Here is a 115,343-nt window from a genome sequence, read left to right as displayed (position 1 = left end):
TTCAAAAGTCACATCTTGTCCTGCTAAGGGGTGATTAAAGTCAACGGTGACCGAATCGCCAGCGATATCGGTAATAATACCAGGGATTTCCATCCCATCGCGGCCACTAAACGCCATTATTGTTCCCACTTCCACTTCTGCATCACCAACAAATTTGCTGCGATCCATGTAGTGAATATTATCTGGATTTGGCATACCAAAAGCATCAGCAGCGGGTAAATCTATCGCTTTTTTATCGCCAGTTTGTAAGCCAAATAAGCACTGCTCAAAATTCTCACTCAAGCTACCATCACCAATGACTAACTTAGCCGGCTTGCCCATATTGTAAGTGCTGTCGGCTACTGAGCCGTCTTTCATTTTAATCGTAAAGTGCAATGTTACTGCCGATTGTTGAGCGATTATCGTCACGAGACTGCTTCCTTGTCATTGTTATGCTGCGAAGGGGAATACTTCAAAACAAATAGAGACGTCTATTAAATGAAAAAGCGCCGTCCAAATCAACAGACAGCGCTTAGGGTTATTCAATATTTGCTCTATTAAGCGGTTTGTTTATCTTTGTTGCGAAAGCCATCAAGAATAATCATCGCCGCGCCAATACAAATCGTGCTATCAGCAAGATTAAAAGCGGGCCAATGATAATCACCCCAAAAGAAATCAAGATAATCGACCACAAAACCATGCACGATACGATCGAACACATTACCGACTGCGCCACCAATGATCATCGCGTAGGCAATATTGTTCCATTTCTCTTTTGCGGGTAGTTTGCTCATCCAGTACGTCAGCATCGCGGTCACAACAAAGGCGATCGCGGTAAAGAACCAGCGCTGCCATCCAGCTTGATCGCTTAGAAAACTAAAAGCCGCACCGTAGTTATGGACATAGAGAAAATTAAAGAAAGGCAACACCTCAACTCGATTTGCCCAGCCATAACCCATGTTATCCATAACAAACAACTTGATAGCAATGTCTGCCACAAAGATTACGACAGCAAGCCAAAGCCAACGTACGCCTGATTGTTTTAGTGGAATGTTACTCATTAAAGTTCCTATAAAATCATGAACGAGACACTACAGTTAAAAATAACCCCAGCAAATACTGGGGCTATAAATTTCTAATAAAGTTCAATCGCTAAAGCGAGATTACGCAAACTTACGTACTTCGCCTTCACCATCAACGTTGGTCACACAGCGACCACAAATTGTCTCGTGTCCTGCGATAGTGCCCACGTCAGCAGTGTGGTGCCAACAACGGTCACACTTCTCGCCTTCTGAAGCTGCAACTTCAACCAATAGGCCTTCGATGTCAGTTTCTTTCGCCGCTTCTGTCTTCTCAGATAGAGGTTTAACAGCCGCTTTTGACGTTAGTAGAACAAAACGTAGTTCATCTTCTAGCTTATTGATCTTCGCCGCTAGCGCTTCATCAGCAAACAGAGTGATCTCAGCTTGTAGTGCGCCACCAATCACTTTCTCGCTACGTGCTGCTTCTAGAAGCTTGTTCACGCTACCACGAACCGCTTGGATTTCTGCCCAGAATTCGTTGTTCAGCTCTTCGTTTTCAGTGAGACCGAATAGACCATCGAACCATTCGCCAGTGAAGACAAACTTATCGCGTTGACCTGGCATTTCATTCCAGATTTCATCCGCGGTGAATGACATGATTGGAGCCATCCAACGAACAAGTGCTTCTACAATGTAGTAAAGCGCAGTTTGACAGCTACGTTGGGCGTGACCACCACGTTTCGCTGTGTACTGACGGTCTTTAATTACGTCTAGGTAGAATGAACCCATTTCGATTGAACAGAATTGCATTAGACGCTGAGTTACACCATGTGTGTTGTACTCTTCGTATGCTTTCACAATCTCTTCTTGAGCCGCTAGAGCACGACCTACTGCCCAACGATCCAGTGCCACCATTTCTTCAGCGGGTACTAGATCGGTTTCTGGGTTGAAACCGTTTAGGTTTGCTAGGAAGAAACGTGCTGTGTTACGGATACGACGGTACGCATCTGCAGAACGTTTTAGGATTTCATCAGAAACCGCAACTTCGCCAGTGTAGTCTGTTGAAGCAACCCATAGACGTAGAATGTCTGCGCCTAGTTTGTTGGTCACATCTTTTGGTGCCACAACGTTACCGATAGATTTAGACATCTTACGGCCGTGACCATCAACCACGAAGCCGTGCGTTAGTACTTGTTTGTACGGCGCAACGTCTTTCATCGCGATAGATGAAATTAGAGAAGATTGGAACCAACCACGGTGTTGGTCAGAACCTTCTAGGTAAAGATCCGCACTGTGGCCATTGAACTCTTCACGAGCATCAACAACGGCATAGTGTGTTACACCTGAGTCAAACCATACGTCTAGTGTATCAAGCACTTTTTCGTAGTTTGCAGCGTCATCAGCGCCCATCAGTTCAGCAGCATCAACATCCCACCAAGCTTGAATGCCTTTTTCTTCCACTAGCTGTGCTACTTTTTCAATGAGCTCTAGTGAATTAGGGTGTAGCTCTGCGGTCTCTTTATGAACGAATAGAGCAATTGGCACACCCCAAGTACGTTGACGAGAGATACACCACTCAGGACGACCTTCAATCATACCTTCGATACGGCTTTGGCCCCATTCAGGCATCCACTGAACACCTTTGATTGACTCTAGTGCTTTGGCACGTAGGCCAGCTTGATCCATTGAAATGAACCATTGTGGTGTTGCACGGAAGATGATTGGCGTTTTATGGCGCCAGCAGTGTGGGTAGCTGTGCTCGTAAGCGTGGTGATGCAGTAGCGCGCCTTTTTCTTTAAGCACTTCAAGCACTGAATCGTTCGCTTTGAAAACGTGTTGACCAGCAAATAGCGGAGTATCTGGTAGGTAAACGCCGTTTGAACCCACTGGGTTTGCCACTTCTAGACCGTACTTTTGACCAACCACGAAGTCTTCTTGACCGTGGCCAGGTGCAGTATGAACCACGCCCGTACCTGATTCAGTCGTTACGTGATCGCCAAGGATCGCTGGAACGGTAAAATCGTAGAATGGGTGGTTGAATTGTAGCAACTCAAGATCAGCACCTTTCGCAAAACCAAGGTTATGGAAATGCTCGATACCCGCACGATCCATTGCATCTTTCGCCAGCTCAGAAGCGACGATGATACGTTGCGCAGGCTGTTCGCCATTCGCTTCAACTTGAATCAGTGCGTACTCTAGATCATCACGTAGACATACTGCGCGGTTTGCTGGCAGAGTCCATGGCGTGGTTGTCCAGATAACGATTGAAAGCTCACCTTCACCGGCATGACCATCCGCTAGTGCAAACTTAGCCAGTACAGCCGCTTCATCCGTCGCTGCAAATTTCACATCGATAGATGGTGATACTTTATCTTTGTACTCTACTTCTGCTTCAGCCAATGCCGAACCACAGTCTGTACACCAGTGAACAGGTTTGAAACCTTTTAGTAGATGGCCTTTATCAGCAATCTTACCTAATGCGCGAATGATGTTTGCTTCTGTAGCAAAATCCATCGTGCGGTATGGTTTGTCCCACTCGCCCATGATACCAAGACGTTTGAAGCTCTCTTTTTGACCTTCAACTTGACCGGCTGCATATTCGCGACATTTTTCACGGAATTCTGCTGCCGTTACTTTTTGGCCTGGTTTGCCGACTTTCTTTTCTACCATCAATTCGATAGGTAGACCGTGACAGTCCCAACCTGGAACGTACGGCGCATCAAAACCCGAAAGCGTTTTGGATTTAATAATAATGTCTTTAAGAATCTTGTTTAGCGCGTGGCCAATGTGAATATCACCGTTAGCGTATGGAGGGCCATCGTGTAATACGAAAGATTTTTTGCCTTTCTTCGCTTTACGGATTTCACCGTAAAGATCTTCTTTATACCAACGCTCAAGCATTTCTGGCTCACGATTGGCCAGATTACCACGCATTGGGAACCCTGTATCAGGTAGGTTCAGGGTATCTTTATACTCACTCATCGATTCTTAATTCCGTTGTATTGGGCGAAAGTTAGACATTATGGTTAACGGTGGAATAAACCGATTAACGCTTAAACTGACGCAGCCACACCCTTGCTGCCTCAGCATCCAATTCAATTTGCTGTTTTAAAGCATCGAATGACTCAAATTTATGTTCATCACGAAGCTTTTGCAAAAGTACTATTTCTAGTTGTTTGCCATATAAATTGGCCTGGAAGTCAAATAAGTGTACTTCCAGTTGCTGACGAACGCCATTGACTGTTGGTCTTTGGCCAATATTCGCCACCCCTCCTATCGCTTGTTCACCAAGCCCTAACGCCTGTACAACATACACACCTGAAACAGGTGAGACACAACGTTTTAGAGGGATATTTGCCGTAGGAAAACCGATCGTTCTCCCCAGCTTGCGGCCATGTGAAACACGGCCACTAATGCTGTAATCACGCCCCAACATTTGTGCGGCGGCTGGTAAATCATCTTGCGCGAGGGCATTGCGAATTGCAGTACTGCTGACACGCAGTTGCTGCAAACAAAAACTCTGCGTACTGACGACTTCAAAGCCGTAGCGTTTTCCGGCTTGTTGCAGCATCGCAAAGTCACCTTTGCGGCCACGGCCGAAACAAAAATCATCACCAATGACGAGAAACTTAACACCCAATCGCTTGACCAACAAGTCAGTAATAAATTCATCTGCCGTTAAGCTGGCAAAATAAGTATTAAAACTAACGCAGAGCAAACGATCGATATCCAACTTATTCAGTTGAACAAACTTGTCTCTCAATCGAGTTAAACGCGCCGGCGCTTTGTCTTTGGCAAACAATTCCAAAGGCTGAGGTTCAAACGTCATCACCATTGAAGGTAGATCTAACGCCTTGGCTTGCAGGGAGACTTGTTCAAGTACTGCCTGATGACCAAGATGGACGCCATCAAAGTTTCCTATGGTAAGCACACACCCTTGATGGTGCGGCTGAATGTTGTGAATGCCTCGAATCAATTCCATTGGGAGTTGCTTACTGCCTTTTCAATTTGCACGACGTGAAACCGACGGATTATATACCAAGCGCAGCTACTCTGTCGCTGCTTTTAAATCTTTAAGGCGCACACCTAGTACCAGTAGACAAACCAGATAAACCGTCGCACCTAGGCCGATCAGCATGGTTAGCGCCATCACTCGTTCAACAAAGCTCCATGCTAGCCAAACATCGATTTCTTCTAGTTGCCACACAATCGCCGCCACCATTGCACCACCAGCAATCACCAGACGAGCGATGAAAAATAAGGTTTTCTTGCTGATCTGATAAACACCTTGCAGATGTAGTCCTCTATATAGCAACGCCATGTTGACCAAGGCAGACAGAGCCGTTGCCATTGCAAGTCCTACGTAACCATAGAAATAAGCAAAAATCGCGTTAAACACCATATTGGTGCTCATTGCGATAATGCCGTATTTCACTGGCGTCTTGGTATCTTGTCGCGAGTAATAGCCAGGCGCTAACACCTTAATCAACATAAAGTTTAAAAGACCCGAGGCATAGGCAAACAATGAGAGTGATGCTTGCTGAACATCATGGGGAGAAAATTCCCCCCGCATAAACAGCACCATCAGCATCGGTTTTGCCAGCACCATTAAACCTAGCATAGCGGGTAAACCCAGTAAGATAACCATGCGCACCCCCCAATCCATGGTGCTAGCAAAGCCTTCGCTATGCGCATCAACGTGTTTACGGGATAAAGCCGGTAGGATTACTGTCGCAATCGCGATGCCAAATAGGCCTAATGGAAACTCCAGTAGACGATCAGAGTAGTACAACCAACTGATTGAGCCGGTTTGCAAGAAGCTGGCAATAAACGTATCAAGCAGTAAGTTAATTTGGCTAACCGAAACGCCAAATAACGCCGGGATCATCAGGGTACGTATTTTCACTACACCCGGATCGCGCCACCCCCATTGAGGTTTCACCATCACACCCGCTTTGATTAGAAACGGAATTTGAAACAGGAACTGTACTAAACCGCCCAGAAAAACCCCAATCGCCAAACCAATCTCAGGCTGCGACAACTGTGGAGCGATAAACCAAGCCGAAAAAATGATCATTACGTTTAGGAAAACCGGCGTAAATGACGAGACAGCAAATTTACCTAAGGTGTTGAGTATCGCCCCAGAGAGTGCGACAAAGGTGATGAACCATAAATAAGGAAAGGTAATTTTGAGCATGAAGCTCGCCAACTCAAACTTTTCAGCAGAAGGACCACCGTTAAGCCAATCTAAAAACCAGCCAAAGCCAAATAAAGCAGTGACAACGCCAGAACCTAAAACCCCCAGCAACGTCACAATAGAGACAATCACACCAAGTGTCCCCGCCGCCCGAGCAATAAGTTGACGGGTTTTATCCATATCGCCTTGGGCGTAGTTTTCAGTTAATACCGGTACAAAGGCCTGTGAAAAAGCCCCTTCCGCAAACAAACGACGCAGGAAGTTCGGGATTTTATTGGCAAAGAAAAACACATCGGCACTCGCCCCTGCGCCCATTAAATTGGCAACGACCACATCGCGGACTAAACCAAGCACACGAGAAATTAAAGTCATCGCGCTGACGATCATGCCAGACTTGAGTAGACGTTTACTCACAAACACCTCAAAAATATGCAATACTTGGTTAATCTGACCTAATAGATGAAGGAAAGTCGGATTCAAGGCAGATAAGTATTAGCATTGAAAAAAAAATACTGATAGAATCCCCGCCATCTTAACCGTGATGACTCGTTGAATCCAAAATTTGTTTTGGCTGAGACTGGTTTTTGCACAAATCAATTGACATTTCGGCGCAAATAAGGGATATTCCCTGCCCTTAAATTGTCACCGAACTAAGTTTTTGGGAGTTAGACCCTTGGCAAATAGTAAATCTGCTAAGAAGCGCGCTATCCAAGCTGAGAAACGTCGCCAGCACAACGCTAGCCGTCGTTCTATGATGCGCACTTACATGAAGAAAACTGTTGCTGCTATCGAAGCAGGCGACAAAGAAGCTGCAACTGCTGCATTTGCATCAGTTACACCAATCCTAGACCGCATGGCGACTAAAGGCCTTATTCATAAGAATAAAGCTGCTCGTCACAAGTCTCGTTTTGTTGCTGCGATCAAAGCTCTTTAATTAGAACTCTGATTCCCAGTGAAGAAAAACCGGCTCTCGCCGGTTTTTTTATATCTAAAATTTGCTTGTTCTGACCGTTTCCGTGACTATCCACTTAATCGCTACAATAAATATTGTGCAATAGTTCGATCATCGCCTTCACTTCTTTGCTGCTTAACGTGTAATAGACGGTCTGCGCTTCTTTACGTGTATTGACTAACCCATCACGACGTAGCCACGCCAAATGCTGAGATAACGCTGATTGGCTCAATGCCAATTTATTACACAGCTCACCCACCGACATTTCCTGATTATGCAACATGCAGAGGATCTGTAAACGCCGTTCATTCGCCATGGCTTTTAATAACACCACCGCTTGGGTAGAGTTTTTTTCCATCTCTTGCACATTCATCAGGTACTACTCCTCGGAACAGCAAAACTTCTCACAAGAGGTTTTGGGTAAATTAGACTAAATTATCAATTAGATGTCTCAATGATGTTAATCGATCTCGTTTGCTGAGTAAAAGCGATCAATTAAATAGAGTGCTAAAATCCGCATCACATACGTTTTTTACCGCAGGGTGTTGAATCATTCTCTCTGCAAATATGACGTAGTACTCTTCTTTGAGCTCATCGATGTGGCCAATTAACTGTAATGGAATGTCATCGCCCACTTCAGTCATATATAAAGACGGCGCTAAAAAAATCACATCTTTGTGGTAACGAGCAAAAGCCTTCATTAAGGCAACATCATCAAACTCACCTAACACATTAGGCTGAATACCTTGCCTATCAAACCACTCTATGACTTTACGCCCCATCGCGGTGCGACTACCGGGGATCAAAAGCTTACGCTGTTCTAAGATGGCAGGAAACGACAAGTCATCAACATTGCCGGAGCAGAAAAAACTCATGCGGCTTTCACCGAGTTTTTTACTAAACAAACCAGGGCTCTGGCCAGAATCCACCGGGCAATCCGATAAGATCATATCCAACTTATGCTGCGCGAGTTGTTCCAATAGCATTTCGTGAGTCGATTCAAAACAGCGTAAATGGATGCTGTTATCGCTTGGCACTGTCGTCATTAAAATTTTACTGACGAGCCGTTTTGACAATGCATCAGCGACACCGACATCAAATAAAATGTTTGAGTGCTGGCTGTAATTGACAATATCCAGCATTTCATAACTAAGGCCGAACATGCGATCGGCATACTTAAAGACCAATTGCCCCAACTCTGTTGGCTCAACACTACGGCCATTGCGCTTAGTTAACTTACCATCCAAGCGTTCTTCGAGCGCTTTGATTTGCCCTGTGACTGTCTGTGGGGTAAGGAAAAGAGCCTCCGCCGCTTTCGTCACTGAGCCTTGCTTGCAGACCATCCAAAAATAGTACACATGGTTATAGTTTAAATGGGACATAAGACTTCTTTCGCACTCAATTCGGTAATGATATCTCTGCTTTAGATTATCTCAGCTGTAAAAAATGACAACAATAACTCGCTATATACGAACGATCTCCGTAATTTGGAAAGTTTTTCCGAATCCAAAAAAGCATTTATGACAGCGTACTGTCATAAAACAGCAGATAAAAATGGCTTTAAACGCTTTTTTTGATAATTTTTGCGACTTGCACAACATTTAAACACGCCAATAAAATCCGATTATAATCAGCAACTTAAATGCAATTCATTTCCCTGTAAACATAGATCACCACCTATACATCATAAAATTCGATTTGTTACATCGAACTGTAATATTACTGAAATATTTCCACTCTAGTATCGCCCTCAGATTAAACATACAGACCAAAACGAAGATTCTAACGGTCAATGGAGAAAATTATGATGAACCAAGCTACTTCTACAGCAGCGCCAATTTCGAGCACTACTCGCTGGTTACGCTGGGCTAACTTGGCATTCATGTTGTACTTACTACTGCTTGCAGTTTCTATGGTAGGTACAGGTTTTAAATGGTCAGTCGGTGATCAAGCGAAGGTTCTATTTGAATTTGCTTCGCACCCAGTCGCTGGCTTAATGATTGGTCTTGTTGCTACGGCACTGATTCAATCATCAAGTACCGTTACTTCTATTATCGTCGGCCTTGTAGCTGGTGGTTTACCTGTAGAGACAGCAATCCCTATGGTTATGGGTGCCAATATCGGTACAACTGTAACAAATACTCTTGTGTCTCTTGGCCATATGCGTTGTAAAGAAGAGTTCCGCCGTGCGTTTGCTAGTGCAACTATTCACGACTTCTTCAACCTATTGGCAGTATCTATTTTCCTACCACTTGAGATGATGTTCGGTATTCTGGACAAGATTTCTCATTGGTTAGTATCGCCACTGCTAGCAACTGGTGATATGAGCATGGGCGGTTTTGACTTTATCAAGCCAATCACTAAGCCAGTGATCACCGCTATCCAAGGTCCTCTAGGTTCATTTGGTAACACGGTTGGCGGCGTAATGCTAATCGTACTAGGTATCGCGACTATCTTCCTAGCTATCACCGTAATGGGTAAGCTAATGAAAGGCCTAATGGTTGGTCGTGCTCGTGACATTTTGAAGAACGCGATTGGTCGTGGCCCTATCCACGGTATCGTTTCAGGTTCAATCGTAACAGTGTTGGTTCAGTCATCTTCTACAACAACAAGCCTAATGGTTCCACTAGTAGGTACTGGTGTGTTGAAAGTACGTGATGTTTACCCATTCACTCTAGGTGCGAACATCGGTACGTGTATTACCGCTCTACTGGCAGCAACAGCAGTTTCAGGTGAATTCGCAGTATTTGCACTACAGATTGCTTTGGTACACCTAGTGTTCAACCTAATGGCAACCGTATTCATCTTCGGAATCCCGTTCCTACGTGAGATTCCGGTGAAATGTGCTGAATGGCTTGCTGATATGGCAATCAAAAACAAAGCAGTTGTAGCCGCATACTTACTATTCGTATTCATCGTGCTACCAGGTTCAATCCTAGCGCTGACTGTATAATAAAACGTTCCACACCTTTGCTTGCTAAGCCCCCGTCGAAAGTCGGGGGCTTTTTTTCGTTCTTAAGAGTGAAAAGGAATCGAGAATCTAGAGATGAGAATCGAGAAAAGAGCAGGAGCGCTCTGCTGCGAGCAGCGAGAAACTGAAAGGAGCGCCGAGAATCTAGAGAGCAGAATCGAGAAAAGAGCAGGAACGCTTCACTGCGAGAAGCGAGAGACAAAAAAGAGCGTCAGAATCTAGAATCGGGAAAGGCAACTGGATCGGTAATTGATGGTTTTATCGTATCCAACAAACCAAAGGCTGGAGTCCCCATCTCGATTCTCAACCTCTCGATTCTCAACCTCTCGATTCTCAACCTCTCGATTCTCAACCTCTCGATTCCCAACTCTCTACTTCTCGACTCTCAATTCTGCTCCCCCCCACCTTCAGCAAGGCAAAAAAAGGCTGACACTCGGTCAGCCTTTTCTCATAACGCTCTTGGGAGTTAAACCGAGAACGGGAATTTAATGGCTTCGTGTGACTCGTAGCCTTCGACCCAAAAGTCATCCAAGGTTACCCACGTTTCTAAATCTTCCAATGACTTAATTTCTGGGTTGATATGGAAAGTCGCTGGTGCCAGCGGTTCACGCTTTAGCTGCACATCACGCATCAGCTCTAACTGATCTTCGTAAATATGTGCATTCACAATCTTATGGTAAGCCACACCCGCCTTTTTGCCGGTGATTTGCGCCATAATCGCGAGGAAGACGTAAACCTGAACCATATTGAAGTTCAAGCCAAGAGGCACATCACATGAACGCTGCGTGCTGTTGAGATACAGAGTATCACCGAGCAGTGAAAAATGGTGGCTGTACATACAAGGACGCAGACAACCCATATGGAACTCACCCGGGTTATAGAAATTCAAAATTTCACCACGGTCATCCACGCCACGTGTTAGATCATCAACAATCTTACGCAATTGATCGATATGACCACCATCTGGTTTTGCCCACGCACGGCCTTGTACACCGTAGACGCGGCCCATATCATCTTCACCTTTACGGTATGGGTTATTAAGCCAAGCGTCGTTCAAGTTTGCGTTGGCATCCCATGTTTTGGTGCCTAGCTGACGAAAATCTTCTGCATTGTCGTAACCACGAATGTAGCCAAGCAGCTCAGCAACCGCTGATTTCCAAAAGCTCTTACGCGTCGTCACTAACGGGAATTGGTTGTTAGCCACATCGTAGGTCAAATCGGCATTAATCACCGTAAGGCAACGCTTGCCCGTACGTTCATTTGCTACCCACTCACCATGGTCAACGATTCGCTGACAGAGATCTAAATACTGTTTCACACCAATTCCTTACTTCGCGTTCTGTTGAGGGAGTTCATCTTTGTAGTGACCACGTTTGTATGCCCAAACCATCAGGGATACACCAATCACAATCATCGGCGTCGATAGAATTTGTCCCATAGAGATAAATCCACCAAACAAGCCTAGCTGTGCATCGGGCTCACGTACATACTCGACTAAGAAGCGGAATGTACCATAACCGGCTAAGAAGAGTCCTGACACAGATCCAAGTGGGCGTGGCTTTTTGATAAACCAGTTCAAAATAAAGAACAACACGATGCCTTCAAGCGCCATTTCATATAGCTGAGATGGGTGACGAGGAAGCGGTCCGCCATTGGGGAAAACGATCGCCCAAGGCACATCAGTCACGCGGCCCCAAAGCTCACTGTTCATGAAGTTCCCCATGCGTCCCATACCCAAACCAAACGGTACTAATGGCGCAATAAAATCAGCAACACCAAAGAAAGTGCGACCGTTTTTACGTGCATACCAGAACATGGCAGTGATGACACCTAACAAGCCACCGTGGAATGACATACCACCGGTCCACACTTTGAATAGATAAAGTGGGTCTTGCAGAAATAAATCAAAATTATAAAACAGCACGTAGCCAATACGGCCACCAATCACAACCCCTAAAAAACCAGCAAACAGGAGATCAGAAACCTGCTCACGATTCCAGCCACTCCCCGGCTTATCTGCACGACGATTCGCCAGCCACAGAGCAAAAGCAAAACCGATCAAATACATCAAGCCATACCAGCGAATAGACAGTGGGCCGATGGAAACTAAAACAGGATCGATATTAGGAAATTCAAAGTATCCCTGAGACATAAACAGATAACTCTTGTAATGATTGATTTAGATGAGATTACGTTATAGCAGCATAGTTCCTGCTACGAACATCAAAAATAGTGCAAATATTTTTTTCAGTACTGTTGTTGGCAGTGAAGTGGCTAACTTAGCACCAACACGCGTGGTCAACATCGACGTTGAAGCAATCGCAGCCAATGCTGGTAAGTAAACATAGCCTAGGCTAAAAGCTGGCAAATTATCCGCACTGTAGCCATTGAGGATGAAGCCTATCATGCCTGAGATAGCAAGAACACAACCGCACACCGATGACGACCCGACGGCCTTGCGCATTTCAACACCATGACGATTAAGAAATGGCACGGTAAGAGAACCACCGCCAATGCCCGCTAGACTCGAAACAAGTCCAATCAGCGAGCCATAAAACGCCGTTAAACCGCTTGCTGGCATGCTTCTTTGTGTGATGATCTTCATTGACATTAACATCTGTAGCGCCAAGCAAAGCACTATAACGCCAAACACTTTCGGTAGATAATCGGCAGGAATCCATTCAGCGATATTGGCTCCAATGAAGCCACCAATGACGACACCGGGCATCAACCACTTAATGACAAACATATCGACATTGCCCAGTTTTAAATGATTGAGTGCCGATGAGCCGGAAGTCACAATGATGGTCGAGAGGGAGGTTGCAAGCGCAATATTCATTGAAATTGCAGCATCAATGCCTGCTTGTGGTAACAGAATCAATAAGGCAGGTACGACGATAAGCCCGCCACCAATTCCAAGTAGTCCGGCCATAACGCCAACAAAAGATCCCAAGATTAACATTAGGATCAACAATTCTATCGTCACGCTATACCCTTATTTGTTACCAGCTCGAATAAAGCCAGAGAAGCCTTTCTGCTCGAAAAAATCTTGCATCATAGTATAAATATCTTTGCCGTATGGCTGCATCAGTGCTTTGTCAGCTAACTGTTTTAATTCATCCACTTGTGTATTGCGCAGTAAGTATTTTACCTTGGCCACGTTAGAAGTGTTCATACTCAAGCTGCGATAGCCAAGGCCAACCATCAATAGTGCGCCAATCGGGTCACCCGCCAACTCACCACAAATACAAACTGGTAGCCGCAACTGTGCGCAGCTTTGATGGATATGATTCAACGCCATAATCACCGCAGGATGCATCGACTCATACACATCCGAAACCCGTGAGTTATTGCGATCGACGGCCAACAGGTATTGGGTTAAATCGTTAGTTCCGACGGAGACAAAATCGACTTTATCCGCAATCAATGGCAATAAGTAAAGCATCGAGGGCACTTCAATCATAATACCGATGTGTGGTCTAACGATTCGGGGATCAAGCAATGACAGCTCTTGATAGGCTTGTTCAATAAAAACAATCGCATCATCCAGCTCTTGCGCCCCAGAGATCATTGGCAGCAGAATGCTCAGGTTCTGCGTCTCTGCACTCGCCTTCATCATGGCGCGAATTTGCATTAAAAAGATATCGGGATGATCGAGCGTAAAACGGATACCACGCCAGCCTAAGAAGGGATTGTCCTCTTCAATCGGCAAATAAGGTAAAGCCTTATCACCGCCAATGTCCAAAGTCCGCATGACGACACGTTTGTCAGGGTAAGTACTTAATACTGAATGATATTGCTGTGTTTGCTCTTCTTCTGAAGGAAAGCGATGCTGCAGCAAGAAACTAATTTCGGTGCGATATAAACCTACGCCATCAACACCTTGGTTAACCGCAATATTGGCATCGGCACTCAAGCCTGCGTTGAGTAAGATTTCGATTCGTTCGCCATCAGCGGTAAAGGCCGACTCTTCAATACGTTGATTGACCATGTTGGCCAATTCACGCTCTTCGTTGGCTAAAGCGCGGTATTCTTTTAATAATTGGCGACTTGGCGAGACTAAAATCTTGCCACTATAACCATCGACAATGCCTTTTTTACCATTAATGCTATCGAGGTTAAGGTTAACGCCCATCACGGCAGGAATGCCTAATGCGCGCGATAAAATGGCGGCGTGAGAATTAGCAGCGCCTTCGAGTGAAATCACCGCCAGTAACTTGTCTTTGGGAATCGAACCAATCAGCGACGCGGTCAGTTCACGGACGACAAAAATAACCGGTTGCTCAAATTGATGCTGCTCTTGCTCGGCATTGTGAAGGAAAAACAGCAACCGCTGGCCAAGTTCACGCACATCTTGCGCGCGCTCTTTTAAATAGCCATCGGTCATACGAGCAAAACGGTTGGAATACGTTTCAACCACTTGGCGTACCGCCCAGTCAGCGCGATCACCTTCTTGGATCTGTGCCTTAAGATCTTTGCGTAGCATGGGATCATTAAGCAAGTGAGTAAACAGATCAAAAATGGCTAAGGTCTCTTTATTGATTTCGTTATCAAGCTTTTTGCGCATTCTGCGGAAATCACTCAATGCCTCTTCAATCGCGAGCATTAACCACTCTTGTTCACGCTCAATATCAAGCGTAGAGGCCGGACGAACATCAGCGAGTTGCGGCTGTGAGTCATCCCACCAAAATGTGCCGATAGCGACACCAGAAGAAGCTGGTATGCCACGAATGGCTTGCTGTTTCTTCTCTAAACGCCACTGGCCTTGGGTTTGTGCATGCGCGATGATGACCGCCAGCTGTGCAGCCAACGTGACAAGGAAAGACTCTTCCATTTCATCGAACTGACGAGGGGCCTTCTGCTGCACAACCAGCACGCCCAGCACTTGTTTTCGATAAATGATCGGCGTACCGAGAAAGCTCTGGTAAACCTTTTCACCTAGCTGAGAGAAGTATTTGTAGTTAGGGTGTTTTGATGCTTCAGCAAGGTTAAGTGGCTCGGCACTGCGTTTCACCAGCCCAACCAAACCTTCTTTGAAATGAATGTGGATTTTTTTGCCTTTGAAGCGCAAGCCTTGAGTTGCCATCAACTCAAGGCGCTGCATCTCTTCATTGGCGAGGTAGATGGTGCAACACTCCGTATTCATCGCAAGACACGTTTGTTGAACCAATAGCTCTAACGCGCTATGCACGTTTTCTACTTTGGAAACTTGTTCAACTATGTCCCTTAGTTGAGAAAGCATCACTACCCTCTTCGCGGTTTACGCTTACCTTTTGCTCGACGTTCTTTAAACGGCATAGCCATAGAAGCAAACTCCTTCATCGCTCGACGATATACATCGCGCTTAAAAGAGACGACTTGACGCACTGGGTACCAGTAACTCACCCAACGCCAACCATCAAACTCAGGGGAATTGCCACGTTGCATATTAATTTTGGACTCTTCACAATCCAAACGCAGCAAAAACCATTTCTGTTTTTGGCCGATACAAACAGGCTTTGAATCCCACCTAACCAATCGCTTTGGTAACTTATATCTTAACCAATGACGACTGGTCGCAACGATTTTTACGTCCTGCTTAGTGAGACCGACCTCTTCATACAATTCACGATACATGGCCTGTTCTGGGTTTTCCCCATCATCAATTCCCCCTTGAGGAAACTGCCATGAATGTTGTCCGTATCGTTTAGCCCAGAAGACCTGACCATGGTTGTTACAGATTACAATTCCCACATTTAAGCGGTAACCATCGCCATCTATCACTGGCCAACCTCTAATAAAATCTTTAATTACCGCGATTTTTCCACATATCCCCAAACGGAGCAAACTTACTAGTGTGACTAACACAGAAATTATCGCCGAATATCACCAAACTGGATAACTATTCGTCAGTTCTGCGGTTATTCACACACTAATGAGACATAGACCACATTTATTCACCTTTTCTGTGTATAACTATGTGAAAAAGCGATCAACAAACATTTCCGTTGAAATAACACCTTGTTTGCGCAACAACAACACCATCAAAAACAAACCACAAAAATGAACAAAAACAAAATCTTAAACAAACAAGCGCATGAGTTGCCATTCTAAAATCAGTGATTATTAACACCAAGCAACGGAACGGTCAAAGATCAACCAACTGCATGTTTATCCACACACAGAGCAAAACGAATTAGGATCACCACAGAAAATCAAGCGCTATATGATCACAAAAACCTGTAAATTCATACATATGTCACCAAGATTAATAATTTTTACCATTTGCTTGTGGATAAACCCTGAATGACGATCTTTTCAGCAACTCGATGAGATTGACAGCAAGTCGCTATTTTTTTAGATCTCGCTACAATATCGGTAACTCAATCACGATATGACACGATGAAGCCAGAACCTCAATCCGAACAAGAACTGCTCGCACGCGCTCGCGATATTGCCGGGATCACTTTTGCCGAACTTGCCAATGAAGCAAAAATCAAAATACCGGCCGATCTTCGACGAGATAAAGGCTGGGTTGGCCAACTATTAGAGTGGCATTTAGGCGCAACCGCAGGAAGTAAGCCTCAACAAGATTTTGAGCAACTCGGTATTGAGCTAAAAACTATTCCGATTGGTTATCACGGTAAGCCACTTGAAACGACCTTTGTTTGTGTCGCGCCACTGACAGGCGTGCATGGTTTAACGTGGCAGCAAAGCCATGTTCGCAACAAGTTATCACGGGTACTGTGGGTGCCTGTTGAAGGCGAGCGCGAAATCCCGCTAGCCGAACGTCGAGTAGGCTCTCCGTTAATTTGGTCTCCAAACCAACAAGAAGAGCAGCAACTACAAACTGACTGGGAAGAGTTGATGGAGTTGATTGTCCTCGGCCAAGTTGAAAAAATCACAGCCAAACATGGTGAAGTGTTGCAACTCCGTCCCAAAGCGGCCAACAGCCGAGCACTAACCGATGCTTATGGCGCAAGTGGTAAAGTCATCAAAACGTTGCCACGAGGCTTTTATTTACGCACTCAATTTACCGCCAAGATCCTCAGTAATTACTACGCATAAGTCGACATAAATGTTTAGCGCTTAATGCGTCGTTAATGACATTTCAATATCGTGATACATCGGTCCATCAGTGGCACCAAATTCGTCATAAGTATTGTGCAAGCGCAAAAAAGCACGTTCGACACCTAAACGCAGCAACTCATCTTTCACCTGATCAAGCGACTCAAAATGAATGGGTTCGTTATCCACCAGCACAGGCTCAACCTTATGTTTGTACTCCACCGCGAGTAAATAGCACGATAGATCAGAACAACTGATAACAAACACCTTCGGTGGCTGATAACTCGATTGATGAAATCCATGAATCCACTTATCTAGTTGCTTACGATGCATAACTCCCCCTACTGTATTTTTTCACGGCAGTGAGCTCACTGGTTCAAATTGATGTTCATCCGTGAAACAGAGACTCCCTAGGTAAGTATAGGAACAGAATTGTCATTTTGTGCTTTAGCCATTTGGCTCAACTTATAAGCTGACTTATATTGAGCTAAAGCGTGAAATGCACAAAACTCAAACACGCCCATGAGCGTTATACAAGACAAGGAAAGCTTATGATCTATCACAAACTGCCGCATTCAAATTTAGAGATCAGCAAGATTTGCTTAGGGAGCATGACTTTTGGAGAACAAAACAGCCAAGCAGATGCCTTTAATCAGCTAGATTACGCGCTAGAGCGTGGGGTGAATTTTATTGATACTGCGGAAATGTATCCGGTGCCACCCAAACAAAATACTCAAGGTGCGACCGAACAATACATTGGTAATTGGTTAGAAAAATCAGGCAAACGTGAAAAAGTGGTGTTAGCTACCAAAGTCGCAGGGCCACGCAATGTGCCTTACATTCGTGATGATATGAAGTTAGACCGCCGTCATATCCATCAAGCTATTGATAATAGTTTGACGCGATTAAAAACCGATTATGTCGACTTGTACCAACTGCATTGGCCACAGCGACAAACCAATACTTTTGGTCAACTCAATTACCCTTACCCAGATGAACAGCAAGAAGTCACGTTAATCGAAACCTTAGAAGCCTTGGCGGAACTGATCCGCGATGGCAAAGTACGTTATATCGGTGTTTCTAACGAAACGCCATGGGGAGTGATGAGCTTACTCAAGTTAGCCGAGAAGCATAATCTGCCCCATATTGTCTCAATCCAAAATCCCTACAACCTGCTAAATCGAAGCTTTGAAGTCGGCTTGGCTGAGATAAGCCACTTTGAAGGCGTCGAACTACTGGCTTATTCACCTTTAGCATTTGGTTGTTTAAGTGGAAAATATCTCAATGGTCAACGACCTGAAGGTGCTCGTTGTTCTGTGTTTGAACGCTTTGTTCGTTACTTTACACCGCAAGGCATTGCCGCAACTCAAGCGTACGTTGAACTTGCCCGAGATCACGACCTAGATCCCGCACAAATGGCATTAGCGTTTGTTAATCAGCGTCCATTTGTTGCCGCTAACATCATAGGCGCGACAACAATGGAACAACTGAAAATGAATATTGATAGTGTTTCTATCAAACTAAGTGATGCGATACTCGCAGATATTCAAGCAATTGGGACCACTTACTCCAACCCTTGCCCTTAACTGTACCGGGGTGAACCAAATCAAAGGCTCACCCCTTTGCTTACGTCGTTATTCGAGCCGTTAAGACACGACGAAGATGACGGATGCGACGTTCGGCTTTGACCTGAGGCGCCTCACTGCGGCCGATTGGACGACCATCTAGATCAAGGCCAATATCACGCAGTAGATGCTCATTGTGCCATGGGATTTCATAGGCACTACGACGCACTTTACGCTTCCAAGCTCGCTCTTCACGACGTAAATCGGCTTTGACTAACACAGTGGCCAGTTTTAGATAGATAGAATGACTCATGGTTTTTCTCCCGTTGGGTATTTTGCTGGGAAAAAGGCCACAAATTAAAAATAGGATATTTGACTATTTAATCAGCTGCCTTGTTTCCGCAGCCAATTAATATTGGTGTACGGATTATTGTTTTGCTTGTTTCGATTTTCGATCACAACACGTGGTCGCCATTGGCGAAAAACCATTCGGTTTACACATGGGATCAATAGAGGCACAAACGGTTTGAATGACATTGAAATGGTTCATTGTGCGCCTCCTAGCAAAGTAATAATCCAATAAATTTGAGGGTATGAGCCTGCAGCTCATGGTTAAATTTTATGCAGATAAGAATAATATTCAACCACCAATTGTTAAAAAAATGAAAAACAATTTTTTAAACTAAAATAAAGTCTTTCTATGTTAAGTGCATAAGATATTCCTCTTAGAAATAACACTCACCCCGTAGATTTGTTTTGTGCATAAAAAAACCAGCTCTGATGAACTGGCTTTATTTTCAATTAGTTAACTATACGGCGTTTAGTAAAAACCGTCACCGTACAGACTACCTTACTCAATGCTAGTAAACGGTGTCGATTACAACCCCTTTCTCAACCAGCCATTCAACATGCTCATCATTGTTAAGCATTACAGCAACATCAACCGGCTGTTCAGGGTTAAAAGCGAATTGCCATACAAATGACACTTCCCACTGGTTTTCGCTGTGACTGCGTAGCTCAAGTAAATCACCATCAATCAACCACGTTTCATCACCTTGACGCAAAGAAATGCTTTCCACGTCAAGCTCGGCGGGCAAAGTAGTACTCGTTTCCAAAACCAGCGCACCATGCAATGCTTGCTCTTGCATCTCACCAATGGTTGGCATTTTATTCAGCCAAAGACTACTGGTTAAATGAACTTGTGCCTGATTTATCTCGATTTGATTGTCTTGATCCCAGCCAACTTGCGGTGAAGAGCACCCTGCTAACAAAGCCATGCCCAGCGAAATTACAGCTATTTTTTTCATTTTTTCACCTTCAGTTTTATGATCACAGCAGCGATGGTTTCTTACTTACCACTCAACGTTCACTTAACCACTGTTTGAGTATTTGAATATCATTCTGATATTCATTCTTTATTTCTTCAACCCAGTCATCAATATTTTGCCACCAGGTTGGATGCTCAGGTGATTGCGCTTTTTGTGCGACTTTCTGGATATGCTTCAAGCCAATAGAGCCTGCCGCTCCTTTGATTTTGTGCGCTTCAGAAACAATGCCATCTTGATCTTTGGCGGTCATATTCGAGTCAAGCAGCTCAATATAATCCGGCATCATATCTTCAAACATAGCGACGCTTTCGAAAACCGGCTTGGTTCCAACAATGCCGATGTAAGAATCCAACATTTCAAGATCGAGCAAACGCTGATAAACCTCATCGTTAACACGCGGCTTTTCAACCACAGCCGTGACTAATGGTGCTGGGTTTTCAAACTCTGGAGTCATCATCGCAATCACCTCTTGGACCGCCGAGACAGACAATGGCTTGCTTATCGCTTCATCCATGCCCTTCTCGTAATATTCTTCTTTGTTCTTAAGTACGTTAGCGGTCAGCGCCACCAGCGGCGGCACGGTATCGTAGTTATCACGATAGTAAGCAGCAACATCGAAACCGGTCATATCTGGCAACTGAATATCCAAGAACACAAGATCATACAAATCAGGGTCAAAATTATCGATCGCTTCTTGTCCGGTCATTGCTACCGTCACACTGTGGCCCATGCTTTCCAACAATGAGCGCGCGACCGTAATGTTCAGTTCAATGTCTTCGACCATAAAGATATTTAGTTGATGCTGAGCAGGCTCAACATCCACCACTTTGATTTCATCACTACTGGCTAGCGGCACTCGAAGGGTTACCGTGAAAGTACTACCAAAGCCTTCTTCGCTGCTGACCGATATATCACCATCCATCTTCTTGATCAGTTGTTTTGATACTGCCAGACCGATACCCGTTCCCACCGCATGAAGATTATCTTTGCCCGACTTCACTTGGTAATACATAGCGAAGATTTTAGATAGCTCTTGCTCTGGAATACCAACACCAGAATCTTCAACTTCTAAAGTCAGATGTGCAAAATCTTCATCGCAATCAGCACTGACAGACAACACCACGCCGCCTTCTTTGGTAAATTTCATCGCATTGCTGATTAAGTTCCACAGCACTTGGCGCAAACGGGTGGCATCCACATTGATTGCCACAGGCAGGTCACTCAATCTTTCCAAGTCAAAGCGTAAGCCTTTTTGCTCAGCCATCAGCGCTGCAATGCTTTCAATTTCAACGATAAACTCATCAAAGTTAAGTGGCGCTGGGTACAGCTCCAGTTTGCGGCGATCAAACTTATCCATATCGATAATATCGTTAAAGATACTGCCTAGCGTCACTGCACTGACATTGATGGTTTGCATGTGTTTGCGCTGTACATCCGTCATTGGGGTATCAAGTAACATGCGACTCAAACCGACAATACCGTTCAGCGGCGTGCGTAATTCATGGCTAATAGTGGAAATAAACGTCGTCTTATCGCGACTGGCTTTTTCTAACGACTCTTGATGACGCTTGCGCTCGGTAATATCACGGCCAAAACCGACCAAGCCTAAGTGACGACCATCTTTGCTGTAGAAGGGAACTTTACGTAACTCAAAGTAATTTTTATGGCCATCTGGGTATTCCAACCACTGCTCATAAGTGAGTGCTTGATTGTTCTTAAAGACCGCTTCATCCGTTTCAACAATGTGTTGAGCATCTTCTTTGCTGTACACATCCCACGGCGTCAAGCCCACTAACTGTGACTCTTTCATCCCTGTCAGTTCTTCTAGAGCTCGGTTACAACCGGAGAAAACCCCTTCCGCGTTACGGTAATAGATTAAGTCTGGTGATGCATCAATGAAAGAACGCAACAGTGCCGTACGCTCCGCCAATTCAACTTGGGTACGCTCACGTTGATAGACTTCATTCTCGAGATCTTTCATCGCTTCTTCACGTGCCTCTTCGGCTTTTTGACGCTCTTCAATCTCTTGATTTAACTGGGTGATATTGTGTTGCAGTTGGTTATTTAACTCTTGATCTCGAGAACGCATATCTTTTAGTTTTGAGACTACTTTTGATAAACGCTGGCGTGATTCTTCCAATTGATCAACCACCACCGAGAGAAAATAGACAGCCCAAGGCGTGATGAGTAAACCAAAGAAGACCGAACGAACAATATCGATATCATCGACATGACCACTCAACACTAAGGTAATGCCAACCTGCACCACGACGGCCAATGCGACAAGGGCAAGTGCGAGTAAAATAGAGAAACGCAAAATGCCCAGTTTGACTAACAAATCAACATAATACTGGGCAAGGTTTTTGATGGTATTCATTCAGCGCTCCGGCGACAATCTTAGCTAGATCTTACCTGTTTTGCCTGAAATCGGCTAAAGATTCCATTGGCTCGCGGAGCTTAATTTTCGGATGTGTGATGTACACAAGTTTGATTACGACCATTGGCTTTGGCTTGATAGAGTGCACTATCAGCCAGTGCCACCATTGATTCGGCATCATCTTGAGGATGAGGTTTGAGCGAAATAAGACCGATACTGACCGTAATATGCGATGCTACTCGTAAGTTTTGGTGCGGAATCGCCAACCTTTCCACTTCAGCATGGATGCGCTGTGCCAGCAACTCAGCGCCTTCTGCTGTGGTATTTGGCAAGATAAAACCGAACTCCTCGCCCCCATAACGAGCAACACAATCACTAGAGCGCGAAGCCACACGACGAAAAGATTGCGCCACCGCAATCAGGGCTTCATCGCCTTTTTGGTGGCCATAATGATCGTTGTAACCTTTGAAGTCATCGATGTCACACATCATCACTGTTAATGGCTGTTTTTCACGTACGTGCAAATGCCACAGAGTATCCAGTTGCTCATCAAAACGTCGACGGTTAGATATTTGCGTTAAGCCATCAATAAAACTCAAACGCTCTAGCTCTTGATTGACAGCTTCCAATTTTTGTTCCGCTAAGTAACGCTCTGAGACATCACGCGCCATTACCAATACGCCGTTCGTGCCCGAGGCAGGATCGCGAAATGGGGATTTCACCACGTCATACCAAGTAATCTCGCCATTACTGTGGAATACTTGATCGATGTAGCGTAACGAAATGCCTTCGCTTAGCACTTTTTGATCACTTTCCGATAGACGACCATACGCGTCATCAGCAATCACGTCTTGTAAGCGCTTGCCGATCAAATCATTGACATCAGAGATACCCAGACCTTTTACAAACGGCTTATTACACGCTTGGTAAACCATATTCTCATTAAAGATGCCGATAGAGTCCGGGCTAGATTCTAGAATATTTTGTAAAATCGTATCGCGTTGGGCTAATGCCACTTCAGTATCTTTACGCTTTTCCATTTCATCACGTAGATTCTGCTGCATGTTATGCCAATCGGTCACATCATGGCTGATACCAAGCATGCCTAATGGCTTGCCTTGATCCGACATTAAGATACTTTGGTGGCTTTCCAACAAACAGCTGCGCCCTTGTGGGTCAACCGTCCAACGACGGTTCGACGCTCGCCCTTTCATCATACCGCCGATCGCACGATAGCCTTCTTCAGCGCGCTCCCCCCAGAAACGATCAAAAGCGCGGTTACTCACCACCGAGTCATCTTGTTTTTTGATAAAGATAAGTTCAGACAAACTATCAAAAGCACTTTTCACCATCGTCAGCGACTGCATCTCAGCCATCACTTCAACGGCACTGGATTTATAAGGTGTGACATACAATAACCACACCATACGACCACGGTAACGTGTTTGACGCCCAGTAATTTCCACTTTGATGGTTTTGCTGGCAGATACAGCCCAGTCGAGTTGATAGCCAGCAAAGCCACTACCAGAGAATTGCTTGATGAGCTTGAGAATAAAAGCTGAAGATAAAAGTTCGGGTAATAAATAGGAGCGACCAACACGTCGAACTCCCAGCACTTGGGTGGCAAACGCATTGGAAAGCAGTAACGCGCCCGACTTGGCATCCACTAACAGCAGTGGCGTGGGCGCATCTTGAATTAATGTTTTTAATTGCTGATTAAAACGAAAATAGAGGCGAACTATCAACGCGAACACAATCATCACGATCAGCACTTCAAATCCATGGAAATGAAATGTATTGGATAGCTGTTCGATGGTCTGTTCTATCATAACCCTCTATCTTTCTAAACGAATTTAACGCGCTAAAAGATACCAGCTTATGTGCACTTAGTCTCGGATAATCAAGGTTTAACGTAGTGGAAAGGTCGCTCGAGTAATGAACCTTGAGCACCGTCGCGATTTAATGCACGACCGATCTCAGTCATTGCGAGCCAACGATTCTCACACCATAGTGGCGACAGCAACGTTGGACGACGAGCTGCGGAAGAGACGCGATGAAAGACCACTTCCGGAGGTGTCATGCGGATCATTTCACTGGCAATCGCGACATATTCTTCCAGCTCTGGCGCTTCTAATCGCCCTGCTCGCCATGCTTTCGCCATGGTGCTGCCTTCAACAATATGTAGCCCATGCAGCTTGATTCCGTCCGTTCCCACCGCTAATACTTTCTCTAACGTTTGCACGTTATCATCACGGGTTTCTTTCGGTAAGCCAACAATCAGGTGAGTACATACTTTAATGCCAAGGGCTCGTGCTCGCTGAGTGATTTCTGCATAGCATTCAAAATCATGGCCTCGGTTAATATGCTTTAAGGTTTGGTTGTTTGCGGTTTGCAAGCCCAACTCAAGCCAGATTTCATAGCCTTGTTCCACGTAACCAGACAAAAGATCCAACACAGCATCAGGCACGCAGTCAGGACGAGTCCCCACACACAAGCCAACGATATCCGCCGCCTTTAAAGCCTCTTCATACATATTCTTCAGCACTTGCACTTCACCGTAGGTACTGGTGTAGGCTTGGAAATAAGCGAGGTATTTTTTGGCTCGGCTAATTTCACCGGCGCGATCAGTTAATTGCTCGACAATAGTTTTAACTTGCGTCTGCTCATCAGCAAAAGAAGCCACATTGCAAAATGTGCAGCCACCTTTACCTATAGTGCCATCTCGATTTGGACAGCTAAAGCCGCCATGAAGGGTGAGCTTATGGACTTTTTCACCATAACGACGCTGAAGATCTTGGCCGATGGTATTAACTAATTCGTGTAATTGCATTTTATTTAAATACTAATGATTATCATTCTGTTTAGTGTAATTTGATTACACCTTTGAAACCTTTTTTTAGCACCTGCGATCTAACCATATTTATTAATTTGATCCCTATCACAAATCAATAAACATGCAGAAACACGTGCTTCACACTAAGAATTAGTCAAAAAACAAACATAAAATCTATTTATTGCGCGAAAAAACTGCGCAACAGTGCGGAGTTTTGATTGATTTTTAGGCCTAGTAAATTGTAGGATACTTACAGGTTTTACTTGCTCGGCGTAAGCCAATTAAAAAACTAACTGCAAGAAAATCGGTGATAGACAGATCCCACCTATATAAATCACTACTTTAGTGATGCAGTAAATTGGATATCACCAAGGATTGTCTTTCTCGCAACATTTTTCCTGTGAGAAGAAGAAGGGAATCAAACTTGAACAACCTCGTTCAGGTGCGAATCAAATTATAAAAGGAAGTGACGTGCGATTAAGTTCGCTTAATAGAAGTGCGTCCAAATTAGATTGGAAGGATGTATCTATGGTAGATAGAGAGCAGAGCGCACGAGGTCTGTATACTCCTGAACTGGAGCACGACGCTTGTGGTATCGGTTTTGTCGCTCACCTAAAAAACCGTAAATCTCACGAAGTTGTTACTCAAGCTCTTGATATGCTGGCACGTATGGAACACCGTGGCGGCCAAGGCTGCGATCCATGCAGTGGCGATGGCGCAGGTATTCTACTTCAGAAGCCTCATGAATTTCTGTTAGAAGAAGCCGTTAAGCTTGGTATCAAGCTGCCTTCTTTTGAAAAGTACGGCGTTGGTGTGGTTCTTTTCCCGAAAGACCAACACAAACGCGAGCAATGTCGTGACATTTTAGAACGTAATGCTAAACGTTTAGATCTTGAAGTGATTGGCTACCGCGTGTTGCCAACCGACAACTCAATGATTGGTGCAGATCCACTCAGCACTGAACCTCAATTCGAACATGTGTTTGTTACTGGCGGCCCAGGTGTGACACCTGAAGAGCTTGAGCGTAAGCTTTATGTACTGCGTAACTACACCGTACGTGTTTGTTTAGAAAGCGTATCGAACATTGGTGATGACTTTTACATCAACTCAATGTCGTACAAAACGCTTGTCTACAAAGGCCAGTTGACCACAGAGCAAGTCCCTCAATACTTCTTGGATTTACAAAATCCGACCATGGTAACGGCATTAGCGCTGGTTCACTCACGCTTCTCAACCAACACCTTCCCTCGCTGGCGCCTAGCGCAGCCTTTCCGTTACATTGCCCACAACGGTGAAATCAACACTGTACGCGGTAACTTGAACTGGATGAAGGCTCGTGAAGCGATCATCGAATCGGATCTGTTTACCCAAGCAGAAATCGACATGCTACTGCCTATCTGTCAGGAAGGTAGCTCGGATTCATCTAACTTTGATATGGCACTTGAGCTCCTAGTTCTTTCTGGTCGTAGCCTGCCACACGCATTGATGATGATGATCCCGGAAGCATGGCAAGAAAACAAAAACATGGATCCAACACGTCGTGCATTTTATCAATACCATGCCAACGTAATGGAACCATGGGATGGCCCTGCATCAGTCTGTTTCACCGATGGTGTGCAAGTTGGTGCGACGCTTGACCGTAACGGTCTACGCCCTTCTCGCTACACAGTCACTAAAGATGATTTCCTTGTGATGGCATCAGAGTCTGGTGTCGTAGATATTGCTCCTGAGAACGTTGAGTTCCGTGGTCGTCTACAACCAGGCCGTATATTCGTTGCTGACCTTGAGCAAGGCCGTATCATTTCTGATGAAGAAGTGAAAGACGGTATCGCAAACTCACAGCCATATGAAAAATGGGTTGAAGAAAATCTACTGAGCCTGAAGAAGCTGCCTGACGCGAGCAATGAATTTAGCCAGCCATCGCCAGAAAAACTGCTGCACAAACAGCAATCATTCGGTGTGAGCTCAGAAGAAGTGAATGAGATCATTCTGCCTCTTGCGAAAACAGGCTACGAGCCACTTTCGGCAATGGGTGCCGACTGGCCTTTAGCGATTCTTTCACACCAATCTCAGCACCTTTCTAACTACTTTAAGCAGTTATTTGCTCAGGTAACCAACCCACCAATCGACCCGATTCGTGAGCGTATGGTGATGTCTCTGAACACTTACTTAGGTAAAGATCAGAACCTGCTAGCAGAAACCCCGCAGCACTGTCAGAAAGTTGAGCTTGAATCTCCAGTTCTCTCTAACTCTGAGTTAGAAAAACTGCGCGCCATTGATAACGAGCACTTGCAAGCGAAGACATTGGATATCGTTTTCCAAGCCAGTGAAGACGAAGGCAAGCTTGAGCGCGCGCTAAAACGTATCTGTCAGTACGCTGAAGACGCGGTGGTTGATGGTTACTCAATAATCTTACTAACGGACCGTGCGGTTAACTCTAACCACGCAGCGATTCCTGCCATGCTGGCTGTCGGCGCAGTTCACCACCACCTAATCCGTAAGGGATTACGTGCTAAGTGTGACATTGTGGTTGAAACTGGTGACGCACGTGAAACGCATCACTTTGCAACACTGGTCGGTTACGGCGCGAATGCCGTTAACCCATACCTTGTGATTGAAACCATTGTGGAGCTGCAACGCACTAAGAAACTTGATCCGACCATTTCAGCTAAAGAGTACTTCGATAACTACCGTAAAGGGGTTAACGGCGGCCTACTGAAAATCTTCTCGAAGATGGGGATTTCAACCCTACAGTCTTATCACGGCGCACAGATTTTCGAAGCGCTTGGTATTAGCAAATCTGTGGTTGATAAGTACTTCACCGGTACAGTAACGCGTATTGAAGGCTTGACGATCGATGACATCGCCAAAGAAGTTTTGGTTCGTCACCGCGTGGGTTACCCAATGCGTGAAATCCCAGTCCAAGTTTTGGATGTCGGTGGTGTCTACCAGTGGAAACAGCGTGGCGAAAAACACCTGTTTAACCCTGAAACTATTTCACTACTGCAAGAATCGACGCGTAACAAAGACTACGCTCAGTTTAAGCAATACGCCAAAGCGGTTGATGATCAAGGCGACAATGCAGCGACACTGCGTAGCCAACTTGATTTCATCAAAAACCCAGCGGGTTCAATCCCACTGGAAGAAGTAGAACCGATTGAAAACATCCTAAAACGCTTTGCAACGGGTGCAATGTCGTTTGGTTCGATTTCGCATGAAGCCCACTCAACCCTTGCGGTAGCAATGAACCGCATCGGCGCAAAATCAAACTCAGGCGAAGGCGGTGAAGATCCGGTTCGTTTTGAGCGTAAAGAAAACGGTGACTGGGAACGTTCAGCAATCAAACAAGTCGCATCAGGCCGTTTCGGCGTGACCTCTTACTACCTGACGAATGCTGATGAGCTACAAATTAAAATGGCTCAAGGTGCGAAACCAGGTGAAGGTGGTCAGCTACCGGGTGATAAAGTCGATGATTGGATCGGCGCAACACGTCACTCAACTCCAGGGGTGGGGCTGATCTCGCCACCACCACACCATGATATCTACTCAATCGAAGATTTGGCTCAGCTAATCTACGATTTGAAGAATGCTAACCGCGCAGGTCGCGTGAACGTCAAACTAGTATCAGAAGCGGGTGTTGGTACGATTGCTTCAGGTGTTGCGAAAGCTAAAGCTGACGTAGTACTGATTGCTGGTTTCGATGGCGGCACAGGGGCATCTCCAATGTCTTCGATTCGTCATACTGGTCTTCCTTGGGAGCTTGGTTTGGCGGAAACACACCAAACGCTGCTAAAGAACGGTCTACGTAACCGTATCGTTGTTCAATCAGACGGTCAGATGAAAACACCTCGTGACCTTGCTGTTGCAACACTTCTGGGTGCTGAAGAATGGGGCGTAGCAACCGCAGCGCTGGTGGTAGAAGGCTGTATCATGATGCGTAAGTGTCATAAGAATACTTGCCCTGTTGGTATCGCAACCCAAAACAAAACACTGCGTGAGCGCTTTGATGGTCGCGTAGAAGACGTGGTTACCTTCTTCCAATACATGGCTGAAGGTCTACGTGAAGTGATGGCAGAGCTTGGTTTCCGCTCTATTGATGAGATGGTAGGTCAGTCACAGAAACTGAAAGTTCGTGATGACATTGGCCACTGGAAATATAAGAACCTCGATCTATCGCCTGTGCTGCACATTGAGCCAGCACGTGCCGAAGATGGTGTTTATAACCAGACAGTACAAAACCATAACCTAGAAAACGTGTTAGACCGTCAGTTGATTCAAGCTGCCCTTCCAGCGCTTGAGAAAGGTGAAGCGGTTACGGCCGAATTCCCTATCATCAACACTGACCGTTCAGCAGGTACGATGCTATCGAATGAAATTTCGAAAGTGTACAAGGACCAAGGTCTACCTCAACCAATGAATGTGAAGTTCTACGGTTCTGCGGGTCAGTCTTTCGGTGCTTTCCTTGCTAAAGGCGTCAAGTTTGAAGTTGAAGGCGATGCCAACGACTACTGGGGTAAAGGTCTCTCTGGCGGTACGCTAGTTCTGTACCCTGATGTGAAATCGACCATCGTCGCTGAAGATAATATCGTGGTAGGTAACGTTTGTTTCTACGGTGCAACTTCGGGTGAATCATTCATCCGCGGTATGGCTGGTGAGCGTTTCTGTGTACGTAACTCAGGCGCAAAAGTCGTCGTTGAAGGTGTGGGCGACCACGGTTGTGAATACATGACTGGTGGCGTAGCAATCATTCTTGGCTCAACAGGTCGTAACTTTGCGGCAGGTATGAGTGGTGGTGTGGCTTATGTTTGGGATAAAGCAGGTGACTTCGAAACCAAGCTGAACCCTGAACTGGTCGACCTAGATCCTATCGAGCAAGAAGATAAAGATCTTCTACTGGATATGCTAACTAAGCATGTCGAATTCACAGGAAGTGAAGTTGCTCAATCTTTCCTAGACAACTTTGAAGCAAGCCTAGCCTCTTTGGTTAAGGTAATGCCGCGTGATTACAAAGCGGTGCTTCTTAAGCGTAAAGCGGAAGCAGAGCAAGCACAAACGGAAGAAGTGGAGGCAGTATAATGGGTAAGCCTACTGGATTTTTAGAGCATGGTCGTGAGCTTCCAAAGAAGCTCGACCCTTCAGTGCGAATTGAAGACAACAAAGAGTTCGTTCTTAACGAAGAGTTTGGTGACAAAATTAACACTCAGGCTTCTCGTTGTATGGACTGTGGTGTGCCGTTTTGTCATAACGGCTGCCCTATCGGTAACATCATTCCTGAATTTAATGATGCGGTTTACCGTGATAGCTGGGAAGAGGCTTGGAATATTCTAAGTTCAACCAACAACTTCCCTGAATTTACCGGTCGTGTTTGTCCTGCACCTTGTGAAAGTGCGTGTGTTCTTGGTATTAACCAAGATCCAATCACCATCTGTAATATTGAAAAAACCATCGTCGAAACCGCCTACCGTGAAGGTTACGCTAAGCCGAAAAAACCGCGTGTTCGCACGGGTAAGACAGTCGCAATCATTGGCTCAGGCCCAGCAGGCCTAGCGGCGGCAGAACAGCTTAATAGCGCTGGCCATTGCGTAACGGTATTTGAGCGTGATGAAAAAGTCGGTGGCCTACTGCGTTTCGGAATCCCTGATTTCAAACTGGGTATGGACGTCATTGATCGTAAAATCAACCTAATGGCGGATGCGGGCATTGAGTTCAAAGTTAACCAACACATTGGTGTTGATGTTAATGCACAGCAGTTACGCCAAGAGTTTGATGTGGTTCTTTTGACTGGTGGTTCAACCGTTCCTCGTGACCTTCCCGTTCCAGGACGTGAACTAAAAGGGGTGCATTTCGCGATGGACTTCCTTGGTCAAAACAATCGCCGTGCCAACGACATGGATCTAAAGGGTGAAGAAATCCACGCTAAAGATAAGCACGTTGTGGTTATCGGTGGTGGTGATACCGGTTCTGACTGTGTAGGTACCTCTAACCGTCATAAAGCAGCCAGCGTTACTCAGGTTGAGATCATGCCGATCCCACCAGAAAAACGCCCTGCTAACATGCCTTGGCCTCAGTTCCCAATGATCATGAAAACCACCACTTCACATGAAGAAGGTTGTGAGCGTCATTGGAACATCCTGACCAAAGAATTTATTGGCAACGATAAAGGTGAAGTCACGGGTTTACGCATTGCCGATATCGTGTGGCAAGATGCGAAGCCTGGCGAACGCCCTGGTTTTGAAGAAGTGGCAAATTCTGAGCGTGTCATTCCTTGCGATATGGCTTTCTTAGCCATGGGCTTTTTGCACCCAGAACCAACCGGTGTGCTAGCGCAGCTTGACGTTAAGCTTGATGAACGCGGCAATGTGGCAACCGATGGCTTTGCAACGAGTCAGAAAGGCGTTTTTGCGGCAGGTGATATGCGCACAGGCCAATCTTTGGTCGTACGTTGTATCAATGAAGGTCGCGAATGTGCGATTGCCATTGATAACCACCTAATGGGTAACTCAAACCTAGAAGCGAAAGCGAATTCATTAATGCTTTCTGCTTAATGCAACTCGGCGGGAGCTTACGCTCTCGCCAATCAGTTCCTTCAATCTATACCTTTGACCAGCCTCGTGCTGGTCTTTTTTATGCGCTAATTTGATTAGGCAATATTGATCGTTTTCGCCTATTTACCGTACTCTGCTACACTGAAACACTCATGAATTCAAAGACAAATAACATGAAAAAAATCGTATTCCTATTTGTTAGCAGTTTAGTCATGGCTGGTTGTAGCCATGGAGGAACAACCATGAAAAATAAAATAAACCAAGCTTGTGGTGATAAACCCAACTGTGTATCGACCTTAGATCAGCGTGAGAAGTTTCACATTGCCCCCTACCCACTAAAAGCAGGCGTAACCCTTGCTCAAGTTGAACAAGTGGCTTTGAAGCTACCAGGAGCGAAAACAGCGGTGACTGAGGGCGATTACTTACGCATTGAGTGCACCAGCAAAATTATGCGTTTTGTCGATGATTTAGAGTTACAGATTAAAGATGGCCAACTGATGGTCCGTTCTGAGTCACGCGTGGGTTATTCAGACTTTGGCGTCAACCGTAAGCGTGCTGAACAGCTAAGAAACTATCTTAATGACGCCGGTTTGCTTGGGGTAGAATAAAAGCGAGAAGCGAGAAGCGAGAAGCGAGAAGCTGGAATGACCCCTTAAAAGTAGACACTGAGGGTTAATTCATTAGTTCAAAATCTATGGGACTCACTCCACCTAGAGTCCCATGCCTTCTTACTGGATTGTAATACGTATCGATATAAAGTCGACTTTGCATTGTCATTTCCTGACGAGACATCCCACCTAGATTGCTAATCCACTCTTTTTTATACTGAGCAAAGAAGCTTTCTGAACAGGCATTATCCCAGCAATTTCCTTTACGCGACATACTCACGGTAATTGCCTTTTTCCGATGCCATCGTAAAGTTTCTATCGCTCGATATTGAACACCTTGGTCCGAATGAAACATTAACTTCCGGCCATCTGGTCGGCGGCTTTTCCATGCCTTATTCAGCGTTTTTAGCACTAAACAAGCGCTGTTTATACGACTTGTTGACCACCCGACCACCTTTCGCGAATACAAATCTAATATGACACAAAGGTAATTCCAGCCTTCTTTACATCGAACTTGAGTTATATCCGAAGCCCAAACTTGATTTGGCTTACTTACGTCAAATTGGCGGTTGAGAAGATTGTACGCAGGCATAAGCCCTTTCTGTCTAGGTGCTCGACCATGACGCTTTTTACTGGCCTTGGAACGATAACCTAATGACTGCAATAACCTTTGAACTCGCTTCTTATTGCAAATAAAACCATAAGCCACCGCGGCTTCCCATAGCTTCCGGTAGCCGGGGATACAATGTTGCCTATCACTTTCCTCTTTCAGGAAGTCGAGCAAACTGTCATTGCCTTGCTCTCGCACGCTTGGTTTTCGATGAAGCCATTTATAGTAACCAGCAGACGATACGCCTAGCCATTGGCACAGCCTTATCACAGGTCGCTGAATGCTCGTATATTTTAGAATGTATTCAAATCTTATTCTTTTAGGCTGTCGAAGTAGACTTTCGCTTCCTTTAAGAATTCGTTCTCCATCTCCGCCATTTCAAGACGTTTTTTCAGTCTTCGAATTTCTTTTTCTAATTGAACAACGGATTTTTCCGGCCCTATGTTAGGAAGAGGGGGTGAGGTGTTTTTTTGAGAGGTCATTTCGGTCCTCCATTTGGACAGTAAACCTGGGGAAATACCTAATGATTTCGCCACTGATATTACGGTATCTGGAGAATCTAAAGATTGCTGTACGGCCTGTTTCTTGAAATCGTCTGAATGTTTTCGGACTGTTTTTACTTTCATAGCACTCTAATTCCAATATTGAGTGTCTACTTTATTGGGGTCATTCCAAGCGAGAAGCGAGAAGCGAGAAGCGAGAAGCGAGAAGCGAGAAGCGAGAAGCGAGAAGCGAGAAAATGGAATGACCCCTTAAAAGTAGACACTGAGGGTTAATTCATTAGTTCAAAATCTATGGGACTCACTCCACCTAGAGTCCCATGTCTTCTTACTGGATTGTAATACGTATCGATATAAAGTCGACTTTGCATTGTCATTTCCTGACGAGACATCCCACCTAGATTGCTAATCCACTCTTTTTTATACTGAGCAAAGAAGCTTTCTGAACAGGCATTATCCCAGCAATTTCCTTTACGCGACATACTCACGGTAATCGCCTTTTTCCTATGCCATCGTAAAGTTTCTAGCGCTCGATATTGAACACCTTGGTCCGAATGAAACATTAACTTCCGGCCATCTGGTCGGCGGCTTTTCCATGCCTTATTCAGCGTTTTTAGCACTAAACAAGCGCTGTTTATACGACTTGTTGACCACCCGACCACCTTTCGCGAATACAAATCTAATATGACACAAAGGTAATTCCAGCCTTCTTTACATCGAACTTGAGTTATATCCGAAGCCCAAACTTGATTTGGCTTACTTACGTCAAATTGGCGGTTGAGAAGATTGTACGCAGGCATAAGCGTTTTCTGTCTAGGTGCTCGACCATGACGCTTTTTACTGGCCTTGGAACGATAACCTAATGACTGCAATAACCTTTGAACTCGCTTCTTATTGCAAATAAAACCATAAGCCACCGCGGCTTCCCATAGCTTCCGGTAGCCGGGGATACAATGTTGCCTATCACTTTCCTCTTTCAGGAAGTCGAGCAAACTGTCATTGCCTTGCTCTCGCACACTTGGTTTTCGATGAAGCCATTTATAGTAACCAGCAGACGATACGCCTAGCCATTGGCACAGCCTTATCACAGGTCGCTGAATGCTCGTATATTTTAGAATGTATTCAAATCTTATTCTTTTAGGCTGTCGAAGTAGACTTTCGCTTCCTTTAAGAATTCGTTCTCCATCTCCGCCATTTCAAGACGTTTTTTCAGTCTTCGAATTTCTTTTTCTAATTGAACAACGGATTTTTCCGGCCCTGTGTTAGGAAGAGGGGGTGAGGTGTTTTTTTGAGAGGTCATTTCAGTCCTCCATTTGGACAGTAAACTAGGGGAAATACCTAATGATTTCGCCACTGATATTACGGTATCTGGAGAATCTAAAGATTGCTGTACGGCCTGTTTCTTGAAATCGTCTGAATGTTTTCGGACTGTTTTTACTTTCATAGCACTCTAATTCCAATATTGAGTGTCTACTTTATTGGGGTCATTCCAAAATTTTGGCCGCATTTTATTATGCTGCAAGACAAAAAAGCCACGATATCGATCGTGGCTTTTGCATTGTTTTCACTGCGTCTTACTGATTATTCAGCTTCAACCTGCTCACGGAACACAACCAAACGCTTAGGCGCAACACGGCCTCTGTCGTCGATTTGCGCGACACCGATGAAAAGTTTTTCTTCACCACTGGTCATTCGCACCGTACCTTCTGCAGGCGCACCAGAGACTTGAACAGGCATACCGTGTTGAACCAAATCGGTCAACTCAGCATTCATGTTCACTTCTGGTAGATCTTCCACAGCGCTGTCCATTGGCATTAGCAACGGATCAAGCAGTTCGCGTGGCGCAATCTCTTCACGGTGAGCTTGTTCAAGCAGTTCGTTTAACTGCTCAAGAGTCACCATTCTCTCATATGGATACTTAGCAACTGCGGTGCGACGAAGCATCGTCACATGAGCGCCACAGCCAAGTAGTTCACCAAGATCATCCACGATTGTGCGGATGTAGGTGCCTTTTGAGCAATGCACTTCCATCTCTACTTCATCGCCTTCAAAGCGGTGCAGCACGATTTCATACACGGTGATTTTGCGCGATTCACGAGGGACTTCGATACCTGCTCGAGCATATTCGTACAAAGGCTTGCCTTGGTATTTCAGTGCCGAGAACATCGAAGGTACTTGATCCGATTCGCCACGGAATGTCTCAATGCAAGCTTCAAGCTTTGCCATATCAACATCGATTGGACGCGTTTCTACCACTTCACCATCAGAATCTGAGGTGTTTGTACGTTCACCTAGTTTGGCGATCACACGGTAGCGCTTATCTGAATCAAGTAAGAACTGTGAAAACTTGGTCGCTTCACCCAAGCAAATTGGCAGCATGCCAGTTGCAAGTGGATCTAGAGCGCCAGTATGACCGGCTTTTTCAGCAAAATAGATACGCTTAACTTTTTGTAGCGCATCGTTTGAAGAAATACCCGTTGGCTTATCCAATAGGATAACGCCATCAATTGGACGACCTTTGCGACGGCGAGCCATTACTCTTCGTCCTCACGACCAGAATCTTTTTGCTTCTTCTTATCGTTACTGATCACTTCGCTTACAAGGTTAGACATACGCATACCTTCGACCAAAGTGTTGTCGTAGTAGAAACGAATTTCTGGAGTTAGACGTAGACGAATACGCTTGCCAAGCATCATACGAATATGAACTTCGTGCTCGCGTAGTGCTGCAAGGCACGACTCAGGCGTTTGCTCGCCTACACACAGGAAAGTAACGAATACTTTTGTGTACGCTAGGTCACGTGAAACTTCAACATCTGAGATGGTAACCATGCCCAAACGAGAATCACGCACTTCGCGCTGTAGGATCATCGCCAATTCTTTTTGCAGCTGTTGTGATACGCGCTGCGTGCGGCTAAATTCTTTTGCCATAAAATATTTCTCTTAAATAGAAAGAATGGGGGGATGGTTATCCCAGCCCCCCATGGTGTATTCAACAACCAATTACTAATTACCTTTCAAGGTATTAAGTAATTTTAGTCTATTAATCTAGTGTACGTTTGATTTCGATGATTTCGAATACTTCGATTTGGTCGCCTACGCGAACATCGTTGTAGTTCTTAACGCCGATACCACACTCGTAACCATTTTTAACTTCTTGAACGTCATCTTTAAAGCGACGAAGTGACTCTAGTTCACCTTCGTAGATTACAACGTTATCACGCAGTACGCGGATTGGGTTGTTACGCTTAATTAGACCTTCAGTAACCATACAACCAGCGATTGCGCCCAGTTTAGGTGACTTAAATACGTCACGAACTTCAGCAAGACCAATGATCTCTTGCTTGAATTCTGGAGCAAGCATACCGCTCATTGCTTGTTTAACTTCGTCAATCAATTGGTAAATGATTGAGTAGTAACGTAGGTCAACGCTTGCAGATTCGATAGCACGACGTGCAGAAGTATCAGCACGAACGTTAAAGCCAAGGATGATAGCGTTTGAAGCTTCAGCTAGAACAGCATCCGTTTCAGTAATACCACCAACACCAGAACCTACGATGTTTACTTTCACTTCATCAGTAGACAGTTTCAGTAGAGAGTCAGCAATTGCTTCTACAGAACCTTGTACGTCTGCTTTCAGTACTACGTTTAGCTCAGCAACTTCACCAGCAGCCATGTTCGCGAACATGTTTTCTAGTTTAGATTTTTGCTGACGAGCAAGTTTCACTTCACGGAACTTACCAGCACGGTAGTTTGCAACTTCACGAGCTTTACGCTCATCACGAACTACAGTCGCTTCATCACCTGATGATGGCACACCTGAAAGACCTAGGATCTCTACAGGAATAGACGGACCAGCTGAAGTAATTTCTTTACCTAGCTCATCGCGCATTGCACGTACACGGCCGTACTCTTGACCACAAAGAACGATATCGCCTTTGTTTAGAGTACCTGACTGAACAAGAACCGTCGCTACTGGACCACGACCTTTATCTAGGCGAGATTCAACAACCACACCTGATGCCATGCCTTCAGCAACAGCAGTCAGTTCTAGTACTTCAGATTGAAGAAGGATCGCTTCTAGAAGACCATCAACGTTGGTACCTTCTTTCGCAGAGATGTGAACGAACATGTTCTCACCGCCCCATTCCTCAGGAATAACGTCATATTGAGCAAGCTCATTCTTAACGTTATCTGGGTTTGCGCCTTCTTTATCGATCTTGTTCACTGCAACAATCAGTGGAACGCCAGCTGCTTTCGCGTGCTGAATCGCTTCTACTGTTTGTGGCATAACACCATCGTCTGCCGCTACAACAAGTACAACGATATCTGTCGCTTGAGCACCACGAGCACGCATAGCAGTAAACGCCGCGTGTCCAGGAGTATCAAGGAAGGTAATCATACCATTGTCAGTTTCAACGTGGTAAGCACCGATATGCTGTGTGATACCGCCCGCTTCGCCTGATGCAACGTGAGTACGACGAATGTAGTCAAGTGTTGACGTTTTACCGTGGTCAACGTGACCCATGATAGTCACAACCGGTGCACGAGGAACCGCTTCTGCGCTGTTATCACGATCGCTTAGTACTGCTTCTTCAAGTTCGTTCTCTTTACGTAGAACAACCTTGTGACCCATTTCTTCTGCTACAAGCTGTGCAGTTTCTTGGTCGATAACTTGGTTGATAGTCGCCATTGCGCCCATCTTCATCATCGCTTTGATAACTTCAGTCGCTTTAACCGACATTTTGCTAGCAAGTTCAGATAGAACGATAGTTTCGCCAATAACAACGTCAGCTTTAGCAACCGCAGCTGTCTTGTCAAACGCTTGAGTTAGTGCGCTGGATTTAGCCATTTTACCACGACCACCGCGAGCACCACGAGCGCCGCGAGCGTTGTTACGGCCACCGCGTTCTTGTGAATCGCTCTTTGCAGACATTTTCTTCTGCTTGCGACGACGAGTAGAGGCACCTTCTTCTTTAAGATCCGCAGCATCTTCCGCTTCACGAGCGTAAGTTGATGTCGTTAGGTGGTAGTCAGCGTTCTCTAGCTCTTTCTTTTTCTTTTCTTCTTCAGTCCAACGCTCGCCGTTTTCTTCAGCAAGTTTACGCGCTTCTTCAACAAGCTTAGCTGCTTCTTGTTCCGCTTTACGTTGAGCTTCTTCTTCCTGACGACGTTTTAGTTCGTCAGCTTCTTTTTTAGCTTGCGTATTTACATCCGCATTTTTTGCATTCATGTCTTTCTTAGCCTTATCAGCTTGTACGCGTTGGGCCTTTTCTTCAGCGTCACGTTTTGCATCCGCTTCTCGTTTCGCTTTCTCGTCGGCCTCGCGTTGTGCTTTCTCTGCAGCTTCGCGTTGTGCTAGTTCCTCAGCCTCACGCTTCGCTAGCTCTTCCGCTTCTCGCTTTGCAGCTTCTTCAGCTTCACGACTTGCTTGATCTTCAATAGAGCTGCGTTTTACGTAAGTGCGCTTTTTGCGCACTTCAACTTGAACATCTTTACTCTTACCGCCACCAGCGTTAACGCTTAGTGTGCTACGCGTTTTACGTTGCAACGTTAAACGTGTTGGTGCTGATTCGCCTGATGTATCGCCGTGTTCTTTTTTCAGATGAGTAAGCAGCTGTTGCTTCTCGTCTTCTGAAATCGCATCGCTGCCTGATTTGTTAATTCCAGCATCAGCAAGTTGTTCAATCAAGCGGTCAACTGGCGTACCAATCTCTTCACCCAGAGTTTTTACTGTAAGTTGTGTCATTCCGCTACCTCCTTGCTGAAATTATGCTTCGTCTCCGAACCAACAAATATTACGTGCAGCCATGATTAGTTCACCAGCTCGCTCGTCAGTTAGTCCTTCAACACCTTCTAGATCATCGATACCTTGGTCTGCTAGGTCTTCAAGTGTTGCAACACCTTTAGCAGCCAATTTAAACGCCATTTCACGCTCTAGACCTTCCAGGCCTAGTAGATCGTCAGCTGGCTCAAGACCATCAAAGGTCTCTTCTTTTGCTAGAGCAAGCGTGGTTAACGCTTCTTTAGCACGGTTGCGTAGCTCTTCGATAATTTCTTCATTCAGACCATCGATGTCTAGCAGTTCGTTTACTGGTACGTAAGCGATCTCTTCTAGGCTAGAGAAACCTTCTTCAACGAGTAGCTGAGCGAAGTCTTCTTCAAGATCTAGGTACTTCATGAAGTTTTCAATAGACGCTTGAGATTCTTCAGCATGTTTCTTCTGTAGATCTTCAACCGTCATAACATTCAGTTCCCAACCAGTTAGTTGAGATGCTAGACGTACGTTCTGACCATTACGGCCGATCGCTTGAGCTAGATTGTCAGCTTCAACAGCAATGTCCATTGAGTGAGCATCTTCATCAACGATGATTGACGCTACGTCTGCAGGAGCCATTGCGTTGATAACGAATTGCGCTGGGTTATCATCCCAAAGCACGATATCGATACGCTCGCCACCAAGTTCGCCAGAAACAGCTTGTACACGTGCACCACGCATACCAACACACGCACCAACAGGGTCGATACGACGGTCGTTCGTTTTCACTGCGATCTTAGCACGAGAACCTGGATCACGAGCTGCGCCTTTCAATTCGATGATTTCTTCAGCGATTTCTGGCACTTCTACGCGGAACAGTTCCGCTAGCATTTCTGGTTTAGAACGCGTAACGAACAGTTGGAAACCACGAGCTTCTGGCGCAACTTTGTACAGTAGACCACGGATACGGTCGCCTGGACGGAAGTTTTCACGTGGAAGTTGGTCATCACGTAGGATAACAGCTTCCGCGTTGTTGCCTAGATCTAGAACGATGGTTTCACGGTTAACTTTCTTAACCGCACCTGTTACTAGGTCGCCTTCATTATCGATGAACTGCTCAACGATTTGCGCACGCTCAGCTTCACGTACTTTTTGTACGATAACTTGCTTCGCGGTTTGCGTCGTAATACGGTCAAATGTTACTGATTCAATTTCGTCTTCAATGAAGTCGCCTAATTGAACAGTTTCATCATCGTATTGTGCAGCTTCTAGTGAAATCTCTTTTGTTGGGAATTCAACTTCCTCAACAACCAACCAACGGCGGAAAGTTTCAAACTCGCCAGTTTTACGGTCAATAGCAACGCGAACGTCGATCTCGATTTCACGTTTTTTCTTAGTAGAAGTAGCTAGAGCGATTTCTAGTGCTTCGAAAATACGTTCACGAGGTACACCTTTCTCGTTCGATACTGCCTCTGCTACCGCTAAAATTTCTTTACTCATTTTAATTAGCCTCTAAGCTTTAATTTTTAGGGACCTAAAATTTAGGGATCAGGTTAGCTTTGGAAATGTTGCTTAACGCAAACTGCTCTTCATTACCATCCACAGTAACAGAGACTGTCTCGCCATCAATAGAGAGGATTTGACCTTTCCACTTACGACGGTTATTCGCAGCCATCTTCAAAACGATGTTCACTTCATGACCAATAAATTGCTCATAGTGTGCCGCTTTGAATAGCGGTCTTTCTAAACCAGGAGATGAAACTTCAAGACTATAAGCCACTGAAATAGGGTCTTCTACGTCAAGTACAGCGCTTACTTGGCGACTAACTTCTGCGCAATCTTCTACAAAAATACCATTTTCATGGTCAATATAGATGCGTAGTGTTGAGTGCTCTCCTGCACGAATAAATTCTAATCCAACTAACTCGTATCCTGACGCCTGTACTGGCGCTTCTAGCATTTCAGTTAATTGTCTTTCTAAACCAGTCATTTGAACCACTCCAGAAACAAAAAAAGGGCATAGAGCCCAATTTAAATTCCAAGCAAGATCTAAATCCTTTTACAGGAATTTAGATAACAAAAAACCCCGAAAAAGTCGGGGTTTTTTATTGCTGGACCCTGATGAGTTAAACAATAGCTGCTTAACTCGCAAAACAAAATGCATTGTTTTGCACAAACTCGTCCTTATCAAAGGATTGGTTGCGGGGGCCGGATTTGAACCGACGACCTTCGGGTTATGAGCCCGACGAGCTACCAAGCTGCTCCACCCCGCGTCCGACTTGCTGAGCATTATACGCTCAAACAAAGTATTTACAAGTTTGTAAATCAATGGTGCCGAGAGAGGGACTCGAACCCTCACACCATAGGCACTAGCACCTCATGCTAGCGTGTCTACCAATTTCACCATCTCGGCATTAATCGCTTATTGCGGGATTTCTTCGCTCACAGGAGCTGGAACATCACTCGCTACATCATCAGCTACCTGCTCAACAACTTGACCTTGTGTCGGGTCAATCCACTGAGATTCAGTTTTGTGTGTAGATAGATTACCTAACACCAAGCTGATAACAAAAAATACTGTTGCAAAAACTGCAGTCATTCGGGTTAAGAAATTACCTGAGCCGCTTGCGCCAAACACTGTGTTTGATGCGCCTGCACCGAATGAGGCTCCCATATCTGCGCCTTTACCTTGTTGAATCAACACTAGGCCGATTACACCAACCGCTGCCAACAGGTAAATCACAAGTAGAACTGAAAACATGTTGTCCACCTATGTTCCAAATTGTTAGGCCAGCGACGTTCGAAAATTAAATTTCAGAACAAGGCTAGCGACCTCCTTACTGAAGGCCGAGCAATACTAGCGAAACCTACTAGGGCTGACAAGAGAAAATTGACAAAAAAGCCTAACTTTAGAATCAAACGGTTAAAAAACTAACAATCCTCTTGCCTCGCTTCGCTTAGAAGCAACAAAAAGGGGCCAAAGCCCCTTTTTTCTTCTCTTTTTGCTCTATCGAATCAAAAGCTCGCTTTCACTGCGTCAGCAATTTTCAGCGCAGAACTTTGTACTAAATCAGCATCTTCACCTTCTACCATGACACGAATCAGCGGTTCAGTACCTGATTTACGCAATAGTACGCGACCTTTGTCACCCAGCGCAGCTTCAACCTCAATCACCGCTTCTTTTACCGCATCCGCTTCAAGCGGGTTGCTATCGCCAGTAAAACGAACGTTTTCCAGCACTTGCGGGTAGAGAGTCATGCCTTGAGAAAGCTCATTCAGCGTCATTTCACTGCCCACCACTGAAGCAAACACTTGCAATGCTGCGACAATTGCATCACCAGTCGTCACTTTATCTAGCAAGATAACGTGGCCTGAGTTTTCAGCGCCAATCTTCCAGCCTTTCTCAAGCAATCGTTCCATAACATAACGGTCACCAACCGCCGCGCGAACAAATGGGATGCCCAATTGTTTTAGGCCATTTTCCATGCCTAAGTTGGTCATCAATGTCCCAACCACACCACCTTTTAGTTCGCCACGACGCAGTGCATCACGCGCAATGATGTAGGCAATTTGGTCACCATCAACTTTATTACCTAGATGATCCACCATGATGATACGGTCGCCGTCACCATCAAATGCGAGACCTAGAGCGGCGCCTTCGGCAACCACACGTTGTTGTAGTGCTCGCACATCTGTCGCACCCACTTCATCATTGATGTTGATGCCATTTGGCTCAACACCCATGGCGATAACATCAGCGCCAAGTTCAGAAAATACCGCTGGTGCAATGTGGTAAGTCGCGCCATTAGCACAATCAACAACGATTTTTTGCCCAGCTAAACTCAATGTTGATGGGAAAGTGCTCTTACAGAACTCAATGTAACGGCCCGCAGCATCATTCAGGCGAGTCGCTTTACCCAACTCAGAAGATTCAACACACTCAATCTCTTTATCAAGTTCCGCTTCAATCGCGAGCTCAATATCGTCAGGCAACTTGGTCCCCTCAGAAGAGAAGAATTTAATGCCGTTATCGTAGTATGGGTTGTGTGATGCAGAAATCACGATCCCCGCTTCAGCGCGGAAAGTTTGTGTCAAGTAAGCTACCGCAGGTGTTGGCATCGGCCCAGTAAAGGTCGCTTTAAGGCCTGCTGCTGCAAGACCTGCTTCTAGCGCCGATTCCAGCATGTAGCCAGAAATACGCGTATCTTTACCGATAATAACTTTTTTCGTGCCTTGTTTTGCAAGCACTCGACCGGCAGCCCAGCCAAGTTTAAGGACAAAATCAGGAGTAATAGGGTACTGCCCAACTTTGCCACGAACGCCATCGGTACCAAAATAACGTCTTTTGTTCGACATGAGGTTTCCTTTGTTTTTATTTATTGTTCAAGGTAGCACTAACAACTTTGACTGCATCTAACGTTTGTTCAAAGTCATGCACGCGAATAATCTGTGCGCCTTTCATCGCCGCAATAGTAGCGCAACTAACACTGGCAGCCACACACTCTGATGGCGCTTTATCTAACAGTTTAAATAGCATCGACTTGCGAGACATCCCTGCCAGTAGCGGCAAATTGAACTGATGGAATCGTTCTAAGTGCGCCAACATCTGGTAATTATGCGCTAATGTTTTACCAAAGCCAAAACCTGGATCAAGGATCAACTGCTCTCGCGCAATCCCCACCGCTTCACAAGCATCAATTCGCTCTTGCAAAAAGTCACCGACTTCTTGCAGTAAATCATCGTAGTGTGGATTAGTCTGCATGCTACGCGGCTGACCTTGCATGTGCATCAGGCAGATTGGCAAACCAGCATGAGCGGCGACTTCGAGCGCCCCCGGTTCACGTAGAGAACGTACATCATTAATAATATCAGCGCCCGCAGCGATCGCTTGACGCATCACTTCAGCTTTACTGGTATCAATAGAAATCCACACATCATATTTTGCGCGAATCGCCTTGATAACAGGAATAACACGAGCAAGCTCTTCTTCTAGCGTGACATCCGGCGCACCTGGTCGGGTAGACTCACCGCCGATATCAATGATCGACACACCGGCTGTGATCATTTTCTCAGCCTGTATTAGTGCATTATCAAGGGAATGAAACTGTCCGCCATCAGAAAAAGAATCAGGCGTCACATTGAGAATCGCCATCACATGAGGCAGGGAAAGATCGAGGGTTTTATTGTTGGCTGTAATTTTCATCATAAATAGAAAAACCCCGAGTTTCCTCGGGGTTTATTTTTAAATACTCAATTATTCAGAGTCTTTTTTCTCTGTCGCTTCGCTTGAAGTGCTTTCTTGAGAAGTTGGTTGTTCTTCAGTTGGTTCTGATTCTACCGCTTTCTCTTCTGCTTCTGGCTTAGCTTGAGGTTTCTCTTCTGTATTAGAAGGAGAATCTCCCCAACCAGCAGGCTCACGAATGTCTGCTTTACGATTCATTAGGTCTTCAATTTGACCAGCATCAATGGTTTCGTACTTCACCAATGCGTCTTTCATCGTATGCATAATATCCATGTTGTCTTCTAGGATTTGACGTGCACGTGCGTAGTTACGGTCGATAATGATACGAACTTCATCATCAATTAACTTCGCTGTGTCTTCAGACATATGTTTAGTCTGAGTCACGCTACGGCCTAGGAACACTTCACCTTCATCTTCAGCGTATAGCAAAGGACCTAGTTTTTCAGAGAAGCCCCACTGAGTCACCATCTTACGAGCAATATCCGTTGCGCGTTCAATATCATTTGAAGCGCCCGTTGATACTTTATCTTTACCGTAAATCAGCTCTTCAGCTAGACGACCACCATACAAGCTAGAAATCATCGACTCTAGGTGCTGACGGTTCATGCTCACACGGTCTTGCTCTGGTAGGTACATCGTTACACCCAACGCACGACCACGTGGAATGATAGAAACTTTGTACACTGGATCATGTTCAGGCACGAGGCGACCAACAATGGCGTGACCCGCTTCGTGGTACGCTGTTGATTCTTTCGTCTCTTCCGATAGAACCATTGAGCGGCGTTCAGCACCCATCATGATTTTATCTTTTGCCAGTTCAAACTCGACCATTGAAACGTTGCGCTTGTTACCACGCGCTGCAAATAGTGCAGCTTCGTTTACTAGGTTGGCTAGGTCTGCACCAGAGAAACCAGGAGTACCACGAGCAATCAACGATGGCTCTACGTCACCTGCTAGCGGCACTTTACGCATGTGAACTTTAAGAATCTGCTCACGACCACGGACATCAGGAAGACCAACCACCACTTGACGGTCAAAACGACCTGGACGAAGTAGTGCTGGATCAAGTACGTCCGGACGGTTAGTTGCGGCGATAACGATAATACCTTCGTTACCTTCGAAACCATCCATCTCAACCAGCATTTGGTTTAGGGTTTGTTCACGCTCATCGTGACCACCACCTACACCAGCGCCACGCTGACGACCTACCGCATCGATTTCATCGATGAAGATAATACATGGTGCTGCTTTTTTCGCTTGTTCGAACATGTCACGCACACGAGATGCACCCACACCGACAAACATTTCAACAAAGTCAGAACCTGAAATTGTGAAGAATGGTACTTTCGCTTCACCTGCAATTGCTTTAGCAAGTAGCGTTTTACCAGTACCAGGAGGGCCGACCATCAACACACCTGTTGGAATCTTACCGCCCAATTTTTGGAAACGGCTTGGATCACGTAGGTAGTCAACCAGCTCTTTTACGTCTTCTTTCGCTTCATCACAGCCCGCAACGTCAGCAAAGGTCGTTTTGATTTGTTCTTCACTCATCATACGCGCTTTGCTCTTACCGAAGGACATTGCGCCTTTACCGCCGCCGCCTTGCATTTGACGCATGAAGAAAATCCATACACCAATTAGTAAGATCATTGGGAACCAAGAGATGAAAATAGTACCCAGTAAGCTTTGCTCTTCTGGTGGTGTACCTTGAACTTTCACGTTTTGGTTAATTAAATCATCAAGAAGCTTCTGATCGTAAACTGGCATATAGGTCACATTCTTCGTCCCTACGCCACGACGAATGAAAGTGATTTCACCGTCTTTAAACGTTGCTTCCTGAATCTGGCCTTGGCCAACTTCCTGTACAAATGTGGTGTAATCGACCGCTTTACCGCTGCTTTCATTTGGACCGAAGCTTTGGAAAACCGACATCAACACTACAGCGATAACAAGCCACAGAATTAAATTTTTTGCCATGTCACTCAAGGTGTAAGCCTCGCGATAACTAATTGTAATTAAAGGTAGGGTACTACAGTTCGTAGACTGTAGCTATAGTGTTAACGACCGCTCAAACAAGCAAATAGTTAACCTTTGTAACCAGTGGCTACAATAAAGACTTCACGGGAGCGAGCTCGAGAAGAGTCAGGTTTTCTAATCTTTACGGTCTTGAACATATCACGTATATCCTTCACGTATTGATCGAATCCCTCACCTTGGAAGACCTTTACAACAAAGCTACCATTTGTGGCTAGAACTTGTCGACACATATCCAATGCGAGTTCAACTAAATACATCGCTCTTGGTTGGTCAACGGAGTTATTCCCCGCAATGTTTGGTGCCATGTCTGACATCACCACATCCACCATTGATGGTTGGATTTTGTCTAAAAGCGCTTCCAATACTGCATCGTCACGAAAGTCACCTTGTAGGAAGCTCACACCCGCAATTGGATCCATAGGTAACAAGTCACAAGCAATAATTTGCCCTTCGTCACCTACTATCTTAGCAGCATATTGAGACCATCCACCGGGAGCTGCACCTAAATCGACGACAGTCATCCCATTTTTCAACAATTTATCTTTCGTTTGGATCTCTTCCATCTTGAAGTAGGCACGTGAACGATAGCCTTTTTTACGGGCTTCGTTTGCGTACTTATCATCAAAGTGTTCTTTCAACCAACGGCCAGAACTCGCCGAATGTTTCTGTTTACTCATTTTAATCCTAACAAGCTACAAAAAGGAGCTATTGTTGTAATAGGGTCAGCCTATTGCTCAATAAATTATAGTCTTCCGCAATAGATGGCGTTAAAATAGCTTTTTTCAACCCTTATTTTAAAGAAAATTGGCCGCGTAATGAACCTAAGCACCAAACAAAAGCAGCACCTAAAAGGCCTAGCACACAGCTTAAAACCAGTTGTGCTACTCGGCGCAAATGGACTAACGGAAGCTGTTCTAGCGGAAATTGAAATCGCGCTGAATCACCACGAGCTGATCAAAGTGAAGATCGCGACTGAAGATCGTGAGACGAAAATCCTAATCGTTGACGCTATCGTGCGTGAATCTGGCGCAGAAAAAGTACAAGTTATCGGTAAAACACTTGTCCTTTTCCGTCAAACTGAAGAGCGCAAAATCGAACTTCCACGTAAGTAAGTTCTACTATAGCGCAATAAAAAAGGTCGCCAAGGCGACCTTTTTGCTATCTAACATTTTTGTTATCGAAAACAAAACGATTAGATATATTCAACACGGTCGATTTCGAAATCGCGCTCACCACCTGGGGTTGAGATCACAACTTCATCACCTTCCATCTTGCCGATAAGACCACGTGCGATTGGCGAGCTTACCGAAATACGGCCGCTCTTAATGTTCGCTTCGTCTTCACCAACGATTTGGTAGGTTTTTTCTTCTTCAGTATCGCAATCAATCAGAGTGACCGTCGAACCAAAGATAATCTTACCGCTATTCTCCATTTGGGTAACGTCGATAACTTGTGCAACAGACAACTTGTATTCGATATCTCGAATTTGCGCTTCGCAGATGCCTTGCTCTTCACGTGCCGCATGATACTCAGCATTTTCTTTTAGATCACCCAGCTCACGCGCTTCAGCAATCGCAATAGAAATTTGTGGACGAAGCTTTAATAGTCGGTCTAGTTCTTGACGTAGCTGCTGTTCGCCACGTGCTGTCATTGGGACTTTTTCCATCATATACCTCTAGGCCAAAGCGAGCTTTGGACAAAATAAAAATACCCAGCCCACAAGAGCTAGGTAATCAATACGCTTTTCAATTTAGCTTAGTGTAAACAAACTTATTGTTTAAATCATCTTAATTCCATTCGAGAGTCCAGCCTTCTCACTTTAGGTCACATTTCTCACTCTAAAACATGCAAGATCTCGGATTTAGAAAGATAAAAAAGCCTAAAAAAAAGCAAAAGGCGATGTTTTTTCGAGCGAGCTCGAACTATTCATCACGCCTTACATCTCAAGCGGTTAATCGATAAACCAGACAAATAGAACACTGTTCACAATCCAAATTTATATCGTTTTACTAACGATTTAGGGAACTTTGGCGGTACAACTTGGTTCACGAAATGCAGCTAGCTAATACGTTGATTTTGTTCAACTCGCTTAAAAATGCTGCACCGAGTATGAAATTGAAGCTAACGGACAATGCGGCTTCATTTCTAAATAACAATGATTTATGGACAGAAAATTAGGACTGATAAGATGAACAAGACTCTGATTGCCCTAGCAGTATCAGCTGCTGCATTAGCTACTGGCGCACATGCGGCTGAACTATATAACCAAGATGGTAACTCAATCGATATGGGTGGCCGCGCAGAAGCTCGTCTATCTCTAAAAGATGGCAAAGCTGAAGACAAATCACGCGTACGTCTAAACTTCCTAGGTAAAGCACAAATCACCGATAACCTTTACGGCGTTGGTTTCTACGAAGGTGAATTCACAACTTCAGATCATGGCGGTGCTACCGATAGCGACAGCAACGACTTAACAAACCGTTACGTATACGCAGGTCTTGGCGGTACTTTCGGTGAAGTAACTTACGGTAAAAATGATGGCGCGCTAGGTGTAATCACAGACTTCACAGATATCATGGCTTACCACGGTAACTCTGCAGCAATGAAAATCAACGTTGCTGACCGTGCTGACAACATGCTGACTTATCAAGGCGAATTCAACAACCTTGGCCTAAAAGCAAGCTACCGTTTTGCTGACCGTACTGAACTAGACGCATCAGGAAAAGTAATTAGTGAGGCAAATGGCAACGCAAATGCAGACGTGGCATCTTACAGTGACAACGATGCTGACGGTTACTCACTATCATCTATCTATGCAGTAGGCGAAACAGGTCTTGCTCTAGGTGCGGGTTACGCAAGCCAATATTCTGGTGCGGAAAAACAAAACGAGTACATGCTAGCCGCATCTTACGCAATCAATGACTTATACTTCGCGACAACTTTCACTGACGGTCAGGTTCAAGAAAGAGATGGCGACTACACTGGCTACGAATTCGCAGCAGCGTACACGATGGGTCAAACTGTATTTACATCGACTTACAACAATGCAGAAACCAACAAAGAAACCTCTGCAGATAACATTGCAATCGATGCAACTTACTACTTCCAGCCTAACTTCCGCGGTTACGTATCGTACAACTTCAACCTAATCAGCGCAGGCGATAAACTAGGTGAAGCAGGTACTAACGGTATTGCCTCTAAAGCAGATGCTGAAGACGAACTAGCACTAGGTCTACGTTACGACTTCTAATAGCTGACTCTTAGTCACAAACATTAAACGCCTGCTCGCTTGCAGGCGTTTTTTTTATATACTCAACGTTCAACTTGTCCCATTAGCTAAGAACTCATTCTATGAACGTTTCACTGCGCACGACACTCGCCAGCTTCATCACACTATTTTCAACCTTTTCACTGGCGTATGCCCCACTCGACCATTTACCGCAAGGCAGTCGAGTTTCAATCGCAATTGAACCGCTCAATAGTAACCAACCTTATCTCACGACTTCTAATCGCGATCAGTTTTTTCCACCAGCCAGTACGCTTAAAGTGGTTACCGCATTGGCCGCCAAACTGGCGTTGGGGGACGAATTCCAATTTAAGACCCAATTGGAAGCGAATCAGCGTGATATAGTGATTCGCTTTAGTGGCGACCCAACCCTCACCAGCCAAGACTTAAAACAATTATTAACCTTAGCGCGTCAACAAGGTATCACCACCATCAAGGGTGACCTCTGGCTCGATAACAGTGCTTTTAACGGCTATGAACGCGCCGTTGGTTGGCCATGGGATATTACCGGTGTTTGCTACAGTGCGCCTTCATCCGCGATCACACTCGATGAAAACTGCGTTCAAGCTTCTATCTACACGAATAAAGATGGTTCAACTCGTGCTTATACTCCTGAGCACTTCCCGATTTACTTATCATCCACAGCGAAAACCATCTCTAAACAACGCTACGAAGAGACACACTGCGATTTAGAGCTGATAACGACACCAGATAACCACTATCAGCTATCAGGCTGCCTGGTGGAACGTAGCAAGCCGCTACCGCTCAAATTTGCGGTACAAAACCCAAGCTTGTACACCCAAAGAACCGTCCACACACTATTGAACCAACTTAATATTAAGTTAATCGGTAATGTGAAAGTGGGTTCGCCTGAGATAAGCAATCTCAAACCAATCGCGACTCATTACTCAGCTAAACTGCCAGAACTGCTCACAGTGATGCTGAGAAAGTCAGACAACCTTATTGCAGATAATGTAACTAAAGCGATCGGCCAACACTACTTCAGCTTGCCGGGCAGTTATAACACGGGCACCGAAGCCATCAAGCAAGTGATCAGCGAGAAAACCGGTATCAACATTGAGCGTAATAAAATCGTCGATGGCTCAGGACTATCACGCAACAACCGCTTTACCAGTGCCGATATGACGGCGCTGTTGCGTTATATTTGGCAGCACGACGATCAGTTAGGATTAATCGCCTTAATGCCAAGCGCCGGTGAAAACGGCACCTTAAAGTACCGTAGCAGCATGCGTAATGACCCAATCAAAGGCCAATTAGTTGCCAAAAGTGGTTCTGTGTACGGCAGCTATAACATGGCAGGGTTTGGACTAAATAAGCAGGGGCAACCAACCACCTTGTTTGTACAGTATGTGGCGGATTATCTCCCAACAAAAAGGGACAACGATACACCGACCGTTGCCCCTATTACTCAATTTGAACAGCTGTTCTACCAAGACGTGCTCAAATACAGTCAGGCGAGCCCTAAGAAGTAATTGACTACGCTGAAATAGATCCACATACCGGAGATATCGACCACCGACGCAAGCACTGGACTCACCAATACCGCTGGGTCCAGTTTGCAAGCGCGAGCCAATATTGGCAGCAAACCGCCCAAGGTCGTCGACAGTGTGACCTGAATAAACAGCGCCACGGCAATCGCCAGTGCAATGATCTGTAAATCAAAACCACCAGCACTCTCGGTAGGACTAAAGCATAGAATGCGGCCAATCATCACTAAAGAAATCGCCAGCGCTAAGCACAGCGCAACACGGCTCTCTTTCCATAATACTTGTAACCACTGACGTTTTTTTAATTCGCCCGTCGCTAAAGCGCGAATAACCAACGTTGCTGCTTGCGTACCGGTATTACCCCCTGCCGCCGCGATCACTGGCATGTAAATCGCCAGTAACACTAATTGGCTCAGGGTATCTTCATACTGGGCAATGATCAGCCCAGAAACGATACCTAACAAGGCCAAGGCGATAATCCAACCAATGCGTTGACGGACATGCCCCATCACCGACGTGGCGAGATAACTCGCACTTGGCATCACCTCCGAATAAAACAACCCTAATCGATTGGCATAATGGCGCGCTAATTTATCGTGCCCTAGCCCTTCTAATTGACTGATTAACTGCTGCACATAACCAAGCGAACAATGCTGCAAAATAGCCACTGCTTCTTCGATTGGCATCACCGTGAGTAAATTCACTTGCTGCGCTTGTTCGTATTTTAAAAACGCGTTCCTTGCGGCACCGATCTCCTCAACAGAGAAGTGCGCTGCATTTTCCATATAGATGTTATTCATTACCGTCATGGCGAATCTCCCGATTGGCGAGGTAACGACCATCAAATACAACGCGCAACAAAGCACACAATGAGTTGGGTGAATGTGTAAAGCGTTCACTCAAAAAAGACACATGTTTATTGGCTTAGGCAGTTTAGCCAAAGCAATGCGTTGTATAGGTATCTAACAGAGTGACGAAAAAGAAGAGAGAAAAGAAGCCCTACCCGATGGGTAGATGCGATTGAAGCAATACCGATTGGGGGGTTAGTTTTCGCCCTTAATCTTAGTCACGCTAAGACTGGGGGGATGGTCGATATTGTTCATTAAAAACTCCGAATTTACTGCTGATTTAGCAGCGTGGGTATGATAACAAAGTAATGTAATTTCGCACCAATAAATTGACCATAAACTAGGTTTATTGGATACAAAAAAAGCGCCTATAACGGCGCTTTATCGATTACTTTAAAAACATCACTATTTGATAGTGATTCGAGCAAACTTACGCTTACCCACTTGGAAGACATAAGTGCCAGCCGCTAGCGTTAGCTTAGCATCTGCCACTTTCTCGCCATCCATTTTCGCCGCGCCTTGCTTAACCATACGCATCGCATCAGAAGTTGAAGCACATAGGCCCGCTTCTTTTAGCAAGTTCGCCACCGGCGTTTCTGCGTCAAATTCAAACTCAGGCATTTCGTCTGGGATTTGGTTTTTAGCAAAACGGTTGATGAATTCTTGCTCTGCCGCATCAGCATCAGCTTCCGAATGGAAACGTGCAATGATCTCTTTCGCAAGTAGGATCTTAACATCACGAGGGTTCTTACCTTCTGCGATGTCTGCTTTGAACTGTGCAATTTCAGCCAATGGGCGGAATGACAACAACTCGTAGTAGCTCCACATCAGATCGTCAGAGATCGACATGATTTTACCAAACATTTCGCTTGGCGCTTCGCTGATACCGATGTAGTTGTGCGCAGATTTAGACATCTTCTTCTCGCCATCTAGGCCAACAAGAAGCGGCATCATCAATACTGCTTGTGGTTTTTGACCGTGTGCTTTTTGCAGCTCACGTCCCATTAGAAGGTTAAACTTCTGGTCAGTACCACCTAGCTCTACGTCGGTTTTCATTGCAACTGAGTCATAACCTTGAAGCAGCGGATACATAAACTCGTGGATAGCAATTGGCTGACCGCCAGCGTAACGCTTTTTAAAATCATCACGTTCTAGCATACGTGCAACCGTTTGGTTTGATGCTAGACGGATCATACCTTCCGCGCCTAAATCAGATAACCACTCAGAGTTAAATGAAATCGTCGTCTTCGCCGGATCTAGGATTTTAAATACCTGCTCTTTATACGTTTCCGCATTCGCCAGTACTTGTTCACGGCTTAGAGGTGGGCGTGTCGTGTTCTTACCTGAAGGATCACCGACCATTGCCGTGAAATCACCAATCAGGAAAGTTACTTCGTGTCCAAGCTCTTGGAACGCGCGCAGTTTGTTAAAGATAACTGTATGGCCCAGATGGATATCTGGCGCTGTTGGATCGGCACCCAATTTGATGCGAAGAGGGCGACCCTCTTTCAGCTTAGCAATCAGTTCTTCTTCAGGAATCAGTTCCTCGACACCGCGCTTAATCTCGGCCAGTGCTGCTTCAATACTCGCCATTCTTGTTCACTCCCACAGATTTGGCAAAAATTTGGTAATTTTACATCTTACTTGAATAGCGATGCTTTTTGAAACCAGTTAGACTAGTCAGCTAGCTTTTTTTGTCGAAAATATAATACGGACATACAATGTTGTCGCTTTTCGCTCGACTCCCAAAACTTCATCGGGCTTTAATTATCCTTTTCATCGTTTTAATTGGTGTTGCACTGGCCTTGCCAGAGCCCAAGTCTTTGCGTGATGAAAAAGGCATCTATGAAATAGGGAAGAACTACCCACTTGAAATTCAACCGGCGAACCTAGTCGTTGAGCCAATGGCGCAGCCGCTGTCTCAATTACGTTGGGAACAATACAAGGTCGCTCCCGGTGAAAGCGCTGCAATTGTTTTTCAGCGCGCGGGGCTCTCTTCGCGCTTGCTTTACCAACTCACCACTTCAAGCAAAGAGATTGAGCAGCAGTTAACCAAGCTTCGTCCGGGTGATGTCCTCAAATTTGGTTTTGATGCTGATGATGAGCTAATCCAAATCAAACGCCCACTCAACGCTTACGAAACCTACCAAATCACCAAATCCGATGGCAGCTTCAAAGGCTCGATTGATGCTAAAGAAGTCAATTACCAATATAACTATGCCGAAGCCTCTATCAGCTCTAACTTCTGGAATGCCGCGATTAGCGCAGGGCTGACAGCGAACCAAATCATGGAGCTGGCCGGCATTTTTGGCTGGGATATCGACTTTGCGCTCGACATTCGTCAAGGCGATAGCTTTAAGATCCTCTATCAAGAAAAAATCGTTGAAGGTGAAGTGGTTGATCGCGGACAGATCATCGCAGCCGTTTTTACTAACCAAGGTGATACTTTAAAAGCGATTTTGGATGACAAGACCGGCAATTACTACGATGAAGAAGGACGCGCGATGAAGAAAGCCTTCCTGCGTTCACCCCTTGATTTTCGTCGTGTCACCTCCAACTTTAATCCAACTCGCCGCCACCCAGTGACGGGGAAAGTACGCGCGCACCGAGGGACTGATTATGCGGCCCCTGTGGGTACACCGATTTGGGCTGCTGGTGATGGTATTGTCTTAAAGTCGAGCTACAACCAATTTAACGGTAACTATGTCTTCATTAAACATAGCAATATTTATGTCACCAAATACCTGCACTTAACACGTCGCATGGTCAAAAGCGGCCAGCGAGTTAAGCAAGGACAAACCATTGGTACACTGGGTGGCACAGGCCGTGTAACCGGCCCCCATCTACACTATGAATTCTTAGTTAATGGCGTACATAGAAACGCGCGCACAGTGAAACTACCGCAATCAAAATCGTTAACTGGCAAAGCCAAACAAACCTTTATGGCCAATGCGGAAATTAGATTGAACAATCTTGAGCGCTACCGAGAATTACTTGCCAGCAATTAGTGATTGGCTCAATCATCAAAAATAAATAAAAAAGCGCAGGATTATCGTCCTGCGCTTTTTTATTATTCTTACTCTAGCTCTTAACTCACTATCAAGGCTGTACTCGCTAGGCGATCGATTCTACCTTCGGCTGTGAATCTGGCTCTAATGGTGCTTTCTCAGCCACCAATAATGGTGCTTGAGTTTTATCTTCTTGCTGCACCTCTTTACGGCCTAACATCAATAGGCATGGTGTCAATACCAAGGTCAATACCGTCGCAAATGCTAAGCCTCCAGACACCGCAGTCGCAAGCTGTGACCACCATTGAGTACTTGGAGCACCAAACTCGACCTTCTGATTAATCAGGTCGATGTTCATTTCCAATACCATCGGCAACAAACCGAGAATGGTAGTGACAGTGGTCAGCAGTACCGGACGCAAACGCTGCACACCGGTACGCAAGATGGCTTCACGCTTATCCAAACCACGTCGACGCAGTTGGTTGAAGGTGTCAATCAACACGATATTGTTATTAACCACTATGCCTGCCAAGGCAATAACCCCTATTCCCGACATCACGACCCCAAACGGACGTTGGAAAATCAGTAGTCCGGCAAATACCCCCACGGTGGAGAATAAGACCGCACTCAAGATTAGGAACGCTTGATAAAAACTATTGAATTGGGTGATCAGAATCAGAGCCATCACCACTAAAGCCACTAAGAAGGCATTTTGCAAGAATGCCGATGAGTTTTGCTGCTCTTCATTTTGTCCTCGCAACTTAAAATCCACACCGTTGGGCAGAGGGATCTCACCTAACGCTTGCTCGATCTTAGGCAGCTCCAATGCAAGGTTATAACCCTCTTTGATGTCCGCTTTAATACTAATAATTCGATGACCATCAACGCGATGAATCGTATCCTGCTTGTGATCTGGGACGATGCTGGCAAAGTTAGTGATCGGCACCATTCCAAGTGCAGTTTTGACTCTCAGTTGATCAAACTTACCAATATCTCGCTTCTCTTCAGGATAACGGACAATAATATCAACCTCTTCATTGGAATCATCCGGCAAGTAATCACCAATAGTTAAGCCATTGGTAACAAACTGCACGGTATTGCCCACCAAGGTTGCATCTGCGGCAAAGCGCGAAGCATCATCACGGCGAATATCGATCTGCCAATCAATACCCTCTTTGCTCGAGTTATCACTAATGTTGGTTAAGGCGCCATAACCATCAGCCCATTCACGTACTTGTTTGGCTCCAGCATCCAGCTGTTCAAGATCGAGCGACGACATCTCAACCACCAAATCATGTTCCACTGGCGGTCCTGCATCTGGGAACTTGTATTCAATCTCGACCCCAGCATATTGATCGGTCTGCTGTTTCAGATCTTCAATGATCTCTTTGACTTTACGGCGATATTGCCAATCCACTGGGGTAATCTGGATCTGACCGATCTCATCATCTCCCCCTGTACGCGTATAAACACTCTCAAACTCATCATGCCCCAGCATCATCTGTTCGATGTCGCGCATAATATCGTCTTTCTCGTTAATCGACAGATCACCATAAGAGCGAACTTTGACGGTAAAAAACGGCGGATCGACCTCGGGGAAAAACTCGGCGCCCAAACCCGCTTTGTTGTATGCAGCCCCCACACCAAACGCCAAAGCAATCGCCAACAGCAGAATTTTAATCGGGTGGTTAATTGCAACATTGAGTGTGTGGTAATAAAGCTTAGTCAAGCCAGTTGCTTGAGAGAAGTCACCATCATGTAAAGCGACCATTCGCTGACGACTGACTGAGGTGACATTCTGCGGTTTGCCAAATAAACCGCCCAGTACCGGTACAAATAACATCGCCATTACCAGCGAAGCAAACAGCGTGGCAATCAAGGTTAACGGCAAGTACTTCATGAACTCGCCGGTCACATCAGGCCAAAATAATAACGGAGCAAAAGCGGCTAATGTGGTCGCGGTTGAAGCAGTGATAGGCCATGCCATCCGTTTAGCCGCATCGCGGTAAGCTTGCTTTCTCGGCACCCCTTCTTGCATACGCCGATCGGCAAACTCCGTTACGACGATCGCACCATCCACCAGCATGCCCACCGCCATAATAAAGGCGAACAGCACAATAATATTGATGGTAATGCCAAACACCGACAGCGCTAGCAAACCCGCCAAAAATGAGCCCGGAATCGAGATGCCGACCAACATAGCGGTGCGCATACCTAAAATCGCGATGATGACGATCACCACCAAAATAATCGCTGACAAAATATTGTTCTGCAGATCATTGAGCATCATTTTGACGTCATTTGATTGATCCCAAGTGTACTTAACCAGCAAGTTATTCGGCCACTCTGGCATTTTTTGCGCTTCAATCAGCACCGCTTTCACCAGCTCTACCGTTTCAATGATGTTTTCACCGGCACGCTTGCTGACATCCAACACCACCGCCGATTCACCATCAAGGCGAGCGTAGCTTTCTGGATCACGGAAAGCGCGGCGCACAGTGGCAACATCAGCAAAAGTGATGACTTGTTTACCATCGACTTTAATCGGCAGTTCAAGTACATCTTTAAGCGAATCAAATACTGAAGGGACTTTAACCGAGAAGCGGCCATAACCGGTATCCACGAAACCGGCTGCGACCACTCGATTGTTCAATGCAATGAGGTTGTAGATATCCGCTTGATCTAGGCCATAACTTTCCATCAGTAAGGGATCGACAATAATCTCGACGATATCTTCACGATCACCAGCAATGTTGACTTCCAACACTTGGCGATAGCTTTCCAGCTTATCTTGTAAACGTCGGGCTATTTGCACAATGGTACGCTCTGGCACCGTACCATACAGAACTAACGATAGAACTGGCTCTTCTGAGGCCAGCGTTACCTCATTAACGGTCGGCTCATCGCTGTCTTCTGGTAATTTAGGTTTGGCGAGATCAACCGCTTCACGAACATCCGCCATCGCTTTATTGAGATCCATGCCAACCGAAAATTCCAGTATGACTGAAGCATGTCCTTCCGATGCTGTTGATGTCATCTCTTTCACGCCTTCAATCGAACGCAATTGCTGCTCAATCGGGCGTACTAACAGACGTTCAGAATCGACCGGTGAAATGCCTTGGTGGCCAACCGAGACATAGATTATAGGGATGGTAATATCGGGGCTCGATTCTTTGGGAATGGTGATGTAGGTGATCACACCAGCGATCAAAATAAACACTAGAAGCACTAACATGGTTCGCGTACGCGACAAGGCCGCATCAATTAAGCTAAACATAGCGCCTCCTACTGCTTCACTTGCTGAGCACTAGCCTCAACCGCGATCACTTGATCACCATCACGCACAAAACCTTGCCCTGTGGTGATGATCTTCACTTGCTCACCCAACCCTGTCAGCCACACGCCATCTTGCTCAGCTTTGACCAACTGAATTGGCACAAATTTTACTTTGTCCTGCTCAACCAGTGTTTTGATGCCTAAGTTACCAACCTTATCTAAGGCCAACATCGCAGGAGTGACTTTAACCGCCAATTGATCTTTGAGATTCAATTCAACTTCGGTACTGACGCCTGCTGGGATAAGTTGTTGAGGGTTATCGACTTCAATTTCTATCGGAAAGGTATTGGTCGAGGTTGAAGAGATCCGCGCGATATAACGCAATTTTCCTTCGGTCTCTTGGCCATTAATAAAGCGCACATTCGCCGCTTGGTTTAGCTTTAAATCCTGAATATGCCGCTCGCTAACGTCAGCCTCAATCACGATTTTGTCTAAATCAATCAAGGATGCAACCGGATCACCCACCGCGACGAAATCGCCCTGCTCAATATAAAGATGATCCACAACCCCAGAAAAAGGGGCCGTAACCGCCGTATTACGCAGCGCTAACTTGGCATTGCTGACCATTGCTCTGGCTTCAATTTGCGCCGCTTGAGCATTGGCAAAGGCCACTTCACCTTGTAGGCCTTTCTTTTTGAGTGATTGCGCTGCTTTAAACTCTTTCACCCGCACATTGAGCATCGCTTGAGCACGCTGCAATTGAATCTCAAGATCACCTTTGTCAATTTGAGCAATGACTTGATTACGCTTAACCACCTCACCTTTTTTTACCTGCAAAGTCACAATTTTACCGGCAATCTCAGCCCCCAGCTTAGCCTGACGATCTGGCGCGGTACGACCGTACAAATCAATACTTTTGTGTACTTGTTGCGCGATGAAGGTTTGGTAAGCCACTTTAGCCAGCGGCACGCTTGTTTCTTGATCAGCCCCAGGCGGCGTTTCTTGGGCATCGGACGCCCCCATCGCAAGCCAAGTGGCGAGTAAAATCACTAAAACCAAAGAGACAATATAAGGTCTGACTGATAAAAAATGGAAAATAGACGATTTAGCCATAACTATCCTTAGTAATACATAAGCCGCCTTCCACTGTGCTTACGAGGTTTACTGATTGTTCAAATGATACTGAGGAGTAACAACATGACTGTTGCAAGATTGTTAGGATAACAAGGCTGACAGGGATAACAAGCTTAGAAATTAATCAACTTACTATGTATGACTTCGATTGGAATTTCGTCGATAACCAATGTATAGGGTTACATTAAGACTATTTAGAAGCTCACTTTAAAATAAAAAAAGCCGCCCTTAGGCAGCTTTTTCAGTTACTTAGTTGCTTACACGCTAAACGATGCACCACAGCCACAAGTTGTCGTAGCATTTGGGTTGTTTACAAAAAAGCGTGAACCTTCTAGGCCTTCGGTGTAATCCACCATACCACCGATCAGGTATTGCAGACTCATTGGGTCAACTACTAAAGTTACACCGCAGTTTTCAATCGTCGTGTCGCCTTCATTGACGCTTTCGTCAAATGTAAAGCCGTACTGAAAACCGCTACAACCGCCACCTGTGATGTACACACGCAACTTCAAATTTGGATTCTCTTCTTCTGCAATCAGAGCGTGCACACGCTTAGCTGCTGTATCAGAAAAGGTTAGGGGGATGTTGGCTTCGCTCACAACGACCTCTCTCTTATGATCTGCCATTCAAAACAACCTAATTGTTAGGTTCGCTTACAGCAGTTATCTTCTAATAATCTAGTGATTATCTAATACCTGAGTGCAGCGTTCAAGTATTCACCAATAATCGTTGAATATTTCTCTTTCGTGGTTCGTTGTTTTTCTCTTCATTTGCGTGAATTGGCCTCAAATTAGCCACAATATGTGGGAAAACATTTCGTGCACTGAGTTTGGCAGGTACAATGCCCACCTAATTGGTCCGAGCAATCAAAAGAGGATATTTCAATGACCAAATCAGCAGACTTATATCAAAAGGCGCAAAAGACCATCCCTGGTGGTGTGAACTCACCTGTGCGCGCATTTAACGGTGTGGGTGGCGCTCCAATTTTTGTTGAACGCGCTGATGGCCCTCTTATTTTTGATGCGGACGGCAAAGCCTACATCGACTACGTCGGTTCTTGGGGTCCAATGATCCTTGGCCACAACCACGCTCTGATTCGCCAAGCCGTGATTGATGCAGCGCAACGTGGTTTAAGCTTTGGTGCGCCAACTGAGCTTGAAATTAACATGGCTGAGTTAGTGACTGAGTTAGTGCCATCAATGGAACAAATCCGCATGGTGAGCTCTGGTACAGAAGCAACCATGAGTGCTATCCGTCTTGCGCGTGGTTTCACTGGTCGCGATAAAATCATGAAATTTGAAGGCTGTTACCACGGCCACGCGGACAGCCTACTGGTGAAAGCAGGTTCTGGTGCATTGACACTTGGTCAACCAAGCTCACCAGGTGTACCGGCTGATTTTGCCAAATACACACTAACGGCAACCTTTAACGACCTTGATTCAGTTCGTGAATTGTTTGCAGCGAACAAAGGCGAAATTGCTTGTATCATCGTCGAACCCGTTGCGGGCAACATGAACTGTATTCCACCGGTTGAGGGTTTCCATGAAGGCCTACGCGAAATCTGTGATCAAGAAGGCGCACTACTGATCTTTGATGAAGTAATGACGGGTTTCCGTGTTGCTCTAGGTGGCGCACAAGCACACTACAACATCAAGCCTGATCTGACCACTCTGGGTAAAGTCATCGGTGGCGGTATGCCAGTGGGTGCGTTTGGTGGTCGTAAAGATGTAATGCAATACATCGCGCCAACCGGCCCTGTATATCAAGCCGGCACTCTGTCTGGTAACCCAGTGGCAATGGCGGCAGGCTTTGCTTGTTTGAGCGTACTACGTGCGGAAGGTAACGAGGCGCGTCTTGCATCAGCAACAAAACAACTTGCTGATGGTTTCAAACGTCTAGCGGACAGCCACGGTATTCCACTAGTGGTAAACCAAGTTGGCGGCATGTTCGGTTTCTTCTTTACTGAACAAGAAAGTGTGACCTGCTTTGCTGATGTAAATAAGTGTGATGTAGAGCGCTTCAAGCGTTTCTTCCATCTGATGCTAGAGCACGGTGTTTACCTGGCACCTTCTGCTTTTGAAGCAAGCTTTACTTCGCTCGCTCACGGCAGCAAGGAAATTGAAGCGACACTAGAAGCGGCTGATCGCTGTTTCGCAATCATCGCTCAAGAAAAATAAGCCTTAATTAAGCCTTAGCTTCGTGATGATGATGTCATAGTTCTCACACGCTCAATAGCATGAAAAAGCGCGTTCGATAACCGAACGCGCTTTTTTTACTATAGTCACTCGAATAACACCGAAAACATCGCGCCATCCCGATAGCACCTCGTTCATTGCCAATTGATTACAACCAATAACACCAACACCGTACAAATAATTGCAAACCACGGTATCGAACGTTTTTTTGGCTCCGATTGACACCCCTTATCTTTACCACAACACCCCATCACACCCTCATTAGTTGCCTAGCCACTATTTTCACGTCATTATAATTGTATTGCACTTTACTTTGGGTTCGCTTGTGTCAAAAAAAATAAATATCACCTCTGATCATTGGGTGTTGATCGCTGCATTATTAGCGTCAGCCTTTGCCTGTTTTTTACTGCTTGAGCCGTATATCAACTCCATTGTGATGGCATTCATCATTTCGCTATTGATGTTTCCAATCCATGGCTGGATTGAAGGCAAGCTACCTAATCACAAAAACCTCGTTTCTTTGCTCTCTTGTATCGTATTGACCTTTATCATTGTGATTCCGCTGCTATTTGTTTTTGCCGCTATCGTGCAGCAAGGTACGGTTTTTTCACAAAATGTGTATCAATGGGTGTCGACCGGCGGTATTCAAGAGATCTTTGCTCATCCTTTAGTGGTTAAGGGATTAAAACTGGTCAATACATACTTACCATTTGATGCAATTAAGCCACAAGAAATTGCCCAAAAAGTCGCGGAGTTCGCCACCACCTTTGGTACAAACATTGTTGGTATCAGCGCTAAAATTCTTGGTGATGCGACCAACTTCTTGATGTCGTTTTTCTTGATGCTATTCGTACTGTTTTTCTTACTACGTGATCACGACAAAATTATTTCCGCAATTCGTCATATTTTGCCACTATCACGTAGCCAAGAAGATAAATTGCTCGATGAAGTCGAAAAAGTCGCTAAATCAGCGGTAATGGGGTCGTTCTTAACCGCTATTGCACAAGGTTTTGCCGGTGGGTTTGGTATGTGGATAGCAGGCTTCCCAGGCTTATTCTGGGGCACAATCATGGGGTTTGCGTCGTTTATTCCCGTGGTTGGAACCGCACTTATTTGGGTACCTGCCGTCGCCTATCTATTCCTCACTGGAGACACCACATGGGCGATCTTCCTATTAGTGTGGAGTGTCGCGATTGTGGGCTCTATTGATAACTTACTACGTCCATTGTTGATGCAAGGCAGCGCAGGCATGAACACGCTGATGATTTTCTTCTCATTATTGGGGGGCTTACATCTGTTCGGCTTGATTGGTTTGATTTATGGTCCAATCATCTTTGCTGTCACCATGGTGTTGTTTAACATCTACGAAGAAGAATTCTCTGATTTCCTTGATTCGCAAGACAATAAATAAGCCATCAATATCTGCGTTGTTATTTAAAGCGTGCTAGTTTCAAGTGAGGGAGGATTATGAGAGAATCCTCCCTCTTTTTTTTCTGTCGAGCACACCATGTCTGCTTATATTGCCCCAAGCCAAATCGCTGAGCGCCAACTTGCCTACTTCGCAGGCAAACACGTCTTGGTGGCTGGCGAAGCTGAAGATCTTTTTCCCGTTGAATTAGCAAAACATTGTGAGTCTGTCACCGTGTTCACCACTAACTACGGCTACTATCGTCAGCTGAAAGCCAACACCAGCATCACAGCGGTATTTGGTGCCGAGTTTGATCAGCAGACCAATGCCGACATGGTGCTTTTATATTGGCCAAAAGCCAAAGCAGAAGCTGAATACCTACTCGCGATGCTAATGGCGAAGCTGGGTGCAGAGACGGAAATTGCCGTGGTCGGTGAAAATCGTTCTGGCATTAAGAGCGTCGAGAAGATGTTTCAGCCTTATGGCGTGGTTAAAAAATATGACTCTGCTCGTCGCTGCTCGTTCTATTGGGGTCAGTGCACCCAACAAGCTGCGCCTTTTAACATGGAAGCTTGGTTTAAAAGCTACTCTGTCGATTACCAAGGTACAGCCTTGACTATCAAAAGTTTACCGGGAGTCTTTAGCCACGGTGAGTTTGATATCGGCAGTAAACTGCTGCTTGATACCTTACCGTCATTGCACGGTAAGGTACTTGATTTCGGCTGTGGTGCTGGCGTGATTGGCAGCGTGATGGCGATGCTAAATCCAGAGATTAAACTAGAGATGTGCGATATCAGCGCGCTTGCAGTGGAATCCTCTAAAGCGACACTGGCAGCGAATGGCTTACAAGGTCAAGTCTTTGCCTCTGATGTCTATTCCGATTGTCACGATGGTTACCAATTTATCATCAGTAACCCTCCGTTCCACTCAGGGCTTGATACCAGCTACAGTGCAACCGAAACACTACTTGCACAAGCACCACAGCAACTTTCCCTAGCAGGAACACTACTGATAGTGGCCAATAGCTTCTTAAAATACCCGCCGATTATTGAGCAGGCGTTTGGAAATTGCGAGACGCTAAATAAGACCAATAAATTCACCATCTACGCTGCAAAAAAATAACCTTCGGCCCAGAATCACTCAAATTCTGGGCTTTTTTACTGCAATTTAAATAAAACTGCGCCTTTTACCACGCTTTACATGTTACTTACTTGTCAAAGTAAAAAAACTCGTTAATTTTGTCATTTCAGCAAATTCAACGTTTTTAACACCGAGCCGATTACGCTTGGTTCTCATGGAAAGTCATCCCCTTATCATGTTTAAGTTGTATCGAAAACAAAGATTCAAACGCCTGCAAAATACACTCATGCTGGCATTTTTGGCGCTCAGTATCACGCCTCTAACTGTGATCGCCCTCTTCTTCCTCAATTCGCACAGCCAAGATCTCCAAGAGCAAAGCACTTCACATCTTCTCTCTGTGCGAGATAGTAAGCATCAACAGATTGTTGATTATCTTGATGCACGCGAATCGGAAGTGATGGGGTTTGTCCGTTCAGAGCTCGCTTACGCCAGTGGCGGCCGCTTCTATGGCTTAGTCAATGCGTTCCAAAGCCTCGGTTTGGACATCAACCAGGCTCGTGATTATGCGCAGCAACGCTATATTCAAGGCTCTGGGAATCAGATTAAAACGTCAATTTTGCCGCAATCGGACATTTATAACGGTACAGAGCGCTATCGCTTACTACATACTCGTTATCATCGCGCCTATTTAGAACTGTTAAAACGTTCTGATTTTGACGACATTTTGTTGGTCGATATTAACGGCAACGTTACCTATTCCATCTATAAAAACGATAACTTCGGTACCAACCTAATCTCTGGTAAATACAAAGACGATAACTTAGGTTTGGCCTTTCAAAAACTGAAGAAAAATGTCACGTCGGTACGTAAGACCAATGAAGACTACACGCCAGTGTTCTTCTCTGACTTCGAAACTCATCATGGAAAATCTTACGCTTGGATCGGTGCGCCAATCATCCAACAAGGCTACCTACATAGCTACGCGATGTTCCGTCTACCAAATAACAGCCTGACCAAATTGATGGCTGACAATAACAACATTTGGTCGATAAAAACCTTACTGGTTGGTGAAGACCACAAGCCACGCACCCTTGCTTATAGCCAAGAAGAGGTTGATAACAGCCTGACTATTATCGATCGTGCCTTTAATAATCCAGCGTCAGTAGGCACCTTTACCAATGCTCTCGGTGAAGAGATTATTGCCGCCTACAGCCATATCCAAACCAAAGGTATTGACTGGGCACTTGTGGTGGAAGTCGCTGAAAAAGAAGCCTTTGCACGTGTACAACAACTTGAACGACTGTTTGTTTTTGCCATGCTGTTTGCCATTATCGTGGTGGTCATCGCTTCGCACTACCTCTCCAACTTCATCACGCTACCATTATTGAAATTAACATGGTCAGCAGAAAAAGCATCAGCCGGTGATCTCAATGCGGAAATCAACACTCAACGTAAAGATGAGATTGGCCGACTCGCCATTGCATTTGATCGCATGCAGCGTTCGATTCGTGACAAAATCCAGCTTATTCGCGAACAAAATGAAGAGCTGGAAGATAACCTCACGATAATCCAGAAGAAAAATGATGAATTGCAGCTGGCCAACAAACTTAAAGATGAGTTTCTTGCCACCACTTCACACGAATTACGCACCCCACTGCATGGCATGATTGGCATTGCAGAAGCGCTTATTTCGGGTGCAAGTGGGCCGATTACTGCCGATCATAAATATCAACTCGATATTATCATCAGCAGCGGACAACGCTTAACCACCTTGGTTGACGATCTACTCGACTATCACAAAATGCGTTATGGCAATCTTGACATCGAAACCTGTGGTGTCGACTTATCGAGTGCCACTCGCCTTGTGCTAGAGCTCTCGTCACACCTACTGGGTAACAAACAGATCCGCATTATTAACCAAGTGGCGGCTGAGCCAGTTTGGGTTGCGGCGGATCCACAACGTCTTGAACAGGTGCTTTATAATCTCGTTGGTAACGCGATCAAATACACCCGCGAAGGTAAAATTGTTATTTCTGCTACGGTAGTAGACGATAAAATCCGCGTGCAAGTGGTTGATACAGGCCAAGGCATTCCTGCCGACCAAATCGAGCATATTTTCGAACCATTAATCCAAGCCAGCGATGATGCCAGCCGCTACCGTCAGGGTGCAGGCCTTGGTCTGTCTATTAGCCGCCAGTTAGTTGAATTGATGGATGGCTCACTCTATGTCAGCAGCCAACCAATGGTCGGCACAACATTTAGCTTTACCTTACCGATTGCCACCGAAGCGCAAATCGCGCAAGCGAGCCATAATGATAGCATCCACTTTAAAGTGCCTGAGAGCTATGAACTAGAAGAAACAAGCATCAGTAGCCTACCTGAGAACCCTGATGGTCAATTGCTGCTTGTTGTGGATGATGAACCGGTAAACTTAAGAGTATTGGACAGTTTCTTAAGAATCGCGGGCTATCGTGTACGCACGGCGAAAGATGGGTTTGAAGCCTTACAACAAATTGAACAAGAAAGACCGGAACTGGTGCTACTGGATGTGATGATGCCGGGCTTAAGTGGCTATCAAGTCTGTGAAACCATTCGTGAAAATTACAGCCAGTCAGAATTGCCTGTCATTATGCTAACCGCCTTAAACCAGCCTGATGACCGTATTCGTGGCTTCAATTCCGGCGCCAATGACTACTTATCAAAACCATTCAATAAACAAGAGCTGGCGGCCCGTATTTTAGTGCACCTCTCAGCAAGCCAAGCTGAATTGCGTAAAGCGGAAAACCACCGTTTACAGCAGGAATTAAAACAACGCGCCGCCGTGGAAGCGAGCTTGCTCGAAACACAAGGTCGATTGTTAGAACAACTTGAATCTGCTCCAGAAGCGATAATCTGTATCCGGGACGATGGTCGAATTCGCTTTGCTAACGAAGCGGCAGCACGACTGTTTAAACGCAGCACCGAACAGCTAAAACGTTCAAATGCAGACGAAATTTTAGGCCCTAAGTTCCTTGATGTTGAGCAAGAGCACTATTGCGGTAAGGTTGATATCTACGTTGAGGATACCCGCCAACATCTCGATGCCGACATTCTGCGTCTGCCACTGGAATCAGGCCTTAAGTCAATGTACATCTTTGATAATGGCGGCGGCGCCAATGCGGTGCGTATTCACAACCTAGAGACCGCCATAGAGGCACTTTCAAGCTATGCGTTTGACGGTGACAAGGGCAAGTTACAAGAGCTCAAAGAATTAGGCGGTGAATTTACTCGCCTTGCTGACCGTGTCACAGGTGAACATAAGTCGAAACAGGAAGTGATGCGCGAAGTATTGGTGGATGCAATGACAACCGCAATCAATTACTGGGAAAACAGTTCAGGCCAAACCAAGTTTGCCTTTGCCGAGCAAAGTGGTTTATGGCGCGTCTATCTAGACCGCAGCACTCTGCAAACGCGTACCTTGGATAAATACCTACGTATCGAAACGCTACCGAAAACACCACGTTGGCGTACCGTACTGAGCTCACTGGAATATATTCTTGATAACAGCCACGAGATGAATGCCGAACGAGCACTGATTGAAGAGCTGCGAGATAAGCTTCAACACCTACTGACCAGTTAGTGAGTTCAATCACTATCCAGCCCGTCAAATCGATGGGCTTTTTTTTATCTTGAGATAATCGTTCTCATTAGCGTTTTTACACAGCGAAAAACAACTTGGTTTCACGTCGACAATTGTTTGAAACTGAGCCCAAAAATAACGGTCAAAAACGCTAAAATCCGCCTAAAAGTAAATAAAGCAACGTAATTGCGAACCCAATCACAACAATTCGTCAGTTTAAAATTAGCGTAGTGAATTAACACTAAAACCGCCTAGTGATGGAGATCGCACCGAACCAGAACCACCAACGCAACCATTTAAAATAAAGAAACAAGAAGATAGTGAACACTAACTTAACACCATCACCCCAAGGCAAACTGCGACACACTTCAAAGCTTATTTTTTAACCGCATTGAGCAAAAAATACAATTAATTGACGTTATTGACGTTACTGAGTGGTGTTTTGACGTTTTTAACGGGAATGGCAATTGATAAACATGCGAATTCAGTGTTTTCTAGATGTGCCTAGGGCCTACAGGCCACTCATATTTCCCAACAACCTCTGACGTTGAGAAATAGTTTCTGAGGTAGGTCTTGGCGAGTGTTCATCAATTGATAACATTCATCCATTAGTGAAATGAAAGCAAATAGTAAGGAACAGCTATGCTTGCCAACATTAAAAAAACTGCATTAGCAACAGCGATCATCGCAACAGCTACTACTGGTTTCGCATCAGTAGCAACTGCAGCAGAAAAAAGTGAACTAACGATCCACCCTAAAGAGTACACTACCTTCGTACGTAACTTTAACCCGTACCTAGGTGCAACTAACTTGCACACTACTCGTGATTTCCTATACGAGCCGCTAGTTGTATTCAACGAAATGCACGGTAACACGCCTGTATTCCGTCTAGCTGAAGGTTTTACCGTTGCTGACGATCTACTAAGTGTTGTTTTCGATATCCGTAAAGGCGTTAAATGGTCTGACGGCGAAACATTCAACGCAGACGACGTTATCTACTCTTTTGAACTAGTTAAAGCAAAACCTGAACTAGACCAAGCAGGTACTAACGCTTGGGTTACTAGCGTAGAGAAACTGAACGACTACCAAGTTAAGTTCAACATTGCGGAAGCGAACTCAAACGCGCCTTACGAAATCGTTAAACTACCTATCGTTCCTGAGCACATCTGGAGCAAAGTAAAAGATCCATCAACGTTCACAAACGAAAATCCAGTAGGTACTGGTCCGTTTACTGAAATCGATACTTTTACTCCTCAACTTTACACACAATGTCGTAACCCTAACTACTGGGATGCTGACAACCTAGAAGTTGACTGTCTACGTGTTCCGCAAATCGCGAACAACGACCAGTTCCTAGGTAAAGTTGTAAACAGCGAAATGGACTGGACTTCATCGTTCGTTCCAGATATCGACCGTACTTACGCAGCTGCAAGTCCTAACCACCAATACTGGTACCCGCCATCAGGTACTCAGTCATTCGTAGTTAACTTCAAGCACCCAGATGCAGTGAAGAACGAAGCGTTAACTAACGTTGACTTCCGTCGCGCATTCTCTATGGCTATTGACCGTCAAACTATTATCGACATCGCATTCTACGGCGGCGGTACAGTGAATGACTTCGCTTCTGGTCTTGGTTACGCATTTAAGACTTGGTCTGACGAAGAAACTCACGCTAAGTACAAAGGCTACAACACGTACAACGTTGAAGGTGCTAAAGCGCTACTAGCTAAAGCAGGCTTTAAAGATGTGAACAAAGACGGTTTCGTTGACACTCCATCTGGTAAGTCTTTCGAACTTCTAATCCAATCTCCAAACGGTTGGACTGACTTCAACAACACTGTTCAACTTGCTGTTGAGCAACTGGCTGAAGTAGGCATCAAAGCGAAAGCGCGTACACCAGACTTCTCTGTGTACAACCAAGCGATGCTAGAAGCAACGTACGACGTAGCATACACCAACTACTTCCACGGTGCGGATCCACACCTATACTGGAACAGTGCTTACAACTCAGCACTTCAGTCTGGTGACGGCATGCCACGCTTTGCTTTGCACTACTACAAGAACGACAAGCTAGATGGTCTTCTAAACAGCTTCTACAAAACTGCTGATAAGAAAGAACAGCTAGACATCGCTCACGGTATCCAGCAAATCATCGCAGCTGACCAAGTAACGGTTCCTGTAATGTCTGGTGCATACATGTACCAATACAATACAACTCGTTTCACTGGTTGGTGGAATGAAGAAAATCCTAAGGGTCGTCCAAACATTTGGGACGGTATCCCTGAGCGTCTACTACACGTACTGGACCTAAAACCAGTTAAGTAATTAGACATTCAATATAGCGGCGCACATCCCGTGCGCCGCACATCCCCCCTCCTGTTAGCATTTATGGTATGGCGCTTTGCGTCAGGGGATTTTTCGCGCTCAAATAAGTAGTTTCGCTGAGGGCGACCTGACACCAGGAACAGGGAAAATCTGGGTGATTAAGGTGTAAGTTATGGGTTATTTTTTAAGACGTTTGTCATTTTATTTTGTCGCTCTTTTAGTTGCGGCAACGTTGAACTTTATTATTCCGCGAGCAATGCCTGGTGACCCAGTTACCATGATGTTTGCCAACGCTTCGGTTCAGGTTACTCCTGAGCGTATTGAAGCAATGAAACAACTACTAGGCTTCGTAGATGGTCCTATTTGGATGCAATACTTTGCCTACATGAAAAACATTCTGAGCTGGGAGCTGGGTACTTCGATTCAATTCTACCCTCTGTCAGTAAACACTCTACTTGGTGGTGCATTTGGCTGGTCTCTATTCCTAGCAGGTACTGCAGTAGTTTTTTCATTCTCTCTTGGCTCAATCTTAGGTATCTACGCAGCTTGGAAACGCGGTAGTAAATACGATGCGTTCATTACTCCTGGCATGCTAGTTATCCAAGCAGTACCTCAAGTCGTTATTGCCATGATTGCACTGTTTACTTTCGCAATCGGTCTTAAATGGTTCCCTACGGGTTACGCTTACACAGCGGGTACATCTCCTGACTGGACAAGCTGGGCGTTCATTAAAGACGTCGCTTACCACGCAGTACTACCGCTAGTGTGTGCAACCATCGTTCAGATTGGTGGCTTCCTAGTAAACATGCGTAACAACATGATCAACCTACTAGCGGAAGATTACATTACGATGGCGAAAGGCAAAGGCCTAAGCGAAAAACGTATTGTATTTAACTACGCAGCTCGTAACGCGATGCTTCCAAGTGTAACCGCACTTTCAATGGCACTAGGTATGGCAATCGGTGGTCAGTTGATTATCGAAATCATCTTTAACTACCCAGGTCTAGGTTCAGTTCTATTTAACGCGATTAAAGCGCGTGATTACCAAGTACTTCAAGGTCAGCTACTTATCATGACGTTATTCATGCTGTTCTTTAACCTACTTGCAGACATGCTATACGTAGTTCTCGACCCTCGCCTACGTAAGGGAGGTAAATAATAATGAAAGGTATCTTCAAACTGATCGTCGGTAACCCGATGGCACTGGTTGGCAGTATTATTCTTAGCGCGTTTGTTTTGATGGCTCTATGTGCACCGCTACTTGCAAAGCACGCTCCAGACAAACGTACTGGTAACCCACACGAATATCCAGCATCTGTGGTAAAAGCTGCACAAGCAAATCCAGATGGTTGGGTAGCGAAAAACCTAGCTGATGATCGCCGCACTTTGATTATGTCGAAAAAAGCGGACCACGTAATGGGTACCTCTCGTATGGGCCGTGACGTTTGGTCTCAGTTCGTACACGGTTCTCGCGTATCACTATCAGTAGGTTTTGGCGCTGGTATCACAGTATGTTTTCTAGCGACGGTTATCGGTATCTCAGCAGGTTACTTCGGTGGACGTGTTGATGACTTCCTAACTGCAGCAATGAACATCATGCTGGTTATTCCACAGTACCCACTACTGTTTGTTCTCGCGGCCTTTATCGGTGAGGCAGGGCCACTAACCATTGCCTTAATCATCGGCTTTACGGCCTGGGCCTGGGGTGCTCGTGTTATACGCTCCCAAACTCTTGCCCTACGTGAAAAAGAGTTCGTTAAAGCAGCAGAAGTATTGGGTGAATCTTCATGGCGCATCATCTTCGTTGAGATTTTGCCAAACCTTATCCCAATCGTTGGTGCAAGCTTCATCGGTTCAGTTATGTACGCAATCATGATGGAAGCCACTATCTCGTTCCTAGGTCTTGGTGACCCGAACACCGTTAGCTGGGGCATCATGCTGTACAACGTACAGACATCATCTTCAATGCTGATTGGCGCTTGGTGGGAACTACTCGCTCCATGTATGGCTCTGATTCTTCTTATGACTGGTCTTGCTCTACTTAACTTCGCTGTGGATGAAATTGCTAACCCGCAACTTCGCTCACACAAAGGTATGAAGCGTTGGAAGAAGCTTGCTGCGCAAGATAAAAACGAGCGTGAACCTGAGCTACCACCACAAAATGCACTTTGGAGCGGAGATAAATAATCATGACAGCACCACTAATTTCCGTCCGCAACCTTTGCGTTGACTACATCACAGCATCGGGCGATGTCCGTGCCTGTAACAATGTGAGCTTTGACCTAGCACCAGGTGAAGTCTTTGGCCTAGCCGGTGAATCTGGTTGTGGTAAATCGACCGTTGCCTTCTCGCTAATGCGTCTACATAAGCCGCCAGCATTTATCACCGGTGGTGAGGTTATTTTCAACGGCGAAAATATCCTCAACTACAGCGACGAGCGCATGCAAGCTTTCCGCTGGAGCGAGATGTCGATGGTTTTCCAAAGTGCGATGAACGCACTAAACCCTGTACTGACGATGGAAGAACAGTTCTGTGACGTAATCATGCGTCACACGAACATGACTCGTGAGCAAGCGAAAAGACGTGCAGAAGGTTTATTGGAAATCGTTGATATCCACCCTAACCGTTTGACTGACTACCCTCACCAGTTCTCTGGTGGTATGCGTCAACGTTTGGTTATTGCGATTGCATTGGCGCTTAATCCAAAAATGATCATCATGGATGAACCAACAACAGCGCTAGACGTTGTGGTTCAACGTGAAATTCTTCAAAAGATCTATGCACTGAAAGAAGAGTTTGGTTTCTCGATTCTGTTTATTACACACGACCTATCATTGATGGTCGAGTTCTCAGACCGTATCGGCATCATGTACTCAGGTGAATTGATCGAAGTTGCTCCATCGAAGGAAATTTTAACTAGCCCTTACCACCCGTACACCAAAGGGCTGGGAAGTTCATTCCCTCCATTGACTGGGCCTAAAACTAAGCTGACTGGTATCCCTGGCAACCCATTGAACTTGCTAGAAATACCACAAGGCTGTCGTTTCCAGGCACGTTGTGACCGTGTGCATGACAAATGTACTCAAGTTGCGACTCAGTTGAGAGAGATTGAACCTAACCATCTTTCTAACTGCCACCTTTACGGTGAGCCAATTGCCCAGACCAAAATCTAGCAATTAATAAAGAAAAACTAAAAATTTCTGGAGTCAATTATGAGCAAAGCGTATGGCGAATTACTGGTTGAGGGTAAAAACCTTATTAAGGATTTCCCGATCAGTAGTAACGCCCTTAAACAACCAATGATGCGTGCAATTAACGACGTATCATTCAAAATGTACAAAAGTCGCGGCTTAGCAGTAGTAGGTGAATCAGGTTCTGGTAAATCAACTACAGCAAAAATGATCGCAAAAATGTATGCCCCAACATCAGGCACTATCGAATACAAAGGACGCGATATCTTAGATATCAACTCTAAATCCGATTTGATGCACTACCGTGAAGGCGTGCAAATGGTTTGGCAAGACCCGTTTGGCTCGCTAAACCCAACGCACAACATTTTCCACCACATTGCTCGACCACTGTTGATCCATAAAAAGGTTAACCCAGGTAACAAGAAGGAATTGGAAGAGCGTGTTTACGATTTGCTAGAGCAAGTTGGCTTGATCCCACCAAAAGAAACAGCGGAAAAATACCCGCATCAGCTTTCAGGTGGTCAACGTCAACGTGTCAACCTAGCACGTAACATTGCGGTTGGTGCAGAAGTCGTTCTAGCGGATGAACCAACATCAATGCTCGACGTTTCAATTCGTGCCGGCGTACTTAACCTAATGGAAGAGATGAAGTTTGAGAAGGAAATGTCTCTACTTTACATCACGCACGATATCGCAACAGCGCGTTACATTGCGGAAGACATTGCGGTTATGTATGTCGGACACATGGTTGAATGGGGCGATACGGAAGAGATCATCCATGATCCTCAACACCCGTATACCCAGTTGCTGGTTTCTGCCGTGCCAGATCCAAGCAAGTCAATCCATACAGAGCTAAAAGGCAACAAAGGTGAAATTCCACTTTGGACGCCAAACTCTGTCGGCTGTCCTTTTGCAGGCCGTTGTACTCATGTCACTGAGAAATGTCGTGAGCGCTTACCAAGCGTGACGCAACTTTCTGAAAACCACTTTGTGCGTTGTTACCTTTTCGAAGACTAAGCACGAAAGAGCCAAGAGACCTGTTCTCTTGGCTCTCATAATTTAATTGAAGTCATTAAGAATTTTTTGCGGAGATATCAATGCTGCTAATTACTAACCATATTGGTTATGAATCCCTTGGGCCTAAGCAGGCTGTTTTGATGACAAAAAAGACGCGCCAGTCTACTACCACTGCCTTGCTGGTGTGCGCTGATAGTCATCAAACAGTTGCAACTTTGCATGTCCAAAAGGGCAGCAAAGTCGCTAACTGGCACCAAGGGAATTTTTTCCGCATTGATTTTTCTGATTTCCAAACCCCAGGTTGCTACTACTTACGTTTCGATAATATTCGCTCAGAAGTATTCGAAATTGGTCAAGGCGTATTAATGCAGCAAACCTTCTCTGACGTACTGCACTATTTCAAATCTCAACGCTGTGGTGGCATTTTCGATAAACAAGATAAGCAAGCTCGTATTCTTGGCAGCGATGAAACCATCGATGCTCATGGCGGTTGGTATGATGCATCTGGTGATGTAAGTAAGTACCTAAGTCACTTATCTTACGCAAACTACTTTAACCCTCAACAAACCCCAATGGTGGTTTGGAATATGCTTAAAGGGTTAGAGCTTGTGGGTGACAATGAAAAATTTGCCCAATACTCACGCGTTCGCTTAGCAGAAGAAGCGCTATTCGGTGCAGACTTTTTGATGAGAATGCAAAACCCGCAAGGTTTCTTCTACATGACCGTATTTGATAAATGGTCTAAAGATATCAACCAACGCGAGATCTGCGCTTATGCCACTCAGCAAGGCCATAAGTCAGAAGATTACCAAGCAGGCTTTAGACAAGGTGGCGGTATTTCGATTGCTGCACTTGCTGCCGCAGCTCGTCTTAACGTTGAGGGTGATTACACCGCTCAAGAATATTTACAAGCGGCAGAAAAAGGCTATTGGCACCTTAAAGAAATGAACAGCCAGTATCTCAATGATGGTAAAGAGAACATCATTGATGAGTACTGCGCATTATTAGCGACTGTCGAGCTGTATCGCTCCACTCAAAATAATGATTTTCTTGCTGAAAGCCGCATTTGGGCACAACGCCTTGCTGAGCGTCAAATGTCAGATGACAACATCAAGCATTATTGGTCTGCCAACCAAGATGGTTCACGCCCTTATTTCCATGCAGCGGAAGCCGGTTTACCGGTGATCGCGCTATGCGAATACCTTGCGTTTGAAAATGACCCAGCCTTAAAACAAAGCATTGAAAAAATCGTCGCACAAGCGATCAACTTTGAACTAACGATTTCTCACCAAGTGGCGAATCCATTTGGTTACCCACGCCAATATGTTAAACCTGTCAATGATGAAAAGCGTGCAGCTTTCTTCGTCGCTCACGACAATGAAACAGGTTACTGGTGGCAAGGTGAAAACGCGCGCCTAGGTTCTTTGGCGACCATGGCTTTCCTAGCGAAAAACTACGCTCAAGACGCCGCGCAGCAAAAACAATTAATTGAATTTGCACAAAATTCCCTCAACTGGGTCGTGGGTCAAAACCCATACAACATGTGCATGCTCGATGGTTACGGCCACAATAATCCTGACTATTTGCCTCATTTAGGCTTCTTCAACGCCAAGGGTGGCGTTTGCAATGGGATTACAGGCGGTTTTGAGGACGAGGAAGACATCGCCTTTAATCCAGCCAAACAGAAAGATGATATGTTGCAAAACTGGCGATGGGGTGAGCAATGGATTCCTCATGGAGCTTGGTATTTACTCGCCATCATCTGTCAATTCGACCATTTTGACAGCATAAAGGATTAGTAACATGACGCTATACCATGTCGGTATCGATGGCGGCGGCACTTCTTGCCGCGCACGTATTCGTGATGAGCACAACACATTAATTGGTGAAGCCAAAAGTGGCAGCGCTAACATCATGCTTGGCGCAGAAGTCGCGATGGCAGCCATTATCGATGCCATCACTTCAGCCGCTAAGCAAGGTGGACTGGACGACAAAGATTTCGCCAACATGCACATTGGTTTAGCGCTCGCTGGCGCAGAGCACAAAGCATCATGGCAACAATTCATGGCACAAGCGCACCCCTTTGCTTCAATGACACTCAATACGGATGCTTATGGCGCTTGTATTGGTGCGCATAACGGTGACGATGGCGCCATCATGATTGGTGGCACTGGCTCATGTGGTATCTACCTAAAAGGTGGCGAGCAACATGTGGTGGGCGGCCGTGAATTTCCGATTTCAGACCAAGGTGGTGGCGCAGTCATGGGCCTTCGTCTGATTCAGCAAGTGCTGCTGGCTTACGATGGCATCGTCGAAAAAACTTCACTTGCTAGTCACGTTTTGCACCACTTCGACAATGACGTTGATGCCATTGTCGAATGGTCGAAAGGGGCGATACCAAAAGACTACGGTCAATTTTCTCCTGCTATTTTTGAACACGCCTACCAAGGTGACCCTCTGGCCATTTCGATGCTTAAGCAAACCGCAGCGGATATCGAGATGTTCCTCATTGCATTGAACAAGCAAGGCGCAACGCGCATTTGTCTAATGGGCAGTATAGCGGAACGCATTCAAGATTGGCTTTCCCCCCCTGTTCAACAATGGATCGTCGCCCCTCAATTCGATGCGATTGAAGGTGCAATTATGTTTGCTGGCAAGCCAGAGCATAATCTGTATTAAGGATTTGTAGATATGAGCTATCGCGTTGACCTGACCGTACTTGCCGAGCAAAAACAGTTTTGCCGCTTTGGTCTAACGTTACATAACCTATCAGACCAAGATTTGGTTGATTGGAAACTGCAATTTATTATCGACCGCTACATTTTGCCTGACAGCTTTACACACGGCGACGTGAAGCAAATTGGTAGCTTTTGTACAGTCACGCCTGAAGTCAACGTGCTTACCGCCAACACTCACTATTATTGCGAATTCAGCATTAGTACTGCGCCGCTGCGCTTCTACACTGATGGATTCAAAGATGCTTTATTGGTTGAGCAGGATGGCAAGGTATCGCACCCAGTTGTTGTAACACCAATTTCTCTTGCGTCACCTTACCGTGACCGCAGTTCGGTGCCAGATGTTGAGGCGAGCAAATTTGCTCTAATTCCAAAGCCAAATAAGATCGTTCACATGGATGGTCACTATTTACTGTCGCCAAATAGTCAAATCACTTTGCAAGCCAACCTTGCCGAGAAAGCTGCGACATGGCTGCAAGTCGAATTAGAGTCGCTGTATAGCTTTAAAACGCATCCGATTGGTCATAGCGATATTCTGTTTCGCAATAACCCAACATTAGATGAAGGTGAGTACACGCTAACCGTTAGCAGCAGCGGGATTCGCCTTGAAGCGGGTTCAGCGGCGGGCTTTGTACACGCCAGTGCCACTTTACTTCAGTTAATTGAAACCACTGAACAAGCCAATACACTCAAAGTACCGTACATCAAGATTACTGATGCACCACGTTTCCGCTATCGCGGCATGATGCTCGATTGTGCACGTCACTTTCATTCTGTTGAACGAGTAAAACGCTTAATTAATCATTTGGCTCACTACAAATTTAACCATTTTCATTGGCACCTGACCGATGATGAAGGTTGGCGTATTGAAATCAAAGCTTACCCTGAGTTGACTGAAATCGGCTCGATTCGTGGCCCAGGTACCGCTTTAGAGCCCCAGTTCAGTACATTGAACGGTGTCCATGGTGGTTTTTATAGCCAAGAGGAAATTCGTGATGTGATTGCCTATGCATCAGAGCGTGGCATTACCGTCATTCCTGAAATTGATATTCCAGGCCACTGCCGTGCGGCTCTCAAAGCGCTGCCTCATCTATTGAAAGATGACCAAGACCAATCGGTCTACCGCAGCATTCAGCATTATACCGACAACGTTCTGTCACCAGCGTTACCAGGCACCTATGAGTTCCTTGATACCGTGCTCACTGAAGTTGCCGAGTTGTTCCCATCACCTTGGGTTCACATTGGTGCGGATGAAGTGCCGGACGGAGTATGGGTCAATAGCCCAAGCTGCCGCATGTTGATGGAAAACCACGGCTACCAGAGCAGCAAAGAACTGCAAGGCCACCTACTGCGCTACGCGGAAAAACGCCTACAAACGCTCGGTAAACGCATGGTTGGCTGGGAAGAAGCACAACATGGTAACAAGGTCAGCAAAGACACCATTATTTATTCTTGGCTCAGCGAAGAAGCCGCACTCAACTGTGCCAGCCAAGGTTTTGATGTCATTTTGCAACCGGCGCAATACACCTATTTAGATATGACGCAAGACTACTCTCCGGATGAGCCGGGCGTCGATTGGGCCAGCACCATTCCACTGGAAAGTGCTTATCGTTATGAGCCTTTAAAAGAAGTCCCAGACAACGACCCTATTCGTAAACGAATTCTCGGTATTCAGTGTGCTTTGTGGTGTGAAATTGTTACCCACCAACAGCGCATGGATTACATGATTTTCCCGCGCTTAACCGCGATGGCAGAAGCCTGCTGGACGGATAAGCCACAACGCAACTGGCAAGACTATTTATCTCGATTGAAAGGTCATCTCCCCCTACTGGATAAACAGGGTGTCGAATACCGCCAACCGTGGAAATAAAAACAACAAGCTAACACATAACAATGTTAGTTGTTTTCTCTAGCTTAAAATTTTAACCACCTAAGAGTGGCTCTTGGTAAAAAGGAAATTAAGATGAAATACGGCTATTTCGATAACGACAATCGCGAATATGTCATTACTCGCCCTGACGTGCCTGCACCATGGACGAACTACCTAGGTACAGAAAAATTCTGTACTGTTATCTCACACAATGCTGGCGGTTACTCTTTCTACAACTCTCCAGAGTACAATCGTGTGACAAAATTCCGTCCAAACGCGACATTCGATCGCCCAGGACACTACGTTTACTTGCGTGATGACGAGACTGGCGATTACTGGTCAATCTCATGGCAGCCAGTAGCGAAGAGCCTAGACGAAGCGAGCTACGAAGTTCGTCACGGCCTGTCTTACTCGAAATTCAAGTGTGATTACAACGGCATTGAAGCAACTAAAACGCTATTCGTTCCTAAAGGCGAAGACGCTGAAGTTTGGGATGTTGTGATCAAAAACACGTCAGATAAGCCACGTACTATCAGTGCTTTCTCTTTTGTTGAGTTCTCTTTCAGCCATATCCAATCTGACAACCAAAACCACCAGATGTCTTTGTACTCTGCGGGAACGTCTTACAATGATGGCGTGATCGAATACGATCTTTACTACAACACCAATGATTTCGAAGGTTTCTACTACCTAGCTTCAACGTTTGATCCAGATTCATATGACGGTCAACGTGATAGCTTCCTAGGCGCGTACCGCGACGAAGCAAACCCACTAGCCGTAGAACAAGGTAAGTGTTTCAACACAGCGCAAACCTGTTACAACCACTGTGGTTCTCTACACAAGCAATTTGTTATTCAACCAGGCCAAGAAGTTCGCTTTGCTTACATCCTTGGTATCGGTAAAGGCAACGGTGAGCGTCTACGTGCGAAATACCAAAACCTTGCTGAAGTAGATAACGCATTTGCTGGCATCAAAGCGCACTGGGATGAGCGTTGTGCAAAATTCCAAGTGAAATCGCCTAACGAAGGTCTAGATACCATGATTAACGCATGGACTCTATACCAAGCTGAAACGTGTGTGGTTTGGTCTCGCTTTGCTTCATTTATCGAAGTGGGTGGTCGTACTGGCTTGGGTTACCGTGACACTGCGCAAGACGCAATCTCTGTTCCACATGCCAACCCTGCGATGACGCGTAAGCGTTTGGTTGATCTACTGCGCGGCCAAGTAAAAGCGGGTTACGGTCTGCACCTATTCGATCCTGATTGGTTCGATCCAGAGAAAGCAGATGTTGCTCCATCTAAATCACCAACGGTAGTCCCTACCCCATCAGATGATGACAAGATCCACGGCATCGAAGATACCTGTTCTGATGACCACCTATGGTTAGTTCCGACTATCTGTAAGTACGTGATGGAAACTGGTGAGCACAGCTTCTTCAATGAAATGATCCCTTACGCAGATGGCGGCGTTGCGACTGTTTACGATCACATGAAAGCAGCACTGGACTTCTCTGCGGAATACGTTGGTCAAACGGGTATCTGTAAAGGCCTACGCGCAGACTGGAACGACTGTCTAAACCTAGGCGGTGGTGAGTCTTCAATGGTGTCATTCCTACACTTCTGGGCACTACAAGAGTTCATCGACCTAGCGAAGTTCCTAGGTAAGAACGAAGACGTGGAAAAATACACCATCATGGCGGCTAACGTTCGTGAAGCGTGTGAAACACACCTGTGGGATAACGAAGGCGGCTGGTACATCCGTGGTTTGACTAAGAATGGCGACAAGATCGGTACTGCGCAACAAGCGGAAGGCCGTGTACACCTTGAGTCGAATACCCTAGCAGTACTATCTGGTGCGGTTTCTCAAGAGCGCGGTGAAAAAGCGATGGATGCAGTTGATGAGAACCTATTCTCTGAATACGGTCTACATCTAAACTCACCATCATTTGCAACGCCAAATGATGACATCGGTTTTGTGACTCGCGTTTACCAAGGCGTGAAAGAGAATGGCGCTATCTTCTCGCATCCAAACCCATGGGCATGGGTTGCGGAAGCAAAACTAGGTCGTGGTGACCGTGCAATGAAGTTCTACGATGCACTAAACCCATACAACCAAAACGACATGATTGAAAAACGTTATGCAGAACCATACTCATACGTTCAGTTCATCATGGGTCGTGACCACCAAGACCACGGTCGTGCAAACCACCCATGGCTAACGGGTACGTCTGGTTGGGCTTACTTCGCTGTGACTAACTTTATTCTGGGTGTTCGTACCGGTTTTGATGGCCTAACCATCGATCCATGTATCCCAACCAACTGGCCTGGATTTGAAGTGACTCGTCAATGGCTAGGTGCAACCTACAACATCCAAGTTGTTAACCCAGATTCAGTCAGCAAAGGCGTGAAATCTATTACGCTAAATGGCGAGCAAATCACGGGTACAGCAGTACCGGTTCAAGCGGAAGGCTCAGTAAACGAAGTTATCGTAACACTAGGCTAATCTGATGGGCAGCAGTCATGCTGCTGCCCTCTTTCCTAAGGAATATCCCATGATCCAATTTGGTACAGGCGGCTGGCGCGCCTTCATTGGTGAAGAATTTACCAAAGACAACGTTCGTCTTGTTGCCCAAGCACTCTCTAATATTATTAACGATGAAAACGTCGCTGAACGCGGTTTTATCATCGGTTATGACCGTCGTTTCTTGTCTGACAAAGCAGCATGTTGGTTCTCTGAAGTTCTTGCCGCTAATAACATTAAAGTCAGCTTCATCGACAAGTTTGTTCCAACCCCTATCGTGATGTTTGAAGCAAAAGAGCGCAACTGTGCTTACTCTGCTTGCATTACCGCTTCGCACAACCCGGCTGACTACAATGGGATTAAAATTTTCATTGAAGGTGGCCGTGATGCAGATGAAGTCATCACACAAAAAGTTGAACAGCAGATTTCGACTCTAACCGCTGACCAAGTAAAAAGTGTCGATTTTGAACAAGCTCAGGCTGACCAACTGATTGAAATCATCAATCCAATGAACGCGTTTGTTGATTCAATCATTAACTTCATCGACATCGAAGCGATCAAAAAAGCCAATCTGCGCGTACTGATCGATCCGATGTTTGGTGTGGCGAAAAATGCCCTACAAACCGTTTTGATCAATGGCCGTTGTGAAGTAGACGTCATCAATGACGGTAAGAACCCAGACTTTGGTGGTTTAATGCCATCACCAAGTGCAGCCACGCTTTACCGCCTGATGCACATCGTCGCTCATGAAGGCTACGACATCGGTATCGGTACCGATGGCGATGCAGACCGTCTGGGTATCATCGATGAAAAAGGTCACTTTATTCATCCAAATGAAGTACTGATGCTGCTTTACTACTACATGCTTGAATACAAAGGCTGGAAAGGCTCTGTAGTGCGTAACATCGCGACCACGCATATCTTGGACAAGATTGCCGCTGATCATGGCGAGAAGAGCTTTGAGGTTCCAGTAGGCTTTAAGCACATTAGCTCACAAATGGAAGCCGATGATTCGCTTATCGGTGGTGAAAGTTCTGGTGGCTTAACGATTCGTGGTCACATCAAAGGCAAAGATGGCGTATTCGCCTCAAGCCTCTTGGTAGAAATGATCTCTGTGACGGGCAAGAAGATTTCTGAACTGCTCGATGAAATCTACGCGAAATACGGCTATGCCTATACCGCTGAAGGTGACTGCAAATTTAAACCTGCACACAGAGATGCGCTATACAGCAAAATTTACGTCGACAAGCAACTTCCTGAATTCGATTTTGACATCGAAAAGGTCAGCTACGAAGACGGAGCTAAAGTGTACTTTAAGAATGGCGGCTGGGTTATCGCTCGTTTCTCTGGTACCGAACCACTACTGCGTATCTTTGCTGAAATGGCAGACAAAGAAACCGCAGAGCGTGTGGTCCTACAGGTAAAAGAGTTCTTACAGCTCTAACAGTTTACCAAGCATCTCAACACCCTATAGGTGAGAGCATTGCCCAGCATTCGCTGGGCTTTTTTCTGCTCTCCAATCACTCGATGTAGTAATCCCTTATTACCACTAATTGTAAATAAGTTGTTAACTTAGCCATTCCACCACACAAGGAGTAAGTTCACATGGCTAAAGTACTGATCATTGCAGGCGATTTTGTTGAAGATTACGAGTTAATGGTGCCTTTTCAGGCGCTACAAATGTTGGGTCATCGCGTCGATGTCGTTTGCCCAGAAAAACTCAAAGGCGAGCAAATAAAAACGGCCATTCATGACTTTGAAGGTGACCAAACTTACACAGAAAAAGTAGGCCATAATTTCACCCTCAATCACAGCTTTCACACGGTACATTCGACTCAGTATGATGCCTTGCTGATCCCAGGGGGCCGCGCCCCTGAGTACTTAAGACTCAATCCAGAAGTGATCATCTTAGTTCAAGCTTTCTACCAAGATAATAAGCCGATCGCGGCGATTTGCCACGGTGCACAACTGCTCACCGCGGCAAACATTATTGAAGGACAACAGATTTCGGCTTACCCAGCTTGTCAGCCTGAAGTTGAGTTAGCTGGCGCGACCTACGTGGCACTAGAAATGGATCAAGCAGTCACTTCTGGTCAGTTTGTAACTGCACCTGCGTGGCCAGCACATCCAGCATGGCTTGCTCAATTCAACCAGCAGTTAGCCTAATACGATAACCCTTTGATCTTTGTTTAGACCAAAGGGTTACTGTGATTTCCTATCAATTGACTATGCTAATCACTCCTAAGCAAAGGATGTGCTTAATATGTGTGAGATCTACTCAGGTGCAGAAGTCGAGCTGTTCGCCTTAAAATCAAAGTCAGTACGCATTGACGGCGTCGTCACGAGCGTGCGACTGGAAGCGGTGTTTTGGAAGGTCATTGAAGACATCGCCAGCGAATCTGACATTAGCGTGGCTGAGTTTTTAACGCGTATTTATAATGAAGTGATAGAAAAAAGAGGCGAAGTCGGTAACTTCACCTCTTTATTGCGGGTTGCTTGTACCACCTATCTTAACGGTGGCCAGCGAATCTCTCTTAGCTAAAAAGCTAAAATACCTTGAGTTTCAACTTTAACCGAAACAGGCTGACCGATTTCTAATGGCTCAGAAGCGCTCGCTAGCAAGCGATTTCCGTAGGCATTAATCACATAGCGACAGTGATCGCCCATGAATTGCTGCTCCATCACGACCACACTGCTCTCTTCCACTGCGCTGATTTGAATATATTGCGGACGCAGTAGCAACTCACATTGTGCTTGTAACTCAATCTCTCTTTGCGCCGTCGCTTCAATCAAACCAAGCTCAGTTTGATATTCAAATTCCGATACACGTTGCGCCGTTAAGTAACTTCCGCCGCCAAGAAAATCAGCAACAAACTTGCTCGATGGCTGATAGTACAACTCCGTTGCCGTACCATACTGTTCAATCACACCATGGTTCATCACAGCCATTTTATCGGCAAAGGCAAAAGCCTCTTCACGGCTGTGAGTAACAAAAATGGCTGTCACGCCTTGCTGCTTGAAGATTTTCCTAATTTCACCAATCAGTTCATGACGAACTTGAGTATCAATATTGGAAAATGGTTCATCGAGCAGCAATAAGTCTGGGTTATACGCCAATGAACGAGCGATCGCGACACGCTGCTGCTGACCACCAGAAAGCTGGTGCGGATAACGCTCGCCAAAGCCAGTAAGGTGCACTAACTCCAACATATCAGCCACAATGCTACGTTTTTCATCGTTGCTTAAATCGCGGAGGCCAAAGGCCACGTTTTGCTCAACGGTAAGATGAGGAAATAACGCATAATCTTGGAAGATCATCCCAATATTACGTTGCTCTGGCGGCAGCCAATTCTCACCATCGTCAATGGTCATACAGTTTAACGTCATCGACCCAGAGCTCAGGGGAAGCAAGCCAGCAATCGCTTTGAGCAAAGTCGTTTTACCACAGCCACTCGCGCCCAGTAAGCAGATAATCTCCCCCTGCTCCACTTCAAGAGAAAGCTCTTTTAAAATCGTTGTCTGCTCATCGTATTTGCAAGTGAGATTATTAATGGAAAGTGCACAGCTCATCAATGTACCTGCTCTAAAGAACGATTAATCAATACCAATGGCACAAGGCCAACCAGAACAAGAATCACCGCCGGCATAGCTGCCAGCTCTAGATGCTCATCTGACGCGTAGTTGAAAACATAAGTCGCCAGTGTTTCAAAATTAAATGGACGCAGTAATAGCGAGGCATTGAGCTCCTTCATTGACTCAATAAACACCAGCAGTGCTGCAATCAACGCACCACGACGAATCAAGGGCACATGCACTTTCAAGAGCATGGTATTGGGGTTGCAACCCATGGTACGAGAGGCCATATCAAGTGATGGAGATACCTTACTCAAACTACTTTCAATACTGCCAATTGCGACCGCAGAAAAACGCACCACTAACGCAAAAATAATCGCAAACATCGAGCCAGAGAAAATCAATCCCGGGCGGCCCCATTCCATCGCTTTCGCTAAGTCATTGACCGCATGATCCATAAAGATCACTGGCACCATAACACCAATGGCCAATACCGTGCCTGGCACCGCGTAGCCTAAAGAAGAGAGGCGCATAAACAGCACAGAAGTACGACTGGCACTCAAGCGATGATAGAAATTGACCACTAATGCGATCAGTACACCAATCACCGCCGCACTTAATGAAACATACAAACTATTGAGCGCGTATTGTTGAAATTCTGGCGTCCAGCTTTGGGCAAAATATTTATAAGCATAGAGGCACAACTGCCCTAGCGGGAAGATAAAGGCGACAGCCACCAAGCCCCAACACCAAATAAGTGCGAGCCATTTTTTCCAACCACGCAGTTCATAACGGAAATCTTCACGGCTGCTAAATTGGCTTTGAAACAGTTTTTGTTTACGGCGGCTGTAGCGCTCTAGCGACAACAACAGAATCACAAATACCAGCATGATCACCGAGATTTTTGCTGCAGCCGTTAAGCTAGAATAACCGAGCCAAGTATCGTAAACCGCGGTAGTAAGCGTATTCACAGCGAAATAGCTCACCGTACCAAAATCACCAATGGTTTCCATCGCCACCAGCGACAAACCAACGGCGATCGCAGGACGGACTAAAGGTAATGAAATACGGTAAAAGCTCTGCCAAGGGGAGCATTTAAGTAGTCGAGCCGATTGCAGCAAAGAAACATTTTGTTCCATAAAAGCTGCTCGACAAAGCAGATAAACGTATGGGTAAAGGACTAATGCCAACACAATAATCGCGCCGCCCAAGGTACGAATATCGGGGAACCAATAATCCCCAGCTTGCCAGCCCATCACATCTCGCAATGCAATTTGAATCGGGCCTGCAAAATCAAACCAATCAGTAAAAATATAACCGACGATATAAGCAGGCATTGCCAACGGTAGCACCAGAGCCCATTGCAAAATACGCTCGCTTGGCAAACGACACATCGCCATCAACCACGCACACGGGATACCAAAAAGAAGGGAAAGCAGCATCACACCAACAACCAGCACCACCGTATTATAGGTGTAAGTGGCCATCACTGTAGACATCAAGTGAGAGAAGAGTTGGTCTGTTTCACCAACTGCGGTAAAAAATATCGCTAAGATAGGTAAAACCAGCAGCAGAGCAAGCGCCCCACTGCTGGTTTTCCAGAAATAATTATTTTCTTTCATTGCCTAGTCATATCAGGCTGATGAGGTGTAAATACAAATACACCTCATTCCTTAAAACATTGGGTACTGTTATACCCTTAGATATGATTACAGGTCAAATTTCACTTCATCAAGTAACTTGATAGCCGCTTCATGGTGATCAGCAATTTTATCAAGTGAAATTGGGTCAGCTTTAAATTCGCCCCATGATGCCACTAGCTCAGAAGGTTTTACACCTGGTTTCACTGGGTATTCGTAGTTCACTTCTGCGTACATGTTTTGCGCAACATCACCGGCTAGGAACTCCATCAATTTCTGAGCGTTCTCTTTGTTTGGTGCGTATTTCGCCATCGCCATACCAGAGATGTTGACGTGCGTACCAGTGGTTTCTTGGTTAGGGAAGTTGATGTATACCGACTCTGCCCACGCTAGTTGCTCAGGATCGTTAACCATTTTACCTAGGTAGTAGCTGTTACCAAGAGCCACGTCACATAGACCTTCTTTAATCGCTTTCACTTGCGCGCGGTCGTTACCTTGCGGTTTACGAGCGAGGTTCGCTTTAACGCCTTCTAACCACTCTTTTGTTGCGGCTTCGCCGTTTTCAGCGATCATCGCTGAAACCAAAGAAACGTTGTAAGGGTGCTTACCGCTACGAGTACAAATTTTGCCTTTGAATTCAGGCTTAACAAGGTCTGCGTAAGTAAAATCTTGACCTAGTTTGCCAACACGGTCACGTGATGAGTAAACGCTACGAGTACGTGTAGTCAGAGCAAACCACTCGTTATCCGTATCTTGGTATTGCGCTGGAATATTTGTTTCAAGAATGTCGCTGTTCACTGGTTGAACTAAGCCTTTCTCTGTCAATTCAGAGAGACGGCTGATATCAACTGTTAGAACAACGTCTGCTGGACTGTACTCACCTTCTTGAGCTAGCTTTTCTGCTAACCCTTTTTTGGCAAACTTAACGTTTACTTTGATACCCGTTTCTTTAGTGAACTCGTTGAACATTGGTTCAACTAGGAAAGGTTGACGATAAGAGTATACGTTCACTTCATCAGCAGCCATTGCTGTAGGGGCGATAGTTGCACAAGCTAGTGCAGAAAGTGTGAGCAGCTTTTTCATTCTCAGAAATCCTTTATTTTTATTAAATGATAATGTTTATCAGTTGCGTTATTATAATCATGTGCCATTAGAATACAATTCTTAAACACAAAAAAACCTGCCGATATCGACAGGTTTTATATGAGTTAATTTGTAACGCTATATTTCAATACTATTTCAGAGAAACAAACTCAGGGTAAGCGCCAACACCACAATCATGTAAGTCCATCCCTTCTTGCTCTTCATCTTCCGATACGCGGATACCAATCGTCAGTTTCAATACACCCCATACTGCAAGGCTTGCTGCAAAGACCCAAGCAAAGATAACCAAAGCACCTAACAGCTGCGCACTGAATGTCGCGTCTGCATTACTCAGTGGCACCACCATCAAACCAAAGAAACCACACACACCATGAACTGAAATCGCACCAACTGGATCATCTATTTTCATTTTATCCAGAGCAACAATACTAAACACCACAACCACACCTGATACCGCGCCAATCGCCACTGCGTACATCGGTGAAGGTGACAATGGGTCGGCGGTAATCGCAACCAAGCCCGCCAAAGCGCCATTGAGAATCATAGTCAGGTCAGCTTTACCCCAAGTGGTTTTACACACTAATAAAGAAGCAATCGCGCCAGCTGCTGCCGCGGCATTCGTGTTCAAGAAGATTTGACCAACGGCTGTAGCATTTTCAAAATCTGAAATCATCAGTTGTGAACCACCGTTAAAGCCAAACCAACCGAACCACAAAATAAAAGTACCTAATGTTGCTAGTGGCATGTTTGAACCCGGAATTGGGTAAATTTCGCCATTTTTGCCGTATTTCCCTTTACGCGCCCCCAGTAGTAGTACACCAGCTAATGCTGCTGATGCGCCCGCCATGTGCACGATACCAGAGCCAGCGAAGTCACTAAAACCTGCTTCAGATAAGAAACCACCACCCCAGGTCCAATAACCTTCCATTGGGTAAATAAAGGCAGTCAGTACCACAGAGAAAATAAGGAAAGACCATAGCTTCATGCGTTCTGCTACCGCGCCAGACACCACTGACATTGCCGTTGCAACAAACACAACTTGGAAGAAGAAATCCGACTCCAACGAATGATCCGCACCTTCACTTTGTGTACCAATCAAAGCACCAAATGAAGGTAACCAACCACCAGCACTATTATCAACATACATAATGTTGTAACCCACCAAGAGGAAAGTGGTACACGCTATTGCGTAAAGGCAGATATTTTTGGTTAAAATTTCTGTGGTGTTTTTTGAGCGTACCAAACCAGCTTCAAGCATGGCAAAACCGGCTGCCATCCACATCACTAACGCACCAGAAATAAGAAAGAAAAAGGTGTCGAGGGCGTAGCGTAGTTCAGTTACTGTTAATGATAATTCCATATTCATTCTCCAATCCTTTGCTATTACAGTGCTTCAACGTCCATTTCGCCGGTACGAATCCGTACCGCTTGGCTCAAGTCATAGACAAAAATTTTGCCGTCACCGATCTTGCCGGTATGCGCCGCTTTCGTGATCGCTTCAATCACACGATCGACATTCTCCGCTTGAGTAGCCACTTCCAGTTTTACTTTTGGTAAGAAATCGACTTGATATTCCGCACCGCGATACAGTTCCGTGTGGCCTTTTTGGCGACCAAAACCTTTCACTTCAGAAACGGTCATCCCTTCAATACCGACATCGGCCAGCGCTTCTCGCACGTCGTCTAATTTGAATGGTTTAATAATGGCGTTGATTAGTTTCATTGCTTCCTCTCAGTATTCTGTCCTTTACTTTGTTATTCCTATTCCAAGTTACGTGCCAGATTTTAAGTTATTGTTTTTATTAAAAACACAAGCAAAGACAATTCTAAAAACAAAAAAGGCGCACCATCGTGGTGCGCCTTTTCACAAAGATAAAGCATCAAATGAGCATTGTTAGCTCGGCTCATTTTTTATTGGCCAGCATGCAAAAAAACGGTGCAATCAACTCAGTATTAACGGTTGGCGAGAAAACGTTTCCATTGCTCAATGGCGAGTGAAAAATCCTCTAACCCGCAGCTCGCGGTGCTTTCACAATCATAGAAATCGTATTCACTATCAGCATCCAGCTCTTCACCATGCAATAACACATTTTCTTGCACCATTACTTCATCGCCTAAAATAGAGAGGCTAATTTCCTTGCCGAGTAGCATGTGCTCTTGCTGAGGCGCGGATAGAGCTTGATCGATCAATTGTTCGACTTGAGCAATTTTCTGCTCATCTTTGCCAATTTCTTCTTGTAGCCAACGCCCAACGATTTCATGTCCCATACTACATTTCACGTAGTATTCGCCCATTAAGGTGTTTCTTACAAATTCAAATTCCATCACTAAGACCTAGCAAATTTAATCGCGGCGAGTATAACGACAAGCCACCTTCGACGCAAAGTTGCCATCTAACTAACTCTTTATAAGTCGGACGGTGCCGTTCGAAACTGCACTTGGGCACGATAGAACTCACCATCATCTTGGCGAATAAACTCCCAACCCATCCTTTCGCAACCAAGCGAGTAAGATTGTTCCATTGCTAGGCCAGTGGTATCTTTCCTTTTTTGCTCACACCATGCCTTTTCTATGCAGTTAAACGAAACCATCGCCCGACAAATCGTTGAGCGTTCGATGAAAATCATCCCTTATTCAGTCAATGTGATGGACGAGTTTGGCCGAATTATTGGCTCTGGCGATCCTACGCGGCTGCGTCAACGTCATGAAGGCTCGATTCTTGCCATCGCAGAACAGCGCGTGGTGGCGATTGACTCTGCTACCGCTCAGCACCTCAAAGGGGTAAAGCCGGGCATCAACTTCCCGATCATCTATCAAGATAAAGTGATTGGGGTGATTGGTATCTCAGGCGAACCTGACAACGTTCAGCAATATGGTGAACTGGTCAAAATGACCGCTGAATTGATCGTTGAACAAGCAGCGCTGATGTCACAAGTTGAGTGGCATAAGCGCCATCGCGAAGAGTTGGTGATGCAATTGATCCAAGGTGCGCCATTGGATGACGGTCAGATCCGCGTGATTGCCGAGCGTTTGGAACTGGATTTAACCAAACCGCGCATCGCCGCTGTCGTTCAAGTGATGTCGGACGATGATCATGCACCTCTTTCACTGGCAAACTTGCAGCAATTAGTGCACTTATTAGAGTTTCCTGAGCGCGATAACTTGGTCGGAATCCTATCGGTATCGACCAATGAAGTGGTGGTATTAAAGCCTATCGAACTGACCAAATCAGGCTGGTCGGTTGAAAACGAGCGTAAGCGAGTCACCAAGCTACTAAAACGAGTGCGTCAGCTAGGCAAGTTTAAAATTCGCATGGCATTGGGCGATTATTTTTCAGGTCCTGATGGTTTGAGTAAGTCTTATCAAACTGCCAAACTGACATTGGATGCCATTGACGATCAAGACGGTGAGGTGTTTTTCTATCAAAACCACCGCTTACCCGTCCTGCTCAGCAGCCTATTTGAAGAGTCTTGGAAAGTAGAGCAAATCAAAGAACCGTTTGATTTATTACTGCAAAAGGACAGTAAAGGGGCATTGGTAAAGACACTTAAAGCTTTTTTTGCCCAGAACTGTGATGCTTGTCAAACATGCCAAACACTGCATATTCACCGTAATACTCTACGTTATCGACTAGAACGAATAGAAGAAATAACCTCATTAAACATCAACAACTTAGATGATAAGTTACACCTCTATCTTGCCTTGAAATTATTTGGTCATTAACCCCAAACTTGTGCAGTTGCACAAAAATTACAACCTAAACACTGGAATATTTGTTAACCACTCTAAAGACGATGAGCCTGCGCCTCTCTATAGTCAGCAAAAAATAACTCTTATAACTTAGATGGAAACAACCATGGTTGAAGTCTCTACCCTAGGCGCCCTAGCTGCACTGATTGTGGCAATCGCGCTTATCCTACGCAAAGTTCCACCCGCTTACGGCATGATCATTGGCGCACTGGTTGGTGGTGTCATTGGTGGTGTATCACTGACTGATACCGTTTCACTGATGATTGGCGGCGCACAAGGCATTGTTACTGCAGTGCTGCGTATTTTGGCCGCAGGTGTACTGGCTGGCGTGCTGATTGAATCTGGCGCTGCTACCTCGATTGCTGAAACGATTGTAAAAAAAGTAGGCGAAACTCGTGCCCTACTTGCTCTTGCTCTAGCGACTCTTATTCTTACTGCTGTTGGCGTATTCGTTGACGTTGCGGTGATCACCGTTTCTCCTATCGCTCTGGCTATCGCGCAACGTGCCAATATCTCTAAAGCCGCAATTTTGCTGGCAATGGTCGGCGGCGGTAAAGCCGGTAACGTGATGTCACCAAACCCAAATGCGATCGCAGCAGCAGACGCGTTTAACGTACCACTGACCTCAGTAATGGCCGCGGGCGTGATCCCAGGTTTGTTTGGTTTAATCGTGGCTTACATGATTGCAAAGCGCCTGACTAACAAAGGCAGCATGGTGCATGAAAGCGAAGTGGTTTCCGTTGACCTAAGCAAACTACCAAGCTTTGGCGCTGCGATTGTTGCGCCACTTGTGGCAATCGCACTACTTGCGCTACGCCCTATCGCAGGCATCAACATCGATCCTCTGATTGCTCTACCGCTTGGGGGCTTCCTTGGCGCGGTGGTAATGGGTCGCTTCCATGATACCAACCGCTTCGCTGTCTCTGGCCTAAGCCGTATGGCACCAGTGGCTGTAATGCTGCTAGGTACAGGTACTCTGGCCGGTATCATTGCGAACTCTGGCCTAAAAGGCGGATTAATTGAGATCCTAACCGCATCAGGTTTACCTTCTTACCTACTCGCGCCAATTTCAGGTGCGATGATGTCACTAGCAACCGCTTCTACTACAGCCGGTACAGCAGTCGCTGCAAGCGTATTTAGTGGCACAATCCTAGAACTTGGCGTACCTGCACTGGCTGGCGCAGCCATGATTCACTCTGGTGCAACCGTATTTGACCACATGCCTCATGGTAGCTTCTTCCATGCCACTGGCGGTGCAGTACACATGGATATTCGCGAGCGTCTTAAGCTCATCCCTTATGAGTCAGCAGTCGGTCTAATGATCGCATTTGTCTCTACTATGATGTTCGGTGTGTTTGGTTTATTTGTTTAAGGCGTTTAAGGTTATTACTATGAAAATTGTTATTGCTCCAGATTCATACAAAGAAAGTCTTAGTGCGATGGACGTCGCGATTGCGATTGAACACGGCTTTAAACAAGTTCTGCCAAACGCTGAATACATCAAACTACCAATGGCAGATGGTGGTGAAGGCACGGTGCAATCCTTGGTGGATGCTACCGGTGGTGACATCATAGAGCACGCTGTGACTGGCCCACTCGGCGAGCAAGTCAACGGTTTCTACGGTTTAATGGGTGATGGCAAAACGGCAATCATCGAAATGGCAGCAGCATCTGGCCTACATTTGGTTGAGCCAGCAAAGCGTAACCCTATGCTGACCACAACCCTTGGTACCGGCGAGTTGATCCAAGCGGTGCTTGATAAAGGTGTTGAACACATCATCGTTGGCATTGGTGGCAGCGCAACCAACGATGGCGGCCTCGGAATGGCGCAAGCTCTGGGCATTCGTCTACTGGATGAAGCAGGCCAATCGCTGGGTTTTGGCGGTGGCGAGCTGGAAAAACTGCACACCATCGACATGAGCGGCCTTGATCCTCGTCTTGCACAAGTGCGTTTAGAAGTGGCGTGTGATGTGGACAACCCACTGTGTGGCCCTAAAGGTGCATCGCAAGTATTCGGCCCACAAAAAGGCGCAACACCAGAAATGGTGGCACAACTTGATAGCAACCTTGCTCATTATTCAGAAGTAATCAAACAGCAATTGGGTCACGATGTTCTAAACCGTCCAGGCGCTGGCGCGGCAGGTGGTTTAGGTGCAGCACTGATGGGCTTGCTTAACGCAGAACTTCGCCCGGGCATCGAGATTGTGATGGACGCGGTAAACCTAACAGATGTGGTGGCTGATGCCGATTTGGTGATTACTGGAGAAGGTCGTATTGATAGCCAAACCATTCACGGTAAAACACCAATTGGTGTCGCGCGCGCAGCGAAAAAACATTCAGTCCCAGTGATCGGTATTTCAGGCTGTTTAACCCAAGACTGCGGTGTCGTGCATGAGCACGGTATTGATGCAGTATTTGCGGTGGTGAACCGTTCAGTCGATTTACCAACCGCGATGGCTGAAGCGGCTGAGAACATTGAATTAACGGCACGTAATGTCGCAGCAATGTTCGCGCTAAAAATCTAGATTCACCCAATCGAAAACAAAAAAACCGCAGACTATCAATCTGCGGTTTTTTATTTTCTATCAAACACACGAGTTCGATAGGGAAAGCATCAGCGTTTACGCAGGCTCTTGGAAGATCACTTCATCCGCTTTCTTGGTGTACTCTGCCATTTTATGGAAGTTCAAGTAACGGTAAGTATCCGCAGCCGTTGCATCAATTTGCTTAGCGTACTCTAGATACTCTTCCATCGTTGGAATCTTACCTAGAATTGCACCAACTGCAGCCAGTTCTGCTGAAGCAAGATAAACGTTCGCGCCAGTTCCTAAACGGTTCGGGAAGTTACGCGTCGAAGTCGACATCACTGTCGCTTTATCTGCTACGCGAGCTTGGTTACCCATACATAGTGAACAGCCCGGAGTTTCAATACGCACCCCAGCGCGGCCAAAGATGCCGTAGTAACCTTCTTCGGTTAGCTGATCCTTATCCATCTTCGTTGGTGGAGCGACCCACAAACGCGTATCGAGTTGACCATTAAACTTCTCAAGCAGCTTACCTGCTGCGCGGAAGTGACCGATGTTGGTCATACAAGAACCAATAAAGACTTCATCGATCTGTGTACCTTGTACATCCGATAACAGACGAGCATCATCAGGATCGTTTGGCGCACAAAGAATAGGTTGATCAATCTCAGCCAAATCAATTTCAATCACGTGTGCGTATTCTGCATCCGCATCCGCTTCCATCAACTCAGGGTTTGCTAGCCACTCTTGCATCGCCGTAATACGACGCTCGATAGTACGGCGATCGCCATAGCCTTCTGCAATCATCCACTTCAACATGGTGATATTCGAGTTTAGGTATTCTTCAATCGACGCTTGAGAAAGCTTCACGGTACAGCCCGCAGCAGAACGCTCAGCCGAAGCATCAGACAATTCGAATGCTTGCTCAACGCTAAGATGCTCAACCCCTTCAATTTCCAGTACACGGCCTGAAAATTCGTTGATCTTACCGGCTTTTTCTACCGTCAAAAGACCTTGCTGAATACCGTAGTAAGGGATGGCATGTACCAAATCACGTAGCGTGATACCTGGCTTCATTTCACCTTTAAAGCGCACCAAAATTGACTCTGGCATATCCAGTGGCATCACACCCGTTGCCGCAGCAAAGGCCACTAAGCCAGAACCTGCTGGGAATGAAATACCCAATGGGAAGCGCGTATGTGAATCACCGCCAGTACCAACAGTATCAGGCAACAACATACGGTTGAGCCATGAGTGGATAACACCATCACCCGGACGCAGTGATACACCGCCGCGGTTCATAATGAAATCAGGCAGCGTATGGTGCGTATTCACATCAACTGGTTTCGGGTAAGCCGAGGTATGACAGAAAGACTGCATCACCAAGTCAGCCGAGAAGCCAAGACACGCCAAATCTTTCAATTCATCACGCGTCATTGGGCCGGTGGTATCTTGCGAACCAACTGTCGTCATCTTCGGCTCACAGTATTGACCAGCACGAACACCTTCGACACCACACGCTTTACCGACCATTTTCTGTGCCAGCGTATAGCCTTTATCAGAAGCATTAGGATCAATCGGTTTCGCAAACAGTTCGGTCTCTTCTAGACCAAGAGAAGCGCGAGCACGGCTGGTTAAACCACGACCGATGATAAGAGGAATACGACCACCCGCACGGACTTCATCAAGCAATACACTGCTCAGTTTGAAACTTGAAATCTCAGCGCCGTTTTTGCAAACCACACCTTCATATGGGTAGATGTCGATAACATCGCCCATATTCATATCTTGTACATTCAATTCAATTGGCAAAGCGCCTGAATCTTCCATGGTGTTGTAGAAGATAGGGGCAATTTTTCCGCCTAAACAGATACCACCAGTACGTTTGTTTGGTACATAAGGGATATCGTCGCCCATAAACCAAAGTACAGAGTTGGTGGCTGATTTACGTGAAGACCCCGTACCAACAACATCCCCGACATAAGCCAGTGGAATGCCATCTTTTTGCAATTCTTCAATTTGAGTAATTGGACCTACGTTACCCGCATCATCTGGATTGATGCCTTCACGCTCCATCTTAAGCATCGCTTTAGCATGAACAGGAATATCAGGACGCGACCATGCATCTGGTGCTGGAGACAAGTCATCGGTATTGGTTTCACCAGTGACTTTAAATACTTTAACCGTGATTTTTTCTGCGACTTTATTTTTCGAAGTAAACCATTCAGCATCCGCCCAAGATTGCAGCACTTGCTGTGCGTGCGCGTTGCCCGCTTTGGCTTTTTCTTCCACATCGTAGAATGAATCAAACATCAATAGAGTATGCGATAACGCGGTGACCGCAATCGGTGCCAACTCAGCATCATCCAGCAACTCAATCAATGACTCGATGTTGTAACCACCTTGCATGGTACCTAGCAGTTGCGCGGCTTTCTCACGGCTCACCAGTGGTGATGCCACTTCGCCTTTTGCTACAGCGGTTAAGAATCCGGCTTTTACGTAAGCCGCTTCATCAACACCTGGTGGAATGCGGTTCTCAAGCAGATCAAGAATGAAGGCTTCTTCACCTTGTGGGGGATTTTTAACAAGTTCGATGAGTCCAGCAACTTGTTCTGCGTCTAAAGGTTTTGGTACAACTCCTTCAGCAGCACGCTCTTCGACGTGTTTACGGTAGGCTTCAAGCACGACTTTTTCCTCTCATTGCGGTTCCTCCGCCTATTTTCGGTGGGGAGTGAACATCCTTGGAAACTTGGCTCTCCATTGCCATATTTGTCATTCTTTTTATGACTGATAAACAGCGCCAGAGAGGCCAAACTGTGGGCGGCATGATAGCAAATTTAACGTTAAATTAAAATCTTGCCATTTTGACCAACATAGCAACTTAAGACTAAAGTTCTATGAATAATCATCCAACCGTCCCGCATCATCACTCTGAAAACAGAGTGATGTTTATCTTAACTCAGCTATTTAAAAGACGTTCCTATTATTAAATAAACCGAATCGAAATTGTGTTCTGTGCGACCATACGCCAGCATTATTGGTCCAATAGGAGAGTCAATACCGGCAAAAATAGAGCCGGCTGTGTATAGTGGCGCATCTTCAATACCAATGTCAGGATCGGACCAAACTCCGCCATACTCCACTGATGCACCTAAATAAAATGGTGCGGTAAATAAACCGAAATCATTATCAAACCAACGATAGCGATAGACTAAACTACTAAAGACTTTGTTTTGGCCAATAAGGCTATTACGAGGAATACCCGAGAGGTTTAAGAAGCCGCCAATCTCTTTGGGATCAACCGGAACCGCCGAGTTTTTACTCTGTACAAAGCCAGTATCGAGATTTGCGACCAAAGTATGGCGAGAAAAACTGGTCGCCGCGATCAATTGGGCGCCAAATTCATAGGAGGTATCTTTTTCTTCCGCCGCTAAAGAGACATTTCCTTGGCCTTCGTCGTGGGAAATAAGGTAATTGATATCGAAATAGACACCTCGAGTCGGCAAGCTAAAGTTATCTAACGTATCAATACGGTAGTTGGCAAACACACCCGTCCGCTGAAATTGGACATCGCCAATCGAAGGCAATGACGCAAAGGCACCATCTCCATCGGTGTATCGCAAGCCGATTTTAAACTCACGCCACAACGTTTCTTGGTAACCTAATGCCAGTTCACCAACCCACTCGGTGTAAGTGACCGGTAGGAAATCTTGCGTTGATTCTAAACTGGTATCATCAAAACCACTTAATGGCGCATTACGTTTCTGTTTGTTATAACGAACACCGAGCGTAGTAAACACTTTTTGCTGAGAGAAGAAGGGGCTGTAAAGCTCGGCCTCGATGGTCTTATCAGTCCCCATCTCCAAGTTAGTACGCAGTTCAGCACCGTTTTGGTTAATATCGGTAAAGTTGGTCGAAATACCAATCGAATATTGGCTATCGGTTGAGAAATCATCCTCAAGGAAAAAACGGAAGTTCATGTAATTCGGGCCCCATGACTTCTCATTTACATCGACCACCAGCACATCTTGTTGATCGATTTGATCATAGCGATAACTGATCAATTCAAAACGATCAAGCGCATATAAATCCTGCACGCTTTGCTCAAGCTCTTGCGTGGTGACTTGGCGGCCAGTATCGATATCTAAACGATTTTCCAGCAGTTCGTCACTGTAGTGGGTATGGTTGTTGATCACCACATCACTGATTTCAATTTCATCACCGTAGCGCAGTTGTTTACGTACCGCCTGTTTGTGGTCGATATAGGCTTGGTATTCCGCAGCGGTCAGCGCCAAAGCAGACAATTTATCTCGCTGCGCCATGGTGATTTGATAACCTTCTTGGTACGCCTCTGGCATGCGTTCAAATTCGGTAGTTTCCATATCACCGACATTCGGTTGCAACAACAAATCCGAATCATGAAGGGTAGCAGCTTGACGAGAGGTGCTACTGCGCACCAAATAATTGGAGAGTTGATCAGCGACGGTAAATAGATCGGTAAAGTCTTCTTCTTGCTTGTAATCGGTGCTGATATCGACCGCAATCACCACGTCAGCACCGAGATCACGAGCGACATCAACCGGCATGTTATTAGTCACGCCACCATCCACCAGCAGGTGATCGTCAAGACGATATGGGGGTAATGCGCCAGGAACTGACATGCTCGCCATCATCGCATCAACCAAATAGCCCTGATCAATGACCACTGGTTCAAGTTCAATAATGTCGGTTGCGACCGAACGGTAAGGAATAGCTAGCTCATTAAATGATTTAAATTTCGGTAGGTTACCGGTGGTTTCACGCAAGATACGCAGCATCCCTTGCCCTTGCACCACGCCGCGAGTGCCTTTTAACTCCCCCCAGCCAAAACCAATATCGGTGGTCAATTGATAGCGGTCTTCATATTCTTTATCACGAACCCGACGCTGACTACGATCAACTCTATCGCGATAGCCATTATTCCAATCTATCGTGGTAAGAAAGCTTTCGATTTCATCGGCGCTCATGCCCGTTGCATACAAGCCACCGACAAATGCCCCCATACTGGTACCGGTCACCATATCGACAGGTACACGCATTTCTTCGAGCGCCTTTAACACCCCAATGTGCGCGGCACCTTTTGCTCCACCACCAGCGAGTACGACGGCGACTTTCGTGCGAGGAGTACTTTCTTCTTGCTCCGCGGCAATCGCTGAAGATGCGATCATCCAAGGTAGCATGACCAATAATAGGCGAAACGTTTTCACAAATGATGTCCCTTTCTCATCGAACGGCTGATCGTTCAGCTTGCCGCTTAAAGACGGCTCACTGAACAATATAAGCAAATCGTTACCAGCTGAAAATATTTTTCAGCCATTGTGCGGGTTGATTACTACACTCTTTTTTCCACTGACCTTTGTTATCCCAAACTGGTAATTTAAAGGCATTCTCACAATCAAGCTGCAGATCTCCACGGCTGGTTTTCGTAAAACCGACGGTTGAGATATCTTTTGGCCACGGTAAGGTTAACTGCGTCGGAATACGATGTTGCAAATACTCCGCGTAAACGCGTAACGCGCCACTTGAACCAGTGAGTTTGGTCGATTTGTTATCATCACGGCCGAGCCAAATGGTGGTCACCTCGCGGCCATCAACGCCGACAAACCAACTGTCTTTGGTGTCATTACTGGTACCGGTTTTTCCTGCCAGTGCCGCCCAAGCAAACTGAGTATTGAGAAAACGCCCCGTTCCTTCAGCCACACCACGCTTCATAGCATAAGTCGTCAACCAAGCGGCATTTTGATCTACGGTTTGCTTGGCAATTGGCAGTGATTGATACAATACATCTCCGTCCATATCGACCACAGAGCGCAAGGCGGAAAGCTTGGCTTGTTTGCCTGAATTGGTCAGCGTTTGATACATCTGCGCCACTTGAAATGGTGTCAGAGTAAAGGAACCCAAAAACATCGATGGTACCGGGCGAATCTCATCGCGATTAATGCCCAATTTTTCAAACGTATCCACCACGTTCGGAATGCCCAATTGCATACCTAACTGCACCGTAGGAACATTCAGTGATTTTGCTAATGCAATATACAACGGCACATCACCACGGAATTTACGATCGTAGTTACGTGGCGACCACACCTTGCCTTTCGAGCCTTTTAAGCTCAGCGGTTTATCATTTAGCGTGCTAGCTAGGCTGTATTTCTCCGGTTGCTGTAACGCGGTTAGATAAACGGCAGGTTTCGCCAGTGAACCAATTTGACGGCTGGCGTTGAGTGCACGGTTAAAGCCATCATAACCGGTGCGCTTTCCTCCCACCATTGCACGTATCTCGCCACTATGACGGTCAACGGCAATTGCCGCACCTTCCAGATCTTTACCCGCCACTTTAGCAAGTTGTGGGATCTTGGTTTTAATCGCCGTTTCGAGTTCATGCTGGGAAACCGGATCAAGTGAGGTAAACACTTTCAAGCCCTTATCGGCTTCAAACGCTGCACCCACTTTCTCTTTTAGCTCAATTTGCAGTTGCTGAAAATAAGCCGGTTGGCGACTAGCAATGCGCACATTGTCTTGAATATCCAACGGACGACTGGCGGCATGATCAAATTCACTCGCCGTCAGGTAACCTTGTTGCATCATCAAGCGCAGCACCAAGTCACGGCGGGTTTTCGCTCGCTCAGGAAAGCGCACTGGGTTGTAGTAAGACGGTCCTTTAACCATGCCGACCAACAGTGCTAGCTGATCAATGCGTAACTCTTGGATTGGCTGACCAAAGTAAAGACGCGCAGCCAAACCAAAACCGTGAATGGCTTCACCGCCACTTTGACCGAGATACACTTCATTAAGGTACGCTTCAAGGATACGATCTTTGTCATAACGATAATCTAAGATCACCGCGATATACGCTTCGCGGATCTTACGCCACAAGGTGCGATCACTGGTTAAAAATAGGTTTTTAGCCAACTGTTGAGTTAGGGTACTGCCCCCTTGTACCGTGCGACCCGCTTTTATGTTCGCCACCAAAGCACGGGCAATCGCCAACGGTGAAACACCATCATGTTGATAGAAGTCGCGATCTTCGGTCACCAATAGCGCATCGACCATCACTTCTGGAAATTGCTCACGACGTAGGAATAAACGTTGTTCATCTCGATTTTTTTCTAGCATACCCAGCATCTTCGGCTCGATACGCAAATAACCAAGATCACCCGGCTTTTCCAACGATTGAATGCGCGTTAAACCTGAAGCATCGAAATGCAGCATCACATGACGATCAGGCTCTGGCCCATCGGTAAATTCAAATGGGCGGCGCATCAACTCAATCTTAGTCGAAGAAGAGGAGTATTCGCCCGGATACTTAGGCTGGCTGACCTTACGGTAGTTCAATACATCCAGCTCATTGCGCACTTCTTTTAAACTGATTTGATCGCCAGGCGCTAAATTCAAAATACGCGCATAAACCACCGTTGGTAGTTCAAACAGCTGCCCTTCGAATTTCTGCTTAACTAAGCTATCGAGATAAATACCGACAAAAAACAAAATGGCAAAGCCAACCAATGCGAGCTTCCATGTCATACCCCATAAGGTTTTTAGCCACGTTTTATTGGTTGCTGCCTTTTTCTTCTTGGGTGCGGCTTTGGCACGCTTCGCCTTTGGTTTCGCTGCGGATTTTGCTGCCGGTTTGCGCGGCGTTTTATTTTTATCGGTCATGTTTATTGGTCATATTCATCGAATAGGCTACTGATTAAAGTGTCGTTTGGTTTTGGTCGTAGCGACGTGATTAGCAGGATCGTCAGGCCAAACGTGCTTAGGATAACGACCTTTCATCTCTTTTTTAACTTCTTGGTACGCTCCTGACCAAAAACTTGCAAGATTACTGGTCAATTGTAATGGCCGTTGTGCTGGAGAAAGAAGTTCTAACACCACTGTTTTGCGGCCTTGCGCCACCGTTGGCGAACTTTGTTCACCAAATACTTCTTGCATCCTAACAGACAAAATTGGCTCATGGCCGACCTGATAACGGATCTTCTTTTTACTGCCAGTCGGCAAGACATAGTCGATCGGCAACCACTGCTCGATTTCTTGGTTGAGTGGCCAACCTAAATAAGCCAATAAAGCTTCATTAAGATTAACTTGGCTCAGCGCTTTAGCAGAGCGCACACCAACCAAATACGGGGACAACCACTGCTCAAGGTCATTGAGCAATGCGTCATCACTTAATGCTGGCCATGCTTGCTCAGGTAACCATTCACAACCACAACGCAGCCTTGCTAATAGATCACTCGCCGAGTCCGTCCAGTTTAAGCATTGTAACCCTTGGCGGCGGACATAATTGAGCAGCGCCTCACTCATTTTGTCCGCGGATGGTTGTGCCATTTCGCGGCTATCAACAATTAAATCGCCCCATTGAGTGCGCTCTTCAGCTACTAACTTGCCGCGCTTATCATCCCAATCCGCAATTTGTTGCTGGATAAATTTTTCTGGCAAGGCATTTTGCAACGCATGGAGATCAAGATCGATCGCGGAATAAATCATTGCCGCATCGCCGTGGCTGCGCATCAAATCAATCGCAATCAGGTAATCACTCGCCGCAAGCGGTTCATCGTCACGCAATTGTGCACCGTGGCCATTCGCCAAGAGATAACGACCACCTTGTTTACTACGGCTCTGTGCCACGCGATCGGGAAACGCCAACGCTAGCACCAGCGCGACTTGCATTTCCTCAACCTCAGCAAGAGAAAAACTCAGCCCTAACTTGCGCGCAAGACTCTGCGCTCGCGCTTCAACGATACGTTGCTTGGTGTGTTTGCGCGCTTTAAAACGCTGCACTGAATGAGCAAAATCCACAACATTGCGTTCTGGCTCTTCGAGCAATGCCGCAACCGCTAAAGCGGTCGTTGGCCAATGGTTTGGTCTACCATGATCCAATTGCGTCGCCTGCACCAACATCGCCGCGATACGCGGTTCTAAACCCAGCTTTTGCGCACTTTGCCCCATTGGCGTTAATTGGTGTTTGTCATCCACTAAACCAAGCGAAGAGAGTAAACTACGCGCTTGTGCCATTGCGCTATTAGGCGGCAGATCCAACCAATTCAACTCACCCGCATCAAGGCAACCCCATTGCGCCAGTTCCATCGCTAATGAAGAGAGGTCACTATGCAGGATCTCAGCCGCAGGTACAGCAGGTTGCTGCGCTAATTGTCCTTCGCTGTACAGACGTAAACAGATGCCCGCCTCTGTACGGCCTGCACGGCCTGCGCGCTGTTCAGCTGACGATTGGGCAATACGCACTTGCTCAAGCTTAGTAATACCAGTTTTTAAGTCATATTTGGCAATGCGCTCTAAACCAGAATCGACCACCATGCGAATGCCTTCAATCGTCAGTGATGTTTCAGCAATATTGGTCGCTAGCACCACTTTACGCCGTCCCGTAGGTGCTGGATGAATAGCCGCTTGCTGCTGTTCGAAGCTCAATTGACCATATAAAGGGCAAATATCAACATCACTTGGCAGCAAACTGGATGACTGCAACTGCTGCTGTAATTGCTGAATTGCACTAACCCCAGGAAGAAAAGCCAGCAGGGAGCCCGATTCGCTATTCATCAGGCTATGGATGTTTCTTACCATTACATCAACAAAGCGTTCATTCGCTTTAAGTGGCGCGTAACGAAATTCAACAGGATAGCTACGGCCTTGCGATTGCACATAACGAGATTGTGGCATTAAACGCGCTAACGCTTGTTGGTCGAGTGTTGCTGACATCACCACCAACTTTAGGTCATCACGCAGCGCCTCTTGGATTTCTAAACACAGGGCTAAGCCCATATCAGCATGGATACTACGCTCATGAAATTCATCAAAAATAATTAAATCGACACCATTGAGTTCAGGATCACTTTGAATCATCCGCGTCATGATCCCTTCAGTCACAATCTCCAACTGCGTCGCTTGACTCACCTTATTCTCACCACGAACACGGTACCCGACACGCTGCCCTACCGTTTCACCGAGTTGTTGTGCCAGATAGCGAGCGATATTACGCGCGGCTAAACGACGAGGTTCGAGCATGATAATTTTCCCGCTCACCGCTTGCTGTTGCAGTAGCTGTAAAGGGAAAAAAGTCGACTTACCTGCACCAGGGGCGGCTTTAAGGATGAGTTGGTTACAATCGCGAACACCAGAGAGAAGCTCTGGCATCACGCCTTCAATCGGCAGTTGTGACAATGGATAGGCCTTATGATGTAATGGAAGCCACATTGTATAGAAGAAACGTAACCAGACCAAAATGAAGTTCCTCCCTCCACTAGAGTCCGCTACGCTATTAAAGCGTTATAAACGCTTCTTAGCCGACATTCAGTTTGATGACGGCAGTGAACGCACCATTCATTGCGCCAATACCGGAGCCATGACGGGGTGTGCGACACCCGGTGACAAAGTCTGGTTTTCGACCTCAGACAACCCAAAACGAAAATATCCCAATAGCTGGGAGTTGAGCCAAACTGCCACTGGTCACCGTATCTGTATTAATACGGCACGTGCGAATCAGTTAGCCGTAGAAGGAATTCAACAAGGTGTCATCACCGAGTTACTCGATTACGAGCAACTTCAAACTGAAGTGAAATATGGTCAAGAAAATAGCCGGATTGATATCTTGCTCAGTGATCCGCAAAAAGCAACATGCTATATAGAAGTGAAAAGCGTGACACTATTGGCGGAAGAGAGCCAAGGACAAGGATTTTTTCCCGACGCAGTGACAACTCGAGGGCAGAAACACCTGCGTGAGCTGGCGGAAATGGCGAAAAATGGGAAGCGATCTGTACTTTTATTTATTGTTTTACATTCGGGGATTGAAAAAGTATCTCCCGCACACCATATAGACGCCAACTATTCACAATTACTCAAAATTGCGATCGAACAAGGAGTGGAAGTGTTGTGCTATAAGGCGCAGCTTTCAGAAAGTGAGATAAAGCTCATTAACGCTGTGGAATTTAACTATCACTGCTAAAAAATGATGCCGTCTTCACAATGACAATAACTTTACGCAACAGTGTTTGCCTCCTAAAGTTCTTTTTGCTATAGATACCCGCCTTAAATTAACTGCTCAAGCAGTTGACTAGGTGTTAGGAGATACTGCATGTCAGAATTAAAGAAAAAAGCGATAGGCATCCTAGCCATTGCAGGCGTTGAACCTTATCAAGAAAAGCCAGGTGAAGAGTACATGTCACCTGAGCAAATGGCTCACTTTAACCAAATTTTACAAGCTTGGCGCAACCAGCTAAGACAGGAAGTTGATCGTACTGTTCACCACATGCAGGATGAAGCGGCGAACTTCCCAGATCCAGTTGACCGTGCTTCGCAAGAAGAAGAGTTTAGCCTAGAGCTACGCAACCGTGATCGTGAGCGTCGCTTGATCAAGAAAATCGAAAAAACATTAACTAAAATCGAAGAAGACGATTTTGGTTTCTGCGAATCTTGTGGCGTTGAAATTGGCGTGCGTCGTTTAGAAGCTCGTCCAACTGCAGATCTTTGTATCGACTGTAAAACACTTGCAGAGATGAAAGAAAAGCAGATGCAAGGTTAATCTTGCCAGCCATTAAGTGAAAAGGGAGCAGATATGCTCCCTTTTTGGTTTCTTCACTTCTTTGTTCGGTTTCATTATGAGTTACATCGGTCGCTTCGCTCCCTCCCCTTCTGGCCCGCTTCACTTTGGCTCTTTAGTGGCCGCTCTGGGCAGTTATTTTCAAGCCAAAGCCCATCAAGGCCAGTGGTTAGTCAGAATTGAAGATATTGACCCACCCAGAGAAATGGTGGGCGCGTCAGATCTCATTTTGCGCACATTAGAGGCTTATCAACTGCATTGGGATGGTGAAGTGGTTTACCAAAGCCAACGTCATCAGCTCTACCAAGATCAAATCGAGCAATGGCTCGCGAGTGGTCAGGCTTACTATTGCCAATGCAGTCGAAAAGAGATCAAACAAGCAGGTGGGTTTTACTTAGGCACCTGCCGCGATCTGAAACTCTCTGCCACAACACCTTGTGCGATTCGCCTACGCATGACAAAACCTGTGTACGATTTCGTCGACCAAAAGCATGGTCTGCTGACGATTCCGACCACTCTGGCTGATGAAGATTTTATTATAAAGCGTCGTGATGGCTTATTTGCTTACAACCTTGCGGTAGTATTGGATGATATTGACCAAGGGATCACTCAAGTGGTGCGAGGGGCAGACTTGATTGAACCGACTGGACGTCAAATCAGTCTCTATAAAATGTTAGGCAAAACCCCTGTTAGCTATCTTCACCTGCCTTTAGCATTGGGTGAGAATGGTCAAAAATTATCAAAACAAAATCATGCTCCTGCGGTAGACAATCTCAATCCTAAGCCCGCATTATTAGAAGCAATGCACTTTTTAGGCTTTGATTTAGAAAAAGATTTAGCAAACGCTTCCTTAGCAGAAATCATCCATTGGGGCGTACAAAATTGGCATACTAAGCAGCTACCTAATACAACAGAGATCACGCCGAGATTCTCAAATCGGCCTTGTTAAGCTATTATTAGCCGCAAATTCGCCCTTGGGCGCCAGAATTTAATGGAAACAGAAGCGGTTTAATGACCGATTTTGTCAAAAGCACATGAATAAAAACGACTATACACCAAGCGAGCTAACTAGCTTTCCGGAGCTCGCTCTAAATATTATTACTCGAGAAGAGCACAATATTTCGCGCAAGCAAATCAGTGACAATGCACTGAAGGTGCTATACCGACTTCATGGTGCAGGCTTTGATGCATTTCTTGTTGGCGGCGGCGTACGCGACTTATTATTAGGTCACTCGCCAAAAGATTTTGATATCGCGACCAATGCGACGCCAGAGCAGATTCGCCATTTGTTTAAAAACTGCCGCCTAATTGGCCGCCGTTTCCGCTTAGCGCACATTATGTTTGGCCGCGATATTATCGAAGTCGCAACTTTCCGTGGTCACCACCAAGAGCCAAGCAAAAATGTCGCAATGCAATCAAAAGAAGGCATGCTGTTACGCGATAACGTCTATGGCACCATTGATGAAGATGCAGAGCGTCGTGATTTCACTATCAATGCGATGTATTACAACATTGGTAACTTTGCCATTCACGATTACGCTCGCGGCAATGAAGACCTCGAAGACAAACTGGTCCGCCTAATCGGTGATCCAGAAACGCGTTACCGTGAAGATCCGGTACGTATGTTGCGCGCGATCCGCTTTGCCGTAAAACTTGATTTTGATATCGAAGAAGATACCGCAGCGCCAATCGAAGAGTTAGCGCACCTGTTAAAAGAGATCCCTTCAGCGCGTTTGTACGAAGAGTCGCTTAAAATGCTACAAACTGGCTACGGCCTTGAGACGTACCATTTAATGCGTGAATACAACCTCTTCCAACCGCTATTCCCAACGGTATCGGAATTCTTCACTGAAGAGTACGATTCACCAGCGGAACAGATGCTTGATCTCGTTTTAGATTCAACCGACCAACGAGTTGAAGAAGGTAAACGCATTAACCCTGCATTTATGTTTGCGGCCATGCTGTGGTACCCACTGCAAGCGAAAGCAAAAGAGCTAATGGAAACTCGTAAACTGTGTGATTACGATGCCATGATGGAAGCAAGTAACATCATCCTTGATGAGCAAGTGCGCACCATCGCGATTCCTCGCCGTCATACCGCAACCATTCGCGAAATTTGGCAACTGCAATTACGCTTGCCTCGTCGCAACGGTAAACGCGCTTTCCGTTTAATGGAGCTCAACAAGTTCCGTGCAGGTTACGATTTCTTAGAAATGCGCGCTGAAATCGAAGGTGGCGAAACCGAAAAACTGGCAAAATGGTGGAACACTTTCCAAAATGCCGGTCGTAATATTCGCCAAGAAATGGCCGCAGAATTAGACAGCGAGCCAGCGGCGAAAAGCGGCCAACGTCGCCGTAAGAGCAACAACCGCAATCGACGTAATACGCGTAAAAGCAGCAACGCATCATGATCACCGCCTATATTGCTGTCGGCAGTAATATGGCTGATCCTGTTGCACAAGCGAATGTCGCGATTGAGGCGCTAAAACAGCTGCCTAGATCAGAGTTTGTTCAGGCCTCAATGCTCTATAGTAGCACGCCAATGGGGCCACAAAATCAACCTGATTACATCAATGCGGTCGTGGCTATTCAAACCGAATTAACGCCAATTGAACTGCTCGATTGCACCCAAGCAATTGAACAAGAACAAGGGCGTGTCCGTAAAGAAGAGCGCTGGGGACCAAGAACCTTAGATCTCGACATTATTCTTTATGGCAATGAGGAAATCGATTCCGAGCGATTAACCGTTCCACATTATGGAATGCGTGATAGAGAGTTTGTGCTCTATCCGCTTGCTGAAATCGCCCCTAATTTAACGCTCCCTGACGGGACTGAGCTTGCACAACTGCTACAAAAAGTTGACCGCAATGGACTCAGAATTTGGCACTCATAGCCAGCTCCTATTAAGGATAATTAATGAAAAAAATTACCATCAACGATCTTATTAAGTGGAAACAAGAAGGTCGTAAATTTGCCTCTTCTACAGCGTATGACGCAAGCTTTGCTCAACTATTCGAGCAACAAGAAATGCCTGTCCTGCTGGTCGGTGATTCGCTCGGTATGGTGCTACAAGGCCAATCAAGCACATTACCTGTCACGGTAGAAGATATTGCTTACCACACGCGCTGTGTGCGTGCTGGCAGCCCAAATTGCTTACTTATGGCTGATATGCCATTCATGAGTTACGCAACGCCTGAGCAAGCTTGTGAAAGCGCAGGCCAGCTGATGCGTGCTGGTGCCAACATGGTCAAGCTTGAAGGTGGTGATTGGTTAGTTGATACCGTAAAAATGCTGACTGAGCGCGCTGTACCTGTGTGTGCTCACCTAGGTTTAACCCCTCAATCGGTCAACATTTTCGGTGGTTTCAAAGTTCAAGGTCGTGAGCAAGAAAAAGCTGACCGTATGGTACGTGACGCTCTTGCTCTGCAAGAAGCAGGCGCACAAATTGTGTTGCTTGAATGTGTACCGCAAGAACTAGCAGCACGCATTACCGAAGTGCTCGATGTTCCTGTGATTGGTATTGGTGCAGGCAACGTGACAGATGGTCAGATCCTTGTGATGCATGACATGTTCGGCATTGCAGCGAACTACATGCCTAAATTCTCGAAAAACTTCCTAGCTGAAACTGGCGATATGCGCAAAGCCGTTACTAAATACATCGATGATGTAGCCAGTGCCGCATTCCCAGATGAAGCTCATACGATTGCCTAGAGGATATCATCATGCAAACATTTGCTGACATTTCAGCTCTACGCGAGCAGATCAAACAGTATAAGCGTGACGGTCGCAAAGTCGCTTTTGTCCCAACCATGGGCAACCTTCACGAAGGTCACCTCACGCTGGTTCGTAAAGCACGTGAATACGCTGATATCGTGGTAGTGAGTATCTTCGTCAACCCAATGCAATTTGAGCGCGCAGATGACCTTAATAATTATCCTCGCACTCTAGAAGACGACTTAAACAAGCTCAATGGCGAAGGTGTCGAGTTGGTTTTTACCCCAACACCTGAAACCATCTACCCTGAAGGTTTAGAAAGCCAAACATCGGTTGATGTACCAGTACTGTCAACCATGCTTGAAGGTGCGTCTCGTCCTGGTCACTTCCGTGGCGTATCGACCATCGTGACGAAGCTTTTCAACATCGTTCAACCAGACGTAGCTTGTTTTGGTGAGAAAGATTTCCAACAACTGGCGATCATCCGCAAGATGGTGGAAGACTTGGCGATGGATATCGAAATCATCGGTGTTCCAACCGTACGTGAAATGGATGGCTTAGCCATGAGTTCACGCAACGGCCTGCTCACGCTCGACGAACGTCAACGTGCCCCTGTTTTAGCTCGTACTATGCGTTGGATCAGTAGTGCGATGCGCGGTGGCCGTGATGATTACGCCTCAGTGATTGAAGATGCCAGCGACCAACTACGCGCTGCCGGCTTACAACCGGATGAAATCTTCATTCGTGATGCTCGCACACTACAAACCATCACAGCAGAAACCACTCAAGCAGTGATTCTGATGTCAGCTTTCCTAGGTAAAGCTCGCCTAATTGATAACCAAACGGTTGAGATGGCGACTGAAGCGAAAGAAGAGGCTGATACTAGCGAAGAGAACTCTCCAGAGAGTTAGACTCAACCGCTAGCGACAGGCATAAAACAAAAAAGGTTGGCACATGCCAACCTTTTTTATAAATGTTCAATTAGAAACAGCAAAGCTTTGAGAATCTAAAAACATCTCGTAACTAACCACCTTACTTCTCTAGCGAAGCGCTCTACCCTCTCGCTTCTTCACACCCTACGAACGTAAGCCAATGCCTTTAGTCACTAGGTAATGAGCAATCGCGTACAACACGACAACAAACACTCCCAGCACACCAAATGAAGTGACAATGCCAACATCGGAAACACCCAAAAAGCCGTAGCGGAACGCATTGACCATATAGACGATTGGGTTAATCTTCGAAATGCCCTGCCAAAACTCAGGCAACAAACTGATCGAGTAAAACACGCCACCCAAATAGGTTAGAGGTGTCAGTACGAAGGTTGGGATGATTGAGATATCATCAAACGTGCGCGCATAGACCGCATTGATCAAGCCACCCAAAGAAAAAACCACTGAAGTCAAAAAGACGGTAGCAATGATAATGCCCCAATGATCCACTTGTAGGTCAACAAAAAACAGCGACACAAACGTCACGATTGTCCCCACCAGCAAGCCCCGCACCACGCCGCCCATGACAAAGCCAAGAATGATGACGTAGTTTGGTACTGGTGCAACCAATAGCTCTTCAATATTGCGTTGGAACTTAGAGCTGAAGAACGACGATGCAACATTGGAATATGAGTTGGTGATCACCGACATCATGATCAAACCCGGTACGATATATTCCATATAGCTAAAACCGTTCATTTCGCCAATGCGTGAACCGATTAAGTTACCAAAAATAATAAAATAGAGCGTCATCGTGATCGCAGGTGGAACAAGAGTTTGAACCCAAATTCGCGTAAAACGATTGATTTCTTTAGTCAATAAGCTACAAAAAGCCGTCCAGTAAAGTTGATACATATTATTCGCCTCGGCTTTGTTGCTGAACAATGCTGACAAACAGCTCTTCCAATCGATTGGCTTTATTGCGCATCGACATCACCTGAACACCTTGCTCACTCAACTGAGCAAACACATGGTTAAGACCTTTATTCTTGGCAATTTCAATTTCAAGCGAGCCATTGATTTCATGTTGAGAAATGACCCCTTCTAACTCTGGAAGAGTTTGCTCCGTATCAACATCAAGAATAAACGTTTCCACATCCAGTTTAGAGAGCAACGCCTTCATCGAGGTGTTTTCAATCAACTCACCACGATTGATAATACCGATGTTACGGCACAGCATTTCTGCCTCTTCAAGATAGTGTGTGGTCAAAATAATCGTAATACCTTGCTCTGAATTGATCTCTTTGAGGAATTCCCACATTGAGCGGCGCAATTCAATATCCACCCCTGCGGTTGGTTCATCAAGGATCAGAAGTTGTGGCTCATGCATCAAGGCACGCGCGATCATCAAACGACGCTTCATACCACCAGAAAGGTTACGCGCGCGCTCTTTGCGCTTGTCCCACAAGTCTAACTTGGTCAGATATTTTTCAGCGCGTTGCTTAGCAAGCGACTTGGCAACGCCATAGTAACCCGCTTGCTGCATTACGATTTGTTCAACCGTTTCAAACGGATTAAAGTTAAATTCTTGCGGTACCAAACCAAGATTCTGCTTTGCTCGTTCAAGATCGCTATCGATATCAAAGCCAAAAATTTTAACCTTGCCTGAACTCTTATTTACCAACGAGGAAATAACCCCAATCGTGGTTGATTTACCCGCGCCGTTTGGCCCGAGTAAAGCGTAAAAATCCCCTTTTTCCACATTCAGGCTAACACCTTTCAATGCTTCAAATCCGCCAGCATAAGTCTTTCTTAGCTGATCTATTTCTAATGCGTACATAATCGCTCGCTTGTTGTGACCAACCGCTTTTCGATGACAAAGCGGTTAGCGACTATCAATTTCAAATCAGTTTATCGTCGAATAACGATGATTACAAATAAACCTTTCGAATAAGTTCGAAACATTTAGCCTAGCGATAAATAAAAAGACCGTAAGATCTCTCTTACGGCCTCAATTAAATCACTAATCTATTGGTCAAATTAAACGGTAATCATCTGATGTTCATCCGTTTCAACATGTTTAATCGCAGCACGTAGCGCTTCGTAACGGAACGAGTATATGTTTTGCCCCGGCACTAAATCGAGAATGTGGAATTTCTCTAATTGCTGCCAAATCTGTTTATTCGGACAGAGTAAATACACCGCACAATGAGCATCAAGCGCATCGTTAATCGCATTTTCCAATGCCAGACCAACGGTGACATCAATCATCGGCACATCGGTCAGATCAAGAATCATCGCTTCATATTCATCAATACTGCTGTGCTGACGAGAAATCGCTTTCGAGACACTAAAAATCATCGGCCCTGACAGATAGAAAAACAGTACCTTGCCATTTGCTTGGTCAAGTAAGCCACGTTCACTTTCCGTCAGTGGTACATCGTCTTCATCAGCATCACTGATGGCTTTAACTTGGCGCGCCTGCTCACGGCTCAAGCGTTCAATGATGATAATATTGGAAATGAAAACCCCCAATCCCACCGCAGCAATCAAATCAACAAACACCGTCAGTAGCATCACGCCGTACATGATCGCCATACCCTGCACACTCACTTTGTGTGCTCGTTGAATAAAACTCCAATCAAGGATGTTAAAACCAACATAGACCGCAATACCGGCCAGCACCGCCATTGGAATCGGCTCGGTTAAGCCCCCCGCGACAAGGACCACCAATGCCAGCATCAATGCACGAATCACCCCAGAAAGTGGCGAGCGTGCTCCAACTTGAATATTGGTCACCGTGCCCATGGTGGCACCTGCCCCTGGCAATGCGCCAAACAAGCCAGAGAGCATATTCGCAAGGCCTTGACCACGCAGCTCTTTATCAGAGTCATGCTCTTTTCGAGTTAATGAATCACCGATAACCGCCGTCAATAAAGTATCAATACAGCCCAATGTTCCCAGCACCAAGGCATCAATCACCATGGTGGTAAACATTTCTGTATTAATGTGCGGCACGACTAACGAAGGCAACCCGGCAGGGATTTCACCAATGCGGCGAATCGCATCGTTATCAAACAAAATAACCGAGAGTAACGTCACCGCAACTAATGCGACTAATTGGGCAGGCACGTATTTGCGGTATTTCGATGGAAAGAAAAATAAAATTCCGAGCGTTAGCGCGCCCAAAAACAGTTCACCAAATTTCACGTTAGCCAATGTATCGGGCAATGCAGACAAAGTGCCCATCACCCCGCCAGAGGGCGCTGCGTGGCCTAATAACGGCGAGAGTTGCAAAATAATAAGAATAACGCCAATCCCCGACATAAATCCGGAAATCACGCTATATGGCATCAAAGTGACGTATTTTCCCAGCTTTAACGTACCGAGTAATACTTGAAAAGCACCGGCCATCATCACTACGGTAAACGTCATCGCCATACCCGTCTCTGGGTACTTAGCCATCATGCTGGTCAATACCGCAGTCATGATCACTGTCATTGGACCTGTTGGTTCTGAGATCAGCGTTGATGAGCCACCAAACAGTGCCGCAAACAAACCAACCATGATCGCGCCCCACAAGCCAGCTTCAGCCCCGGCTCCGGAGGCAACACCAAATGCCAGCGCCAATGGCAAAGAGATGATAGCGGTCGTCACACCACCAAACAAATCTCCCTTCAAATTGATCTCTTTAAAACGATCTCCAAACAACATATCGCTCCCTGCAATAGTAAACAGCCAAACCGATTTATATTACCAAACGTTACTAGCGATACGACAGTGTTAATTACATCACACACCTATAACAACTGATAAATTTGGCATAAAAATGACTAAGTTTATGATTTTGACTACAGCAACACGTCAGATGAGTGCATTTTCATGCATTTTTTTAGAGAATGGCTTTGTAACATTGTGTATATTGTTGAGCAGAAACTTTAGGGATATAAGTAACGACAATGCCGAAAATGAAACAGTTGTTCGACAATAACTCGAAATGGTCTGAAGAAATCAAATCAGAACGACCTGAATATTTTACCCGACTTGCGGAAGGGCAAAAGCCTGACTTTCTCTGGATTGGTTGTTCTGACAGCCGCGTACCAGCAGAACGTTTAACCGGATTATTTTCTGGCGAGTTGTTTGTACACCGTAATGTAGCAAACCTCGTAGTGCATACTGATCTTAACTGCCTATCTGTGGTGCAGTACGCAGTGGATGTGTTGAAAATCAAACACATCATTATCTGTGGTCACTATGGCTGTGGTGGTGTCAATGCAGCGATTGATAATCCGCAATTGGGTCTGATCAATAACTGGTTGTTGCACATCCGTGATATCTATATCAAACACCGCGCTTACCTTGACCAAATGTCTGAAGCAGATAAAGCCGATAAACTGGGTGAGATCAACGTAGCAGAGCAAGTGTATAACTTAGGCAACTCAACCATCATTCAGAATGCTTGGGAACGCGGTCAAGAAGTTGAAATTCACGGTGTGGTTTATGGCATTGATGATGGGCGTTTGCAGTATCTCGGTAATCGCTCCAACTCGAAAGAATCAGTAGAAGCTTCTTACCTCTCTTCATTGGAAGCGATACTTAACCCTGATTTCAAACTGCTGTGTCGCTAATCGCTCAGCTTATACAGATGAATACATAGCAAAAAGCCCACCACGTTACCGTGATGGGCTTTTTTAATCTTTCCACTCAAGCATTATTAAGCCATTGGCTTATTCTTGAGGAACCACTTTACCGATGTATGGTAGGTGACGGTATTTTTGGGCGTAATCGATACCCACACCAACAACGAATTCATCTGGAATTTCAAAACCAATCCACTGTACTGGTACATCGACTTCGCGACGAGAAGGCTTATCTAGCAAGGTACAGATTTCAATCGACTTTGGCTCACGTAGCGAAAGGATTTCGCGAACT

The 115,343-nt window shown here is 45.8% G+C and carries 89 protein-coding genes and 2 tRNA genes (2 of these 91 cut by a window edge); 38 read left to right on the top strand and 53 right to left on the bottom strand.

Annotated features, from left to right (window positions below; all coding sequences use genetic code 11):
• The 5 genes from fkpB to murJ all read right to left on the bottom strand — a co-directional run.
• Positions 1 to 408 carry the 5' portion of an FKBP-type peptidyl-prolyl cis-trans isomerase gene (gene fkpB, locus RJD38_RS09465; protein WP_005596145.1) on the bottom strand. 24 nt of this gene lie to the left of the window's left edge, so the window shows 408 of its 432 coding nt (coding positions 1-408); the start codon lies at positions 406 to 408; its stop codon lies beyond the left edge, outside the window.
• Positions 409 to 536: 128 nt separating this feature from the next.
• Complete coding sequence (gene lspA, locus RJD38_RS09460) at positions 537 to 1,040, bottom strand: signal peptidase II (RefSeq protein ID WP_065545676.1); 504 nt, start codon at positions 1,038 to 1,040, stop codon at positions 537 to 539.
• A 102-nt stretch (positions 1,041 to 1,142) separates the two neighbouring features.
• Entirely contained in the window at positions 1,143 to 3,983 is a 2,841-nt protein-coding gene (gene ileS / locus RJD38_RS09455; RefSeq protein WP_009385654.1) for an isoleucine--tRNA ligase, read from the bottom strand.
• A 64-nt stretch (positions 3,984 to 4,047) separates the two neighbouring features.
• The gene (gene ribF, locus RJD38_RS09450) at positions 4,048 to 4,983 is read right to left on the bottom strand and encodes a bifunctional riboflavin kinase/FAD synthetase (protein ID WP_009385653.1); all 936 of its coding nucleotides are present in this window, start codon (positions 4,981 to 4,983) and stop codon (positions 4,048 to 4,050) included.
• A 66-nt stretch (positions 4,984 to 5,049) separates the two neighbouring features.
• Entirely contained in the window at positions 5,050 to 6,612 is a 1,563-nt protein-coding gene (gene murJ / locus RJD38_RS09445) for a murein biosynthesis integral membrane protein MurJ (RefSeq protein ID WP_005596136.1), read from the bottom strand.
• A 259-nt stretch (positions 6,613 to 6,871) separates the two neighbouring features.
• Between murJ and rpsT the strand changes: the two genes are divergently transcribed.
• Positions 6,872 to 7,132: a 30S ribosomal protein S20 gene (rpsT, locus tag RJD38_RS09440; RefSeq protein WP_005596135.1), complete on the top strand. Its 261-nt coding sequence runs from the start codon at positions 6,872 to 6,874 to the stop codon at positions 7,130 to 7,132.
• Between the two features lie 94 nt (positions 7,133 to 7,226).
• Here the strand turns inward: rpsT and RJD38_RS09435 are convergent, their stop codons facing one another.
• Together RJD38_RS09435 and nhaR are read right to left on the bottom strand one after the other, a co-directional pair.
• A complete protein-coding gene (locus RJD38_RS09435; RefSeq protein WP_065545677.1) occupies positions 7,227 to 7,523 on the bottom strand; it encodes an ArsR/SmtB family transcription factor in 297 nt (98 codons plus the stop codon).
• Between the two features lie 118 nt (positions 7,524 to 7,641).
• Positions 7,642 to 8,532: a transcriptional activator NhaR gene (nhaR, locus tag RJD38_RS09430; protein WP_005596132.1), complete on the bottom strand. Its 891-nt coding sequence runs from the start codon at positions 8,530 to 8,532 to the stop codon at positions 7,642 to 7,644.
• A 425-nt stretch (positions 8,533 to 8,957) separates the two neighbouring features.
• Between nhaR and RJD38_RS09425 the strand changes: the two genes are divergently transcribed.
• A complete protein-coding gene (locus tag RJD38_RS09425) occupies positions 8,958 to 10,103 on the top strand; it encodes a Na/Pi symporter (RefSeq protein WP_040757945.1) in 1,146 nt (381 codons plus the stop codon).
• 484 nt (positions 10,104 to 10,587) lie between these two features.
• Here the strand turns inward: RJD38_RS09425 and RJD38_RS09420 are convergent, their stop codons facing one another.
• From RJD38_RS09420 to rppH, 5 genes are read right to left on the bottom strand one after another with little or no spacing between them, the layout of a single operon-like run.
• A complete protein-coding gene (locus RJD38_RS09420; protein WP_005596129.1) occupies positions 10,588 to 11,439 on the bottom strand; it encodes a thymidylate synthase in 852 nt (283 codons plus the stop codon).
• Between the two features lie 9 nt (positions 11,440 to 11,448).
• Positions 11,449 to 12,273: a prolipoprotein diacylglyceryl transferase gene (lgt, locus tag RJD38_RS09415; protein ID WP_005596128.1), complete on the bottom strand. Its 825-nt coding sequence runs from the start codon at positions 12,271 to 12,273 to the stop codon at positions 11,449 to 11,451.
• 42 nt (positions 12,274 to 12,315) lie between these two features.
• Complete coding sequence (locus RJD38_RS09410; RefSeq protein WP_065545678.1) at positions 12,316 to 13,107, bottom strand: sulfite exporter TauE/SafE family protein; 792 nt, start codon at positions 13,105 to 13,107, stop codon at positions 12,316 to 12,318.
• A gap of 9 nt (positions 13,108 to 13,116) precedes the next feature.
• On the bottom strand, positions 13,117 to 15,363 hold the full coding sequence (gene ptsP, locus RJD38_RS09405) for a phosphoenolpyruvate--protein phosphotransferase (protein ID WP_065545679.1): 2,247 nt from the start codon (positions 15,361 to 15,363) through the stop codon (positions 13,117 to 13,119).
• Positions 15,364 to 15,365: 2 nt separating this feature from the next.
• Positions 15,366 to 15,884 (bottom strand): RNA pyrophosphohydrolase, encoded by a 519-nt coding sequence (gene rppH, locus RJD38_RS09400; protein ID WP_005596124.1) that lies wholly within the window; start codon positions 15,882 to 15,884, stop codon positions 15,366 to 15,368.
• A gap of 618 nt (positions 15,885 to 16,502) precedes the next feature.
• On the opposite strand from rppH, the gene mutH reads away from it, so the two are divergent.
• A complete protein-coding gene (gene mutH / locus RJD38_RS09395; RefSeq protein WP_005596122.1) occupies positions 16,503 to 17,168 on the top strand; it encodes a DNA mismatch repair endonuclease MutH in 666 nt (221 codons plus the stop codon).
• 21 nt (positions 17,169 to 17,189) lie between these two features.
• Here mutH and RJD38_RS09390 read toward each other — a convergent pair whose 3' ends face one another.
• Positions 17,190 to 17,501: a DUF6482 family protein gene (locus tag RJD38_RS09390; RefSeq protein WP_005596121.1), complete on the bottom strand. Its 312-nt coding sequence runs from the start codon at positions 17,499 to 17,501 to the stop codon at positions 17,190 to 17,192.
• Positions 17,502 to 17,719: 218 nt separating this feature from the next.
• Between RJD38_RS09390 and RJD38_RS09385 the strand changes: the two genes are divergently transcribed.
• Positions 17,720 to 18,754, top strand: a complete 1,035-nt coding sequence (locus tag RJD38_RS09385; RefSeq protein ID WP_065545680.1) for an NADP(H)-dependent aldo-keto reductase — start codon at positions 17,720 to 17,722, stop codon at positions 18,752 to 18,754.
• 40 nt (positions 18,755 to 18,794) lie between these two features.
• Here RJD38_RS09385 and RJD38_RS09380 read toward each other — a convergent pair whose 3' ends face one another.
• The 6 genes from RJD38_RS09380 to RJD38_RS09355 all read right to left on the bottom strand — a co-directional run bounded on the left by RJD38_RS09380 (position 18,795) and on the right by RJD38_RS09355 (position 25,268).
• A complete protein-coding gene (locus RJD38_RS09380; RefSeq protein ID WP_005596119.1) occupies positions 18,795 to 19,046 on the bottom strand; it encodes a hypothetical protein in 252 nt (83 codons plus the stop codon).
• Positions 19,047 to 19,160: 114 nt separating this feature from the next.
• Positions 19,161 to 19,283 (bottom strand): hypothetical protein, encoded by a 123-nt coding sequence (locus tag RJD38_RS09375; protein ID WP_005596118.1) that lies wholly within the window; start codon positions 19,281 to 19,283, stop codon positions 19,161 to 19,163.
• Positions 19,284 to 19,593: 310 nt separating this feature from the next.
• A complete protein-coding gene (locus RJD38_RS09370; protein ID WP_065429843.1) occupies positions 19,594 to 20,040 on the bottom strand; it encodes a hypothetical protein in 447 nt (148 codons plus the stop codon).
• A 52-nt stretch (positions 20,041 to 20,092) separates the two neighbouring features.
• On the bottom strand, positions 20,093 to 22,438 hold the full coding sequence (arcB, locus tag RJD38_RS09365) for an aerobic respiration two-component sensor histidine kinase ArcB (RefSeq protein ID WP_065545681.1): 2,346 nt from the start codon (positions 22,436 to 22,438) through the stop codon (positions 20,093 to 20,095).
• Between the two features lie 80 nt (positions 22,439 to 22,518).
• Positions 22,519 to 24,267, bottom strand: coding sequence for a sensor domain-containing diguanylate cyclase (locus RJD38_RS09360; RefSeq protein ID WP_065545682.1), 1,749 nt, complete (start codon positions 24,265 to 24,267; stop codon positions 22,519 to 22,521).
• 71 nt (positions 24,268 to 24,338) lie between these two features.
• The gene (locus tag RJD38_RS09355) at positions 24,339 to 25,268 is read right to left on the bottom strand and encodes a TIGR01212 family radical SAM protein (protein ID WP_009733681.1); all 930 of its coding nucleotides are present in this window, start codon (positions 25,266 to 25,268) and stop codon (positions 24,339 to 24,341) included.
• A gap of 531 nt (positions 25,269 to 25,799) precedes the next feature.
• Between RJD38_RS09355 and gltB the strand changes: the two genes are divergently transcribed.
• The 3 genes from gltB to RJD38_RS09340 all read left to right on the top strand — a co-directional run bounded on the left by gltB (position 25,800) and on the right by RJD38_RS09340 (position 32,424).
• The gene (gene gltB, locus RJD38_RS09350) at positions 25,800 to 30,347 is read left to right on the top strand and encodes a glutamate synthase large subunit (protein ID WP_065545683.1); all 4,548 of its coding nucleotides are present in this window, start codon (positions 25,800 to 25,802) and stop codon (positions 30,345 to 30,347) included.
• On the top strand, positions 30,347 to 31,816 hold the full coding sequence (locus tag RJD38_RS09345) for a glutamate synthase subunit beta (protein ID WP_065429839.1): 1,470 nt from the start codon (positions 30,347 to 30,349) through the stop codon (positions 31,814 to 31,816). Before gltB ends, RJD38_RS09345 begins: the two co-directional genes overlap by 1 nt.
• 173 nt (positions 31,817 to 31,989) lie before the next feature.
• Positions 31,990 to 32,424 carry a DUF1499 domain-containing protein gene (locus tag RJD38_RS09340; protein WP_065545684.1) on the top strand — a complete coding sequence of 145 codons (435 nt, stop codon included), beginning with the start codon at positions 31,990 to 31,992 and terminating at the stop codon, positions 32,422 to 32,424.
• Positions 32,425 to 32,488: 64 nt separating this feature from the next.
• On the opposite strand, the gene RJD38_RS09335 is transcribed toward RJD38_RS09340, so the two are convergent.
• From RJD38_RS09335 to rlmE, 14 genes are all read right to left on the bottom strand, one after another.
• A protein-coding gene (locus RJD38_RS09335) for an IS3 family transposase (RefSeq protein ID WP_156785325.1) occupies positions 32,489 to 33,660 on the bottom strand; the annotation gives its coding sequence in 2 pieces (ribosomal slippage) (positions 32,489 to 33,378 and positions 33,378 to 33,660; 1,173 coding nt in all).
• Positions 33,661 to 33,806: 146 nt separating this feature from the next.
• Positions 33,807 to 34,978 (bottom strand): IS3 family transposase gene (locus tag RJD38_RS09330; RefSeq protein WP_156773151.1). Its coding sequence is split into 2 segments (ribosomal slippage): positions 33,807 to 34,696 and positions 34,696 to 34,978, totalling 1,173 coding nucleotides; the frame shifts between segments, so codons are not numbered across the junction.
• A gap of 137 nt (positions 34,979 to 35,115) precedes the next feature.
• Complete coding sequence (gene truB, locus RJD38_RS09325; protein WP_005593299.1) at positions 35,116 to 36,069, bottom strand: tRNA pseudouridine(55) synthase TruB; 954 nt, start codon at positions 36,067 to 36,069, stop codon at positions 35,116 to 35,118.
• Complete coding sequence (rbfA, locus tag RJD38_RS09320) at positions 36,069 to 36,464, bottom strand: 30S ribosome-binding factor RbfA (RefSeq protein WP_005593301.1); 396 nt, start codon at positions 36,462 to 36,464, stop codon at positions 36,069 to 36,071. Before rbfA ends, truB begins: the two co-directional genes overlap by 1 nt.
• Before the next feature lie 112 nt (positions 36,465 to 36,576).
• Positions 36,577 to 39,282 carry a translation initiation factor IF-2 gene (gene infB, locus RJD38_RS09315; RefSeq protein WP_005593302.1) on the bottom strand — a complete coding sequence of 902 codons (2,706 nt, stop codon included), beginning with the start codon at positions 39,280 to 39,282 and terminating at the stop codon, positions 36,577 to 36,579.
• 21 nt (positions 39,283 to 39,303) lie between these two features.
• Entirely contained in the window at positions 39,304 to 40,791 is a 1,488-nt protein-coding gene (nusA, locus tag RJD38_RS09310) for a transcription termination factor NusA (RefSeq protein WP_005593303.1), read from the bottom strand.
• Positions 40,792 to 40,825: 34 nt separating this feature from the next.
• Positions 40,826 to 41,281 carry a ribosome maturation factor RimP gene (rimP, locus tag RJD38_RS09305; protein ID WP_005593304.1) on the bottom strand — a complete coding sequence of 152 codons (456 nt, stop codon included), beginning with the start codon at positions 41,279 to 41,281 and terminating at the stop codon, positions 40,826 to 40,828.
• A 206-nt stretch (positions 41,282 to 41,487) separates the two neighbouring features.
• Positions 41,488 to 41,564: transfer RNA gene (locus RJD38_RS09300), tRNA-Met, on the bottom strand.
• A 56-nt stretch (positions 41,565 to 41,620) separates the two neighbouring features.
• A tRNA-Leu gene (locus tag RJD38_RS09295) sits at positions 41,621 to 41,704 on the bottom strand.
• Between the two features lie 9 nt (positions 41,705 to 41,713).
• Positions 41,714 to 42,052: a preprotein translocase subunit SecG gene (gene secG, locus RJD38_RS09290; RefSeq protein ID WP_005593305.1), complete on the bottom strand. Its 339-nt coding sequence runs from the start codon at positions 42,050 to 42,052 to the stop codon at positions 41,714 to 41,716.
• Positions 42,053 to 42,306: 254 nt separating this feature from the next.
• Positions 42,307 to 43,647, bottom strand: a complete 1,341-nt coding sequence (gene glmM, locus RJD38_RS09285) for a phosphoglucosamine mutase (RefSeq protein WP_065545686.1) — start codon at positions 43,645 to 43,647, stop codon at positions 42,307 to 42,309.
• Between the two features lie 16 nt (positions 43,648 to 43,663).
• The gene (gene folP, locus RJD38_RS09280; protein ID WP_065545994.1) at positions 43,664 to 44,494 is read right to left on the bottom strand and encodes a dihydropteroate synthase; all 831 of its coding nucleotides are present in this window, start codon (positions 44,492 to 44,494) and stop codon (positions 43,664 to 43,666) included.
• Positions 44,495 to 44,545: 51 nt separating this feature from the next.
• The gene (gene ftsH / locus RJD38_RS09275) at positions 44,546 to 46,510 is read right to left on the bottom strand and encodes an ATP-dependent zinc metalloprotease FtsH (protein ID WP_005593310.1); all 1,965 of its coding nucleotides are present in this window, start codon (positions 46,508 to 46,510) and stop codon (positions 44,546 to 44,548) included.
• A 107-nt stretch (positions 46,511 to 46,617) separates the two neighbouring features.
• Positions 46,618 to 47,247 carry a 23S rRNA (uridine(2552)-2'-O)-methyltransferase RlmE gene (gene rlmE / locus RJD38_RS09270; RefSeq protein WP_005593311.1) on the bottom strand — a complete coding sequence of 210 codons (630 nt, stop codon included), beginning with the start codon at positions 47,245 to 47,247 and terminating at the stop codon, positions 46,618 to 46,620.
• A gap of 138 nt (positions 47,248 to 47,385) precedes the next feature.
• Between rlmE and yhbY the strand changes: the two genes are divergently transcribed.
• Positions 47,386 to 47,682 (top strand): ribosome assembly RNA-binding protein YhbY, encoded by a 297-nt coding sequence (gene yhbY, locus RJD38_RS09265; RefSeq protein WP_005593312.1) that lies wholly within the window; start codon positions 47,386 to 47,388, stop codon positions 47,680 to 47,682.
• Between the two features lie 80 nt (positions 47,683 to 47,762).
• On the opposite strand, the gene greA is transcribed toward yhbY, so the two are convergent.
• Entirely contained in the window at positions 47,763 to 48,236 is a 474-nt protein-coding gene (gene greA / locus RJD38_RS09260) for a transcription elongation factor GreA (protein WP_005593313.1), read from the bottom strand.
• Positions 48,237 to 48,758: 522 nt separating this feature from the next.
• On the opposite strand from greA, the gene RJD38_RS09255 reads away from it, so the two are divergent.
• Both RJD38_RS09255 and dacB read left to right on the top strand, forming a co-directional pair.
• Positions 48,759 to 49,820, top strand: a complete 1,062-nt coding sequence (locus RJD38_RS09255) for a porin (protein ID WP_065429837.1) — start codon at positions 48,759 to 48,761, stop codon at positions 49,818 to 49,820.
• Between the two features lie 101 nt (positions 49,821 to 49,921).
• Positions 49,922 to 51,349, top strand: coding sequence for a serine-type D-Ala-D-Ala carboxypeptidase (dacB, locus tag RJD38_RS09250; protein WP_065545687.1), 1,428 nt, complete (start codon positions 49,922 to 49,924; stop codon positions 51,347 to 51,349).
• Here the strand turns inward: dacB and RJD38_RS09245 are convergent.
• Together RJD38_RS09245 and tyrS are read right to left on the bottom strand one after the other, a co-directional pair.
• A complete protein-coding gene (locus tag RJD38_RS09245; protein WP_065545688.1) occupies positions 51,328 to 52,173 on the bottom strand; it encodes a magnesium transporter in 846 nt (281 codons plus the stop codon). The genes dacB and RJD38_RS09245 overlap by 22 nt on opposite strands.
• A gap of 444 nt (positions 52,174 to 52,617) precedes the next feature.
• Positions 52,618 to 53,805, bottom strand: a complete 1,188-nt coding sequence (gene tyrS, locus RJD38_RS09240; protein WP_005593319.1) for a tyrosine--tRNA ligase — start codon at positions 53,803 to 53,805, stop codon at positions 52,618 to 52,620.
• 128 nt (positions 53,806 to 53,933) lie between these two features.
• Between tyrS and RJD38_RS09235 the strand changes: the two genes are divergently transcribed.
• Positions 53,934 to 55,220, top strand: coding sequence for a peptidoglycan DD-metalloendopeptidase family protein (locus RJD38_RS09235; protein ID WP_065545689.1), 1,287 nt, complete (start codon positions 53,934 to 53,936; stop codon positions 55,218 to 55,220).
• Positions 55,221 to 55,326: 106 nt separating this feature from the next.
• Here RJD38_RS09235 and RJD38_RS09230 read toward each other — a convergent pair whose 3' ends face one another.
• The 3 genes from RJD38_RS09230 to erpA all read right to left on the bottom strand — a co-directional run bounded on the left by RJD38_RS09230 (position 55,327) and on the right by erpA (position 60,229).
• Positions 55,327 to 58,497: an efflux RND transporter permease subunit gene (locus RJD38_RS09230; RefSeq protein ID WP_367971234.1), complete on the bottom strand. Its 3,171-nt coding sequence runs from the start codon at positions 58,495 to 58,497 to the stop codon at positions 55,327 to 55,329.
• A gap of 8 nt (positions 58,498 to 58,505) precedes the next feature.
• On the bottom strand, positions 58,506 to 59,609 hold the full coding sequence (locus RJD38_RS09225) for an efflux RND transporter periplasmic adaptor subunit (protein WP_065545690.1): 1,104 nt from the start codon (positions 59,607 to 59,609) through the stop codon (positions 58,506 to 58,508).
• 278 nt (positions 59,610 to 59,887) lie between these two features.
• Positions 59,888 to 60,229, bottom strand: a complete 342-nt coding sequence (gene erpA / locus RJD38_RS09220) for an iron-sulfur cluster insertion protein ErpA (protein ID WP_005593244.1) — start codon at positions 60,227 to 60,229, stop codon at positions 59,888 to 59,890.
• Positions 60,230 to 60,514: 285 nt separating this feature from the next.
• Between erpA and hemL the strand changes: the two genes are divergently transcribed.
• The 16 genes from hemL to RJD38_RS09135 all read left to right on the top strand — a co-directional run bounded on the left by hemL (position 60,515) and on the right by RJD38_RS09135 (position 84,132).
• Positions 60,515 to 61,807, top strand: a complete 1,293-nt coding sequence (hemL, locus tag RJD38_RS09215) for a glutamate-1-semialdehyde 2,1-aminomutase (RefSeq protein ID WP_005593243.1) — start codon at positions 60,515 to 60,517, stop codon at positions 61,805 to 61,807.
• A 343-nt stretch (positions 61,808 to 62,150) separates the two neighbouring features.
• Positions 62,151 to 63,236, top strand: a complete 1,086-nt coding sequence (locus RJD38_RS09205; RefSeq protein ID WP_005593240.1) for an AI-2E family transporter — start codon at positions 62,151 to 62,153, stop codon at positions 63,234 to 63,236.
• Between the two features lie 96 nt (positions 63,237 to 63,332).
• The gene (rsmC, locus tag RJD38_RS09200; RefSeq protein ID WP_009733666.1) at positions 63,333 to 64,355 is read left to right on the top strand and encodes a 16S rRNA (guanine(1207)-N(2))-methyltransferase RsmC; all 1,023 of its coding nucleotides are present in this window, start codon (positions 63,333 to 63,335) and stop codon (positions 64,353 to 64,355) included.
• Between the two features lie 193 nt (positions 64,356 to 64,548).
• Positions 64,549 to 67,932, top strand: a complete 3,384-nt coding sequence (locus RJD38_RS09195; RefSeq protein ID WP_065545692.1) for a response regulator — start codon at positions 64,549 to 64,551, stop codon at positions 67,930 to 67,932.
• 642 nt (positions 67,933 to 68,574) lie between these two features.
• Positions 68,575 to 70,257: an ABC transporter substrate-binding protein gene (locus RJD38_RS09190; RefSeq protein WP_005593237.1), complete on the top strand. Its 1,683-nt coding sequence runs from the start codon at positions 68,575 to 68,577 to the stop codon at positions 70,255 to 70,257.
• Positions 70,258 to 70,429: 172 nt separating this feature from the next.
• Positions 70,430 to 71,416, top strand: coding sequence for an ABC transporter permease (locus RJD38_RS09185; RefSeq protein ID WP_005593236.1), 987 nt, complete (start codon positions 70,430 to 70,432; stop codon positions 71,414 to 71,416).
• 2 nt (positions 71,417 to 71,418) lie between these two features.
• On the top strand, positions 71,419 to 72,444 hold the full coding sequence (locus tag RJD38_RS09180; RefSeq protein WP_005593235.1) for an ABC transporter permease: 1,026 nt from the start codon (positions 71,419 to 71,421) through the stop codon (positions 72,442 to 72,444).
• A 2-nt stretch (positions 72,445 to 72,446) separates the two neighbouring features.
• Complete coding sequence (locus RJD38_RS09175) at positions 72,447 to 73,430, top strand: ABC transporter ATP-binding protein (RefSeq protein WP_005593234.1); 984 nt, start codon at positions 72,447 to 72,449, stop codon at positions 73,428 to 73,430.
• 39 nt (positions 73,431 to 73,469) lie between these two features.
• Positions 73,470 to 74,465, top strand: a complete 996-nt coding sequence (locus RJD38_RS09170) for an ABC transporter ATP-binding protein (protein ID WP_065429828.1) — start codon at positions 73,470 to 73,472, stop codon at positions 74,463 to 74,465.
• 80 nt (positions 74,466 to 74,545) lie between these two features.
• Positions 74,546 to 76,264 carry a glycoside hydrolase family 9 protein gene (locus RJD38_RS09165; protein WP_065545693.1) on the top strand — a complete coding sequence of 573 codons (1,719 nt, stop codon included), beginning with the start codon at positions 74,546 to 74,548 and terminating at the stop codon, positions 76,262 to 76,264.
• Between the two features lie 4 nt (positions 76,265 to 76,268).
• Positions 76,269 to 77,144, top strand: coding sequence for an N-acetylglucosamine kinase (locus tag RJD38_RS09160; RefSeq protein ID WP_065545694.1), 876 nt, complete (start codon positions 76,269 to 76,271; stop codon positions 77,142 to 77,144).
• 12 nt (positions 77,145 to 77,156) lie between these two features.
• On the top strand, positions 77,157 to 79,070 hold the full coding sequence (locus RJD38_RS09155) for a beta-N-acetylhexosaminidase (RefSeq protein WP_005593228.1): 1,914 nt from the start codon (positions 77,157 to 77,159) through the stop codon (positions 79,068 to 79,070).
• A 93-nt stretch (positions 79,071 to 79,163) separates the two neighbouring features.
• Positions 79,164 to 81,572, top strand: a complete 2,409-nt coding sequence (locus RJD38_RS09150) for a GH36-type glycosyl hydrolase domain-containing protein (RefSeq protein WP_009385677.1) — start codon at positions 79,164 to 79,166, stop codon at positions 81,570 to 81,572.
• Positions 81,573 to 81,621: 49 nt separating this feature from the next.
• A complete protein-coding gene (locus tag RJD38_RS09145; protein ID WP_005593226.1) occupies positions 81,622 to 83,034 on the top strand; it encodes a phosphoglucomutase/phosphomannomutase family protein in 1,413 nt (470 codons plus the stop codon).
• A gap of 161 nt (positions 83,035 to 83,195) precedes the next feature.
• Positions 83,196 to 83,756: a DJ-1/PfpI family protein gene (locus RJD38_RS09140; protein ID WP_065545695.1), complete on the top strand. Its 561-nt coding sequence runs from the start codon at positions 83,196 to 83,198 to the stop codon at positions 83,754 to 83,756.
• A gap of 97 nt (positions 83,757 to 83,853) precedes the next feature.
• Positions 83,854 to 84,132, top strand: coding sequence for a ribbon-helix-helix domain-containing protein (locus RJD38_RS09135; RefSeq protein WP_005593224.1), 279 nt, complete (start codon positions 83,854 to 83,856; stop codon positions 84,130 to 84,132).
• Here the strand turns inward: RJD38_RS09135 and RJD38_RS09130 are convergent.
• The 6 genes from RJD38_RS09130 to RJD38_RS09105 form a co-directional block, all read right to left on the bottom strand.
• Positions 84,129 to 85,160, bottom strand: a complete 1,032-nt coding sequence (locus RJD38_RS09130) for an ABC transporter ATP-binding protein (RefSeq protein ID WP_005593223.1) — start codon at positions 85,158 to 85,160, stop codon at positions 84,129 to 84,131. The two genes, RJD38_RS09135 and RJD38_RS09130, sit on opposite strands and share 4 nt — an antisense overlap.
• A complete protein-coding gene (locus RJD38_RS09125) occupies positions 85,160 to 86,785 on the bottom strand; it encodes an ABC transporter permease (RefSeq protein WP_005593222.1) in 1,626 nt (541 codons plus the stop codon). The genes RJD38_RS09130 and RJD38_RS09125 overlap by 1 nt, the downstream gene beginning before the upstream one ends.
• A gap of 87 nt (positions 86,786 to 86,872) precedes the next feature.
• Complete coding sequence (locus tag RJD38_RS09120) at positions 86,873 to 87,886, bottom strand: Fe(3+) ABC transporter substrate-binding protein (protein ID WP_005593221.1); 1,014 nt, start codon at positions 87,884 to 87,886, stop codon at positions 86,873 to 86,875.
• A 151-nt stretch (positions 87,887 to 88,037) separates the two neighbouring features.
• The gene (locus RJD38_RS09115; protein ID WP_005593220.1) at positions 88,038 to 89,267 is read right to left on the bottom strand and encodes an ammonium transporter; all 1,230 of its coding nucleotides are present in this window, start codon (positions 89,265 to 89,267) and stop codon (positions 88,038 to 88,040) included.
• Positions 89,268 to 89,290: 23 nt separating this feature from the next.
• Positions 89,291 to 89,629: a P-II family nitrogen regulator gene (locus RJD38_RS09110; protein ID WP_005593219.1), complete on the bottom strand. Its 339-nt coding sequence runs from the start codon at positions 89,627 to 89,629 to the stop codon at positions 89,291 to 89,293.
• Positions 89,630 to 89,859: 230 nt separating this feature from the next.
• Entirely contained in the window at positions 89,860 to 90,231 is a 372-nt protein-coding gene (locus RJD38_RS09105; protein ID WP_038219390.1) for a YacL family protein, read from the bottom strand.
• Between the two features lie 246 nt (positions 90,232 to 90,477).
• Between RJD38_RS09105 and RJD38_RS09100 the strand changes: the two genes are divergently transcribed.
• The 3 genes from RJD38_RS09100 to RJD38_RS09090 all read left to right on the top strand — a co-directional run bounded on the left by RJD38_RS09100 (position 90,478) and on the right by RJD38_RS09090 (position 94,181).
• Complete coding sequence (locus tag RJD38_RS09100) at positions 90,478 to 91,629, top strand: sugar diacid recognition domain-containing protein (RefSeq protein WP_065429823.1); 1,152 nt, start codon at positions 90,478 to 90,480, stop codon at positions 91,627 to 91,629.
• A gap of 133 nt (positions 91,630 to 91,762) precedes the next feature.
• A complete protein-coding gene (locus RJD38_RS09095; protein WP_006713859.1) occupies positions 91,763 to 93,028 on the top strand; it encodes a GntP family permease in 1,266 nt (421 codons plus the stop codon).
• 19 nt (positions 93,029 to 93,047) lie between these two features.
• Positions 93,048 to 94,181 carry a glycerate kinase gene (locus RJD38_RS09090; protein ID WP_065545697.1) on the top strand — a complete coding sequence of 378 codons (1,134 nt, stop codon included), beginning with the start codon at positions 93,048 to 93,050 and terminating at the stop codon, positions 94,179 to 94,181.
• 96 nt (positions 94,182 to 94,277) lie between these two features.
• Here RJD38_RS09090 and acnB read toward each other — a convergent pair whose 3' ends face one another.
• From acnB to hrpB, 4 genes are all read right to left on the bottom strand, one after another.
• Positions 94,278 to 96,866 (bottom strand): bifunctional aconitate hydratase 2/2-methylisocitrate dehydratase, encoded by a 2,589-nt coding sequence (acnB, locus tag RJD38_RS09085; protein ID WP_065545698.1) that lies wholly within the window; start codon positions 96,864 to 96,866, stop codon positions 94,278 to 94,280.
• A gap of 278 nt (positions 96,867 to 97,144) precedes the next feature.
• Entirely contained in the window at positions 97,145 to 99,427 is a 2,283-nt protein-coding gene (locus tag RJD38_RS09080; RefSeq protein ID WP_406852374.1) for a patatin-like phospholipase family protein, read from the bottom strand.
• 82 nt (positions 99,428 to 99,509) lie between these two features.
• Positions 99,510 to 101,876 (bottom strand): penicillin-binding protein 1B, encoded by a 2,367-nt coding sequence (gene mrcB, locus RJD38_RS09075; protein ID WP_065545699.1) that lies wholly within the window; start codon positions 101,874 to 101,876, stop codon positions 99,510 to 99,512.
• A 27-nt stretch (positions 101,877 to 101,903) separates the two neighbouring features.
• Positions 101,904 to 104,390: an ATP-dependent helicase HrpB gene (hrpB, locus tag RJD38_RS09070; protein WP_065545996.1), complete on the bottom strand. Its 2,487-nt coding sequence runs from the start codon at positions 104,388 to 104,390 to the stop codon at positions 101,904 to 101,906.
• A 61-nt stretch (positions 104,391 to 104,451) separates the two neighbouring features.
• Here hrpB and sfsA point away from each other — a divergent pair, with 61 nt between their 5' ends.
• The 7 genes from sfsA to panC all read left to right on the top strand — a co-directional run bounded on the left by sfsA (position 104,452) and on the right by panC (position 110,390).
• On the top strand, positions 104,452 to 105,171 hold the full coding sequence (sfsA, locus tag RJD38_RS09065) for a DNA/RNA nuclease SfsA (RefSeq protein ID WP_005593205.1): 720 nt from the start codon (positions 104,452 to 104,454) through the stop codon (positions 105,169 to 105,171).
• 129 nt (positions 105,172 to 105,300) lie between these two features.
• Positions 105,301 to 105,747, top strand: a complete 447-nt coding sequence (gene dksA, locus RJD38_RS09060; protein ID WP_005593204.1) for an RNA polymerase-binding protein DksA — start codon at positions 105,301 to 105,303, stop codon at positions 105,745 to 105,747.
• A 76-nt stretch (positions 105,748 to 105,823) separates the two neighbouring features.
• The gene (gene gluQRS / locus RJD38_RS09055) at positions 105,824 to 106,714 is read left to right on the top strand and encodes a tRNA glutamyl-Q(34) synthetase GluQRS (RefSeq protein ID WP_005593203.1); all 891 of its coding nucleotides are present in this window, start codon (positions 105,824 to 105,826) and stop codon (positions 106,712 to 106,714) included.
• An 85-nt stretch (positions 106,715 to 106,799) separates the two neighbouring features.
• Positions 106,800 to 108,176 (top strand): polynucleotide adenylyltransferase PcnB, encoded by a 1,377-nt coding sequence (gene pcnB / locus RJD38_RS09050; RefSeq protein ID WP_005593201.1) that lies wholly within the window; start codon positions 106,800 to 106,802, stop codon positions 108,174 to 108,176.
• Positions 108,173 to 108,658, top strand: a complete 486-nt coding sequence (gene folK, locus RJD38_RS09045) for a 2-amino-4-hydroxy-6-hydroxymethyldihydropteridine diphosphokinase (RefSeq protein ID WP_005593199.1) — start codon at positions 108,173 to 108,175, stop codon at positions 108,656 to 108,658. Before pcnB ends, folK begins: the two co-directional genes overlap by 4 nt.
• 23 nt (positions 108,659 to 108,681) lie before the next feature.
• Positions 108,682 to 109,476, top strand: a complete 795-nt coding sequence (panB, locus tag RJD38_RS09040; RefSeq protein ID WP_005593198.1) for a 3-methyl-2-oxobutanoate hydroxymethyltransferase — start codon at positions 108,682 to 108,684, stop codon at positions 109,474 to 109,476.
• Positions 109,477 to 109,487: 11 nt separating this feature from the next.
• Positions 109,488 to 110,390: a pantoate--beta-alanine ligase gene (gene panC, locus RJD38_RS09035; protein ID WP_065545700.1), complete on the top strand. Its 903-nt coding sequence runs from the start codon at positions 109,488 to 109,490 to the stop codon at positions 110,388 to 110,390.
• Between the two features lie 165 nt (positions 110,391 to 110,555).
• Here panC and RJD38_RS09030 read toward each other — a convergent pair whose 3' ends face one another.
• From RJD38_RS09030 to RJD38_RS09020, 3 genes are all read right to left on the bottom strand, one after another.
• Complete coding sequence (locus tag RJD38_RS09030) at positions 110,556 to 111,326, bottom strand: ABC transporter permease (protein WP_005593196.1); 771 nt, start codon at positions 111,324 to 111,326, stop codon at positions 110,556 to 110,558.
• Between the two features lies 1 nt (position 111,327).
• Complete coding sequence (locus RJD38_RS09025) at positions 111,328 to 112,251, bottom strand: ABC transporter ATP-binding protein (RefSeq protein ID WP_065545701.1); 924 nt, start codon at positions 112,249 to 112,251, stop codon at positions 111,328 to 111,330.
• A gap of 200 nt (positions 112,252 to 112,451) precedes the next feature.
• Positions 112,452 to 114,125 (bottom strand): SulP family inorganic anion transporter, encoded by a 1,674-nt coding sequence (locus RJD38_RS09020; RefSeq protein ID WP_005593194.1) that lies wholly within the window; start codon positions 114,123 to 114,125, stop codon positions 112,452 to 112,454.
• A 245-nt stretch (positions 114,126 to 114,370) separates the two neighbouring features.
• Here RJD38_RS09020 and can point away from each other — a divergent pair, with 245 nt between their 5' ends.
• Positions 114,371 to 115,039 (top strand): carbonate dehydratase, encoded by a 669-nt coding sequence (gene can / locus RJD38_RS09015; RefSeq protein ID WP_367971231.1) that lies wholly within the window; start codon positions 114,371 to 114,373, stop codon positions 115,037 to 115,039.
• 99 nt (positions 115,040 to 115,138) lie between these two features.
• Here the strand turns inward: can and hpt are convergent, their stop codons facing one another.
• Positions 115,139 to 115,343, bottom strand: the final stretch of a protein-coding gene (hpt, locus tag RJD38_RS09010; protein ID WP_005593192.1) for a hypoxanthine phosphoribosyltransferase. The gene runs 326 nt beyond the window's last position; 205 of the gene's 531 nt are visible here — the last part of the coding sequence; its start codon lies off the right edge, out of view; it ends in the stop codon at positions 115,139 to 115,141.

Origin of the sequence: Vibrio scophthalmi (assembly GCF_040869025.1) — a bacterium.
Lineage (GTDB): Bacteria > Pseudomonadota > Gammaproteobacteria > Enterobacterales > Vibrionaceae > Vibrio > Vibrio scophthalmi.
This window is presented reverse-complemented; position numbering and strand designations above follow the sequence as displayed.

Bases quoted from the DNA above. Each gene is read 5' to 3' on its own strand.
- RJD38_RS09110 (WP_005593219.1), bottom strand. From the start codon at position 89,629: ATGAAACTAATCAACGCCATTATTAAACCATTCAAATTAGACGACGTG.
- RJD38_RS09150 (WP_009385677.1), top strand. From the start codon at position 79,164: ATGAAATACGGCTATTTCGATAACGACAATCGCGAATATGTCATTACT.
- folK (WP_005593199.1), top strand. From the start codon at position 108,173: ATGATCACCGCCTATATTGCTGTCGGCAGTAATATGGCTGATCCTGTT.
- hemL (WP_005593243.1), top strand. From the start codon at position 60,515: ATGACCAAATCAGCAGACTTATATCAAAAGGCGCAAAAGACCATCCCT.
- rsmC (WP_009733666.1), top strand. From the start codon at position 63,333: ATGTCTGCTTATATTGCCCCAAGCCAAATCGCTGAGCGCCAACTTGCC.
- RJD38_RS09140 (WP_065545695.1), top strand. From the start codon at position 83,196: ATGGCTAAAGTACTGATCATTGCAGGCGATTTTGTTGAAGATTACGAG.
- ftsH (WP_005593310.1), bottom strand. From the start codon at position 46,510: ATGGCAAAAAATTTAATTCTGTGGCTTGTTATCGCTGTAGTGTTGATG.
- RJD38_RS09120 (WP_005593221.1), bottom strand. From the start codon at position 87,886: ATGAAAAAGCTGCTCACACTTTCTGCACTAGCTTGTGCAACTATCGCC.
- RJD38_RS09235 (WP_065545689.1), top strand. From the start codon at position 53,934: ATGTTGTCGCTTTTCGCTCGACTCCCAAAACTTCATCGGGCTTTAATT.
- truB (WP_005593299.1), bottom strand. From the start codon at position 36,069: ATGGCTCGCCGTCGCAAAGGTCGTCCAATTGATGGCGTTATCCTATTG.
- can (WP_367971231.1), top strand. From the start codon at position 114,371: ATGCCGAAAATGAAACAGTTGTTCGACAATAACTCGAAATGGTCTGAA.
- RJD38_RS09425 (WP_040757945.1), top strand. From the start codon at position 8,958: ATGAACCAAGCTACTTCTACAGCAGCGCCAATTTCGAGCACTACTCGC.
- glmM (WP_065545686.1), bottom strand. From the start codon at position 43,647: ATGTCGAACAAAAGACGTTATTTTGGTACCGATGGCGTTCGTGGCAAA.
- RJD38_RS09390 (WP_005596121.1), bottom strand. From the start codon at position 17,501: ATGCATCGTAAGCAACTAGATAAGTGGATTCATGGATTTCATCAATCG.
- RJD38_RS09170 (WP_065429828.1), top strand. From the start codon at position 73,470: ATGAGCAAAGCGTATGGCGAATTACTGGTTGAGGGTAAAAACCTTATT.
- rimP (WP_005593304.1), bottom strand. From the start codon at position 41,281: ATGACTGGTTTAGAAAGACAATTAACTGAAATGCTAGAAGCGCCAGTA.
- RJD38_RS09100 (WP_065429823.1), top strand. From the start codon at position 90,478: ATGCAGTTAAACGAAACCATCGCCCGACAAATCGTTGAGCGTTCGATG.
- RJD38_RS09090 (WP_065545697.1), top strand. From the start codon at position 93,048: ATGAAAATTGTTATTGCTCCAGATTCATACAAAGAAAGTCTTAGTGCG.
- panC (WP_065545700.1), top strand. From the start codon at position 109,488: ATGCAAACATTTGCTGACATTTCAGCTCTACGCGAGCAGATCAAACAG.
- mrcB (WP_065545699.1), bottom strand. From the start codon at position 101,876: ATGACCGATAAAAATAAAACGCCGCGCAAACCGGCAGCAAAATCCGCA.
- gluQRS (WP_005593203.1), top strand. From the start codon at position 105,824: ATGAGTTACATCGGTCGCTTCGCTCCCTCCCCTTCTGGCCCGCTTCAC.
- RJD38_RS09125 (WP_005593222.1), bottom strand. From the start codon at position 86,785: ATGAAAGAAAATAATTATTTCTGGAAAACCAGCAGTGGGGCGCTTGCT.
- RJD38_RS09225 (WP_065545690.1), bottom strand. From the start codon at position 59,609: ATGGCTAAATCGTCTATTTTCCATTTTTTATCAGTCAGACCTTATATT.
- RJD38_RS09105 (WP_038219390.1), bottom strand. From the start codon at position 90,231: ATGGAATTTGAATTTGTAAGAAACACCTTAATGGGCGAATACTACGTG.
- gltB (WP_065545683.1), top strand. From the start codon at position 25,800: ATGGTAGATAGAGAGCAGAGCGCACGAGGTCTGTATACTCCTGAACTG.
- RJD38_RS09030 (WP_005593196.1), bottom strand. From the start codon at position 111,326: ATGTATCAACTTTACTGGACGGCTTTTTGTAGCTTATTGACTAAAGAA.
- RJD38_RS09115 (WP_005593220.1), bottom strand. From the start codon at position 89,267: ATGGAATTATCATTAACAGTAACTGAACTACGCTACGCCCTCGACACC.
- arcB (WP_065545681.1), bottom strand. From the start codon at position 22,438: ATGAATACCATCAAAAACCTTGCCCAGTATTATGTTGATTTGTTAGTC.
- RJD38_RS09245 (WP_065545688.1), bottom strand. From the start codon at position 52,173: ATGACGGTAATGAATAACATCTATATGGAAAATGCAGCGCACTTCTCT.
- nhaR (WP_005596132.1), bottom strand. From the start codon at position 8,532: ATGTCCCATTTAAACTATAACCATGTGTACTATTTTTGGATGGTCTGC.
- dksA (WP_005593204.1), top strand. From the start codon at position 105,301: ATGTCAGAATTAAAGAAAAAAGCGATAGGCATCCTAGCCATTGCAGGC.
- RJD38_RS09435 (WP_065545677.1), bottom strand. From the start codon at position 7,523: ATGAATGTGCAAGAGATGGAAAAAAACTCTACCCAAGCGGTGGTGTTA.
- nusA (WP_005593303.1), bottom strand. From the start codon at position 40,791: ATGAGTAAAGAAATTTTAGCGGTAGCAGAGGCAGTATCGAACGAGAAA.
- RJD38_RS09130 (WP_005593223.1), bottom strand. From the start codon at position 85,160: ATGAGCTGTGCACTTTCCATTAATAATCTCACTTGCAAATACGATGAG.
- pcnB (WP_005593201.1), top strand. From the start codon at position 106,800: ATGAATAAAAACGACTATACACCAAGCGAGCTAACTAGCTTTCCGGAG.
- yhbY (WP_005593312.1), top strand. From the start codon at position 47,386: ATGAACCTAAGCACCAAACAAAAGCAGCACCTAAAAGGCCTAGCACAC.
- lgt (WP_005596128.1), bottom strand. From the start codon at position 12,273: ATGTCTCAGGGATACTTTGAATTTCCTAATATCGATCCTGTTTTAGTT.
- RJD38_RS09165 (WP_065545693.1), top strand. From the start codon at position 74,546: ATGCTGCTAATTACTAACCATATTGGTTATGAATCCCTTGGGCCTAAG.
- secG (WP_005593305.1), bottom strand. From the start codon at position 42,052: ATGTTTTCAGTTCTACTTGTGATTTACCTGTTGGCAGCGGTTGGTGTA.
- ribF (WP_009385653.1), bottom strand. From the start codon at position 4,983: ATGGAATTGATTCGAGGCATTCACAACATTCAGCCGCACCATCAAGGG.
- lspA (WP_065545676.1), bottom strand. From the start codon at position 1,040: ATGAGTAACATTCCACTAAAACAATCAGGCGTACGTTGGCTTTGGCTT.
- mutH (WP_005596122.1), top strand. From the start codon at position 16,503: ATGAAGCCAGAACCTCAATCCGAACAAGAACTGCTCGCACGCGCTCGC.
- RJD38_RS09385 (WP_065545680.1), top strand. From the start codon at position 17,720: ATGATCTATCACAAACTGCCGCATTCAAATTTAGAGATCAGCAAGATT.
- RJD38_RS09020 (WP_005593194.1), bottom strand. From the start codon at position 114,125: ATGTTGTTTGGAGATCGTTTTAAAGAGATCAATTTGAAGGGAGATTTG.
- RJD38_RS09025 (WP_065545701.1), bottom strand. From the start codon at position 112,251: ATGTACGCATTAGAAATAGATCAGCTAAGAAAGACTTATGCTGGCGGA.
- RJD38_RS09155 (WP_005593228.1), top strand. From the start codon at position 77,157: ATGAGCTATCGCGTTGACCTGACCGTACTTGCCGAGCAAAAACAGTTT.
- RJD38_RS09360 (WP_065545682.1), bottom strand. From the start codon at position 24,267: ATGATAGAACAGACCATCGAACAGCTATCCAATACATTTCATTTCCAT.
- RJD38_RS09195 (WP_065545692.1), top strand. From the start codon at position 64,549: ATGTTTAAGTTGTATCGAAAACAAAGATTCAAACGCCTGCAAAATACA.
- rlmE (WP_005593311.1), bottom strand. From the start codon at position 47,247: ATGAGTAAACAGAAACATTCGGCGAGTTCTGGCCGTTGGTTGAAAGAA.
- RJD38_RS09175 (WP_005593234.1), top strand. From the start codon at position 72,447: ATGACAGCACCACTAATTTCCGTCCGCAACCTTTGCGTTGACTACATC.
- RJD38_RS09340 (WP_065545684.1), top strand. From the start codon at position 31,990: ATGAAAAAAATCGTATTCCTATTTGTTAGCAGTTTAGTCATGGCTGGT.
- rbfA (WP_005593301.1), bottom strand. From the start codon at position 36,464: ATGGCAAAAGAATTTAGCCGCACGCAGCGCGTATCACAACAGCTGCAA.
- tyrS (WP_005593319.1), bottom strand. From the start codon at position 53,805: ATGGCGAGTATTGAAGCAGCACTGGCCGAGATTAAGCGCGGTGTCGAG.
- RJD38_RS09380 (WP_005596119.1), bottom strand. From the start codon at position 19,046: ATGAGTCATTCTATCTATCTAAAACTGGCCACTGTGTTAGTCAAAGCC.
- RJD38_RS09370 (WP_065429843.1), bottom strand. From the start codon at position 20,040: ATGAAAAAAATAGCTGTAATTTCGCTGGGCATGGCTTTGTTAGCAGGG.
- folP (WP_065545994.1), bottom strand. From the start codon at position 44,494: ATGAAAATTACAGCCAACAATAAAACCCTCGATCTTTCCCTGCCTCAT.
- ptsP (WP_065545679.1), bottom strand. From the start codon at position 15,363: ATGCTTTCTCAACTAAGGGACATAGTTGAACAAGTTTCCAAAGTAGAA.
- greA (WP_005593313.1), bottom strand. From the start codon at position 48,236: ATGGAAAAAGTCCCAATGACAGCACGTGGCGAACAGCAGCTACGTCAA.
- RJD38_RS09160 (WP_065545694.1), top strand. From the start codon at position 76,269: ATGACGCTATACCATGTCGGTATCGATGGCGGCGGCACTTCTTGCCGC.
- RJD38_RS09255 (WP_065429837.1), top strand. From the start codon at position 48,759: ATGAACAAGACTCTGATTGCCCTAGCAGTATCAGCTGCTGCATTAGCT.
- infB (WP_005593302.1), bottom strand. From the start codon at position 39,282: ATGACACAACTTACAGTAAAAACTCTGGGTGAAGAGATTGGTACGCCA.
- RJD38_RS09185 (WP_005593236.1), top strand. From the start codon at position 70,430: ATGGGTTATTTTTTAAGACGTTTGTCATTTTATTTTGTCGCTCTTTTA.
- panB (WP_005593198.1), top strand. From the start codon at position 108,682: ATGAAAAAAATTACCATCAACGATCTTATTAAGTGGAAACAAGAAGGT.
- dacB (WP_065545687.1), top strand. From the start codon at position 49,922: ATGAACGTTTCACTGCGCACGACACTCGCCAGCTTCATCACACTATTT.
- RJD38_RS09345 (WP_065429839.1), top strand. From the start codon at position 30,347: ATGGGTAAGCCTACTGGATTTTTAGAGCATGGTCGTGAGCTTCCAAAG.
- RJD38_RS09145 (WP_005593226.1), top strand. From the start codon at position 81,622: ATGATCCAATTTGGTACAGGCGGCTGGCGCGCCTTCATTGGTGAAGAA.
- ileS (WP_009385654.1), bottom strand. From the start codon at position 3,983: ATGAGTGAGTATAAAGATACCCTGAACCTACCTGATACAGGGTTCCCA.
- RJD38_RS09230 (WP_367971234.1), bottom strand. From the start codon at position 58,497: ATGTTTAGCTTAATTGATGCGGCCTTGTCGCGTACGCGAACCATGTTA.
- RJD38_RS09355 (WP_009733681.1), bottom strand. From the start codon at position 25,268: ATGCAATTACACGAATTAGTTAATACCATCGGCCAAGATCTTCAGCGT.
- RJD38_RS09180 (WP_005593235.1), top strand. From the start codon at position 71,419: ATGAAAGGTATCTTCAAACTGATCGTCGGTAACCCGATGGCACTGGTT.
- sfsA (WP_005593205.1), top strand. From the start codon at position 104,452: ATGAAGTTCCTCCCTCCACTAGAGTCCGCTACGCTATTAAAGCGTTAT.
- RJD38_RS09190 (WP_005593237.1), top strand. From the start codon at position 68,575: ATGCTTGCCAACATTAAAAAAACTGCATTAGCAACAGCGATCATCGCA.
- RJD38_RS09095 (WP_006713859.1), top strand. From the start codon at position 91,763: ATGGTTGAAGTCTCTACCCTAGGCGCCCTAGCTGCACTGATTGTGGCA.
- RJD38_RS09135 (WP_005593224.1), top strand. From the start codon at position 83,854: ATGTGTGAGATCTACTCAGGTGCAGAAGTCGAGCTGTTCGCCTTAAAA.
- RJD38_RS09375 (WP_005596118.1), bottom strand. From the start codon at position 19,283: ATGAACCATTTCAATGTCATTCAAACCGTTTGTGCCTCTATTGATCCC.